Raw genomic sequence first — 115343 nt, 5'->3', positions numbered from 1 at the left:
TGGCAAAAACGCCTCAGCCTGATTGACTCAACTCAGGCGGCCCATCCAAAAGTGATGAGCGATGCCGAGATTGATGCGGCGCTGGGACTGGTCCTGGAAAGGGTGACCAGGGCTTTGGACGCCGAAGGCCATGCCGTGCGCACCGAGGATAACCCTCTGGCTTCAGTCGGAAAAGACCAACTGGCCGCAATGCGCCCGGCAGTGGTGCGGTTGATTGCCTCTTATCTGGTGGTGCTGGAGCGTTTGAAACTTCAGCAGCAAAAGCTTGTGGGCGCTTCGTCGCCTCTGTAATTGACTGGAAACGTGTCGATGTCTGTCAAGTATCTCTTTAAAGAACGTCTGGAGGCGCTGTGGAACTTCGGTTTGAAACCGCAGGCCCACAAGACCGCTGACGAGCCCGGCACGGAGCTGGTTCAGTTGCCCGAGGGCAACACGGTACAGCAGGTGATTCGTGGGGCTTTGCCCTTGCTCAAACGTGCCGCCTTGCTGTCGGTGTTTGTGAACTTGATTGCTTTGTTTCCCGCGGTGTTCTCGCTGCAGGTCTATGACCGAGTCATTTATCGCTCCGGGCTGAACACGCTGGTGGCTTTGCTGATCGGTATGGCCATTATTTTGGCGGCCGACCTCATTTTGCGTTCGTTCCGTGCCCGGGTACTGCGGGTGGCCGCCGTGAAAATTGATGGGCAAATTGCCAGCCTGTTGATGAACAAGATCCTGTCCATTCCATTGCGCCAACTGGAGGCCCGTTCCACGGCCGCTTGGTATGCACTGTTTAAGGATGTAGACACCGTTCGCGTGGTGTGGAGTGGGGCGGTGGCCATGACGCTGCTCGATTTGCCCTTCGCTATTCTGGCGTTGGCTTTGATCGCCACGGTGGCACTGCCTGTGTTGCCCGTGGTGTTGGCAGGTTTGGCCGCATTGGCTGCCTTGGCTTGGTACAGTTCGGGCGAATTCCGCAAGCGCCGTGTGGAAGAGTTTGCGCGTGCCCGCCGGCGCGACGAAGTGCTGGCTGAGGTGTGTCGCGGTCGGGAAGCCATCAAAAGCCTGGTTCAGGACGAATCCGCCAAACGCGCCTGGGTCGGCAGCTACAACGCCTGGGTGCAGGAATCGTTCCAGAAAAACGGTGAGATGGAAGACCAGCGTGAGCTGTCCACCTCCATCATGCTGTGCGTGAACGTGGCCATCACGGCCGTGGGCGCGGTTGCCGTCATCAACCAATGGATGACCGTGGGTGGCTTGATTGCCGCCAACATGATGGCCAGCAAATCCATCGGCCCCTTGGCCTCCCTCATCGGGCACTGGCGCTCCATCGCGCATTCCCGTGAAGCCACAGACCGCTTGAACCAAGTGTTCGACTCCGAAGGCGAAAAACAGCACACCGGCTTGGTGTTGCCCATGCCTTCCGGTGCCTTGCGCCTTGAAAATGTGAGCTACCAGCATTTGGGGGCTCAAAAAGAAGTGGTCAAGTCCGTGTCCGCCCAGATTGGCCCGCGAGGCATCTATGGATTGGCTGGTGACAACGGTGCGGGTAAGTCAACCTTGCTCAAGTTGTTGCGTGGTTTGTACGAGCCACAGTCAGGCCGAATCCTTCTGGACGAATACGACCTGTCGCAGTTTTCCCGCCAAGAATTGGCCCGCTGGATTGGTTTCTTGCCCCAAACTTCCCAGTTGTTCGAAGGCACGATTGTGGACAACCTGCGCCGTTCAAACCCGGATGCCACGGACGAGCAGATTCTGCTGGCTGCCAAACGCTCTGGCGCCCATGACTTCATTGCAAAAATGCCCAATGGGTATATGACTGAAGTGGGCGAAGGTGGTAACCGGCTGTCCGGTGGTCAACGCCGCCGAATCGCAATCACGCAGGCATTTCTTTCTGACGCGCCGGTGCTGCTGCTGGACGAACCCACCAATGACCTGGATTTTGCGGCTGAAACCCATCTGATGGCGGTGTTCAAAAGCCTGGCCACGGTTAAAACCATTGTGATGGTGACGCATTCGGTTCGCTTGATGTCCATCTGCGACAAGATCATTTACTTGGACAAAGCCTCCAAGTTGCACGTCGGTTCCACGCCTGAAATGCTCAAGCTGCTGTACGGCATCTCTGTGCCCAAACCCGTGCCAGCGGTGGCTGTCAAGCCGGCGGTGGCTGGTGTTGAACCCGCTCAGGTTGGTTCTTCGGAGCAGGGTGAGTCAGCCGACAATGACAAACTTGAACCGGGCGGTCAAGCCGCGCAAGCGTGATGAACGAGTTAAGCAACATGAGCAGCAACAAATCCAACAATGCACTGGCGGAAGTGCCCAAGACCGATCCGCGTGTGCTGGAAGTGCCCGCACTGTACAAACCCACAGGCGGAGGCTTTGACACAAAAAGCCGCTTTGCCCTGGGCTTGATTGCGCTGGCCTTGTTTGCTTCCTTGTTCATTCGCGTAGACCAGGTGGTGACCGCCCCTGGCAAGGTGATTCCCTCTTCCCGCGTCAAAAGTATTCAGCACTTGGAAGGCGGTATTGTCAAAGAGCTGGCGGTGAAAGAAGGTGATGTGGTCAAGGAAGGGGCGGTGCTGGTTCAACTGGACCTGGCCACCTCCGGCATCAACATTGAAGAATTGAAAAGCCGCCGTGCGGCCTTGGAAATGAGCAGGGCCCGCTTGCTGGGCGAAGCATCGGGTCGCCAGCCTGAGTATCCACCGCAAATTGTCAAAGACTTTCCTGAGTTGTATCGCACTGAGCAATCCACGTATGTGGCCCGCATGGCTGAACTCAGCGGTGTGCTGTCTGTGAATTCAAGCCAGATGGAAAGCAATCAAGGCAAGGTTGGAGAATTGCAGGCCAAATTGGAAGGTTTGCAAAACCGGGCCACCACATCGCTGCGAGAATTGGAAATCACCAAGGAATTGGTGCGCGAACGCCTGGTGTCGCAGTTGGAATACCTCGCCAAAAAACGCGACTACGATTCGTTGTTGGCCGAGGTGGCCTCAATCAAGCAAACCATCGCCTCGGCTCAAGCCTCTGTAGGCGAACGTCGTGCGCGCAAGCTGGAAGAAGAGGGCAAGTTCCGTCGCCGAGCTGCGGATGAGCTGACCACGCTGGAGCGCCAGTTGGCCAGCTTGAAGGAAGACATTGGGCGTGCTTCAGACCAGCGTGACCGTGCCGTGATTCGTTCCCCGATTGATGGCGTGGTGAAAAACCTCAAGCTTCAAGCGGTGGGGAACGTGGTTCGCCAAGGTGAGCCCATCATGGAAGTGGTGCCCGTGGATGAGGTACTGGTGGTGGAAACCCGCTTGTCACCTGCGGACCGTGGTTATGTCAGCATGGATCAGGAAGCGCAAGTGAAGGTGTCTGCCTATGACTTTCTGCGTTACGGTACCTTGCCCGGTAAAGTCAGCCAGATTGCTGCGGACACTGATGCTGGAACCGAGGACACTGGGCCCTTTTACCGCCTCATCGTCAGCACCGACAAGTCATTTTTTGGAACACCGCAGGCACCTCTGCGAATTTCACCGGGGATGACCGCTGAAGTGGACATCAAGGTCGGTTCGCAGCCGTTCATTTATTACTTGTTGAAACCCGTGTTGAAGCTCAAGAAAGAAGCCTTCCGCGAACCATGATCCGAATGAACGCCAAACCTCGACTGATTGCCCATTGCATCGCCTTCGCGCTTGGCGCAGCGGCCTGTTTTCCTGTCACGGCACAAAACCTGAGCAAGCAGGCAGGCGTGCCTGGCCCTGCCCGCCGGATTCAGCCCGCTGAGGCGGCGAATATGAGTATTCAGGACCAAGCCAAGCTGCGGTTTCTGAACATGCTGCGCACAAACCCCGAGATTGTGACTTCGCGCATCAATGTGAATGCATCGGAATACATTGAGGACGCGGCCAGGGCCGGGTACTACCCCAAAATTTCCGTGGGTGCCAATGCCAGTTCCAGCTCCACAGTCACTAACCGCCAGTCTACCGACATCACAGTGACTCAGCCGGTTTACTCCGCAGGTCGAATTGGCGCGCGTGTCGACGCGGCGTTGTCTGACAAAACCATCGCAGATGGGCAGTTCAACCGCACAGTGCAGGATGTGGTGCTTGACGGCTTTATTGCCAGCAACAATTTGTCCCGCAACGCTTTGTTGGTTGAGGCTTCCCGTGCTGCCGAGTCCGCTGTGGCTCAGTTGTTGGCGCTTGAACAAAAGCGGGTGGAGTTGGGCGGCAGCGGTGTGACTGATGCGCAATTCGCCAAAGCGCGATTGGCTGTGACCCAGGATCGCTTGGTCAACTACGAAGGCCAATTGGAAGAAGCCAAGGCCACGTACTTCCGTTATTTTGGTGCCTACCCAGAGGGCTACAACGTGCCCGAGCTGGAGGTCAAACGCACCCAGATGCCCGCCAATCTGGATGATGCGGTCAACAAGGCAGTGTTTGGCAACCCGGAAATTCGTGTGGCTGAGTATCAAATCACCAAGGCCCGCCACAATTACAAAGCCGAGGATGCCAGCTTGTACCCCACCTTGAACGTGGTGGGCATTCAGCAGTTTTTTGGTGAGAAGGACCCGTTCACCGGTAAAACCAGTGACAGTTCGGTCAACCTGCGTTTGGCGTACAGCGCTTTTTCGGGCGGCGAACAAGTGGCCAAGGTGAACCAGGCTGCGGCCACCATCGACACGCGTCGGGCTCAGTTGGCAGCCACCCGTCTGCGCATCGAAGAAACAGTTCGCTTCCAGTGGGGCAAATACATCGCCGCCACCGGACGCTCCAACACCTTGCGCGTGGCTTACAACGATTCTCTGCAAGTGTTCAAGAACCGCAAACGCTTGCGCGATTTTGGCCGTGAGACTGTGATCGTGATGCTGGATGCGCAGGTGGAATACTTCAACGTTTTGATTGCCTACATCAATGCGGTGTTTGACTCGCGCGAGGCCGGGTTTCGACTGATGCATGCCACCGGGCAATTCATGCCCACCAGTGGTGCTGAAGCAGAGTGGTTTGCCCAGTTTTTCGCTCAGCAAACCGAACGTAGTCGCCTCGAAAAAAGCCTGCAGGAAACTGCGGACATTGCGGCGGCCCCTGCAGATGAAGAAATCGCCCAGCGACTGGGTTTGACTGTGAATTCCCGTGATGTCAAACAGGCCAATGAATTTACTTTGACTCAGGCCCAGCGCCTGCAGATTCAGCGTGATGCCGAGAAGGCGAGGGTGTCGGTGTCTGAGACTGAAAAGGCCAACATTCCCACCTTGAAACCCGCGCCGATTCTGGATCCGCGTTTCTATCGGTAAAACCTTGATTGTTGTCGGTAAAGTGCGCACAATAGGCCAATAAAGCGCACTTTTACTGGGCAAATTGAATCATCAGTTGTCCTTGTGTCCTGCGACACTGAAAGTGCACATAACCGATGGTGCGGCGTCTTTGATGCCCACCCACTGCGGCAGGCACGACATGGCAGACACCACACGCACCCAGACCAACACCATTTCCTTCGGGTCAGAGACCAATTGGGGCAGCACCGAGTTGGCCTTGAGCAAACCCGATGCCTTGAACATGCAGATTCTGCAGTCTACTGTGGACCATGTCAGCGGTGAGCTTCAGCATCTCGGTGGGCAGCCCCTGCCCGGTACTGCTCCCGTCTCGCCGACCGCGCCATCCGCCTTGCCCTCCAGCGCCGCTTTGCCACCTGCATTTTCAGGCTTGGGTTTGAGTCAGGGAACGCTCGCTGGGCTATCCCATGTGGCCACAGGCATGGGTTTGACTGCGGCCATGGCCAGTGCAAGCGCTGCAACCTTTGGTAAACAAGGCACTGCGGAGTCGATTGTGCAAACATTGGCTGGCGGTGGCGGTCACTCTGCCGCCTCGGCATTTCCTGTTGAGCGCCTTGCCGATTCACTGCCCTTTCTCAAAGGTGGTACCGACACGTCTGGTTTGCCGGTGAGTGCGGAATTTCAGCAGTTGATGGCGAGCCTGACTGACCCGGCGCATGCCATGAACCAGATTCAAAACCTGTTGCCTCCAAATGTCACTTTGGACAACGGGGCCAATGCCCTGGATATTCAAACTGCGATTGATGCGCTGACCACGCAGTTGACCATGCTTAACCAGGTGTTTGACCCGTTAATGGACAACCTCAATGGAGAGGTTCAGTCAGCTGCGGGGCAGTTGATGCTCTCCTCCGGTGAGCAACTCAGCGAATTCATTCAGTCTTCAGCAGTGGACCTCACCAATGGTTTGAGCAATCTCTTGGGGCCAGACGCGCAACTGAATCCGCTAATCGGTAACCTCATGGACGTGGGGTCTACAGTTGATCAAGTGGTGTCCATCATTGGTGGTTTGCCCGATGTCATTCAGTTGCCCGGCCTTGAGCCCGTTGCCGGAGTGATTGACGGGATTTTGACCCCCGTAACCGACATTCTCAATCCGGTCCTGGACCCGGTGACTGGTGTACTCGACCCAGTCACCGACATCCTGAACCCGGTGACAGATATTCTCAACCCAGTCACTGATGTGTTGAATCCTGTACTTGAGCCAGTCACAGGTGTTCTCGATCCTGTCACTGATGTGCTCAACCCTGTGTTGGACCCTGTCCTAGATCCTATTGACGGTTTGCTTGGGGGGGTATTGGGTGGTGGATTGCCCGGCGGCGATTCTTCAAGCTCTGGAGACCTTGGTGGCGGCTTGGCTGACATCGGTGGCTCGCTGGCCAGCGGGATTTCATCGGGCGCAGGCGATTTGACCCAGGGCCTCACTGGCTTGCTGGATGGCCTTGGGCACCCCAAGTAAGCCCAAGCTTCCGGGTTGAATCGATTCGGACATCGGGTATTTGCTGAATCCAAAACCGGCCTTGTGTCGTATAATTGACATAGCCACGGTTTTTTTTCAGACCCATGTCCAACAACACCATACGCATCAACGTTACCGAAGGAGCCACCGAAGTTCATGGTGAGCTGCTTGACGTCTCGCGTGCAGCCAGTTTGCAGGTGTTCAGTTCGGACGCAATTGCCGACAAGGCGGGCTGGACGCTTCGGATCGACCCAGTACACGGTGCAGTTCGGCCGGGGATGTGGATTGAACAACCGGAGCACGCCGTCAGTGTGGGCGAGATCCGCTGTGTATCTGCCTCCTGCGTGAGTGACGTCTCTTTCATGGCTGATCACGCCGGTTCCGCGTTCCACGCTGACCTGCTGATTGGTGGGTATGAGGCACATCTGGCCCCCATTGGGATGGAGCAACACATCATGACATCGCTTCACGGTGATCTGAACCAGGCGCTGCCCCGCATCGAGGAAGCCCTCAGCGGGAAGCTGGGTTTGGCCGAGTTGACCCAACTGATCGCTGATCTTCAAGGGCAGGTACTGGAATTGACCTCAGTGTCCACCGATGTGTTTGGCAATGTGTCCTCTGAAGTGAATCAGATTGTGACCGCTTTGCAGGATGTGGATTCACTCAGCCTGCTCACCTCCTTGAGCGTTGACTCAGCCGCCCTGGCCGATTTGGACGCCTTCGGCATGCATGGCACTTTGGCCTCGGCCACCACGCTGGATGGCCTCTTCACCAGCCCCGAGTCTTTCCCGCTGACCCTGGATTTCTCTACGCCACACCACGTGTCAGAAGCCACTGAAGTGTTCGCTTCGGCCGCCTCGTCCATCAGCAGTGGTGCATCCATTCAGTCCGACGGTTTTGGAACCTCGGACTTCCCCGGCAATACCGACCTTTCCTGATTGTTTACCGACCGAAGGTGATCACGTGGTCGAGCGCCAGCTTGATCCCGATGGGTTCGCCGATTGCATGATTGTGGTGGCTGGGTACCAGCGCCAAGACATGGGCACCGCTGTCCAACGCCAAGGTGTAGAGGAAATCCGCGCCACGGAATGACTTGCGCACCACGCGCGCCTGTTGCGCGCTAGCGTCGTCGTGAATGATGTCGTCGGGGCGGATCAACACATCAAACTGACCTGACATTGGCAGTGCAGGGTCGTTCGTTTCAATCTCACCCAATTCAATCTTGATGCCTCGTGTCGTTCGCTCCCCGGGCAGGAACACGCCTTGCCCAATGAAGTCAGCCACCATGCGGGAAGTGGGTTGATGGTACAGGCTGTAAGAAGACCCCCACTGAAGCAATTGGCCTGCGTCCATTACACCAATGCGGTCAGCCATCGCAAAGGCCTCGTGTTGGTCGTGAGTCACCAGAATGGCACTCATGCGCTCGGCTTTCAGAATCTCGCGCACTTCGAAAGTGAGCCGCTCTTTCAACTCCACGTCGAGGTTTGAGAAAGGTTCGTCCAGCAGGATCAGGGTGGGTTTCGGGGCCAATGCCCGGGCCAGGGCCACGCGTTGTTGTTGCCCGCCTGAAAGCTCATGCGGAAAGCGGTCTGCCAGTGGTTGAAGGCCTATCAGCTCAAGTAACTGGTCGGCCCGTGCCCGTCGTTCAGCAGCGTCCCATTTGTGCAGGCCAAACTCGATGTTCTTGCGCACCGTCAAATGCGGAAACAAGGCGTAGTCCTGAAACACAACACCGACATTGCGTTTTTCAGGGCTGGTGACTTTGCGTGGCTGGCTGGCCATTTGCCCATTGATTTTGATTTCCCCTTCAGTGGGTGGAAGGAAACCTGCGATTGCCCGAAGCAGGGTGGTTTTGCCGCAACCGGATGGGCCCAGCAAACAGGCAATTTCGCCCTGTTCCAAATGAAACGACACCGACTGCACCGCCGCTTGGTCAGCGTTGTTGTAATGAATACTCAGTGCGTGAACCTGTAAGGCGAGGTTGGCTTCAGTCATGACGGCGGCTTCGATGGGCAGGGCACTTGTGCTTGCATGGTGCAGTTTTGTGGGCACCTTGTCGTTGTGTGGTCAAGCGTACAAGCGCAATAAAGTAAAATCGTTCTCACTTCTATTTTGCCACGCTCCGGCCTGCACCATTCATGAATCTGGGGATTCGAAGCCGCATTTCTGTGTCCGCCTTGGGCGTCCTGCTTCTGGCGCCGTTCGTGTATTTGTTGGCGATGGCAGCGGGAAGCCTGTGGACTGCACCGGACGTGTTGGCACACCTGATCGACACCATTCTGGCTGATTTGGTGGTGCAGACCACGCTGTTGTGCTGTGGGGTGGTGGTGCTGACCAGCACCATGGGCGTGCTGCCCGCTTGGTGGGTCAGTGCCCACGAGTTTTCCGGCCGCCGCTGGGTGGAATGGCTGCTGATTTTGCCCATGGCCATGCCTTCGTATGTCATCGCATACGCCTACACCGACGCGTTTCAGTATTCCGGTTTTGTCCCTTCAACGCTGAGGCAATTGCTCGGCCCCGGCTTTCGCCTGCCTGAGATTCGTTCACTGGGTGGAGCCGTGTTTGTGCTCAGCTTTGTGTTGTACCCGTATGTGTACTTGATGGCGCGTGCTGCGTTCATGGGGCGCAGCCCATCCATGTTGGATGCGGCGCGCTCCTTGGGCTACAGCGCAAGCCGTGCATTCTTCAAAGTGGGTTTGCCGGTTGCGCGCCCGGCTTGGGTGGCCGGGCTGGCCTTGGTGTTGATGGAAACCTTGTCCGATTACGGGGCCTTGTCCTATTTCGGCGTGCAAACATTCACCACAGCCATCTACAACACGTGGTTGAACATGGGTGACCGGGCCAGTGCGGCACTGCTCTCAGTGGCGCTGCTGGCGGTGATGTTGGGCCTGATTGTGGCCGAGGGGCGTGCCCGCGGCCGCGCGCAGTTTTACACCCAGTCTGGCAAAGGCCAAGCCCCGTTGCGCAGGCCCTTGAAGGCTTGGCAGGGTTGGGTTGTCTTGCTGTTGTGTGTCATGCCCGTGGTGTTGGGCTTTGTGACTCCGGTGGCAGTCATGTTGAAACTGCTGGTGCATGTGGACACCACCGTGGATTGGGGCAGGGCAGGCAAATGGGTGTGGCATTCCGCGTTGCTGGGGGTGATTGCGGCGTCGGTGTCGCTGGCCTTGGCGGTGTTTCTGGCGTATGTGAAACGACAGCGCCACCGGTGGTGGGTGGGTGCTGTGCACCGTTTGGTGGCTTTGGGTTATGGGGTACCAGGGGCCATTCTGGCCATCGCAATTTTGTTGCCACTGGCCACTCTGGACCGCTGGACATACGCTTTGGGGCTTGGCCTGCCCGCCATCACCGGCAGTGTTTTTGCACTGGTGTATGCGTACAACGTGCGCTTTACTTCGGCTGCATTGCAATCGGTGGATGCAGGTTTGTCGCAGGTGACCCGTCACATTGATGAATCTGCACGGGTGCTGGGGCGCAGTGCGCGGCAGGTGCTTTGGCAAGTGCATTTGCCGATGCTGCGCGGGTCGTTGGCCACCGGGGTGTTGTTGGTGCTGGTGGATGTGATCAAAGAGCTGCCCGCCACACTGGTGCTGCGCCCTTTCGATTTTGACACCTTGGCGGTGGTGGCCCACCAGTTTGCATCCGATGAACGCTTAACTGAAGCGGCGGTGCCGTCACTATTGATTGTGTTGGTGGCCTTGGTGCCCATCGTGTTGTTGATGCGGCAAGGGGCCCGGCAATCCAGGCCACGTGCCGACACCATGGGCCACTGACACTGGGCCAAAACCAATGGCCCAGCGTGCCTCAGTGCAGTTGCATGGTGTTGGGCAATTCCGAGTCTTCAGGAAGCTCCGCATGCATCAGTTCGCCTTCCGGGTTGGGGTACAGCGGTGAACCGCAGTCCTCGCAGTACTCCAGCGGGAAGCGTTCTTCCAGCACATGAATCTGCCGGATGCCCACTTCCTTGAGCAAGCCTTCAATTTTGGAGCGGATCACAGGGTTGTCCGGTTCGCTCTCAATGTCGCGTTCATACACCGGGTCGGGTTCGTTGCCGTACTCTTCCCCAATCAGGGGCCACACCACGCCGTGCACGATGTCGGGGTTGCCTTCCAGTGAAAAACCGATGCGGTATTCTTCGATTTCGCCACGGTCCACGAAAGCGCCCACACTGGCAATGATCTTCTGGGGTGGAACATCCAGCGCACTTTCCAGAAATGAGGCCGATGCGCGCACGGAATACGCACGGGCTTCCTTTTCAGCCTCGCGGCATGCGTTGTACAGGCCATTGGGCAGCATCAATTCCAGAATGCAGCCCGGCATTACTTTCTGAAGCGCTTGGCTGCCCACCAACCGCCAATTGGCCTGCACTTCTTCTTTACTCAGCAAAGTGCCGTTGCTGTGGCTTTCCGTCTGCCATTTGAATGCGGGTTGCCCGGCCGGCACAGCCACCGCACCAATCAGGTAACGCACATCCGACAGAAAACTCTGGGTTGCTGGCAGGTTTTCCGTGTCGATGCGCACCAAGGCTTGGTCGATGGCGGCTTGCCCAAGTTGACGGGCCAGTTCGGCCGCAGCCGTATAGCTTTCGGGCAGTTGATCAGGGCTGAACAGCATGTTGGTCAGCACCAGGTGGGCATGCTCGGACAGCACATTTTTCTGAATCAGTTCCGTGAACTGGGCCACTGTGGGAGCATCAATTTTGCCCGAGGGAATGTTGTAGGTGGACCAAGCCATGATGGGCGCGGCCAGCAGCAGGATATCCTGGCTGCCATCGCCCAAGGCAGGCGATTCCACCGTGTTTTCGATGGCAAAAGCCAATTCGTCGTAGGCCCTGTAATGGGTGTTGTACAGGTAATCCAGGGTTTGAGTCAGTGTGGTGTCACTACGGCCTTCCAGTATTGGCATCAGGGTGGCGAACAGCTTTTTCTTCCAGAACCGGCGCTCCAGTCGACTGCCCGAATCCGCCAGCAGAATTGCCAGGTTGGCCAGTGGTTTGGCGTATTTGGACAGTTTGGAACGGGAAGTGGTGTTGAGCGGTTTGCGGCGCATGGGCAGTCCTTGAAGATGTACAGCCCATTGTAGTACGAGATATTCACGCCCCGGCACAGTCAGGCCGGGGCATGCTCATTCTTGCCGGGTTACCAGCGTGTTTCACGCAGGTTGGATTGGTCATTCAGCCCGGGGCGTACCCACTCCGGCGGTGCCCACAGGTGTTTAACACGCTGAAGAAGGGGGCCGGGTTTCAGCACGTCCGAGAACATGTCACGCCATTCATGCGTGTTCAGCGTCCACAGGTTATTCGACTTGGGCTGGCGAACAATGCCGTACTCCACGGCCTCTTCTTCAGGCTCGAAGGTGCCGAACAGACGGTCCCAAATGATGAGGACGCCACCATAGTTTTTGTCGATGTATTGCTCATTGCGACCATGGTGCACACGGTGGTGGGCAGGTGTGTTGAACACAAACTCGAACCAGGCAGGCAGGCGTTTGACGGCTTGTGTGTGCACGAAGTATTGGTAACCCAAGTTGACACCGTAGGCCAGCAGCACAGCCCACACCGGGTAGCCCAGAATCAGCATGGGCGCCCAGAAAATCTGATGCAGATTGACGGCATAAAACAGGCTTTGGCGCATGGCGGTGGTGGTGGTCATGTTCTCGCCGCTGTGGTGAACCACGTGCGCACACCAAAACCAGCGAATGCGATGGCTGGCCCTGTGGAACCAGTAATAACAGAACTCAATGCCGAACAGCAAACCCAGAAAATTCAGCGGAGTGACTTCAATGGTGGCCACACGGAAGCTGTAAAGCCATTCCATGAACACGCTGACGAACAAGGCATACCACACCACCTCCATGGCTTGATAGGTGCCGCCCAACAGCATGTTGGTGATCACTTCCTTCTTGCGAAAGAAAAACGATTGACCCTTGCGTTTCAGGTAGAGGTACTCAACCGCGGTACCCAGCAGGAAGAAGGGGGTCAGCAGGCTGAGAAACACCTGTTTCCAGTCCGGGTCCGGACCAAAAAACAGGTGGATCATCGGCAATGCGTCCTGAATCAAATTGTCCATTGGGCGTCTCCATGCAGGTGTTTTGATGGATGCATTCTTTCACCCCAAGTGGTCCAGCGTCTTGTCAATTCAGGACTCAATTTTGTGAATTCGCGCCAAATTGTGGTGGGCCATCACAGGCCACGCCGCTGGCGCCATGCCACGTAATCAGCAGCCACTTCTGCAGGCTTTTCCATCATGGGAATGTGGCCCACCTTGTCCAGCAAAATCACATCGGAATCCGCCATGGCTGCGTGCAGCTCGGCTGCGCCGTCAGGGTGCAGTACGCGGTCATTCTTTCCCCACACAATCAGTGCTGGCCCCTTGTAGCCGGAACGCTGCATGGTCTGCGGAAGGCTGGTGGTCAACTTGCGGAAATCGCCATAGATTCGGTCGTTCAGGGGCTTGTCGGCAATGGCGCGGTCGGCCAGTGCGTTGACAATAAAACCAGGTGCAAAGGCTGGGCGCTCAAACATCACCAAGTCCATGACCCTCTGAAACTCTTCTCGGTTCGACGCGGCCAACACCACTTTGCCACTGCGCTCGAACTCCTGAATCACCTCTGATTTTCTGGACGCCACCGTGCCGCCCGGGGCCAGGAACCACACAGATTTAACGTCAGCAGGAAACTGCGCCGCGTAACTGCCTGCAATCCAGCCGCCCATGGAGTTTCCACCCAAGTTCACTTGCTTCAAGCCCAACTTGCTGGCCACGTCGTGCAGTCTGCGGGCCTGAACATCGATCAGATAACTGGCGTCCGGCTGGCGGGTACTGGCACCAAAACCCGGTACATCGATGGCGTACACCGTGTAGTGCTTCACCAGGTGTTTGGCCACGCGGTTGAAGTTGTCCTTGGAGCCGCCAAAGCCATGAATCAGAATCAGGGGCTCACCTTGTCCGCCCTTCAAGTAGGGCACTTTGAACCCTTCAATGTCCACCTCGCCGCGGCTTAAGCCACTGGCCCAGCGTTCTGCAGCAATGGCTGCACCTGCAAGCCCTTGAATTTCCCCATCCGGCTGTTTGGTCAAGTTGCAACCAGTCAGCAGCGAGGCGCCCAAGGCCAGCGTTGCAGCGGCCAGCCAGCGTTTGCAGGCGGGCAGGGCGGTTAAATGGGGTGAGGGCATGTTGTCTCCAGTGGGGTTTGAGGGTTTGTTTCGCGTTAGCATAGGGCAGAGTGTCAAATTCTGACAATAAGCCTTGTCAACTGATCAGTCACAATGTCGTCCACATGACAAAGCCATCCATCGATTCCAGCCCAGTGAGCGGCCATGTGTCCGCCAGTTATGTGGCCCTGCTGTTTGACTGGCTGGCCCAGGCGCATCCGGCCGTGTTGGCCGAGATGCCTTACACCCGCCCTGCCGCGGGCGAGCTGAACCGGGTGCCTGTGCACACCTGGCGCACCATGCTTGACTGGGTGGCGGCCCGGTTGGGGTGCAGCTCCTTCACTTTGGAAGTAGCCAGTCATGTGAAATTGGCCAACACCGGGCTGTTGGGTTATGTTGCCTCGTGTTGCGCCACAGTGGGTGAGGCGTTTGCCCGTCTGCAGCAGTTTGAGCATTTGGTGTACTCCATCAATGCGCTTCAAGTGCACAGCGAGGGGGGCGATATTCACCTGCGCTGGGGTATAGAACGGGGCAGGCCCGGCCATTGCGTGGACACGTTGGCGGTGGCAGTGCTCCTGGCCTTCACACGCACCTTGCTGGACAAACCATTCCCGCTGACCCGCGTGTGTTTCGTTAACCCAAGGCCTGAGCAGGTGTTGCCCTATGAGCAATACTTTGGATGCCCGGTGCTGTTTGATCAGCCTTGGACTGAACTGTGTTTGCCCGCTGATACGCTGACTTGGCCGCTTCGCGCGCCCGACGCCGTGATGCAGCGGATTCTGGACCAACAGGCCCATACACTGTTGGCCCAGGTGCGCATGAGCGACGAGGCCTTGCCCGGCCTTCGGCGGGCCATTCAAGACTGCCTGTCGGCTGGTCAACCCAACCTTGAGGCTGTGGCCAAGCGCCTGTGCTTGAGTGGACGTACGCTTCAACGGAAATTGCAGATGGCTGGTGCCTGTTTTCGGGGTGAACTGGATTCTGTGCGGCTTGAAATCGCCAAAAACTGCCTGCACAACGACAGCATGGGCCTGTCGGACTTGGCCAGTTACCTGGGCTATGCCGATCAAAGCGCCTTCACGCATGCCTTTGTCAAACAGACGGGTGTCAGCCCAGCCCGTTATCGAAAAGCTGGCCGCTCGGAGAACCTCTGACACGACACAAGGATTTGCATTGCAAAGCAGCAAAAGCATTCCTTTGGAAGGTAAAGTCCTATATCATATATAAGACTTGTTGATTGCCGTTTTAGCCTCTCTATTGCGTTGCAGCACTTGTGTGGCGGCCGGAACTGCATCAAAATTCAATTTTCCTTTGACCCTCACCCAATCTAGGGAGCACACCCATGCTTGAGTCCTATCGCCAACACGTGGCCGAGCGCGCCGCGTTGGGCATTCCTCCGCTGCCACTGTCCGCTGAGCAAACCAATGGTTTGATCGCCCTGTTGAAGAACCCACCCGCCGGCGAAGAAGCCTTTTTGTTGGACTTGCTGACCAACCGTGTGCCCGCTGGTGTTGACGATGCTGCCAAAGTGAAGGCCGCCTTTCTGGCCGCCATCGTGGCTGGTGCTGACAAGTGTGGCCTGGTGTCCCGACTGAAAGCAGTTGAGCTGCTGGGTACCATGCTGGGTGGTTTCAACATCAAACCCCTGATCGATGCTCTGGGCGACGCTGAAGTGGGCCAAGCCGCCGCTGCTGCGCTGTCCAAAACCCTGCTGATGTTCGACTACTTCCACGACGTCAAGAACCTGGCCGACAAAGGCAATGCCAACGCCAAGCAAGTGATGCAAAGCTGGGCAGACGCTGAGTGGTTTACCAGCCGTCCTGAAGTGCCAGCGTCCATCAAGCTGACCGTGTTCAAAGTGTCTGGCGAGACCAACACCGACGACCTGTCCCCAGCGCCTGACGCATGGAGCCGCCCCGACATTCCCCTGCACGCCTTGGCGATGCTGAAAAACCCACGCCCCGGCATCAACCCCGATGAGCCCGGCAAAGTCGGCCCCATCAAGCAACTGGCCGAACTGCAAAAGAAAGGCAACCCCATCGCCTACGTGGGCGACGTGGTGGGTACAGGTTCTTCCCGCAAGTCCGCCACCAACTCGGTGCTGTGGTTCACTGGCGATGACATTCCTTTCATCCCCAACAAACGGTTTGGTGGTTACTGCCTGGGCAACAAGATTGCTCCGATTTTCTTCAACACCATGGAAGATGCCGGCGCACTGCCCATCGAACTGGATGTTGGTCAAATGGAAATGGGCGACGAAATCGAACTGCGCCCCATGGAAGGCAAGTGCCTGAAAAATGGCGTGGTGATTGCCGAGTTCCAGGTGAAAACCGATGTGCTGTTTGACGAAGTGCGTGCCGGTGGCCGTATTCCCCTGATCATTGGCCGTGGCCTGACCGACCGTGCACGCGCTGCACTGGGTCTGGAGCCCAGCCCTGTGTTCCGTCGCCCCTCCGCCAAGAATGACAGCGGCAAAGGCTTCTCCCTGGCCCAGAAAATGGTGGGCAAGGCTTGTGGCCTGCCCAAAGGCCAAGGCGTGCGCCCCGGTGTGTACTGCGAACCCAAGATGACCACAGTGGGCTCTCAGGACACCACTGGCCCTATGACCCGTGACGAGCTGAAAGACCTGGCCTGTCTGGGCTTCTCCGCTGACTTGGTGATGCAGTCCTTCTGCCACACCGCAGCCTACCCCAAGCCCGTGGACGTGAAAATGCACCACGACCTGCCCGAGTTCATTGAGAACCGTGGCGGTGTGGCCCTGCGTCCCGGTGACGGCGTGATCCACTCCTGGCTGAACCGTCTGCTGATGCCCGACACCGTCGGCACCGGTGGCGATTCACACACCCGTTTCCCCATCGGCATTTCTTTCCCAGCCGGTTCTGGTCTGGTGGCGTTTGCCGCTGCAACAGGCGTGATGCCTCTGGACATGCCCGAATCCGTACTGGTGCGTTTCAAGGGCGACATGCAGCCCGGCGTTACCCTGCGCGATCTGGTCAATGCCATTCCGCTGTACGCCATCAAGGCGGGTCTGCTGACCGTTGAGAAGAAAGGCAAGAAGAACATTTTCTCGGGCCGTATTCTGGAAATCGAAGGTCTGCCCCAACTGAAAGTGGAACAGGCGTTTGAATTGTCTGACGCGTCTGCCGAGCGTTCCGCCGCCGGTTGTACCGTTCACTTGGACAAAGAGCCCATCATTGAGTACATGACTTCCAACATCACCTTGATGAAGTGGATGATTGCTCAGGGCTACCAAGATGCACGCACGCTGACACGCCGCATCAAAGCCATGGAAGACTGGATTGCCAACCCTGAACTGCTCAAGGGTGATGCAGACGCTGAATACGCAGCCGTGATCGAGATCGACCTGGCTGACATCAAGGAACCCATCCTGGCGTGCCCCAATGACCCAGACGACGTGAAGTACCTGTCCGAAGTGGCCGGCGACAAGATCGACGAAGTGTTCATCGGTTCCTGCATGACCAACATCGGTCACTTCCGCGCCGCTGGTAAGGTGCTGGAAGGCAAGAGCGACATTCCAACCCGTTTGTGGATTGCCCCGCCCACCAAGATGGATCAGTACGTGCTGACCGAAGAAGGCTACTACGGTATTCTGGGCCGCACCGGTGCGCGCATGGAAATGCCCGGCTGTTCGCTGTGTATGGGTAACCAGGCTCAAATCCGCAAGGGTTCCACGGCCGTATCAACCTCCACCCGTAACTTCCCGAACCGTTTGGGTATCGACACTCGTGTGTATCTGAGCTCGGCTGAACTGGCCGCGGTCTGTGCACTGCTGGGCAAGATCCCGACTGTGGAAGAGTACATGGAGCAAGTGAAAATGTTGGGCTCCGTGTCCAGCGATGTTTACCGCTACATGAACTTTGACCAAATCAAAGAGTTTGTGGACGTGGCCGCCACAGCCAAGCTGGCTGCCTGACCCTCAACCGGGTTCGGTGTTGAAAAGCCCTCCCTCGTGGAGGGCTTTTTTATGGGCTAACCGCAGTGGTTCAGGTCCATTGGGTTTGGGCAACCCGGTTCATTTTGCTGTTGGCCAAGCCAGCGGCCAGTGCGTGTTGACGCCCGGGCTTTTGCGGGCAGTGCAGCAGTGTGCGCATGGCTGATTTGGTCAGGCTGACCGGTGCCAATTTGCCCAACAGACAAACATCCCGATTGTTTTCCAGCACTGACCGAATGTCGGCATGCTCCTCTTCCATGAACAGCACATTGGCCTGCGGGAATGCGGCCAGCACTCTGCCAATCCATTCGGTTTCACCGTCGTGGCTCCAGTTCATGTCCACTACCAGTAATTTCGCATGTTCGTACACTTCAGGTTGTTCGGTGGGCAAGGTGTTCAACACCGCCACGTGGAATTCGCCCAGATTGGCCAGATACTTGATGTAACCCATCGCCTTGATGGGATAGTCAGACAGAATGACGCACAGGTCGCTGAGTGGGTTGCTCATGGTTGAAAAGATTGAATGCTAAGGTGGTGCCATTGTGCGTTGAGCCCCCCGAATTCTGTATTACCTGACTGGGGTAAGATTAACTCTGACATGGTGTAATATTTCACAATGTTTCACCTTGTTCCGGTGTTGACCAATTTAACGGAGAATAAGTGCTATGGCGGGTTTCAAGGAGTATGACCAGTACGATGCGACAGGCTTGGCGGGGCTGGTGAAAGGGGGGCAGGTTACCCCTTTGGAATTGCTCGATGAGGCCATCGCGCGGTGTGGAAAGGTTAATCCAGCCATCAACGCGGTGATCCGCCCCATGTTTGATTTGGCCCGTGTCAATGCCACCCATCCGGTGGATGGCCCATTCTCTGGCGTGCCCTTTTTGCTGAAGGATTTAATCGCCAGTTACGCCGGTGTTGAGATGAACAGCGGCAGTCGTTTTTTCAAAGGGTTTGTGCCCGATCAAGATTCGGAATTCGTTCGGCGCATCAAGGCGGCCGGGTTGAACATTTTCGGCAAAACCAACACCCCGGAGTTTGGTTTGACGCCATCCACCGAACCTGAGCTGTTCGGTGCTACCCGCAACCCCTGGGACCCCTTGCGCAGCCCCGGTGGTTCCAGCGGGGGTTCGGCTGCAGCGGTGGCCTCAGGTGTCGTACCCATGGCCAGCGCAGGCGATGGGGGTGGCTCTATTCGAATCCCCGCGTCCTGTTGTGGCTTGTTTGGCTTGAAGCCGACCCGTGGGCGAGTGCCTTCAGGCCCAGAGCATCCCGACGGTTGGTTTGGATTCATTGCCGAGGGTGTCGTCAGTCGCAGTGTTCGTGACAGCGCCAATTTTCTGGATGCAGTGCAGGGCAGTTATCCCGGCCAGGTGATGCAGGTTGGTGCGCCAGCGGGCCTTTATGCCGATGCAGCCCAGCGCGCGCCAGGCCGATTGCGTATCGCATTTTCAACGGACCCAGCCTTGGGCGAAACCTTGCACCCGGACTGTAAGGCCGCCGTGCTGGACGCTGTGGCCCTGTTGACTGAGTTAGGCCATGATTGTGTGGAAGTCCGTTTGCCGATTGATCGAGAGGCCTTCATTTACCACTACACCGTGCTGATTTGCGCCGAGCTGGCGGCCACCCGTCGCGAGGGAGAAATCACCATGGGCCGCAAGGCCAAACCTTCCGATTTTGAAGCCCGCACCTGGGCGCTGATTCGGCTCGGGGACTCATTCACTGCGGGGGATGTGGCCCGTTCAGTGTGGTGGATGACGCAATTCAGCCGCCAGTGGATGACGACTTTTGCCCCCTTTGATGCGCTGCTGACCAGTACCCTGGGCGAGCCGCCTTGCAAAGTGGGTCAGTTGCGCCCTACATCGTCGGAGTCCATCGAATTGTTGGCAATGGGCCATCTGCCCATTGGCTTCATCGCCAAGCGGCCAGAATTTGTTCTTAAAGCGGCCCGAAGGGTGTTCAACTACTGTTCTCAAACCATGCCCGCCAACGTGACCGGTCAACCGTCGATGAGCGTGCCCCTGTTCTGGAATTCCGGCAATTTGCCGATTGGTGCCATGTTCACCGGGCGTCATGGGCAAGAAGATGTGCTGCTGAGCTTGGCAGGCCAATTGGAACAGGCCCGTCCATGGTTCAACAAAAGGCCACCGACCTATTCGGCATAAAACGACTTGCCACAGCGCTGCGCTGTGGCAAGCATCACCTAAAAGCCACGCATTAACCGAAGCGGCCATTGGCATTGGCCACGACTTGCATCGACATGGCAATGCCGGCATCCAGGGCCGTTTTTTCTTCCTCGATTGCAGCGGGTACCTGACGCTGGTTCTCCAAGTAGAGCTTTCGGCTTGCCTCAGTGTGGCTGGACTGTTTCAGCAATTCAATTTGCGCCATGTGTGCGAAGATTTGCAAAGGTTTTGTTGGCACCCGGCGAGTCTCGGTATTTTGTTCTTTGACTAAATCAATTTGTTGGCACGTATTGTCGAATTCGGGTTTGATCAAGCCATGAAACAGCGGGGCCGTTTCTGGATTCAACGTCTCTGCGTAAAGCTGTGCAATACTCATGTCGGCCTTGTTCAAAGCCTCTTCCGCGCGGTCAATCAAGTTCCTAAACACTGGTATGTTTTTGTACATGTCGCGTAGCAACTGGATGTTTTCGTTAGGGTTGCCAGGGCCTTCTTGGATGTAGGCTCTCAGGCCCGCACCGATACCGTAGTAGGCAGGCGCGTTCGACCCTGATTGGTACCACGAGCCCACATACGGAATCGCCCGCAATTTGTCCAAGAATGCTTTGTCTTTAAGGTCTGCAATTCGCGAGGCAGGCCGGCTTCCTGCGTTGGTTTTCGACACATGGGCCAGCGGTGTGCTTTTCAACAGGAACTCGGGCAATTGAGGGTCGTTGTACAGCGCCCGGTAGGCGTCACCTGCTTTCTCGGAAATAAAGTCCAGCGCCGCTGTGTGTTTATCTTCCAAAACATACTCGTCGCGCGCATACGTGGCCAAGGTGCCATCCACCATCTGGCTGATGTGATTGTCCGACACAGCACGCATTCCGAACTTCTTGTACACCTCTTCGCCTTGTTCGGTTTGTGTGCAGCCACCAGTCAGCGAGGCACCGTTCACATGTTGAATCTCATCGAAGTAATTACCCCGTGAACCGCGAGCCTCAGTGCCCCCGCGGCCATGAAAGAAGTGCACACCAACACCGTGTTTTTTTGCAATGTCGAGGAGTTTTCCGGTGAGTTTGTGGCCTTCCCAAGCCGCTGAAAAAATGCCATCACACCGCATGCTGTCGCTATAGCCCAGCATGATGACCTGACGATTTCCGCGCTTTTCAAGATGCTCCCGGTATGTCTTGTTGCCCAGCATCTCCTCCAACAGCGCCTCTGCATTTTTCATGTCGGGCACGGTCTCGATCAAGGGCACGATGTTCATGCCAAGGTCAGCATCATCGTTGTTCAACTTTGCATGCTTGAGCAATACGCACACCTCCAACATGTCACTCAGCGTCTCCGTGTTGGCGGTGATGATGGTGGGTAGGGCGCCCGGGCCGAAGCGTTCGCGCAGATGGGCGTAGTTTTTAAGAAAATCAAGTTCGAGCTTGATGGTGGCATCGTCTGGGGCCGAGTCTGATATTTGTTGAGCGACTTGATCCAGGTCTGCAGTGCGTCCTCTTTCCAGAAATTCGTTCAGCGTATTAACTTTGTCGCCCTCGGATAGCGTGCTGTAGTTATCGCATGGGCTGCCGGGGTTTGCATGTTTCAGCAATTGGGCCACCACTTTGGCGTTGACTGCGCTGTTCTGTCGAATGTGTGTGCCCGCAGCGTGGAACCCAAAAGCCTTGGCCCACAGGGCCAGTTGATCAAGTTTGGTGGCCAGTAGCGCTTGGTCGGGCGATGGTGACTCATCCTCAGTCAGCGGGCTGCACAGGTTTTCTTTCAGCGTATTCACGTGTTCGACCAGCTCAGCGGGGCTTTTGAATCGGCACGCGGTTTCCGGCCCGTCAACGTTGTCGACCACATAACGCCTTGTAGCCTCCAAGCGCTGGCGCAAGTCGGTCAGGTCATCTGATCGGCCCAAACGCTTGAACAAGTCGCAAAGGCGTGTTGAGCGGTTTTCTTTAGGGGTGTCGGACACCTTGCCCAGGTATTCCTGAAACGCCAGGTCGCTGAACATTCCAAGTACCTGGGTCAGCAATGCAGGGGTAATGGTGGGGTTGCCGTCCCGGTCTCCGGCAATCCAGTTTTCTGAATTCAGCACTGGGGTGATCAGTTTGGACGTGTCTGTGTTGCCCAAATTCATCAGCTCTTTGGTTTTTTTGCGGATTGATTTCAGAATATTGCCCATGGCCAGCACAACACCTTGGGCTTCGTCTACAACGGTGGGCGGGCTTGTACGCCGCTTCGCCGAATCCCACAATTGATTCACAAACACTTCTTTGTCGGCTTCAGTGTGGAATCCCCTGCTGGGCCACAAAGCCAATACAGGTTGAAGTTCCGGGCGATTCAATTGGGTGGGGTGGCTGGTCACCACTGGGCCAATTTTCGCCCCACTGTTTTGCAATTCGCGCAACGCTTTCGCCAACTTGGGGTTGCCCGGCTTGGAAAGGTCTCCCATGCTTTTACTCATCTCGTTGCGGGCTTGTGTCCGTTTTTCATCCGCAACGTTGATGGCCAATTGGTGTTGTTCAAGAATGAAGCGACAGTTCATGTAATTGAACACCGCTTCCATCAGAGCTACATTGCGCATTCCCGCTTGAATAACTTCGCTGGCCAATTCATTGATGGCCGTTTGGTTTGCATTGTCCAAAGCGTGCAAGCGGTCCAAGAATTCACTGACCAATGCTTTGTCTTTTTCAAGCGGTACCGAGTCAATGGCTATCTTTTTCAGGGGCTCGGTCAAATGCTCGGTCAAATCAGCATTGGCCTGTTGTGGGGATGTTGAGCGGCTGGACTGTTGACTGACACTGAGGGCGCTGTCGTCGTGAATGCTTGCGGCGCTGGGAAAGCCCGAAACAGGGTTAGGCATGGTGGTTGCTCCTTCTTAATCGTTATTGAAATGGAGCTTGGAGAATAGATAGGCAGTCAGGGTGCCACTCTATGTGGTGATTCTATGGAGGGGTGTTCGGCGTATTTTGTGGCGAATGGCGTATGATCACGCCATCTTTTTTTGATTGCTTTACCCAGTTTGTCTGTTGAATCTAAAACTGGTCAAGCTTTGTAAATACACACAGCAAAGAGTTCCCTCTGTTTGCTGTGTGTTCACTGCGAGTGGTCAGAATGTGTCCGAGGGCACACGCACCCAGCCTTCCATCAACACCCGCGCACTACGGCTCATGATGGCTTTCTTCACCACCCACTGGCCGTTTTCCTGCACGGCCTGCGCGCCCACCCGAAGGGTGCCGCTGGGGTGGCCAAAACGTACCGCCTCGCGCTCGGTGCCGCCCGCAGCCAGGTTCACCAAGGTACCGGGCACTGCAGCTGCTGTGCCAATCGCCACCGCAGCTGTGCCCATCATGGCGTGGTGCAGTTTGCCCATGCTCATGGCGCGCACCAGCAGGTCCACGTCGCTGGCATTGACCACCTTACCGCTTGAGCTGGTGTAGGTCTGCGGCTTGGCCACAAACGCCACCTTGGGGGTGTGCTGGCGGGTTGCCGCCTCAGCCACATCTTTGATCAAACCCATTTTCACCGCACCATGGGCACGAATGGTTTCAAACTTTTTCAGTGCCGCAGGGTCGCTGTTGATGGCGTCTTGCAACTCAGTGCCAGTGTAACCAATCGCCTCTGCATTCACGAAAATGGTGGGAATGCCCGCATTAATCAAAGTGGCTTTCAGGGTACCCACACCGGGTACCTCAAGGTCGTCCACCAAATTGCCGGTGGGGAACATGCTGCCACCGGCGCCATCCTCACCTTCATCAGCCGGATCCAGAAATTCCAGTTGAACTTCGGCGGCAGGGAAGGTCACCCCATCCAGTTCGAAGTCACCGGTTTCCTGAACCTGTCCGTTGGTGATGGGTACATGCGCAATGATGGTTTTGCCGATGTTGGCTTGCCAAATGCGCACAGTGCAGGTGCCGTTCTGCGGCACTCGTGCCGAATCAACCAGCCCGCTGACAATGGCGAAACTGCCGACTGCGGCAGACAGGTTGCCGCAGTTGCCGCTCCAGTCCACAAAGGCCTTGTCGATTGACACTTGCCCGAACAGATAGTCCACGTCGTGGTCTGCTTTGCTGCTCTTGGCCAGAATCACCGTTTTGCTGGTGGAGGAGGTTGCCCCGCCCATGCCATCGATTTGTTTGCCATAGGGGTCGGGGCTGCCAATGACACGCATCAACAGCTTGTCACGGGCTGCGCCGGGTTGCTGGCAGGCTTCAGGCAAGTCCTGAAGGCGAAAGAACACGCCTTTGCTGGTACCACCGCGAATGTAGGTGGCGGGCACCTTGAGTTGTTGACTGCTTGAGGCACTCATGCGGCGGCTCCTTCCAGGAAGTCCTGCGCGAAACGTTGCAGCACGCCACCGGCTTCGTAAATCGACACTTCTTCTGCGGTGTCCAAACGGCAGGTGACCGGGAATTCCACCCGCTCGCCATTTTTGCGCGTCATGATGACAGTCAGCGTGCCACGGGGTGTGCGTTCGCCCACCACTTCAAACACTTCGCTGCCTTCAATGCCGTAGGTGTGGCGTGTGTCGCCCGCCTTGAACTCCAAGGGCAGGGTACCCATGCCGATCAGGTTGGTGCGGTGAATGCGCTCAAAACCTTCAGCAATAATCGCTTCAACACCGGCCAAACGAACGCCCTTGGCGGCCCAGTCGCGCGAGGAACCCTGGCCATAATCTGCGCCGGCAACGATGATCAGCGGTTGTGCACGGTCCATGTAGGTTTCAATGGCTTCCCACATGCGGGTCACTTTGCCCTCTGGTTCAATGCGGGCCAGCGAGCCCTTTTTCACTTTGCCGTCTGCATCGCGAACCATTTCGTTCAGCAATGTAGGGTTGGCGAATGTGGCGCGCTGTGCAGTCAGGTGGTCACCGCGGTGCGTGGCGTAGCTGTTGAAGTCTTCTTCAGGCAAGCCCATTTTGTGCAGGTATTCACCCGCTGCGCTGTTCATGAGAATGGCGTTCGATGGGCTGAGGTGGTCCGTGGTGATGTTGTCACCCAGCACGGCCAGCGGGCGCATGTTTTTCAGTGTACGTGGGCGTGCTGCCAGCGCACCCTGGCCTTCGGTGTCCCAATACGGTGGGCGGCGAATGTAGGTGGACTGCGGGCGCCAGTCGTACAGTGGGCTTGGGGCTTTTTCTACAGCGCCCAAGTCAAACATGGGGATGTAGATTTGACGGAATTGCTCGGGTTTGACGTGCTGGTTCACAATGGCGTCGATTTCTTCGTCGCTGGGCCACAGGTCTTTCAGGCGAATTTCCTTGCCGTTCACCACGCCAAACACGTCTTGTTCAATGTCAAAACGCACAGTACCCGCAATGGCGTAAGCCACCACCAAGGGTGGGCTGGCCAGGAAGGCTTGTTTGGCGTACGGGTGAATGCGGCCATCGAAGTTGCGGTTGCCACTCAACACCGCTGTGGCGTACAGGTCGCGGTCGATGATTTCCTGTTGAATCTTCGGATCCAGCGCGCCGCTCATGCCGTTGCAGGTGGTGCAGGCAAAAGCCACAATACCGAAGCCCAGTTTTTCCAGCTCACCCAACAAGCCAGCTTCTTTTAAGTACAGCTCAGCCACCTTGGAACCCGGCGCAAATGAGCTTTTCACCCACTCTTTGCGCACCAAGCCCAGTTCGTTGGCTTTCTTGGCCAACAGGCCAGCAGCCACCACGTTGCGGGGGTTGCTGGTGTTGGTGCAACTGGTAATGGCAGCAATAATCACCGCGCCATCGGGCATCAAGCCTTGTGCTTCTTCGGCCTTGGCTTTGTCCAGATTCACTGCAATGCCACGCTTGGCCAATTCGGTGGTCGGCATGTGGGCGTGTGGGTTGGAAGGGCCAGCCATGCTGCGTGTCACCTTGCTCAGGTCAAACTTCAACACGCGTTCATATTCGGCTTTGGCCATGCCATCGGCCCACAGGCCGGTCAGCTTGGCGTACTGCTCAACCAGCGCCACTTGTTCACTTTCACGGCCAGTCAGCTTCAGGTAGTCGATGGTTTGCTCATCAATGTAGAACATCGCCGCAGTGGCACCGTATTCGGGTGTCATGTTGGAAATGGTGGCGCGGTCGCCGATGGTCAGGCTGCGTGCGCCTTCACCGTAGAACTCCACATACGCTCCCACCACGCGTTCCTTGCGCAGGAAGGCGGTCAATTCCAACACGATGTCAGTGGCTGTGATGCCGGGCTGGCGTTTGCCCACCAGTTCAACACCGACGATGTCGGGCAGTCGCATCATGGACGCACGGCCCAGCATCACCGTTTCGGCTTCCAAGCCGCCCACGCCCACGGAAATCACGCCCAAGGCGTCCACATGCGGGGTGTGGCTGTCGGTGCCTACGCAGGTGTCGGGGAAGGCCACGCCATCACGCACTTGCACCACAGGCGACATTTTCTCCAGGTTGATCTGGTGCATGATGCCGTTGCCCGCAGGAATCACATCCACGTTTTCGAACGCGGTGCGGGTCCAGTTGATGAAGTGGAAACGGTCCTCATTCCGACGTTCTTCAATCTCACGGTTCTTGCGGAAGGCGTCGGGGTCAAAGCCACCACATTCCACAGCCAGAGAGTGGTCAACAATCAATTGTGTGGGTACCACAGGGTTGATCTTGGAGGGGTCGCCACCTTCTTTGGCGATGGCGTCGCGCAGGCCCGCCAAATCCACCAAGGCTGTTTGGCCCAGAATGTCATGGCACACCACGCGTGCAGGGTACCAAGGGAAATCCAGATCGCGCTTGCGTTCAATCAATTGCTTCAGGCTGTCGGTCAAAGTCGCTGGGTCGCATCGGCGAACCAGTTGTTCAGCCAGAATCTTGCTGGTGTAGGGCAAGCCGTCGTAGCTGCCGGGGGCAATGGCCTCCACGGCAGCGCGGGTGTCGAAGTAGTCCAGTGCTGTACCGGGCAATGGTTTGCGAAATTGGGTGTTCATGTGTGGGGCTCAGTCAAGGTGTCATCAGTCGGGCATCGGCAGGGGAGGGGTTTCCCCCTCCCGTTTCAGGCTCACTACATGAGCCTGAGGCGCAGGTTCATCACTTGCGTTCGCTGATGGGCACAAACTTCTGGTCCTCGGGGCCAGTGTAGTTGGCGCTGGGGCGAATGATCTTGCCGTCAATGCGTTGCTCAATGATGTGGGCCGACCAACCGGAGGTACGCGCAATCACAAACAGGGGGGTGAACATGTCGGTGGGCACGCCCATCATGTGGTAGCTCACCGCGCTGAACCAATCCAGGTTGGGGAACATCTTCTTGATTTCCCACATCACGCTTTCCAAGCGTTCAGCGATGTTGTACATCTTCATGTTGTTTTGTTCTTTGGACAGGTCTTCAGCAACCTTCTTGATGACCACGTTGCGGGGGTCGCTCACGGTGTAAACGGGGTGACCAAAACCAATCACCACTTCTTTCCGCTCAACGCGCGCGCGAATGTCAGCTTCGGCTTCATCGGGGTTGTCGTAACGCTTCTGAATTTCAAAGGCCACTTCGTTGGCGCCACCATGCTTGGGCCCACGCAGGGCACCAATACCACCGCAGATGGCGGAGTAAATGTCCGAGCCTGTGCCAGCCACCACACGGCTGGTGAAGGTCGACGCGTTGAACTCGTGTTCTGCGTACAGAATCAGCGAGGTGTGCATCGCACGTACCCAGCTGTCGCGGGGCTTTTCGCCGTGCAGCAGGTGCAGGAAGTGTCCACCGATGGAATCGTCGTCTGTTTCCACTTCAATGCGCTTGCCGTTGTAGGCGAAGTGATACCAGTACAGCAACATGGAACCCAGGCTGGCCATCAGCTTGTCGGCAATGTCACGGGCGCCAGGGTGGTTGTGGTCGTCTTTTTCAGGTTTCACACAGCCCAGCACGGATACACCAGTGCGCATCACATCCATGGGGTGGGAAGAGGGGGGCAGTTGCTCCAAGGCCACTTTCACCGCAGCAGGCAGGCCACGCAGAGACTTCAATTTCGATTTGTAGCCCGCAAGTTCTGCCACGGTGGGCAACTTGCCATGCACCAGCAGGTAAGCAATTTCTTCAAATTCGCTGGTGGTGGCCAAGTCCAGAATGTCGTAACCGCGATAGGCCAGGTCGTTACCGGTGCGTCCCACGGTACACAGTGCTGTGTTGCCTGCGGCGGTGCCGGACAATGCAACAGATTTCTTGGGTTTGAAACCGGGGGTTGTAGTCTGTTCAGTCATCTCGATCTCCAGTTTGTTATTCAGTCATTCAGTCTTATTTTTTACCTGCAGCGAACAGCGCATCCAGCTTCTGTTCGAAGTCGTGGTAACCAATGCTGTCGTACAGCTCCATGCGGGTCTGCATCAGGTCCAGAACATTCTTTTGCGTGCCATCGCGGCGTACAGCCTCGTACACAGCCTGTGCGGCCTTATTCATTGCACGGAATGCGGACAGTGGGTACAGCACCAAGCCTACGCCCACACCTTTCAGTTCTTCGGTGGTGAACAAAGGGGTTGAGCCAAACTCAGTGATGTTGGCCAGCACAGGCACCTTCACCGCTTCAACGAACTGCTTGTACATGTTCAGGTCGGTGATGGCCTCGGGGAAAATCATGTCGGCACCGGCTTCAACACAGGCGCAAGCGCGGTCAATGGCCGATTGCAAACCTTCCACAGCCAGGGCGTCCGTGCGGGCCATGATGACGAAATCGTCCGAGCCACGGGCATCCGCTGCCGCGCGCACGCGGTCCACCATTTCAGCCTGGGTCACAATCGCTTTGCCTGGGCGGTGGCCGCAGCGTTTGGCGCCAACCTGGTCTTCAATGTGCATGGCCGCAGCGCCTGCCTTGATCATCGCGCGGGTGGTGCGTGCAATATTGAATGCTGATGCGCCAAAGCCAGTGTCCACGTCTACCAACAGCGGCGTGTCGCACACATCGGTGATGCGTCGCACATCGGTCAGCACATCGTCCAAGCCAGAAATACCCAAATCGGGCAGTCCCAGCGAGCCGGCAGCCACACCGCCCCCTGACAGGTAAATGGCCTTGAAGCCAGCGCGTTTGGCCAGCAGGGCGTGGTTGGCATTGATGGCGCCAATCACTTGCAAGGGTTGTTCTTCACGGACAGCCTGGCGAAAACGGGCGCCAGCGGATTGTTGGGTCATCTCAGTCTCCTGGTGAAAGTTCAGCTTCCCAGTGCAAGTGGTGTGCCAACGCGGCCGAGTGAGTCTTCTTTGGTTTTATTCTGTCAAAAAACCCTGATTAATCATGGGCGTACGGCTTTGCATATCCGTGGGCATGTTGAGCTGTGGGGATCTATGTCGCCCCTTCCGTTGATGTGAAACGTCAGTGACACAAATTAGTGGATATTGTGTTTCAAATGAAACATAATCATGTTTCATAAAGGTCAAGGCCATGAAACCGAGAATCGTAGTCTTTAGCATCAGCGCTTTGGCAGGCACGCTGCGAGAAATTGCACGCGACTACGCGCCACATGCCAGCATCGAACTGGTGCCCAAAGCCTACGAAGAGGCATTGGCTTACGCCCGCAACCGTTACTTCACCGACACCGTGGATGTGTTCGTGGCCGCTGGGTCCAATGGGGCCTTTCTTCAGGGGCAACTGGAAGCGCCATTGGTGGTTATCCGCACCGATGGTTTTGATTTGATGAGGGCCTTGGCCTTGGCGCGCAAAAATGCGCCACAGGTCGGTTTGGTCACTTACGAGACAGCGTTTGAAGAGCTCGCCCAGTTTTCCCGGGCATTTGACGTCACCATCCCCACACGAACCTACCGCACGCCGGAAGATGCGCGCCAGGCAGTCCGAGAGTTGGCTCAATTGGGCGTGAAAGCCATCGTTGGGCCAGGCTTGGTGAATGAAATTGCACAGGAATTTCAGCTCGACAGTGTGCTGATCTATTCCCGCCAAGGGGTGATGAAAGCCTTTGACGAGGCTGTGCGGCTAGCGGGTGCCAAAGCCGGGGGCAATGCCAGGGCCAGCCGGCAAACCTACACGTACCACACCGAACAAGACCTGCTGGGCAGCAGTGCCGCAGCGGTTCAACTGCGAAACACCGTACGCATGTGTGCCACTGTTGAGTTTTCGGTGCTGATTCAAGGTGAAACTGGTGTCGGGAAAGAGTTGGTGGCCCAATCCATCCACACCGCCAGTGCCCGCGCAGGCAAGCCTTTTGTGGCCATCAATTGCGCGTCGCTCACCGAAAGTCTGCTGGAAAGCGAGCTGTTTGGTTACGAAGAAGGCGCATTCTCGGGCGCTGTCAAAGGTGGGCGCGCCGGTATGTTTGAAAGTGCGCAGGGCGGCACCGTGTTTCTGGATGAAATTGGCGACATGCCACTGGCCTTTCAGACCCGCTTGCTGCGAATCCTCGAAGAGGGCACTGTCCGTCGTATTGGCAGCACAGCGGCCCGTCGCGTTGATTTTCGGCTGCTTGCAGCCAGCCATGTGAATTTGCAACAGGCCGTTGAACAGGGGCGTTTCAGGGAAGACCTGTACTACAGGCTCAATGAGTTACTGGTGCGTATTCCCCCGCTGCGCGAGCGCGTGGATGACATTGAAAGCCTCGCTGGTCATTTCCTGCGAACAACCCCGGTGCGTGTCAGCAAGGCAGTGTTCGACGAATTTCTTGCCGAGTCCCTGCCTGTGTTTCAAACACTTCCGTGGCCTGGCAACATCCGTCAACTCAGGAATGTGTGCAAACGTGCGGCAGTCATGTTGAGTCAGGAGGGTGATCTAAGGCACTGGCGCGATTGGTTTCCAGACCTGTTGGATGTTGCGGTGGGAAGTCAGGCCCGGCAAGCCGCAGGCCCACCACTGACCGATCAAAATCCGTGGGCTGAACTGGTGTATCGTTATCGTCAAGTGCCGCCAGCAGAACGGCCTGACATTGTTCGCCAGATGCTCAATCTCACAGGCGGTGAGGTGGGTAAAGCCGCCAAGGCGCTGGGAGTGTCCCGTTCGACAGTTTGGCGCATGTCCCGCTCAATCGCAGGAGTTTGAGAATGTCCTTATTCCGCAATTTGATGAGCATCAGTGTGTTGGCTCTGCTGCTTATTCTGTCAGGGTGCGCCGGCTTTCGGGGTGGCTGGACCAGTCTGGCCTACGTTGGCGACACGCCTCCCCAATTTGATGAAGTGCCAACATCGGGCTGGGTCATGATGCGGTCCGAGCTTAAGTTGCCTGGCCTCAAGCTGGGTGTATCCATCAACAATCAATTACGCACCTATGACAATCAGGTGTATTTCTTTGTCCTGCCCTTGGTGATCGATCCGAGAAACGTCTATCAGCTTGAAGGGAAAGAAGGTGTGACTCGTGTGTCTCTGCGGATCGTACCTACTCATCCGGGCTACATTTTTGAGCCCCAAAGGGCCCGCCTCAGTGTGAATGGAAAGACTGTTCAATCCACTGCTGCTTACGAGTTTGGTCGATGGGATGCCAACGGTGAGCCCAAACTCGCTGGCACCGACTACAGCCACAAGCCAGTGACCCAAGTCTTGTCCTTGAGCGAACTTAATGACAAGGCCTACCAACTGACGTTGGAGTTTCCGATCGAGCGGGTCTCGCCCGAAGGGGCCGCAATCAGCCTCGATTTGTCCGATGCCCTTCGAAACAATGCACAGCCGGCCATACCGCTCATCCGCTTCCACCCGGTGCGCTGGAAAGAGGGCTATACCTGAATATGGGCGTGATTGAGAGGTATGTAAGGAGTGTTTGAATGATGAAGCGTGTGTTTACAGCGTTCTTGTGTGTGGCCCTAACCTTGGCGATCGGCGCGATTGGCGCAATTGGCTCTGCGCAGGCGCCCGCTTTTTACGCCGAGCTGGTCCGTCCGGACTGGGCGCCTCCGGCAAAAGTCTTTGGCCCGGTGTGGACCACCCTGTACGTGCTCATCGGTATAGCCTTGTATTTGGTTTGGAGTCGACGCACCACGTCTCCATCGGCCAATTCATGGCTCGGTCTGTTCGCAGTGCAGTTGGCCGTGAACGCGGTGTGGTCTTGGTTGTTTTTCGAGTGGCGTTTGGGCCTTTGGGCATTTGTCGATTGCGCCCTTCTGGCCGTGTTGGTTGGGGTCTTGGTCTGGCGCGCACGCCCAGTCAGTGGTGTGGCAGCCTTGCTGTTGTTGCCTTACCTGGCCTGGGTCAGTTTTGCCACGGTGTTGTCATGGACCATGTGGCAACTTAACCCGGCCCTGCTGGGTTGAGCCATCTGTTACAGCCTGGCCCGCAGAATCTCAAAGAAGTAGCGGTAGCTGGCCCGGTCATGCAGTTCACCTTTGAACTGTATCGGCCCCCAGTTGGCTTTCATGGCCTCGGTCAACACCTGTGTGGCCTCATCCAGTTCCGCCGCAGTGGGCAACAAGGCCTGCACAATCGGCACAATCTGGGCGGGGTGTATGCTCCACATGCGCTGGTAGCCAAAGTCCCGCTTGGCGCGGGCCGCGTCAGTGCCAGCAAACTCGGGTTGATTGATCTGGCGGCACACATTGTGGGACGGTGTTTTACCAAATCGGTGGCAAGCCGCAGAAATTTCAAGTTTGGCCCGTCGCACCAGTGGAAACTCAAATTGTCCCGGCGTGTTCAGGGCGCTTTTAGGAATCGCACCGCGATGGCTGGACACAAAGTCCATGATGCCGAACGACAGCGACTCCACCGCAGGCAAGGCAGCAATCTGGTGCACCTGTGCCAACGCACCGTGGGTTTCAATCAATACATGCAACGGCGGTGCTGCGTGCCCCTGGTTCTCGCAATGGGCTTGAATCCTGTCCGCCGCCTCTTGAACATCCTCCGCTTTCTCGGGCTTGGGCAACATCAGGTAAGCCGGGCTGGGTGTCTTTGCATCCAACAGAATCGACAGTTCCTGGTCAAATGCCACATCGGACACTGGGTGCACCCGCACCCCGGGGCGCCGTGCCTGTAAGCCGTTCAGTGCCGCGTAGCGTTTCAGGCTGTCCGCTGCCCATTGGGCGCGCTCAACGGTCTGCCCAATTTCAGCGCCATCTTCAAGGTCCAGCGTGATGTCAAAACAGGCGCCCAGTTCACCTTGCAAAGCAAGGGCTTTGTCAAAGAATTTCGGGTTGCCAGCGTAGTGGTCGCACACGGGGATGCGTGGCGGCATATCGCCTTCCGAAAAAAGCACGGTGCCAATCTGGTCCAGATCCAATGCTGATTTTTTTTGACCCATGGTGTCGACGTCGGTGAAAAATGGCAATCCAAGAAAAAAGCCAGCATCGCTGCTGGCTTTTCGGTCAAACCCTGACAGGCGACAATTACTTGCCCAGCAGGTGTTTCACGCCTTCGCGCTCTTCCATCAGCTCGTTCAGAGTGATGTTAATGCGTTCCTGGCTGAATGCGTCGATGTCCAAGCCCTTCACGATTTCGAACTTGCCGTTGGCACAAGTCACGGGGAAACCGAATTGGGTTTTTTCAGGGATGCCGTAAGAACCATCGGAAGGAATACCCATGGTCACCCACTTGCCGTTGGTGCCCAGAACCCAGTCGCGTACGTGGTCGATGGCTGCGTTGGCTGCAGACGCTGCGGAAGACAGGCCACGGGCTTCGATAATCGCTGCGCCGCGCTTGCCCACTGTGGGCAGGAAGGTGTTGGCGTTCCATTCCTGGTCGTTGATCATGTCCTTCACGGAAGCGCCGTCGATGGTCGCGAAGCGGTAGTCGGCGTACATAGTGGGCGAGTGGTTGCCCCACACACACAGCTTTTCAATGCTGGCCACAGGCTTGCCGGTCTTGGCAGCCACTTGGCTCAGTGCGCGGTTGTGGTCCAGGCGCAGCATGGAGGTGAAGCAGTTCGGGTCCAGGTCAGGAGCGGACTGCTGGGCAATGTAAGCGTTGGTGTTGGCGGGGTTACCGACCACCAGCACTTTCACGTTGCGGGACGCGTGGTCGTTCAGTGCCTTGCCCTGCACAGTGAAGATGGCGCCGTTGGCTTCCAGCAGGTCTTTGCGTTCCATGCCTTTGCTGCGGGGGCGTGCGCCAACCAGCAGGGCCACGTCGGCATCCTTGAATGCAGTGGCGGGGTCGTCGGTGATCACAACGCCAGCCAACAGAGGGAATGCACAGTCTTCCAGTTCCATGACCACGCCTTTGACTGCGGGCAGGGCAGGGGTGATGTCCAGCAATTGCAGGATCACGGGCTGGTCTTTGCCCAGCATGTCGCCATTGGCGATACGGAACAACAAGCTGTAGCCGATCTGGCCGGCAGCACCGGTAACTGCAACACGCATTGCGGGTTTGGTCATGACGAAGACTCCAGAAAAGAAAGAGAAAAATTTTCAGGCCATAGTGTAGCCCCAAACGCTGACGGCTGGTTGACGCGCCTCCCGCTTTAGAGCGGTTTGCCTTTGAAAAGTCCTCTATAAGATATAAGATACCTAAAGACGAGCCGCCCAAGCCTTATTGGGGCAGGCCGCGAAACCCTGCGAGACATCATTTTGGCCCCACCCAACCCTACATTCAGTCCGCTCTATCAGCAAATCAAGGGTTTGCTGATCCAGAGCCTGCAAAATGGCGAATGGAAGCCGGGCGAGCTCATTCCGTCCGAAACCGAGCTGGCTGGCCGTTACGGAGTCAGCCAGGGTACGGTGCGCAAAGCCATTGATGAACTGGCGGCTGAAAACCTCGTCGTACGCAAACAGGGGCGAGGTACTTTTGTGGCCACCCACAATGAAGACCGCGCCCAATACCGCTTTTTGCGCTTGGTCAGCGATGCAGGGCAGGCCTTGGTGCCCAAGTCCACCTACCTGTCTGTGGACCGTGTCCGGGCCAACACTGATGTGGCCACGTTGCTGGACATCAAGCCCAGCGACCCTGTCTTTGTCGTCAAGCGAACGCTTGGCTTTGAGGGTGTCCCCCGCATATTCGATGAAATCTGGTTGCCCGCAGCCCAATACAAAGGGTTGACGCTTGAGCGTTTGCAGGCCTGTGACAGCACTTTGTATGGTTTCCTGGAGTCGGCGTTCGGTGTTCGTATGTTGCGCGCTGTCGAAAACATCAAGGCTGTCAGCGCGCAGTCAGAACAGGCCGATAGGCTCCACGTGCCTGAAGGAACCCCGTTGCTGATGGTGGAGCGTCAATCAATGACCTATGCGGACCAATTGGTCGAACTGCGTCGTGGTTGGTATGTGACCGACCAGTTCTCCTACCGAAATGAATTGTATTGAATTGATACAATTGTATTGTGTCCAAAATCGTCAATATTGGTTGAATTTCCCTCAAATGCCCAAGGTTCGAACTTTTTTAGGCCTTGGAATTGGTTCAAAATAATGGGTAATCCGACATCGGTTTTGTGACGGATCACGGCACCCAATCCCTGAATTTTTTCACAATCAAGTACTGAGCATGTCAAACACTGTTGCGAAGAAACGTCCGGAATACCGGAACATTCATGTCACCCAGATCTTGAGCTACCGTTTGCCCCTGGCTGGCAAACTGTCCATTCTGCACCGCGTCAGCGGCGCAGCGCTCTTTCTGGCCCTGCCCATCATTTTGTTGCCTTTGTTCGACAAAAGCCTGACTTCCGAGTTGAGCTTTGAAGAAATGAAAGCCTGGGTGGCCAATCCGCTGTTCAAAGTGATTTTGTTGGGCCTCATCTGGTCCTACATGCATCACTTCTGTGCTGGCATCCGCTACCTCGTGCTCGACCTGCACGTGGGTACCGACAAGTACGCCGCTGCGAAAAGCGCCGCGTCAGTCTTCGCAGCCAGCCTCACCCTGACGGCCATCTTCGGTCTCAAACTGTTTGGAGTGTTCTGATCATGACCAAAAACGTGGGTTCAAAGCGTCTGGTTGTGGGCGCGCATTACGGCCTGAAAGAGTGGGTGGCCCAGCGCATCACCGCGGTCATCATGGCCTTCTACACCCTTGGCCTTTTCCTGGCCATCGTGTTCACGCCTGACCTCGACTATGCCAAGTGGGTTGGTTTCTTCAACTTCACCGTGCTGTCCTTCCCCTTGGGCAAAATTCTGGCTTTGCTGGCCTTGCTGTCCCTGTTCTATCACGCCTACATCGGCATTCGGGACATCTGGATGGACTACATCAAGCCCACCGGCATCCGTTTGACATTGCAAGTATTCACAGCGCTGTGGCTGCTCGGTTGTGCTGGCTACGCCGCTGACATTCTCTGGAGGGTCTGAAAGTGACTGCTGTAAAAACGTCCCTTCCTCGTCGTAAATTTGACGCGGTAATCGTAGGCGCCGGCGGTGCTGGCATGCGCTGTTCACTCCAACTGGCTGAGGCCGGTTTGAACGTCGCAGTTCTGTCCAAAGTGTTCCCAACGCGTTCGCACACAGTGGCTGCGCAAGGTGGTATTGGTGCGTCTCTGGGCAACATGTCCGACGACAGCTGGTACTGGCACATGTTCGACACCGTGAAAGGGTCGGACTATCTGGGTGACCAGGACGCCATCGAGTTCATGTGCCGTGAAGCCCCCAAAGTGGTTTACGAGCTTGAACACTTCGGCATGCCTTTTGACCGCAACCCCGACGGCACCATTTACCAGCGTCCGTTCGGCGGCCACACTGCCAATTTCGGTGAAAAGCCTGTGCAGCGCGCCTGCGCGGCGGCTGACCGCACTGGCCACGCCCTGTTGCACACCCTGTACCAGCGCAACGTGCGCGCACGCACTCAGTTCTTCGTGGAGTGGATGGCGCTGGACATCATCCGCAACGCCGAAGGCGACGTGGTTGGTGTGACTGCACTGGAAATGGAAACTGGCGAAATCATGATCCTTGAAGCCAAGGTGACTGTGTTTGCAACCGGTGGTGCAGGCCGTATTTGGGCCGCGTCCACCAACGCCTTCATCAACACCGGTGACGGTATGGGTATGGCCGCTCGCGCTGGCTTGCCCCTGGAAGATATGGAATTCTGGCAGTTCCACCCCACGGGTGTGGCTGGCGCCGGCGTGCTGATCACCGAGGGTGTTCGCGGCGAAGGCGGTATTCTGAAAAACAAGAATGGCGAGCCCTTCATGGCCCGTTACGCGCCAACCCTGAAAGACTTGGCCCCACGCGACTTCGTGTCCCGTTCAATGGACCAGGAAATCAAGGAAGGCCGAGGCTGTGGCCCCAACGGTGACTACGTTGAGCTGCACCTGCAGCACATCGGCGCAGACACCATCATGAAGCGTCTGCCATCCATTCGCGAAATCGCGATCAAGTTTGCCAACGTGGACCCCATCAAGGAACCGATTCCTGTGGTGCCCACCATCCACTACCAGATGGGCGGTATTCCCACCAACATCTACGGTCAAGTGGTTGCGCCCAAAGTGGCTGGCGGCCCTCAGGAAGTGGTCAACGGCATGTACGCCATCGGCGAATGCGCCTGCGTGTCTGTGCACGGTGCCAACCGTCTGGGCACGAACTCCCTGCTGGACTTGGTGGTGTTTGGCCGCGCTGCGGGCAATCACATCGTGGGTCAAAACTTCAAGGCGCAAAGCCACCGCGATCTGCCGGCCAACGCAGGCGATTACACCCTTGACCGCGTCAACAAACTGACCTCCCGCACCAGCGGCGAGCGCACTCAGGACGTGGCCAACGGCATTCGCGCCAAGATGCAGCACCACTGTGGCGTGTTCCGCACCACTGAACTGCTCGACGAAGGCGTTAACGTTATCAACGAGCTGGACAAACAAGCCGACGAGATCGCCATCAAGGACAAGTCCAAGGTGTTCAACACTGCGCTGGTTGAAGCGTTGGAGTTAGCCAACCTCAAAGAAACTGCCAAGGCCACCATCGTGTCTGCCGCAGCCCGCAAGGAAAGCCGTGGTGCCCACGCGCACCGTGACTTCCCCGAGCGTGATGACGCGAACTGGATGAAGCACACCCTGTGGTATTCCGAAGGCAACCGCCTGGAGTACAAGGCTGTGAACACCAAGCCTTTGACCGTTGAAACCTTCCAGCCCAAAAAGCGGACTTTCTAATCAGGATTCGAGGATCACAACAATGAGCGGAAAGCGTATTGTCAAGTTTGAAATCTATCGCTACGACCCAGATACCGGCGAAGCACCGAAAATGCAAAAGCTGGAAGTCGAACTGGAGCCCACCGACAAAATGTTGCTCGATGCGCTGATGCGCATCAAGAGCGATGTGGACGATTCCCTGTCCTACCGTCGTTCATGCCGCGAAGGCGTGTGTGGCTCTGACGCCATGAACATCAATGGCAAAAACGGTCTGGCCTGTATCACCAACCTGCGCGACCTGAAAGAGCCCATCGTTCTGAAGCCGCTGCCCGGCCTGCCCGTGGTGCGCGACTTGATCGTGGACATGACCCAGTTTTTCAAGCAGTACCACTCGGTCAAGCCCTTCCTGATCAACGAAACGCCTCCCCCGGAAAAAGAGCGTTTCCAGTCTCCGGAAGAGCGTGAAGAGCTGGACGGTCTGTACGAGTGCATTTTGTGCGCATGTTGCTCAACAAGCTGCCCGTCTTTCTGGTGGAACCCCGACAAGTTCGTGGGCCCCGCAGGTCTCTTGCAAGCCTACCGTTTCATCGCGGACAGCCGCGATCAAGCCACAGGCGAGCGACTGGACAACCTGGAAGACCCTTACCGTCTGTTCCGTTGCCACACCATCATGAACTGCGTGGATGTCTGCCCCAAGGGTTTGAACCCCACCAAGGCCATCGGCAAGATCAAGGAATTGATGGTGCGCCGCGCAGTATAAAGGCGAAAGCCTCTAGAAGTTTTTTGTCAATTCGGGGTTGTGCACTGCAAAACCCCGTTTTTTTTGATGTAGCTTTATGAGTAATCAGAACCATCAATCGGATCCAACCCAGCGTGCGCGTTTGCGTTGGAGAGCCCGCAGAGGTTTGTTGGAAAATGACCTGATTATTCAGCGTTTTTTCGACAAGCATGAAATGGAACTGACCGACGACGACGTGGCGGCACTGACCGTGTTGTTTGAGGAAGTGGACAACCATTTGCTTGATCTCCTTCTTGGACGCACTGCACCAGAAGGCGATTTGGACACCCCGGCCATCCGGCGGGTTATCCAGTTGATGCGAGATGTTTAAGTTAATACCCATTAGAAGGAAACCCGATGAGCACTGAACACAAGGCAACGCTGTCGTTCTCCGACGGCACACCCGCAGTCGACTTCCCAATCCACAAAGGCACGATTGGTCCCGACGTCATTGACATTCGCAAGTTGTACGGTGCAACCGGCAAGTTCACCTACGACCCAGGTTTCCTGTCTACTGCGTCCTGTAACTCCACCATCACCTACATCGATGGTGACAAGGGTGAATTGCTGTATCGCGGCTATCCCATTGAACAACTGGCGCAGAACTGCGACTTCATGGAAGTGTGCTACCTGTTGCTGAACGGTGAGCTGCCCAATGAATCCGAGCGTGCCGATTTCGTAAGCCGTGTGTCCAACCACACCATGGTGAACGAGCAGATGCACTTCTTCCTGCGTGGCTTCCGCCGCGACGCCCACCCCATGGCCGTGATGACTGGCTTGGTGGGTGGCATGTCCGCGTTCTACCCAGATTCCATGAATCTGATGGACAAAAACCAGCGTGACATCTCCGCCATCCGTTTGATCGCCAAGATGCCTACGCTGGTGGCCATGGCCTACAAATACGGCATTGGTGCCCCCCACATGTATCCGAAGAATGAGCTGTCCTACACAGCCAACTTCATGCGCATGATGTTTGGTAACCCCTGTGAAGACTACAAGGTCAATGACGTGCTGGTGCGCGCCATGGACCGCATCTTCATTCTGCACGCTGACCACGAACAGAACGCCTCCACCTCCACAGTTCGTCTGTGCGCCTCCTCCGGCACCAACCCGTTCGCAGCGATTGCAGCTGGTGTGGCCTGTCTGTGGGGTCCATCCCACGGTGGCGCTAACGAGGCCTGCCTGAACATGTTGACCGACATTCAGGCTGCTGGCGGTGTTGAGAAGATTGGCGATTTCATCAACAAGGTGAAGGACAAAGACTCGGGCGTTCGCCTGATGGGCTTTGGCCACCGTGTTTACAAAAACTATGACCCACGCGCCAAGTTGATGCGTGAAACCTGCCACGAAGTGTTGAATGAACTGGGCCTGCATGACGACCCCTTGTTCAAGATCGCCATGGCGCTGGAAAAGATTGCGCTGGAAGACGAGTACTTCGTCAAGCGCAAGCTGTACCCCAACGTGGATTTCTACTCAGGCATCGTGCAGAAAGCCATTGGTATTCCAGTGCCCCTGTTCACTGCGATCTTCGCATTGGCACGCACCGTGGGCTGGATTGCTCAACTGAACGAAATGATTGCGGACCCCGAGTACAAGATCGGCCGTCCACGTCAGTTGTTCATGGGTGCTACCCACCGCGACGTCAAGCCCATTGGCCAACGCTGATCATTGGGTTTGCAACTGAAAAAGCCACCTTCGGGTGGCTTTTTTTATTGCAGTCACCGCCTCTGGTGTCAAAGCATTTGCGTGGTCGTCAAGCCATTCACAGCTTTGAGCATGCGGTCTCTGTCGAGCACATGCAGAAATGACTCTTTGGTTTTCACCAAACCGCCCATGACACCTTGGGGGCCCAGCAACTCAGGGCACAAGTCAATCTGTGTCACGGGAATGTTGGGTATCTCACCAAGCTCGTCAACCAGCAAGGCCATGTGTTCGCCCGATTCGTCGGGTTTGAGCAGAATTGCCTGTCGGTTCGTCAACGCAGTGTTGGGTATGGCTTGCTCATGCAACAACCCCTCCAGATGAATCAGGGTGACAGTTTTGCCTTTGTGGATCAGGCACCCAAGCACCCATGGGGCGGCGTTCGGTGAGCGTGCAACATCCCTGAGTAAAAAGGCCTCAATCACATCGTCAGTCGGCAGCCCATACCAAGTGTCAGCAACCCGGAACGTGGCCACCTCCATACTGCCTTGGCTGTGGTCGCAATACCTGAACTCTGTGAAGTCCAGAGGCGTGCTGCGTTCGTTCACTGCGGGCTCCCCAACAGTCAACCCGTAAAGCGCGGTCAGGGTGTTTTGGTAGCGGCTTTGCGGGGCTTTGTATTCCCTGTAGCTGGATGACACCGCAAGCCCAAGGGCCAACAGCTTTTGCTGGTTTTCGGCAAGGCAAGCCTGAGTGTCACCGCGGGTCAGTTGGCTAAGTTGAATCGGCAGGTTCAGGCGCCCATCGTGTTGGTGGCGGTCGGTGGTGCTGGCAATCACGTGACCCGCTTGGTCCACGATGAACCCAAACCCTGTCCCATTCACCGGTACCAGCGAATCCTGCAAAATGGCTTCGAACTGGGGTTCGCTGTCGAACACCAAGGCGATGCAGCCGACGGCCTTTCGGGCGTGTTGGTCTGCACCAAAAACCGGCGCACAGTAAATGTAGGTGGGGCGGTCGCCGTACAAGGGGCTGGGTTCAAACGCAGACACCTCGTAATGAGCCGGGTCGGTTAGCGCCATGGTCCGTGCATGCCAGCCAGTGTTCAAATGGCTCAACCCAGCGGGAAGCTCTCGGCTGCTGCACAGCACGCGCCCGTCCGCGTCCAGCAACAACACTGAGGCGTAGACAGTGTAAAGGCCGTTGATGGTTTCCAGTGTGTTTTTGGCCAGTAAGGCCAGTGTCGCGTTGTCCGGTTCAGCTGCGGCCGCCTGAATCACCGGGTTCAGGGCCCACCAGCGGCAGTCATTGGCCCGTTCGTACAGGTTGCGGTCCATCAAGTCGATGGCCAGCATTGCGCTGGCCTGTTGGGTCTGCAGGGTGCTGTCCAGTGTGGTTTGGCTGAGGTTGTCCAGGGAGTCCTGAAACAGTTGCCGGGTTCGGTCGCCAGCACGGCTGATTTCCCAAAGCAGGGTCTTGGTGAAGCCTTGGCCCAATTTGTGGTCTTTGCTACCCTGCACGATATTACCGTTCCAAACGCTTTGATTCAGCCGGTTTTGGATGGACACGGCTTTGTTTTGCTGGGTGTTCAACTCCGGGTCAATCACGTCTTTGGCCTGTTTCAGGCCCGCGCCCTGGCTGCTCTGGGTTTTCTCGCTGTGGGTGGTTGAAAAGGCGTGCATCAAGGGCACAATACAAAAGCCCGACCAGCCTGGCCCCATGTAGCCTTGGTAGCCTCGTGTGTTTCGTTGGCAGGCCAGGTACACCGTCGGTCCGCATTGAATCAGGCCCCAGGGTTTGCCCAGTGGAAGGTTCAGTTTCTGTCCAATCCGAATGTGTTCCGGGTCACTGCTCATCAGAACCCGCTGTTCCTGATTCAACACACCGCAGACTTGGTGCCCGGAGGGGGTGCCGCTGGACTGGCCCAGAATCTTGTCAAACAGCGACACACCTTCGTTGGCAAGGTTGAACGCCAGAGCCACGTAACCGATGGTGATGCCTTGGTCCTGCACCGTCCAAGCGTAAATCAGGTCTGGCTCACCCGGTGCCTCAGGGTCCAGCCGGGCCAATTGTTCGACGTAAGCGGTTCTGGTGCGGGCCTTCTCGGGAATCCAGGCCAACTGCATGCCGGGTCGCAGTTCGCCCTGCGCATCCAGAATGACCTGAGCCTGCCTGTCCAGTAGCACCGCATTCCGATACACCGAGTAAAAGCCGATGTACTGTCGCAGACGTTGAACCAAGGATAGCCGCGCCGGTTCGTCCAATTCCGCAGAATTGGCGGCCTTGCAACCGTCAACCAGAGGGGTGTCGGTCACCAGAAAGCCAATGTCAGCTGTGCGCTCAAACAGGTTGCGCACCAGAATATCGATCGAACACTGCGCTTTGTTGGCCAAATCATCGGTGACCTTCTGGAGGGACAGTTTCAACATGCCCGCCGTCAACTGGGCCGACAGGTCTTTGAAGTCTTCACGGGTGTTGGAGATTTCGGCGCCAATGTGGGTCAACTCGCCCAGCAGGCTCAGGTTCGACCATGTGCTCTGCAAATCCTTCAGTTCATCGATCAGGTCGTTCACGTTGTCCAGGTGTTTGGCAATACCGGCGAATTCCCCGCTGACGGGTATGCCTCGATAACGAAATGCGGCCATGGACGGCGCTCCTGTATGGGTCATCGTGTCATGGTGCAGTGCGGTCGCCCATCCGTGATCCCCTTGCTTGGTTAACCAAATGGATGAGTCCGTGCATTCCAGCAACAAATCTGAGTAAGCCCATCAGAAAATTCGTTAGTGCTGCCCCTCTAATCTGTTATCCTTGCAAATACTCTGAAAGTGACTCGTGGATGCGAGTCGCTTTCTTGCTATCTGAACTGGGGCAGGAGCCCTAAGAACGGACGGGGAGTGCGGTTTTAACCCACGTGTGTAGGGATTCGGTCCGAACAGCGATAGCTGCGGTCGAGTCCGAACCCCACATCTTGAACGAGAAACTCGGATAAAGGTGAAGCGCAAATGATGCGACAATTCAAACAAAGTTCGTACCTGTTCGGCGGGAATGCTCCCTATGTCGAAGAAATGTACGAAGCCTACCTGGACAACCCAGGGTCAGTGCCCGAAAAATGGCGGGCCTACTTCGACCAGCTCCAACTGGTTCCTTCCTCGCACGGTGACGTCAACGAACGTGACGTGGCCCATGCGCCAGTGATCGAATCGTTTGCGCTGCGTGCCAAGAAAGGTTTCATCCAGCCCCAGATCCAGTCTGCCGACCTGGAAGTGGCCAAAAAGCAGGTTCATGTGCAGTCCATCGTGGCTGCTTATCGCTTTTTGGGTTCCCGCTTTGCTGAACTGGACCCATTGAAGCGTCAGGAGCGCCCCGAGATCCCCGAGTTGGATCCCGCGTTCTACGGCCTCACCGAGGCCGACATGGACATCACCTTCTCAACCACCAACACCTACTTCGGCCAGGATCAAATGACCCTGCGCGAGCTGGTGAAGGCGCTGCGTGATACGTACTGCCGCACCGTGGGTGTGGAATTCATGCACATAAGCGACCCAGCGCAGAAGCGTTGGTTGCAGGAGCGTCTGGAATCCAGCCGCAGCACCGCCCAGCTCAATGCTGAAGAAAAATTGCGCATTCTGGAGCGTCTGACCGCTGCAGAGGGCCTTGAGCGTTACTTGCACACCCGTTATGTGGGCCAGAAGCGTTTCTCGCTGGAAGGCGGCGAGTCCTTCATCGCGTCTCTGGATGAGGTCATCCAGCGCGCTGGTGCCCAAGGCGTTCAGGAAACCGTGATCGGCATGGCCCACCGTGGCCGCCTCAACGTGCTCGTGAATATTCTGGGCAAGGCGCCTGGCCAGTTGTTCGAAGAATTCGAAGGCAAGCACGCCGACGACCTGCCTGCCGGTGACGTGAAGTATCACCAAGGCTTCTCTTCCGATGTGGTCACCCCCGGCGGCCCCATGCACTTGTCCCTGGCGTTCAACCCCTCCCACCTGGAAATTGTGAACCCGGTGGTTGAAGGGTCGGTGAAAGCCCGTCAAGAGCGCCGAGGCGACAAAGATGGCAAACAAGTATTGCCCGTGCTGGTTCACGGCGATGCAGCGTTTGCGGGCCAGGGTGTTGTGATGGAAACCCTGAACCTGGTGCACACCCGTGGCTATGGCACAGGCGGCACCGTGCACATCGTGATCAACAACCAGATTGGTTTCACCACCTCTGATCCTCGTGACAGCCGCTCCACGCTGTACTGTTCCGACGTGGTCAAGATGATTGAAGCGCCTGTGTTCCACGTCAATGGCGACGACCCCGAAGCCGTGATTTTCGTGACCCAACTGGCCTTGGATTTCCGTCTTCAGTTCCAGCAAGACGTGGTCCTGGACATCGTGTGTTTCCGAAAACTCGGCCACAACGAGCAAGACACACCGGCTGTAACCCAGCCTCTGATGTACAAGAAAATCAGCCAACACCCCGGTACCCGTGCGCTGTACGCTGAACGCCTGGTGATGCAGAAATTGCTGTCCGGTGACGACGTCGAAAAAATGATTGCCGACTTCCGCGCGGCGATGGACGAAGGCAAGCACAGCCGTCAAGACCCAGTGCTCACCAACTATAAGAGCAAGTTTGCGGTGGATTGGTCCCCGTTCCTGGGCAAGAAGTGGACAGACGCGGCCGACACCTCGGTGCCCTTGTCTGAACTGCGCCGCCTGTCCGAGCGCATCACCACCATTCCCGAGAACCACAAACTGCACCCTCTGGTTCAGAAAGTGGTGACCGACCGCGCGTCTATGGGCCGTGGCGAACTGCCGCTGGACTGGGGCATGGGCGAACACCTGGCTTTTGCATCGCTGGTGGCTTCCGGTTACGCAGTGCGCATCACCGGTCAGGATTGCGGTCGCGGCACGTTCACTCACCGCCATGCGGTTTTGCACCACCAGGGTCGCGAAAAGTGGAACGAAGGCACTTATGTGCCTCTGGAAAACGTGTCTGAAGGCCAGGCACCGTTCACCGTCATCGACTCCGTGCTGTCCGAAGAAGCCGTGTTGGGCTTTGAGTATGGCTACTCCACTGCCGAACCCAACACCCTGGTGATTTGGGAAGCCCAGTTCGGCGACTTCGCCAACGGTGCGCAGGTGGTGATCGACCAGTTCATTTCCAGTGGTGAAGTGAAATGGGGCCGGGCTTCCGGCCTGACCATGATGTTGCCTCACGGTTACGAAGGGCAGGGCCCCGAGCACTCCTCGGCCCGCATCGAACGTTATCTGCAACTGTGTGCCGAGAACAATATTCAGGTTGTTCAGCCGACCACGCCTGCGCAGATTTTCCACCTGTTGCGTCGTCAGATGATCCGACTGTTCCGCAAGCCTTTGGTGATTCTCACACCGAAGTCACTGTTGCGTCACAAGGAAGCAGTGTCTACCCTCCAGGACCTGTCCAAAGGCCATTTCCACACCGTCATTGGTGATCAGGGTGACTTGGACGATTCCAAGGTCAAGCGCGCCGTGCTGTGTTCTGGCCGTGTGTACTACGACCTGGTGGCCAACCGTCGCGAGCGCAATATCAAGGATGCTGCAATCATCCGGATCGAGCAGCTCTATCCGTTCCCGCACAAGTCATTGAGTGCGGAACTTCGCAAGTACCCCAACCTGACCGATGTGGTCTGGTGTCAGGACGAGCCTCAAAACCAGGGGCCATGGTTCCAGATCCAGCACAACATCATGGAAAACCTGGAAGAGGGCCAGCGCCTCGGCTATGCCGGTCGCCCCGCTTCCGCGTCTCCTGCGGTGGGCTATTACGCCAAGCACGTTGAGCAGCAGAAGGCATTGATTGATGCCGCCTTCGGCAAGCTCAAGGGCTTTGTGATGACGAAGTAATCGACAACTCAATCGTGTAGCGAGGTGGCTGTGGCGCAAGAGCGCCCAGCCCGTGAACCAAGAATTTACAAGGAATCATTTCCATGGCAATCGTAGATGTGGTCGTCCCACAACTGTCCGAATCCGTTGCTGAAGCAACCCTGTTGAACTGGAATAAAAAAGCCGGTGACGCCGTCAAGCGTGACGAAAACCTGATCGACATCGAAACCGACAAAGTGGTGCTTGAAGTGCCTGCACCGTCGGCCGGTGTCATTGTTGAAGTGCTGTGTGCCGACGGCGCTACAGTGGTGGCTGGCCAACTGCTGGCCCGCATCGACACAGAAGCCGTGGCCGGGGCCTCTGCACCTGCCGCCGCGCCTGCTGCAGCCGCTGCTGCACCAGCCCCTGTGGCCGCAGCCCCCGCGCCTGCAGCACCCGTTGCCGGTGCAGTGGCCATGCCGTCAGCCGCGAAAATGCTGGCTGAGAACAACATGAGCACTGCCGATGTGGCAGGCACTGGCAAAGATGGCCGTGTGACCAAAGGTGATGTCATCGCCGCAGTGTCCGCACCCAAACCCGCTGCGCCAGCAACTGCGCCCGCATCGGCACCTGCTGTGGCCGCCAAGCCTTCCTTGCCTGAGGTGTCCGCACCTTTGGACCCCTCAACATTGATCGAGGGCCGTCCCGAGCAGCGCGTTCCCATGAGCCGCCTGCGTGCCCGTGTGGCCGAGCGTCTGGTTCAGTCGCAGCAGACCAACGCCATCCTGACCACGTTCAACGAAGTGAACATGAAGCCAGTGATGGACCTGCGCAACAAGTACAAGGACAAGTTCGAGAAAGAACATGGTGCCAAACTGGGCTTCATGGGCTTTTTCGTGAAAGCGGCTGTGGCTGCCCTGAAAAAATACCCAGTGCTGAATGCTTCTGTGGATGGCAACGACATTGTGTACCACGGCTATTTCGACATCGGTATCGCCGTGGGTTCGCCCCGTGGCTTGGTGGTGCCCATTCTGCGCAATGCTGACCAAATGAGCATCGCCGACATCGAAATGAAAATTGCCGAGTTTGGCCAAAAGGCCAAGGACGGCAAGTTGTCGCTGGATGAGTTGACTGGCGGTACCTTCTCCATCTCCAACGGTGGTGTATTCGGTTCCATGCTGTCCACACCCATCATCAACCCACCTCAGTCCGCGATTCTGGGTATTCACGCCACCAAAGACCGCGCTGTGGTCGAGAACGGTGAAATCGTGATTCGCCCCATGAACTATCTGGCCATGAGCTACGACCACCGGATCATCGATGGCCGTGAAGCGGTTCTCGGCTTGGTGGCCATGAAAGAAGCGCTGGAAGACCCAGCACGCCTCTTGCTGAACCTGTAAGGAGCACCGCACATGAGCACGCAATACGATGTATTGGTGATCGGTGCGGGTCCTGGCGGCTACATTGCCGCCATCCGCGCTGGTCAGTTGGGCATGAAAGTGGCCTGTATCGAAGGCAATGCCTACGACGACCCCAAGGGCGAGCCTCGCCTGGGCGGTACCTGCCTGAACGTGGGCTGTATCCCCTCCAAAGCGTTGCTGGCCTCTTCTGAGGAATTCGAGAAAATCAGCCATCACGCGGCTGACCATGGCATCACCGTCAGTGGCGCCAAAATCGATGTGGCCAAAATGGTTCAACGCAAGGACGAGATCGTCACCAAGATGACCGGTGGCATCCAGTACCTGTTCAAGAAGAACAAGGTTGCCTTGATCAAGGGTTGGGCCAGTTTCTCAGGCAAGGTCGATGGTGGCTTTGAAGTGTCCGTCAAAGGGGCCAATGGCGAAGAAAAAGTGACTGCCAAGCAGGTCATCATCGCCACCGGTTCCAAGGCTCGTCACCTGCCCGGTATTCCTGTCGACAACGAAACCGTCTGCGACAACGAAGGCGCTTTGAAGTTTGGCGCTGTACCCAAGAAGCTGGGCGTGATTGGCGCTGGCGTGATTGGTCTGGAACTGGGTTCCGTGTGGCGTCGTCTGGGCGCAGAGGTCACCATTCTGGAAGCCATGCCCGCTTTTCTGGCTGCGGCCGATGAAGGTGTGGCCAAAGAAATGCACAAAATCTTCGTCAAGCAAGGGTTGAACATCAACCTCGGTGTGAAGATTGGCGATGTCAAAGCCAGCAAGAAGGGCGTGACTGTCGCGTACACCGATGCCGACGGCAAGGATCAATCCTTGGCCTGCGACAAACTGATCGTGTCCGTGGGCCGTGTGCCCAACACTGATGGCCTGAACCTGGAAGCGATTGGCCTGAAAACCAATGAGCGTGGACAGATCGACGTGGATGCCCACTGCCAGACTTTGGTCAGCGGCGTCTACGCCATCGGCGACGTAATCCGGGGTGCCATGCTGGCGCACAAAGCCGAGGAAGAGGGCGTGATGGTTGCGGAAATCATGGCTGGGCAAGCCGGCCACTGCAACTACGACACAGTGCCTAGGGTGATCTACACCAGCCCCGAAGTGGCTTGGGTCGGCAAGACCGAGCAGCAGTTGAAGGCTGAAGGCCGTGCTTACAAAGCGGGCCAGTTCCCCTTCCAGGCCAATGGCCGGGCATTGGGGCAGGGCGATGCGCAGGGCTTTGTGAAGGTGCTGGCTGATGCTGCCACCGATGAAGTGCTGGGCGTGCACATCATCAACAGCCATGCGTCTGACCTGATAGCTGAAGCGGTGATGGCCATGGAATTCAAGGCGGCGTCGGAAGACATCGGCCGGATCTGCCATGCTCACCCCAGCCTGTCTGAAGTGGTGAAAGAAGCTGCTTTGGCCTGCGACAAGCGTCAGCTCAATATGTAAGCTGGAGTGCGGGCACTAGATTCTCTGAATCGAAGTGCCCGTGCCCTCGGTTACACTGCGCTTTTTGCCGCACCCTGTGACCAGGTAAGCCACCCGGCGTGGTTTGCCTCACCGACCCAATACCGTGAACGTTCAGGACTATTACATCAAAGCGTTGGCTGACCGGGGCTATGAGCCTGATCAAGCCCAACAGCGCGCTGTGGACCGCATGCAGCTGTTCTACGATGAATTCGTGGAATACAAAAAGGCCCGGAGCAGTGTAATCAAGAAATTCCTGAACCGGCCTGCTGTGCCCAAAGGTTTGTACCTGTGGGGTGGTGTGGGCCGCGGCAAAAGCTTCCTGATGGATTGCTTTTACAACAGCGTGACTGTGCAGCGCAAAGCCCGTCTGCATTTCCATGAATTCATGCGCGGTGTTCACCTTGAACTGGATGAGCTCAAGGGCGTGCAAGACCCCTTGATTGAAGTGGCCGCGCGAATTGCCAAGCGTTATCGACTGATTTGCTTTGACGAATTTCACGTGTCAGACATTGCCGATGCGATGATTCTGTATCGATTGCTGGACGCACTGTTCGCCAACGGCGTGACCTTTCTGATGACCTCGAACTACAAGCCGGACGACCTGTATCCCAACGGTTTGAACCGTGACCGATTGCTGCCCGCCATCGAATTGCTCAACAGCCACCTGGACGTCATCAACGTCGACGTGGGGGTGGATTACCGCCGCCGGACTTTGGAGCAGGTGGACATCTACCTCACACCATTGACCGAACAGACTGATCAGCAGCTTAAAACCGCGTTCGAGCGGTTGGCCGAAGTGGCCGATGAAAACCCGGTGCTGGAAATTGAGGCGCGAAAAATTCGAGCCCTTCGCCGTGCAGGCTCGGTGATCTGGTTTGACTTTGCCACCTTGTGTGGCGGGCCTCGCTCTCAGAATGACTATCTGGAAATTGCGAGCCAATTCCAGACGGTGATACTCAGTGGCGTGCCGAAGATGGGTGCCGGCATGGCTTCAGAGGCCCGTCGGTTCACCTGGCTGATCGATGTGTTTTATGACCACAAGGTCAAACTGATCATGTCCGCCGCAGTGCAGCCTGAAGAGCTGTACACCGAGGGGGCGATGGCGCACGAGTTCTTCCGAACGGTAAGCCGGATTGTGGAAATGCAATCCAAGGAATATCTGGAAGCGCCGAAGCGAAACGCGGTGAGCCTCTGACACTCGCCCTCAGACGATGTGCGACGTGGGTTGAACCCGGCTGCCCCATGAAAGGGCAGCCGGGTCGGTGTGCCGAACTTACATGTTCGGGTAGTTCGGCCCGCCGCCACCTTCTGGCGTCACCCACACAATGTTCTGTGTCGGGTCTTTGATGTCGCATGTCTTGCAGTGCACGCAGTTCTGCGCGTTGATCTGCAACTGGTCAGCGCCGTCTTCTTTCTTCACATACTCATACACGCCGGCAGGGCAGTAACGTTGCTCAGGCCCTGCGTATTTGGCCAGGTTGATCCCAACAGGAACGCTGGGGTCTTTCAGGGTCAAGTGGGCGGGTTGCTGTTCTTCGTGGTTGGTGTTCGAAATGAACACGGAGCTTAAGCGGTCGAAGGTCAGCTTGCCGTCGGGTTTGGGGTACTCGATCGGGTCGAATTCTGCGGCGGGGCGCAGGCATTCATGGTCGGCGTGCTTGTGGTGCAAGGTCCAGGGCACATTGCCGCCAAACAGCTTTTGCTCAATGCCCACCATCAGCGTACCGGTGTACAGGCCTTTGCTCATCCATTGTTTGAAGTTGCGGGCCTTGTACAGTTCGTCGAACAGCCAAGAGTCGTGGAAGGCCTTGGGGTAGGCTTCCAACTCATCTTGGGCGCGGTCAGAGGCCAGCGCATCGGCAATTGCTTCCGCACACATCATGCCGCTCTTAATGGCGGCATGGCTGCCTTTGATGCGGGATGCATTCAGGAAGCCAGCGTCGCAACCCACCAGTGCACCACCGGGGAACACCAGTTTGGGCAGGCTCATCAACCCACCTGCAGCAATGGCGCGTGCGCCGTAGGCCACACGTTTGCCGCCTTCGAGGTAATGACGAATGGCGGGATGTGTTTTGTAGCGCTGGAATTCTTCAAACGGGGACAGGTATGGGTTTTCGTAGGCCAGGCCCACTACAAAACCGATGGCAACCTGATTGTTTTCCAGGTGGTACAGGAACGAGCCGCCGTAGGTGCTGGAGTCAAGCGGCCAGCCGCCGCTGTGAATCACCAAGCCCTGTTTGTGTTTGGCGGGGTCAATTTCCCAGAGTTCTTTCAGGCCGATGCCGTACACCTGTGGGTCGCGGCCCTCATTAAGGTTGAATTTTTCAATGACCCGTTTGCCCAAGTGGCCACGAACGCCTTCCGCAAACACGGTGTACTTCGCGTGCAATTCCATGCCGGGCTGGTAGGCGTGTGTGGGTTGGCCGTCTTTGCCGATACCCATGTCGCCGGTTTGAACGCCTTTCACGGCGCCATTCTCGTCGTACAGAATTTCAGCGCCCGCGAAGCCGGGGAACACTTCAACACCCAAGGCCTCCGCTTGCTCACCCAGCCAACGCACCACGTTGGCCAAGCTGATGACGTAGTTGCCATGGTTTTGGAAGCAGGCTGGCAACAGCGCGTTGGGCACCTTGCGGGCCGACTTTTCGGTCAGGAACAGGAACTGGTCTTCGGTCACTTCCGTGTTCAGTGGTGCGCCGCGTTCTTTCCAGTCGGGGAAGAGTTCGGTGATTGCGCGGGGGTCCATCACGGCGCCAGACAGGATGTGGGCACCCACTTCGGAGCCTTTTTCCAGCACACACACATTGATTTCCTGACCCTTCTCGGCCGCAATCTGTTTCAGGCGGATCGCTGTGGACAGGCCAGCAGGGCCACCTCCCACCACTACCACGTCATATTCCATCATGTCACGTTCAACTGCTGACATCTTGAAGGTCTCCTAATTGTGTCGTTTTGTGGTGTGCAGCAAGGCCTGCGTCAGAAAGCCCTGAGACACCCTTCCAGATTCGATTTCAAGCCGTAAGGATAGTGGAATCTGCCCGGGCCGGGTTGGTTTCTTTCTCTACTTGCGGGAAGAAAATTTGATGCATTGCAGCATGAGTTTTGTATAATCAAATGCAGTTACACTTTTTCCGAATTTCAACACACCTTTCAAGGAAAAGGACATGGGGATGAACAAGTTGGTGGGTAGCGCCACCGAGGCCCTCGCGGGGCGCATCAAGGACGGCATGACACTGGCCGTGGGTGGATTTGGACTGTGTGGCATTCCCGAAGCGCTGATTGACGCGGTGCGTGAATCGGGCGCGCGCGACCTGACCGTGATTTCCAACAACGCGGGCGTGGACGGCTTCGGCTTGGGTAAATTGCTGGAAACCCGCCAAGTCCGGAAAATGATTTCCTCTTATGTGGGTGAGAACAAGGAGTTCGAGCGCCAATACCTCAATGGTGAACTTGAGCTGGAATTCACGCCTCAAGGCACGTTGGCTGAAAAGTTGCGTGCGGGTGGGGCTGGTATTCCTGCGTTTTTCACCAAAACCGGCTTTGGTACGGTCATTGCCGAGGGCAAGGAAACCCGGGTGATTGACGGGCAACACTATGTGCTAGAACGTAGCCTGACTGCGGACATTTCGCTGGTGAAAGCGTGGAAAGCGGACACATCCGGCAACCTGATTTACCGACTGACAGCCCGTAACTTCAACCCGGAATGCGCCACTGCGTCGAAATTCACCATCGCTGAGGTGGAAGAGGTGGTGGAAGTCGGTGCGCTGGACCCGAATTTCATCCACACCCCCGGCATCTATGTCCAAAAGCTGGTGCACAACCCAAGCCCTGAGAAGCGGATTGAGAAGCGCACAGTGTCTGGCACCACCGCATAAGGAGAACAACAATGGGATGGAATCACGATGAAATGGCGGCCCGCGCGGCTGCGGAATTGCAAGACGGCTTCTATGTCAACTTGGGTATAGGACTGCCCACCCTGGTCAGCAATCACATCCCCGAGGGCATGGATGTGATGTTGCAAAGTGAAAACGGCCTGTTGGGCATTGGCCCGTTCCCCACCGAAGAGCAGGTGGATGCGGACCTCATCAATGCCGGCAAGCAGACCGTGACCACCATGGCGGGTTCCGCGTTCTTTTCCAGTTCTGAGTCTTTCGCGATGATCCGCGGCGGGCACATTAACCTGGCGATTCTGGGGGCCATGCAAGTCAGTGAGCACGGTGATTTGGCCAACTGGATGATTCCCGGCAAGCTGGTCAAGGGCATGGGCGGCGCCATGGACCTGGTGGCAGGGGTGTCCCGCGTGGTGGTGCTCATGGAACATGTGGCCCGCAAGAAAGACGGAACCACCGACCTGAAGCTGCTGAAGTCCTGCACCTTGCCGCTGACGGGCAAAGCGGTGGTTAACCGGATCATCACCGATTTGGCGGTCATGGATGTGACTCCACAGGGCTTGAAGGTGCTGGAATTGGCCCCTGGTGTCACTCCAGAAAGCCTGCAAGAAAAAACCGGTTGTGAACTGAAGTTTTAATTCCGACCCGGTCAAGTTCAAGGCGTGCTCGGTTATAATCACGCTTTCCAACTGCGCTTGAGTTGGCCCACAGGGCCGCTGGGCGTCGCTTTGAACCATGACCAAATACGTATTCGTCACCGGCGGTGTCGTGTCTTCCCTCGGGAAGGGCATCGCGGCTGCATCCCTGGCGGCTATCCTCGAAAGCCGCGGCCTTAAAGTCACCATGCTCAAGCTGGACCCGTACATCAACGTGGACCCCGGCACCATGAGCCCCTTCCAGCACGGCGAGGTGTTCGTCACTGAAGACGGTGCAGAAACCGACCTTGACCTGGGTCACTATGAGCGGTTCATTTCCGCCAAAATGAAAAAGGCCAACAACTTCACCACGGGCCAAATTTACGAATCCGTACTGCGCAAAGAACGCCGTGGCGAGTACCTGGGTAAAACCGTGCAGGTCATCCCGCACATCACCAATGAAATCCAGGCTTTTGTCGAGCGTGGTGCCAAGGCAGCCTGGAACGGTGAAACCGATGTAGCCATTGTTGAGATTGGTGGCACTGTAGGTGACATCGAGTCCCTGCCTTTCCTTGAGGCCGCCCGTCAGATGAGCCTGCGCTTGGGCCGCAACAGCGCCTGTTTTGTGCATTTGACTTTGGTGCCATTCATCCCCTCGGCCGGCGAACTGAAAACCAAGCCCACCCAGCACAGTGTGCAAAAGTTGCGTGAAATCGGGATTTACCCAGACGCACTGTTGTGCCGCGCTGACCGTCCAATTCCAGACGATGAGCGGGCCAAAATTTCCATGTTCTCTAACGTGCCACTCGAGGCCGTGATTTCAGTGTGGGATGCCGACACCATTTACAAAATTCCCGCGATGCTGGAAGCCCAAAAGCTGGACGACATCGTGGTGGACAAGCTGGGCTTTTCCTCGGCCCCCAAAGCGGACCTGTCCAAGTGGGCGTCCATCGTGCACGCGCAGGAAAACCCCACCAGCAGCATCACCATTGGCATGGTGGGCAAGTATGTCGATTTGACTGAGTCGTACAAGTCCCTGATTGAAGCCCTGAACCACGCCGGCTTGCACAGCCGCACGCGTGTGAACATCAACTACATTGATTCCGAAGAGCTGGAATCCAAAGGCACGGGCAGCCTGAACAACCTGGACGCCATTCTGGTGCCCGGCGGTTTTGGCAAGCGGGGTACTGAAGGCAAAATTGCAGCCATCCGTTTTGCACGCGAAAACAAGGTGCCTTACCTGGGCATCTGTTTGGGCATGCAACTGGCGGTGATCGAGTTTGCGCGCAACAAAGCCGGTTTGCCCAAAGCCAATTCAACCGAGTTCGACAGTCAGGCGGACACCCCTGTGGTGGCGCTGATCACCGAATGGATGGACAAAACCGGGCAGGTTGAAACGCGCAGTGAACAGTCTGACCTTGGCGGCACAATGCGCTTGGGCTCCCAGCGCTGCCCAATTCAGCCGGGCACCTTGGCCTCGTCCATCTATGGGTCCGAAGTCAATGAACGTCACCGCCACCGGTATGAAGTCAACAACAACTATGTGCCGCAGCTCGAGGCCGCAGGTATTCGCATCTCCGCCCGCACGCCCACTGAAAACCTGCCGGAAATCATGGAGTTGCCTGATCATCCCTGGTTCATCGGTGTGCAGTTCCACCCGGAATTCACCTCGACACCTCGCGATGGCCACCCATTGTTCCTGGCGTATGTGAAAGCGGCCCTCAGCCACAAACAAGCCAAGGGCGTGTAAAGTCGGTACCAACCCAGAACAGGCGCCGAGTGGTGCTGCGGAGGATCGTATGAAACTGTGCAATTTTGAAGTGGGTCTGGACCAGCCATTTTTTCTGATCGCTGGGCCCTGCGTGATCGAAAGTGAGCAGATGGCCATGGACACCGCGGGTCAGCTCAAAGAAATCTGTGCTGAACTGGGTGTGCCATTCATCTACAAAAGCTCTTACGACAAAGCCAACCGCAGTTCTGGCAAAAGTTTCCGTGGATTGGGCATGGACAAGGGTTTGTCCATCCTGCAGACCGTCAAAAAGACTCTGAATGTGCCTGTGCTCACCGATGTGCATGCCATTGAGGAAATCAAACCCGTGGCCGAAGTGGTGGATGTTCTGCAGACCCCCGCGTTCTTGTGCCGTCAAACTGATTTCATCGAGGCAGTGGCATCCGTGAAGCGCCCTGTGAACATTAAAAAAGGCCAGTTTTTGGCCCCCGGCGACATGGTCAACGTGGTGGGCAAAGCCCGTGCAGCCAGCATCGCCAGCGGCGACGATGGCAACAACATCATGGTGTGCGAGCGGGGCGTCAGCTTCGGTTACAACAATCTGGTTTCGGACATGCGCAGCCTTGCCATCATGCGCAATACGGGCTGCCCAGTGGTGTTCGACGCCACGCACAGTGTGCAATTGCCCGGTGGGCAGGGCACCGCCAGTGGTGGTCAGCGTGAGTTTGTTCCCGTGCTGGCTCGTGCGGCTGTGGCTGTGGGTGTGGCTGGCTTGTTCATGGAAACCCATCCGGACCCGGCCAAGGCCATGTCCGATGGCCCCAACGCTTGGCCATTGCCCCGCATGAAAGCCTTGTTGCAGACTCTGCAAGCCTTGGACCGGTTGGTGAAGTCTCAACCCTTGGCAGAACTAGACCTGATCAAACAGTAATTCAGAAATTCAAAAACCCCGAGAGGAAATTATGAGTGCAATCGTTGATGTCATTGGTCGCGAGGTGATTGATTCCCGCGGCAACCCTACCGTGGAATGTGATGTGCTGCTGGAAAGCGGTGCCATGGGCCGTGCTGCTGTGCCTTCCGGTGCGTCCACCGGAACACGTGAAGCGGTGGAGTTGCGTGATGGTGATAAATCTCGCTATCTGGGCAAAGGTGTCCTGAAAGCGGTTGAAAACATCAATACCGAAATTTCAGAAGCCATTCTTGGGCTGGACGCTCAGGAACAGGTGTTTCTGGACCAGAACCTGATTGACCTCGACGGCACAGAGAACAAGTCCCGCCTGGGTGCCAATGCCACACTGGCTGTGTCCATGGCTGTTGCGCGTGCAGCTGCTGAGGAAACTGGTCTGCCCCTGTACCGTTATTTCGGTGGCATGGGTGGCATGAGCCTGCCGGTTCCCATGATGAACGTGATCAACGGTGGTGCCCACGCCAACAACAACCTTGACCTGCAAGAGTTCATGATTCTGCCCGTCGGTGCGCCTTCATTCCGTGAAGCCATTCGCTACGGCGCCGAGGTGTTCCATGCACTGAAAAAAATCATTCATGACAAAGGCATGTCCACCGCAGTGGGTGACGAAGGTGGTTTTGCACCGTCCGTGGACAACCATGAAGCAGCCATTCAACTGATTCTTCAAGCGATTGAGCAGGCGGGTTTCGAACCCGGAACTCAAATCGCCCTGGGCCTGGATTGCGCCGCCTCTGAGTTCTACAAGGACGGCAAGTACCACCTGCATGGCGAGGGCATGACCCTGAGCAGCCAGGAGTTCACGCACATGCTGGAAGGCTGGTGCAACAAGTACCCCATTATTTCCATCGAAGACGCCATGGCGGAAAACGATTGGGAAGGTTGGTCCTACCTGTCTAAAACCTTGGGCCGAAAAGTGCAATTGGTGGGTGACGACCTGTTCGTGACCAACACCAAGATTCTGGCCGAAGGCATCGACAAGAAGATTGCCAACTCCATCCTGATCAAGATCAACCAGATCGGTACCCTGACCGAAACCTTTGCAGCCATTGAAATGGCCAAGCGTGCCCGCTACACCGCTGTGATTTCGCATCGTTCCGGTGAAACAGAAGACAGCACCATTGCAGACATCGCTGTGGGCACCAATGCCATGCAGATCAAAACAGGTTCCATGAGCCGTTCTGACCGCATCGCCAAGTACAACCAGTTGCTGCGCATTGAAGAAGACCTGGGCGATATTGCTTACTACCCTGGTCGTGCTGCGTTTTACAACCTGGACTGATTGACCGGTGAGGGCCCCGCAAATGCGGGGCCTTGCGCTTATGACCCCACGTCACGTCTCTCTGGTTTTACTGACACTCCTGCTTTTGCTTCAATACCCGCTGTGGTTCGGCAAAGGGGGGGTGCTGCGCGTGCATGAATTGCAGGACCAAGTGGATGAACAGCGCAAAGTCAACGATTCTCTGCGTCTGCGCAATCGTCAACTTGAAGGCGATGTTCGCAGTTTGAAAGAGGGCGTGGAAGCCATTGAAGAGCGCGCCCGTTACGACTTCGGGATGATCCGCGAGGGCGAGGTGTTCATTCAACTCATCGACCCACAGCCCGGCGTTACAACCTCCCAGCCCAAGATTCCGGGTAAGAAGTCGGCCGCACAGGCTGCCAGCAAACCGGTCGCTGATTGAAATTCACAGACGCTTGACGCGTCATGTCCGCCCGGTCAATGCAGCGTTTGGCCGGTGTGGTTTTGGTCGTCGTCGGAGGCGAACAGCCCATCACAGGCCGCTTTGTCAAAGGCATAGGCTGAGCCGCAAAAGTCACATTGCACCTCGATCACCGGCTTTTCAGCCAGTGCCTGTTCAATCTCCTCTGGCCCCAAAGACACCAACATTCGACGCACCTTGTCTGCTGAGCAAGTGCAGTGGAAGTGGGGCAGGCGGTCTGCCAGCATCTCGGCCTCTTCTTCCCAAAACAGGCGCTTGGCCAGCTCGTCCAACGGGGTGTTCAAATGTTCGTCGGCCTGAAGTGTTTGTGACAGCGCCAGCAGCCTGTCCCAGCCGTCGGCATCGTGAATGGCTTCGGTGGATTTGCCGCCACCGGTGGGCATTTGTTGAAGCATCAGGCCCACTGCATGTTGTGCATTAGCCTGAAGCACAAGCCGTGTTTCCAGTTGTTCCGAGCTGTGCATGTACGATTCAAGCGCCTGGGCCACACTGTTGCCCACCAAAGGGACAAGGCCTTGGTAGGGCGCCTGCCCAGGTTGCCGGTTGTGGGGGTCGAGAATGATGGCGCAAATGCCGCGCCCATCCAGGTTGACCAACTCCTGAAAACTCGCGCCTTCGTTGAGTGGCAAGTCGTCCCGCAGTTTGAAGGTGGCGCGCAACCCAAGGGTGCTGTTGCATTCAGCCACCATCAGCCGCACTGGCCCATCGCCTTGAATTTGAAGAATCAAGGAACCGTCGAACTTCAGCGACGCAGACAGCATGGCGCTGGCCGCCATCAATTGTCCCAGTAACTCAAGCACGCAAGCTGGTGCAGGGTGATTGGCTGCCGCCTTTTGCCAGCTTGTTTCCAGGCTCACCAATTGAGCCCGGGCACTGGCTTTGTCGAAAATCAGGGTGCGAAGTTGATCAGTCATGGTGCTGCGGGGTTGAAACGGCCCGTCAGTCCTCAAGCCGTTTCAGCTTGGTTTTGAACAGTTGAGCCTTGTATTCATAAAATGGCGCGTTCAGCATTTTGGCAACGTCCTCATCCGTGAGGGTACGCACAATTTTGCCCGGCGAGCCCACCACCAAAGAACGGTCAGGGATCTCTTTGCCTTCGGTGATCAATGCGCCGGCGCCGATGATACAGTGTTTTCCGATTTTTGCGCCATTGAGTACCACCGACCGAATGCCAATCAAACTGCCATCGCCTACGGTGCAGCCGTGCAGGCAGGCTTGATGCCCAACGGTAACCCCTTTGCCGATCACCATGGGAATGCCGATGTCGGTGTGCAGCACTGCACCTTCCTGAATGTTGGTGCCTGCCTGAATATGGATGAGTTCATTGTCGCCACGGATGGCGGCAAAGTCCCAGACCGAGGTGTTCTCATCCAGTTGAACCTTGCCGATGACGCTGGACAGCTCGGCCACATAGGCTGTGGGGTGAATGGTGGGTGCATCGCCGTCGATCTCATACGTTGCCACGGTGTGGGTCTCCTTTCCTGTGTTGTTGCTTTTCATGGCCCGCCGGGGTGGGGATGCCTTAAAATAGCATGGACTCACTTACCCCACGCTGTCACTATGCACGCTGTACCCGCCGCCAAACCCGCTGAGTTGCGTTGCCAGGCGGCCATTGCCCTCGCCACAGAAGAACTGAGCACCAAGCTGGCCTTGGTGGCAGAACTTTCGACTGAGGCGCCAGTTGACCCAACTGCCCAATTGGATGCCTGCATGGGGCGCCCGGCCAAGCCAGCCCTGGTGCATCCCCGGCGCGTGCCTGCCCGACATGTGGGTGATTCGGTGGGACGCGGCATGTTGATCCATGCCCTGGCCCACATTGAATTCAATGCAATCAACCTTGCGCTTGATGCTGCTGTTCGTTTTGCTGACATGCCCGAGCAGTTTTATCGCGATTGGGTGTCGGTGGCGAAGGATGAAGCCCTGCATCATGGCCTATTGAGCCAGCACATGGCCACACTGGGGGTTGCCTACGGCGATTACCCAGCCCATGATGGCTTGTGGCAAATGGCCGAGAAAACCCGACATAGCCTGATTGCCCGCATGGCATTGGTGCCTCGGCTTCTGGAAGCCCGCGGGCTGGATGTGTCCCCGGGGATTCGCGACAAACTGCTGGCGGTGGGCGACCATGCCGGGGCGCAGGTGCTTCAGCGAATACTCGACGATGAAATTGGCCATGTCGCCATCGGGAACCGCTGGTTCGGCTGGTTGTGTCAGCAGCAAGGCTGTGACCCACTGAGCATGTTTGAACAAGCGTTGCGGGAATACCAAGCGCCATTCCCACGCTCACCCTTCAATTACCCTGCGCGGGCAGAGGCCGGGTTCACTGAGGATGAAATGGCTTGGTTGCGGCAAATTGAAGTGGAGCAGACCTCATGAACCCGGTTCTGGACTGGGGTGACCCTCACCGCATCAATGCGGACCTGCACTGCCATTCGGTTCAATCGGATGGTGTGCTCAACCCCGAGGAATTGGCCCAAAGGGCGGCGGAGCAGGGCGTGCAGATTTGGTCGCTGACCGACCATGACGAAGTCTCTGGTGTGGCCCGCGCACGCGCTGCAGCCAAAGCCCATGGGCTGGCCTTTGTTGCGGGGGTGGAAATTTCAGTGACGTGTATGGCCCAGACGGTGCATATCGTGGGTTTGAATGTGGATGAAACCCACCCAGCCCTGTTGAATGGCCTTGAGTCGGTGCGTGAAGGCCGAAATGCCCGTGCGCAGGACATGGGGCATCAACTGGCCAAAGCGGGCATACACGGGGCTTACGAAGGCGCATTGAAGTATGTTGGCAACCCCGCTTTGGTCAGTCGAACCCACTTTGCCCGTTATTTGGTGGACCAAGGGGTGTGCAGCGATGTGCGTGAGGTGTTTACCCGTTTTCTGACGCCGGGCAAGCCTGGCTATGTGCCACACGACTGGGCCAGTCTGCCCGAAGCGGTGGGCTGGATCAGGGCCGCAGGGGGGCAGGCTGTGATTGCCCACCCGGGCCGCTATAGCTTGAGCCCTTTACAGTTGGATGCACTCATCGACTGGTTTAAGGCCTTGGGCGGAGAGGGCATTGAGGTGGTGACGGGCAGCCACACCGTGGATGAATACAAGTCATTCGCGCGCAAAGCATTGCGTTGTGGATTAAAGGCCTCGCGCGGCTCCGATTTTCATGGCCCCAATGAATCGCACGTGAATCTGGGCCAATTGCCTGACTTGCCCGACGGTTGTGTGCCGATCTGGGATAATTGGTCCCATCGTTTCCAGTGATCTCAATGATCCACACAGGTTGTTGCTTTGACCCAACTCTTCACCGTTCACCCCCAAAATCCGCAGGCGCGTGTGTGCAAACAGGCTGCCGACCTCATCAATCAAGGCGCATTGGCTGCCATTCCAACCGACAGCTGCTACGCCTTGGTGTGTCATCTTGATGACAAGCAGGCGGTTGAAAAGCTTCGTCGCCTCAAGGGAATTTCAGAGAAGCAGCACTTGGCCTTGCTGTGTAAAGACCTCAGCGACCTCGGCAGTTACGCCAAGGTCAACAATGTGCAATACCGACTGCTCAAATCCGTGTTCCCTGGCCCCTACACCTTCATTCTGGAAGCCACCAAGGAAGTGCCCAAGCGGGTGTCCCATCCGTCCAAAAAGTCCATAGGCCTGCGCGTACCTGACCACCCCGTGGTTCAAGCCCTTCTGGAACATACGCAAGGCGCGCTGATTGCCACCACAGCACAACTGCCGGGCATGGACGAGCCTTGCCGAAGTGGGTGGGAAGTGCAGGAAGCCATGGGCCACGGGCTGGACCTGATTGTGGACGATGGCGAATACTGCGGCGCATTGCCCACCACCGTGATTGACTGGACCACCGAACAGCCCGTGGTGGTGCGGGTTGGGGCGGGTGCCCTGACAGGCCCGCTGGAACCCCTCGACATCGACGAACAAGAGGCCCTCTGATTTTGGACTCCTCCATCATTCAAACCATTGCCGTGTATGCCTTGCCGGTGCTGTTTGCAATCACCCTTCATGAGGCTGCGCACGGCTATGTGGCCCGCATGTGCGGTGACTCTACAGCCCACTGGGCAGGCCGTATCACGCTGAACCCCCTCAAACACATTGACCCTGTCGGCACGATTGTTGTGCCGCTGATGATCCTCTTCAGTTCCCATTTGGTGGGGGCGGGGGGCTTCCTGTTTGGTTGGGCCAAGCCTGTGCCCGTGAACTTCGGCAACTTGAATAACCCCAAGCGGGACATTCGTTATGTTGCATTCGCTGGCCCGGGGGCCAATCTCATCATGGCGCTGATGTGGGCGCTCATGTTCAAAGTACTGCTGCTGCAGGGGTGGACCGAGCCGTTCTGGGTTCAGATGGCCAAGGCGGGCATCATGACCAACCTGGTTCTCGCGGCCCTGAACCTTCTGCCCATCCTGCCCCTGGATGGCGGTCGTATTCTGTTCAGCTTTCTGCCTTCATCCATCGCCTACAAGTACAGTCAGACTGAGCGGTATGGCATGATCATCCTGATTGTGTTGTTGGTGATGAATGTGTTGCCGATGTTGACCAAGCCGCTGGTTGAAGTGGGTTTGAATGTCATCGTCACCCTGTTTAATTTCTAAAGTCCATCCATGTCCTCTGAACGCGTATTGTCGGGCATGCGCCCCACTGGGTTGCTGCACCTGGGCCACTATCACGGTGTGTTGAAAAACTGGGTCAAGCTCCAGCACGAGTCGCCCTGTTTCTTTTTTGTGGCCGATTGGCACGCATTGACCACCCATTATGAAACCCCTGAGGTGATTGAAAACAACGTCTGGGACATGGTGATTGACTGGTTGGCCGCCGGTGTTGACCCTGACAAAGCCACGCTTTTCATTCAAAGCCGGGTGCCTGAGCATGCGGAGCTTCACCTGCTGCTGTCCATGAATACCCCGCTGGGCTGGCTGGAGCGTGTGCCCACCTACAAAGACCAGCAGGACAAACTGGCTGACCGTGACTTGGCCACCTACGGCTTCCTGGGCTATCCATTGCTGCAATCGGCCGACATTCTGATTTACCGTGCAACCCAAGTGCCTGTGGGTGAAGACCAAGTGCCTCACATTGAGTTGACGCGTGAGGTGGCTCGCCGTTTTAACCACATGTATGGGCGCGAACGCGATTTCGAGGCCAAAGCCCTGGAGGCCGCCAAGAAGATGGGCAATAAAGTGATGAAGCAGTTGCTGGCCTTGCGCACCCAGTTTCAGGAAAAAGGGGATCGGGCTGCGCTGGATGAAGCGCTGGCCTTGGTGGCTTCTGCACAAAGCTTGGGCAAGGCAGACCGTGAGCGGCTCAGTGGCTATGTGGATGGTGGCGGCAAAACCATTTTGGTGGAGCCCCAGGCCAAGCTGACAGAAGCCTCGAAGATGCCGGGGCTGGATGGGCAGAAAATGTCCAAAAGTTATCAAAACACCCTGTCACTGCGGGAGACGCCTGACAACATTGCCCTGAAGGTGCGCAAAATGCCTACCGACCCCCAGCGGGTGCGGCGCAACGACCCGGGCGACCCTGACAAATGCCCGGTGTGGCAGTTGCATGAAGTGTATTCCGACGACAGCACCAAGCAGTGGGTGCAACAAGGTTGCCGCTCAGCAGGTATTGGTTGCCTGGAATGCAAAGAGCCGGTCATCCAATCCATCACCCGTGAACTAGAGCCCATGCGTGAGCGTGCTCAAGCCTATGCAGCCGACCCGGAACTGGTTCGAAAAGTGATGGCGCAGGGCTGCGAAAGAGCCCGAGCTGTGGCCCAGGAAACCATGACGGATGTGCGCCAAGCCATGGGGCTGAATTACCGATGAATGTGATTGCGGCCTCCCCGTGGGTGGTCGCCGCACTGGATGCAGTGTGGGGCCAAACGCCAGTCCCCCATGGGTTGCGGGCGCTGGATTTGGCGTGCGGGCAGGGGCGTCACAGCCAATTGTTGGCCCGTCGCGGTTTTGCGGTGTTGGCGGTGGACCGGTTGGTGCCTGAACTCGATCATTGGTCAGACCGGGTTGCCTTCAAAGCCCTTGACCTGGAAACCGATCACTGGCCTTTGGACGGGGAGCACTTCGATTGTGTCGTGGTCACCAACTACCTCTACCGGCCTCATTTTGAGGCTTTGAAAGCCACAGTGAAACCGGGTGGGTGCCTGATCATCGAAACCTTCATGGCGGGTAACGCCCAATTTGGCTCCCCCAAGAACCCGGACTTTTTATTGAACCCCGGTGAATTGCTGGAACGCTTGCAAGGCTGGCAGATTGTTCGTTTCGAACAGGGCTTGCGCCAACACAGCACTCCGGCCATGATTCAGCGGGTTGTCGCGATTGCAGGCCCTTGGACTGGGATACAATCAATTCCAAAGACCTCACTCTGAAAGGGAATCATGATTACAGGCAGCATTGTTGCGATCGTATCGCCGATGTTTGAAGACGGCTCGCTGGACTATGACAGCTACCGCAAGCTCATCGACTGGCATATTCAGGAAGGCACCGACAGCATTGTGGCTGTGGGCACCACGGGCGAGTCCCCCACAGTCGATGTGGAGGAACACGGTGAATTGATTCGTGTTGCTGTTGAGCAGGCTGCTGGCCGAGTGCCCATCATCGCCGGCACGGGTGGCAACTCCACCGCCGAGGCCATCGAGTTGACCGAGTATGCCCGCAAGGTCGGTGTGGATGCCTCCCTGCAAGTGGTTCCTTATTACAACAAGCCGACTCAGGAAGGCATGTACCAACACTTCCGCAAAGTGGCCGAATCGGTCGATTTGCCTGTGGTGCTGTACAACGTTCCCGGGCGTACTGTTGCCGACATGGCCCACGAAACGGTGGTTCGCCTCAGCCAAGTGGATGGGGTGGTGGGAATCAAAGAAGCCACAGGCAATCTGGAGCGCGCCGCTTGGTTGATTCGCGACTGCAGCCCCGAGTTCGCGGTCTACAGCGGGGATGACCCCACTGCCGTCAACCTGATGCTGATGGGCGGTAAAGGCAACATCTCAGTGACCGCCAACGTAGCGCCTCGCTTAATGCATAACCTGTGTGCCGCGGCCATGGCCGGTGATGTGAAAAAAGCCCATGCATTGAACCTCAGCCTGCTGGACTTGCACAAGGCCATGTTCTGCCAGGCCAACCCGATTCCGGTCAAGTACGCGCTCAGCCGCATGGGGCGTATGGCCCCCGGTGTGCGTCTGCCCCTGACCCGTTTGGAAACCTCTTACCAAGGCGCCGTGGATGCCGCACTGCGTGCGCACGGCCTGATTGACTGAAGGCATAGTCTGACCATGAAACACCTGTTGAATTCTTCGTTCAAACTGCTGCTGGTTGCTGCTGCCGTATCCACCGTGGTGGGTTGCGGCACCTATCAGGAATTGGTGGACGGTCAAAAGACCGCCTACAAAAGCGCCAAGAAACGCGAAAGTGGTTTGGACATTCCTCCAGACCTGACCTCCCAGTCGCCTGACGAGCAGTTTCTCATTCCCGGTGAAAACCCCGGGGCGGTCACTGCCAGCACCTACAACAACCGCGGTGCGGGCCAAGGTGTGCTCAGCGGCGTGCGCGTGAAGTCCGAGCCGGTCTTGGTTTCCACTCAGGACATCAAGATCAAGCAGACTGGCAAGATCCGCTCGCTTGAAGTGAAGATGCCACCCGACCAACTGTGGCCCAAGTTGCGTGAATTCTGGAAGGATGTGGGCTTTGAGCTCAGCACCGATGATCCCCGCATTGGTTTGATGGAAACCAATTGGTTGGAGAACCGCGCAAACATTCCAGTTGATGGTGTTCGAAAAGTCATTGGTTCAGTGTTTGACGGCATTTTCTCCAGCAACCAGCGTGACCGTTACCGCACCCGTGTGGAGCCTTTGGACAATGGCTCGGTTGAAGTCTTCATCACCCACCGTGGTATGGAAGAAAACTACATCGACCAAAAGCAAGACCAATCCGTACTTCAGTGGATGAACCGTCCCAACGACCCTGAGCTTGAGGCCGAAATGCTGAACAAGCTGATGGTCAAGCTGACTGGGGATGCTGATGCGGCGAAACAGGCCGGCCGTACCTTGGCCCAAGATTTGATCTCCGTGCGTAAAGACAAAGCCGGCACGGCACTGGTGGTGGCTGAAGAGTTTCCTGTGGCATGGCGCCGCGTTGGTCTGGGTTTGGACCGTGCTGGTTTTGTTGTTGAAGACCGTGACCGTGCCAACGGCGTGTACTACGTGAAGTACGCCCCTGATTCCGCCAGTAAGGAGAAATCCTCAGGCGGTGGTTTCCTCTCCCGTATTTTCGGGGGCGGTGCGGCCAACGATGACAAATCGTTGAAAGAAAACCAGCGCTTCCAGGTGATTGTGGCCAGTGAAGGTCGTCAGGCAACAACCGTTAAATTCACGTCTGAACGCGGGTCTGCTGTGGACTCCAAAGTGTCTGACGAGGCCGCCAACAAGCTGGCCGCCAAGCTGCGGCAGTGATGAATCCATGCTGAAGCTGGCCAGTTTGGGCAGCGGTAGTGAAGGCAATAGCTGGTTGTTTGTGGCTGAGTCTGCTTCCGGTCAACCTGACACCTGCGTGATGGTGGACTGCGGCTTTGCAGTCAAGGAGACAGTGCTGCGCCTGCACAGGCGCGGGCTGACTCCCGAGCAGGTGACTGGTATCGTGGTTACACATGAGCACGACGACCACATCGGTGGGGTGTTCAAGTTCAGCCGGAAGTTCGGAACACCCGTGTATCTGACCCATGGTACCTGGCGTGCCGCATTGCGCAGCAAGCTTTCGACAGCAGACTACATGGACACAGGGCTGGTGCGCCTCATTGATACGGGGGCGACGTTCCCGCTTGGCACCCTTCAGATCCATCCTTTTCCGGTGCCTCACGATGCGGCTGAACCTGTTCAGTTGCTGTTGCAGCATGGCGGCGTACAGGCTGCAATTTTGACGGATTGCGGCTCATCCACGCCGCATTTGGTGGGCATGCTGAATCAAGCGGATGTGTTGGTGCTGGAGTCCAATCATTGTCCACAACGCTTGCAGCGTTCAGCCTACCCGGAAAGTTTGAAGCGAAGGGTGGGGGGCGACTACGGGCACCTCAGCAATGAAGTGGCTTGCCAGATTCTGACAAAGCTGGATTCCGGGCGCTTAAAGCATGTGATTGCTGCGCACCTGAGCAAAAACACCAACTGTCCCGACTTGGTCCACAGCATGTGGGCACAGGCCTTGAATGGCCGCTCAGTGACGTTTCAGATTGCCTGTCAGGAAGAGGGGGTGAACTGGGTGGCCTGCCATCAGGCCGGTGGTGCTGCGCAGGGCTTGCAAGCCGCTTGATCCGATAAAGCCATAAAAAAACCCCAAGGCAAAACCTTGAGGTTTTTTGTGTTCTCGATTGAGAACGGAAGAATTACTTCTTCTCTTCTGCAGGAGCAGCAGCAGGTGCAGCAGGAGCAGCAGGTGCTTCTGGAGCAGCAGCAGGAGCGGCAGGAGCAGCAGCAGGAGCTTCAGCAGCGGGGGCAGCAGCAGGAGCAGCAGGAGCAGCTTCTTCTTTCTTGCCACAAGCGGCCAGAGCAACAGCGAACAGAGATGCGATCAGAATCGAGTTTTTCATGTTTAATCCTTTTGGGGTCACGAAATTGACGCTGGTTTAGGGCGCCGTTTATTGAGCAAAGAGACCCTTTGCAGGGCCAGGAATTACCCAGTTTCCAAATACACAGCGACTTTGCACTGCACAAGGAAAACTTTGCAAATTCTAACGAAGTGTCCGTCAAATTCAAGTCATTCTTGCGACCAAATTTTCGAGAACGCCTTCTATTGACTTTGCACAGTCGTTTCGAATTTTAAATGAATTCCTTCAAATTAGGGTTTCAACCCATCCGGCTTTGGCAAAACCGATTAAAAAATATTGAAATTCTTTGTTCTCAAGTGCCGTTTTAGCTTGATCTACGCTCATTTCCCGCTGATTGCACAGCTTTTGAAGCCAAGACAGACAGATTCGGTCTGTGGGCTTGATCGCCTCGCCATTGATGAACACCTGCTCGTTGCGGAACAGCATGCGTGTTTTCATCGAAAGGGCGATTCCACGCTCAGTCAAAGCCTCCAAAATATCTGAAGGAGTCATCTCCTCAGTGTTGTGCGCAAAATACACATGAGGCTTGGGTTCTGTCAGCAAAGTGCCTAGGCTGTGGGTGGTGTGGGCCTCGGTCAACGGCAGTTGTGTCAGCAGTTGCAGGGTATGGGCAATCATGTCGTCGGGCAGCAGGCCCGGTTGGTCGCTTACTCCCCGGCCTGGGTCCTTGAACAGGGCGGACTGATACTCCGGCGTGTTCTCAATTCTGTCGGCAAGGTCGCGCAGCACACCGCCCAGCAATTCCGCGTGTGTGGGCGCCCTAAATCCGATGCTCAAAGTGGCGCACACGCCCTCAGCCACGCCGTCATGCCCGTAATTTGGGGGCAGGTACAGCATGTCCCCGGGCTCAAGCACGTACTCTTGCGTGGGTTCGAAGTGCTTCAGTATTTTCAGCGGGCAATCGGGCACCAGGCTTGAGTCGGTCAACGGGCCAATGCGCCAGCGTCGCCGGCCAGACATTTGAAGCAGAAAGACATCGTATGAATCGTAGTGGGGGCCAACGCCACCCTCGTCACTGGCCAGGCTCAGCATCACATCGTCCAGGCGCGCGTCTGGAATGAAACGGAATTGCTGGAGCAGGTCGTAGGCTTCGGGCAGATGATGGTCCAGCCCTTGAAGCAGCACTGTCCATCGCTTGGTTTTCAGCGAGGGCAGGGTGTCGAAGGGCCCCTTGTCCAGTTGCCATCCCTTGGATGTGTTGCGGATCAAGCGCGATTCTATGTCCTCATCCGAGGCCATTTCTGCAATGGTGTCCAGATCGCAGAGGGCTTCAAAGTCGGGAAAAGCTTGCCGGAACAAGCGTGGCCTGATGTGCCAATCTTCCTTCATGAATTGCTCAATCGGCAAGCCGGACAGGTGGGTCAAAGGAGTGATCATGCTTGAGTGTGAGGCCTGCGCCCCCGGTGATTTCAGAGTCAATAGCGCGTATCATAGGCCACCTTGAGTCGGGCCCTGTCGGGGCCCTGCTGTTTTGGAGCGATGAATGATTGTTGAAGAAGGCACCGTGGTCACGGTGGATTTTGAAATGCGGGATGCGCAAGGTGAGGTGATTCAACCCCACGGCGGTGACCCGATTGTGTACCTGCAAGGCGGCGAGCTGGAGGTATTTCCAAAACTGCAAGAGGCCTTGGCCGGCAAGTCAGTGGGCGATGAAACCTTTGTTCAACTCGAACCCGAAGACGCCTTCGGTGACTATGACCCCGAATTGATGAGGATTGAAGACCTGGAGAATTTTCCAGAAGAATTGACGGTTGGAATGCAACTGGAAGAAGTGCCCGTTGATGACGAGGGCAGCCCAGACGAGCAGGCCGACGAGCACAACACGGGCTATGGCCGTTTGTGGACCGTGACCGACATTGCCGACGGCAAGGTGGTGTTGGATGGCAATCATCCCTTGGCAGGCATTGCCTTGCGCTATCACCTGAAAATCACCGACATTCGTCCAGCCAACCCTGATGAGTTGGCCAACGGCGCTGCGTCAGAATCGTTGTTCAGCGTGGCCCCCAACCCGGGTGCCCACAAGCTCAACTGAACATCGGCCCAGGGCCGCCCTTTCAATGCAGCGGAACGCTTTCCACGCGGAAGGGTTCCGTTTGCCCCGGGCTGACGGTGACTTTCACCCATGAGCCTGTGAAGGGGTGGCCCCAACATTCCACCCTGCGAATCATGGCCTGAGTTTCTGGTTTTGCCCCAAATCGTTTCAGGTCTGGGGTGTCCCATTTGAATCGGTGTGTGTCGCCGTGCGCAATGAGCAATGGCCGCCGGGTGTTGTCCACCAGCTTGATCAGGCGCTTGAGCAGGCTTTCATAGCCATCCCCAGTTTTCCACAGACGGTCTAAGCTCCAGGCGCGCCCGGAACCATCAATCGGGTTGCCTTGAAAAGCGACAATAACTTCCGTGGGCGGGCTGTCGGTCAGGAATTGCTTTTCGGCTTCACTGAGCCAGGCGTCAATCGCCGCTTCACGGGTCACAAACAGTTTTTGTACTTGTTCATCGTGCAGCCCCCGTGAGCCTGGGTTGTTCAAGTCGTTGTTGCTGCCCGGCACATTCAGCGTGATCATCAACGTGCTGCCTTGGCGCCACATCAGGTGTTCTGGAAAGCCCAGCTCAGTTTGTTGTTTCACCTTGATGGGGTTTTTTCCAAGGCTCTCGGGTTTCGAAAACACTTGCTTGCGCAGAAATGCCAGCCTTTCCTGCGAATTGAAGCTGCCGTTGCTTTCGCGGTGACAGTCGGTCCATTCGTTGTCCCCGGGAGTGAACACCAGTGGTTTTGCGGATTTTCTCAACTGGTTCAGGCGGCGATTCAGCAGGCCGTCGGTGCACAGTTCCCCGCCGCCCTTGATGTCACCAACGTGCATGATCCAGTCCACCTCGTTGTTCTCGGTGATTTGCTTCAGGGTGTTGTCCAGAACCGCTTCCTGGCTGTTGCTGTAGGGTTGGTCGCCGATCAGCGCAAAGGCGAATGGTTTGTGAAAAAAAGTGCGCTCGATGCGGTCCGTAATCCGTTCGATGAAGTTGGGAGTGTCCTCGTTCTGTGCCAGCGCGCTGTGGTGCCAAACCACACCCAGGCACCAAACTGCAAGGGCAATCCAAAATGTCTGTGGGCGTGTTCGCAAGGGTCTTGATCCGGTCGGCATGTTGTAACTTCGACTCCTGAGCTGCGCGATGGTTCTTGTTGCCTTCAGTGCAGTTTGCCCTGAAGTTGTTTCAGTTGAAACAGCGCATCCAGGGCTTGACGAGGGGTGCATTCATCCGGGTCAATCTCGGCCAGTTTTTCAAGAATGAGTTCAACAGCCTCGGGCAGTGGCGCTTGGGTGTTGGCCACTTGGGCAACCGGTGGGTCGAACAGGCTGGTTTGTGGTGAGTTGGCCCGCTGTTCTGCTTCCAGTTTGTCCAAACGCTTTTGCGCATTCTTGACGACCAAGCCTGGCAGGCCTGCCAGTTTGGCCACCTGCAAGCCATAGCTTTGACTGGCAGGGCCCGCTTCGATGCGATGCAAAAACACCAGCTTGCCTTGGTGTTCGGTGGCGGACAGGTGAATGTTGAAGGCGTTGTCCTGTTCGGCCGCCAGTTGGGTAATTTCGAAGTAGTGGGTGGCAAACAGGGTCAGGCATTTGTTGGTGCCAGCCAGGCGTTTGGCAATCTCCCACGCCAGGGAAAGGCCATCAAATGTGGAGGTGCCACGGCCAATCTCATCCATGATGACCAGGCTTTGTGCGCTTGCTTGCCTCACGATGGTGGCGGCCTCCGTCATTTCAACCATGAAGGTGGAGCGGCCACCGGCCAAGTCATCCGAAGCGCCGATTCGGGTGAAGATACGGTCGAGCAGCCCCACGCAGGCGCTTTTTGCCGGCACATACGCGCCCATGTGGGCCAGCAGGGCAATCAAGGCGTTCTGGCGCATGTACGTGCTTTTGCCGCCCATATTGGGGCCGGTGATCAAGGCCATGGTTTTGCCGTGGTGCAGGTGGCAGTCGTTGGGGGTGAACACCTCCACAAGCTCCTCCAGCACAGGGTGGCGGCCTTGCGCAATGTCCATCATGGGGTGCGAAACCAGTTGTGGGCGCGTCCACTGGGACTGGCTGGCTACCTTGGCCAATGCCGACAGGGCATCCAGTTCCGAGAGGGCACGTGCACAGCGCTGAAGCACCGGGGTGAACTGGATCAACCACTGTTGCAGTTGGTCGTACAGCACTTTCTCCAGGTTCAGGGCCTTGTCTTTGGCGGACAGTGCCTTCTCCTCAAACGCTTTCAGTTCGGGGGTGATGTACCGCTCGGCGTTTTTCATGGTTTGGCGCCGAACATAATGCACGGGCACCTTGTCAGCCTGGCTGCTGCTGACCTCGATGTAGAAGCCGTGCACGCGGTTGTATTCCACCTTCAGGTTGGCAATGCCCGTGGCCTGTCGTTCACGTTGCTCCAGTTCAATCAGGAAGGCACCGCTACCGGTTTGAATGTCACGCAGTTCGTCCAGTTCGGCGTTGTAGCCGGTTCGAATCACGCCGCCATCGCGCAGCAGGGCAGGTGGGTTGTCGTCCAGCGCCAGGTCTAACTCAGCCTTCAGATTGGGTGGGCAGGCCAAAGCGTCAATGGCCGCTCTGAACACCGAGCCTGAGCCGTCGAATGCGGTCAACGCATCCTGAAGGGTTGGCAGGTGGCCAAGGCTGTCGCGCAGGGCAAGCAAGTCACGTGGCTTGGTGTTCAGCAAGGCAATGCGGCTGGCAATCCGTTCGATGTCTGCAAAGTGCCGCAGTTGGGCCAATGTGGCTTCACACCGAGCATGCCCGGTGTTCATGTCCAGTGCAATCAACTCGGCAATCTGGTTTTGCCGGTCGTTGATGGCAGACAGGTCGCGCAGGGGTTCAAGAATCCACTGCCGAAGCCGGCGCGCACCCATGGCACTGCCGGTGTGGTTCAAGCGCGAAAACAGGGTGGGGGCAGCATCACCGCGCAGGGTGGTGGTCAACTCGAGGTTGCGTCGGGCGGTGTCGTCCAACACCAGAAAGTCGTCGCTCGATTCCACCTGAATGTCGGACACATGCCTGAAGGTGTCGGTACTCAAGTGCGTTTCACGGGCGTATTGCAGGGCTGCACCCATGGCGGGCACGGCGAGGGTGGCTTTGTGCAGCTCGAGGCTGTCCAGGCTGGCCGCTTCAAGAACAGTTTTAAGGTGGGCATTGGCCACGCTGGCGTCAAAATGCCACGCTGGCCGCTCCATGCAGGCTGGTGGGTTCACCTGAAGCAGCGCCTGCTTGTTGTTGGTGAGCACTTCTGCGGCATTGAAGCGGCTTAATTGTGCATTCAGTGATGCGGCGTCGCATTCCAGCAACCGGATGGAGCCTGCTGACAAAGCCAGACAGGCCAGCCCCCAGCGTTGACCGTCCTCGGTGTACAGGCTGACCAGGGTTTTGTTTTCCTGATCGGGCAGCAGCGCGCTTTCAGTCAGTGTGCCCGGTGTGACCACGCGGGCAACCTTGCGCTCCATGGGGCCTTTGGTTTGTCCGGGTGTGCCCACCTGTTCGCAAATGGCCACCGACTGCCCCATGGCAACCAACTTGGCCAGGTATTGTTCGGCAGCGTGGAACGGCACGCCAGCCATGGGGATGGGCTGCCCGGCGGACTGGCCACGGTGGGTCAGGGTGATTTGAAGCAGTTGGGCGGCGCGCTGTGCGTCTTCGAAGAACAACTCATAGAAGTCCCCCATGCGGTAGAAGACCAGCTTGTCGGGGTACTCGGCTTTCAGACGCAGGTACTGCTGCATCATCGGCGTGTGGTTTTCAAAGTCCAAGGCGAATCCTGCAGGTCAAGGTTGGCGGGAAAACGCCCGGTCTTGGACTTTGGTCCAAATCGCCGGGCCAAGCCGCTGGGTGGTTGACTTACTTGAAACTCAGAAGGTATTGCAACGCTTTGGGGTTACCCGCAACTGCATTGCCGGTGCTCATGAAATCGCTGTCGCCGTTGGGGTCGGTGATCAGGCCACCGGCTTCGGACACCAGCAGCACGCCCGTGGCCAAGTCCCAGGGTTTCAGGCCAAAACACAGGTAGCCATCCAGCCGGCCGCAGGCCACATAGGCCAAGTCCAGAACTGCAGAGCCTGATTTACGAATACCGGCGGTGCTCTCGGTCAAGGCCAGCATCTTGCGTTTCACGTGTTCAGAACCCTCGCTGACGCCGCTGGGAAATGCAAAGCCAATCAGGAATTCATTGGGCTTGCTGCGTTTGGAAACGCGAATGCGGCGGTTGTTCAAGAAGGCACCTTCACCTTTGGAAGCAGTGAACAGGTCGTTGGTGGCCGGGTTGTACACCACGGCTTGTTGAACCTGGCCTTGCACGCGCAGGGCGATGGAGATCGCGTAGTGGGGCAGCCCATGAATGAAGTTGGCGGTACCGTCGATGGGGTCGATGACCCACTCATGGTCGGATTGCCCGGAAGCGCCGCTTTCCTCGGCTAAAATGGCGTGGGATGGAAAGGCGGTGCTCAAGACCTCAATGATGGCTTGCTCAGCGGCCTGATCCGTTTCAGTGACAAAATCATTGGGGCCTTTGACACCCACTTTGACCTGGTCGAGGTCGAGTTCGGCGCGGTTGACGATTTTTCCAGCGGCGCGAGCGGCTTTGACCGCCACGTTCAGCATCGGGTGCATGGCCTTTCCTTCAAGTCTAAATTGCGTTTAACCTGACATTATAAATGAGCCCAGCTTCAGACCTGCATTCCATCTCCATTGTTCTGGTAAAAACCAGTCATCCGGGCAATGTGGGTTCGGTGGCTCGCGCCATGAAAACCATGGGCCTTCACGATCTGAGGCTGGTTCAACCCAAAACGGCCGACATTCAAAGGCATGAGGAGGCCATTGCCCTGGCCAGTGGCGCTTCAGACGTGCTGGCCAATGCGCGAGTGTTTGACAGCCTGCCCGAGGCGCTGGCCGATTGCCAAAGGGCGTATGCCCTGTCGGCCCGTTTGCGTGAGTTGGGGCCCGCACTGCAAAGCCCGGCGCAGGCCGCCCTTGAGGCGCTCAACGACTTGGGTGGCGGCGTTGAACGCAGCGCGTTTGTGTTTGGTGCTGAACGAACCGGCCTGACCAATGAGGAATTGGGGCAGTGTAATCGGCAGGTCTATATCCCATCGAACCCTGAATACAATTCACTGAACCTGTCGCAGGCCGTTCAGATTGTGTGCTACGCCCTGCGGGTGCAGTGGGAGGCAGGGCAGGGCCTGCCCTCAATGCCCCGTGTGCCCAACCCGGAAAAGGCGGTACCGGTCGCCCCCCGATTGGCCACTGTGAAGGCCGTTGCCGATTTGCAGGCCCATTGGCTGCAAGCCATGGAATCTGTGGATTTCCTGAACCCCAGCAAGCCTAAAAAGCTGGTTCCCCGTTTGGCCCGCTTGTTGGGGCGGCTTCAGTGGGAGCAGGAAGAAGTGGATATGCTCAGGGGGTTTTTGGCTGATGTGGTGCGTGTGGCCCAGGGCCGTTTGTACCCGCATGAAATAGAGCGCCGCAAACAGGACAAGGGCTGATGCTGATACACTGTTTGCCCGCGAGGGCCGCCAGCCTTGGCCCCGCAGTTCCGATGGAATGACCATGTGGCAACGCATACAGGAAGACATTGACAACATTCTGGCCAAAGACCCTGCCGCGCGCAGCCGTCTGGAGGTACTGCTTTGCTACCCCGGCCTTCATGTGCTGATTTGGCATCGAATGGCCCATGCCTGCTGGGCAAACGGCTTTTCCACCTTGGCCCGCTTTTTGTCCCATTTGGGCCGTTTCTTCACGGGCATTGAAATACACCCCGGTGCTACTGTTGGCCGGCGTGTGTTCATCGACCACGGCATGGGCGTGGTGATTGGTGAAACAGCCGAGATTCATGACGATTGCACCATTTACCAAGGCGTGACGCTGGGCGGCACTTCCCTGGACAAAGGCAAGCGCCACCCCACACTGGAAACCGGCGTGGTGATTGGTGCAGGTGCCAAGGTGTTGGGCCCATTCACGGTTGGGGCTGGTGCCAAGGTTGGGTCCAACGCGGTGGTGACCAAACCTGTGCCGGCTGGGGCCACTGCTGTGGGTAACCCCGCCCGCATGATTCTCAAGGAAGAGGGCGAGCCTGCCGAGCCCTTGTCAGCAGCGGCGCGCACCAAGGCCGAGTTTGCGGCTTATGGGGTGTCCAAAAATGGGGATGACCCGTTGATCAAGGCCATTCATGGTTTGATTGAGCAAGCCATTGCCCAGCAACAGCGCATTGAGCAACTCGAACGTGGTCAAAGTGGGGCTGGCGGCAGTACCGAAGCAATGCCTTCACCCTGCGAGGAGTTGAAGGCACTGAACAAGTTGGTGGACGACTGATCAGCTTGTTCAGTTGAACAGGGTCAGGGTGTAAGCGCCGTTGCCACGCAAGGTTAGATAACCCCCGCGGCGGCGGCCATCGCTTTCATCATCATGCTCGGTGTCCATGCACCAATCCGGCAATACCAAGCGCATGCCGTCCTGCAGTTGGCCTGTCATGGTCTGGCTGAGTTGGCTTTCGGTTTGGGCCGCCTGGTGAACGGCGCATCGGTGGGTGTGGCCGTGAACCAGCACATTGAAGCGGCCGACATAATCACCATCAGGCCAGTGCCCCTTGAACGCTTTCTGTACAGCCAGAGCATTCACATCCTGAATGGCCAGGCTGCTGCTGGCCTTGTGTTGCATGCTTTCGCTGCGTATGGATTTGGCCAGTTGTTGCCGTGCGGCCAAGGGCTGTGCCAGCAGGGCGTCCTGCCAGGCTGGGTTACGGCTTTGAAGGCGGAAACGTTGATAGGCCACATCATCGGTGCAAAGCTGGTCGCCGTGCGATAACGCGATAACCAAGGCACCGATACGGATGAATTCCGGGTCGGGCAGCAAGGTCATGCCACATTCATCAGCAAATCCGTCTCTAAGCAGGAAATCCCGGTTGCCGTGCATGAATTCAACACGGCATCCGCAGGCCACCGCGCTTTGAATCGCGGTTTTGACGCGGCGGGTGCAGTCGTCGTCTTGGTCGTCACCCGCCCACACCTCGAAAACATCACCCAGCAGCAAAACCCGGCTGCCTTCCTGCGCCACACTGGCCAGCCAGGTTTCGAAGGCGCGCAGGGTGTTGGGGGTCTCCGTGCTGAGGTGCAGGTCGGACGCGCAATGAAGCACGTCCTGAGGGGACAGTTCCAGCACCGAGAGTTACAGGACTTCGACGCTCTGGATGATCACGTCTTCAACGGGAACATCCTGATGAAAGCCTTTGGAGGAGGTGCGTACACCCACGATCTTGTCCACAACGTCGGTGCCTTCGGTCACTTTGCCGAATACGCAGTAACCCCAACCTTGAGGCGTGGGGCTTTTGAAGTTCAGGAACTCGTTGTTTTCGGTGTTGATGAAGAACTGCGCAGTGGCCGAGTGTGGGTCGTTGGTGCGGGCCATGGCAATGGTGTACTTCTCGTTTTTCAGGCCATTGTTGGCCTCGTTCTTGACGGGCGCACCGGTATTTTTCTGTTTCATGCCGGGCTCGAAACCGCCGCCTTGGATCATGAAGCCATTGATGACGCGGTGAAACACGGTGTTGGAGTAAAAGCCGCTTTTGGCGTACTCCAGAAAGTTGGCCACAGTGTTGGGGGCTTTTTCAGCGTCCAGGGCGATGGTGATGTCGCCAAAATTTGTTTTGAGTTTAACCATGGGTTTCTTCTTTGTTTGCGCGAACGCGGTGAGAACAGAGGAATGTCCAAAAGCAGCAGCCAAAGCGCCGAATAGGGACCACTTAAGCAATTGTCGTTTGCTGGATTGCACGAATTGTATCCTTCCTGATTAGAGTTTTTCAGTGTCTTCCTGAATGATTTGCCAGCGAGTGCCCGATTTCATCCAGTATTGTTGTTTGCGCACTTCCCCGTAAACATCGTCCACTTGCCGGAAGGACACCCACATCATGTCGTTGCGCTCGCTGGGGTAGCGCATCATGGTCAGCTCGTCAATTTTGATGTTGCCGAAGGCGCGTTGGTTCAGGTGTTTGTTGCGCTGCCAGCTTTGTAAATCTTGCCCGTCAATACGAACGTCGCTTGAATAGTGGTACAAGCCTTTGTTCAAGCCCCGTTCCAGGTCGTCTTTCCACGCCTTCAGTACCCGAATGGCCGCTTTGCGCTGGCTTTGCCACACGTCTTGGGCAACGAAGTCCAGCCGTTCTGCAATCACCACCTGGGTGTTGCCCACTTTCACGAATTGCTTGAGCGCCAGCAAGTCCTGATTGGCCAGCACCACGCAACCATCGCTGGCTTTGGGCGGGCGGCTCACGTATTGCTTGGGCATGCCGTGCAACCAGATGCCGTAACCGGTCTTGCCTTGGCGCTTGTCCCAGGTGTTGGGGTAGTTGATGGGCAATGCGATTGGGCCGTAGAAGTCGCTCAGCTTTTCTTTGGGCAACAGCTCGGTGATGGTGTACACGCCAATCGGGGTGCGTTTGTCACCCTCCCGGCTTTTCACAGCCCCCATCCGGCCTTGGGAGACATAAAAGTCGGTGACCAAGCGTGGGTAGGGGAACATGTTCTCGTACAGGAACAGGCGGGACCGTGAAGTGTCCACCAAAATCACATAACGCTGGTCGCTGTTGAGCTCAACGAGTTCAGCGGGTAACAGGTCTTTGCGTGGGCGGTCCCGGACTGCACGAAACCGCGCGACGGCTTCATCTTGAAGCTCTGCGAGGTCTTCGCGTTTCGATTTGGGCACATTGGGCACATCGCCAATGCGTTTGATCTGGCGACCAGCCTTCAGCGAAAGAATGTCGCCGCGAATCATGTGGCCCAAGTGAAAATTGGGAAATTCAGCCAGCAGCCGGTCTGTCAGGCGCAAGGCTTCGTTCAGCTTGTTGGCACTGAGGGCAAGGTAGATGTCTTCCACCGCAGTGTCGATGACCGGACGGTAAGCCTGAGCATCGAAGAGTTGGTTGGCCAGTGGGTTGCTGCCTGTGCGTGCGTCGCCCAAGGCGGCCATCGCAAAGGAGCTGTTGCCCGGTTTCACAAAACTGGGGGCTGCAGTGAGCCCCCAGATGGCGATGGGCAACACAAGCATCAGGCCCTTGCGCAGGGCCGAACTGGCCAACTTCGACATTTATCCTCCAACGCGCTCGCTGACGATTCTCCATGTGCCGCCTTCAAGGCGCATGGTCAGGGTCTTAGTGGATACGTTGTTCAAACGGTTCGAATAATAGCCTTGCTTGAATTTGACCACAGCTTCATCACCCGTAATGGTGATTAATGGATTGTCGACTTCCACGCGGATGGTTTCCTTGCCCACAATCCGCTGCTCGCGCATCTTCTCCCAGTTGGCTCGGCTCATGTTGCCCGGGGTTTCGAAGGACTCGCTGTAGGAATCGAGGTAGTTGGCCATGTCTTGGCTGGACCAAGCCTTCGCCCAGCGTTCAACTGCAGCCAGTACTTGTGTGTCGGAACCCAAAGTGGCTGATTTGCCCGAGCTTGCGGGCGCACTGGCCGAAGCGCCAGGTGTGGTTGCGGAGATGGCAGGCAGGCGAGTGCCGGCTGCTGCACCAGCAGCGGCCGCACCTGCGGCAGCCGCCACAGTGCCGGTTTTGCTCTCGATCGGTGCTGTTTTGGCTGGCGCTGCCGGGGCTGCTGGTGCCGGCTCAACTGCTTTGGGTGTTGGCGCTGGGGTTGGGGCTGGCGTTGGTGCCGCAGCCACCACGGTGTTGTTGCCTTTGCCTTTGCCTGTAGTGGCGGGTGCGGCTGACGCTACGGTGTCGGCGCCTTTGCCCGCGATCAAATTGCGTACCAGCGACAATTTGGTTTGCGCGGTCTGGTTCCGGCCATCCAGTTGCAAGGCTTTGTCGTAGCTTTGTGAGGCCAATTTGGCGTACACATCGCCCAGGTTTTCATGCGCAGTGGCGTAGCTGGGGTGAGTGCGAATGGCCATTTCAAGGGATTCGCGGGCCTTCTCGTACTCGCCACGGCCTGCATACAGCACGGCAAGGTTGTTATAGGGCTCGGGCAGTTCAGGGAAGTCTTCGGTCAGCTTCGTGAAAATCACAATCGCTTCGTTGACTTTGTTGCGCTCAGTCAGGATGAGGCCCTTGAGGAAGCGCATTTGGGCATCGTTGGGGCGGTTGGCCAAGTAGGCATCGGCCCTGGCAAGCGCTTGGTCAAACAGGCTTTGCTGAATCAGGCGCGAGACTTCATCGGCTTCATCGGCCCGGCTGGGGCCTGCGGCCAACGCCATGCCCAGCAATGCGCAGGCCAGAATAATTTTTCCCTTGTTCGTTGTTGGTTTGGTCGGGTTTGACTTCATTGTTCGCTAGTCCTGATTTGCGTGCATGATTGGGGTGAGCCGCCGAGAGGCCCGGAACGGAAATACCGCTGTCCGGCTAAATGATATACTCGACGGCTATTGTAGCAAGCCCTAAAGCGGGTTGAATGGTTCATCAAGTCCGGTCCAAAGCCGGTTTTTGGCGACAGCCCCGCTTCAACCGCCGTTCACCCACACCATGACTTCGTCGCTTCATATCTACAACTCGCTGGCTCGTCAGAAACAGGCCTTTAAGCCCATTGACCCTAACCATGTGCGCATGTATGTCTGCGGCATGACTGTGTATGACTTTTGCCACTTGGGGCATGCCCGGGTCATGGTGGTGTTCGACTTGCTCAAGCGTTGGTTACGCGCCCAAGGCTACAAGGTCACCTATGTTCGTAATATTACCGACATCGATGACAAAATTATCCGCCGGGCCCTTGAAAACGGTGAAAGCATTCGGGCATTGACTGACCGATTCATTGCGGCCATGCATGAAGACGCCGATGCGCTGGGTATTGAGCGGCCCGACCATGAACCCAGGGCTACAGAGTACGTGGCCCAGATGCAGGCCATGATCCAAACGCTGATGACCAAGCGCCTGGCTTATCAGGACGACAGCGGTGATGTGAATTTCTCAGTGCGTGCTTTTCCTCAGTATGGGCGTTTGTCCGGCAAAAGCCTGGATGAACTGCGCGCCGGTGAGCGGGTTGGAGTCTCTGACAGCAAACAAGACCCTCTGGATTTCGTGCTGTGGAAACGTGCCAAACCCGAAGAACCCGCCGATGCGAAATGGGACGCCCCGTTTGGCGAAGGGCGGCCAGGCTGGCACATTGAATGTTCAGCCATGAGTTGCGCTTTGTTGGGCAATGAGTTCGACATTCATGGCGGCGGTGCAGACCTTCAATTTCCCCACCATGAGAATGAGATTGCCCAAAGCGTTGGGGCCAACGGGGGTGAGTTTGCCCGTCACTGGATGCACAACGGTTTTGTTCGCGTGGAAACCAATGGGCAGGAAGAAAAGATGTCCAAGTCCTTGGGCAACTTTTTCACCATCCGCGACATTCTGAATGTCTACGACCCTGAAGTGGTTCGCTTTTTCATTCTGAGGGCGCAGTACCGCAGCCCGCTGACCTACTCGGAAGCGCATGTGCAGGACGCTCGCGCTTCGTTGGGCCGCTTGTACAAAGCCATCGGTGATGCGGTGGCTGCAGAACAGTTGGATTGGTCCAACGACTACGAAGCCCGTTTCGCGCAGGCCATGAATGACGACATGAATACCCCGATGGCCGTGTCGGTGCTGTTCGAGATGGCCAATGCCATCAACCGCACCCATGACTCGGCTTTGGCCGGCCGTCTGAAGGCGCTGGCCAATGTGCTGGGTTTGTTGGAGCGCACGGGCGAGGCTTTCCAGAAGGCCACTGTGGGTGAACAGGCTGGCCTGTCCGAAGCCGATATCGAGGACTACATCGCCCAGCGTGCACAGGCCAAGGCCGACCGGGATTTCGCCAAAGCCGACGCCATTCGTCAGTCGTTGCTGGAGCAAGGTGTCGTGCTGGAAGACGTGCGCGGCGGGCCCACCCAATGGCGAAGAACCTGACCCGCCACAGTTTTTCCAACGACGAACAGGCACCCAGTTATTGGAATGAGGCCTGTTCCGCCTTGTCCGCTTTGCACCCAACGTGGGCTTTGCTGATTCAGGCCCACAACGACCGGGCCTTGCGTTCTCGGGGCGCACCGTATGAAACGTTGCTGCGCTCGCTGATTGGCCAGCAAATCTCGGTGAAGGCGGCTGATGCGGTGTGGGGCAGGGTGGTGGAATGTTTGGGGGGTAGCCTCAACAGTTCCACTTTGCTGGCGTGCAGTGATGAAGCTTTGCGAGCCGCGGGTTTGTCCCGCGCCAAAGTGACTTATGCACGTGCCCTCAGCGAATTTGACCAAGCCGGCCAATTGAGTTTGGATGCTTTGCAGGCACTGGACGATGAGGCCTGCAGCCGACATTTGTGTCAAATCAAGGGAATAGGCCCATGGACAGCCCAAATGTTCATGATGTTTTGTCTGCGACGCCCTGACATTTGGCCGGTGGATGATTTGGGCGTACAGAAAGCCTTGTCGCGACAATTCCTACAAGGCCAGCCCGTTGGGCCTCAAGAAGCACTACAATTCGGGGAAACATGCCGACCTTGGCGCACCGTAGCCGCCTGGTACCTGTGGCGCAGTCTGGACCCGGTGGTCGTCGACTACTAATGAGATCCTCATGAAGCAAACATTTCTTGATTTCGAATCACCGATTGCCGAATTGAAAGGCAAGATTGATGAGCTGCGCCTGGTTCAGGACGGCTCGGCGGTGGACCTGTCTGAAGAAATTCGTCGCCTTGAAGGCAAAAGTGATCAGCTCACCAAAGAGCTGTACGCCAAGCTGACCCCTTGGCAGGTGTCGCAGGTGGCCCGTCATCCACAACGGCCTTACACGCTGGATTACATTGAACACGCCTTCACCGATTTCCATGAACTGCACGGCGACCGCCATTTCGCCGATGACGAATCGATTGTTGGCGGACCGGCGCGCCTGGATGGTGAGGCGGTGATGGTGATTGGTCACCAGAAGGGTCGCGATGTGAAAGAGCGTACACGCCGCAACTTCGGCATGTCACGGCCAGAAGGCTACCGCAAAGCCTTGCGTTTGATGAAAACAGCTGAAAAATTTGGCTTGCCGATTGTGACTCTGGTGGACACCCCGGGGGCTTTTCCCGGCATTGACGCAGAGGAGCGGGGCCAGTCTGAGGCGATTGGCCGTAACCTGATTGAAATGGCACAGATTCAAGTGCCCATTGTCAGTGCAATCATCGGTGAAGGTGGCTCGGGTGGTGCGTTGGCACTGGCCGTGGCCGACCATGTCATTATGCTGGAGTACTCCACATACTCCGTGATTTCCCCCGAAGGGTGTGCATCCATCCTGTGGCGCAGTGCCGAACGTGCGCCCGACGCCGCTGAGGCGCTGGCGGTGACCGCCAAGCGACTGCGTGACCTCGGCTTGATTCAGGAGATTGTCAAAGAAAGTTTTGGTGGCGCACACCGCGACCACCAGCAAACGGCGAACAATCTGAAGGCGTCCATCAAGGCGGCCTTGAATGTGCTGACCACCTACAAAACATCCACATTGCTCGATGCCCGCCACGACCGCTTGATGAGCTACGGGCATTTCAAGGTGGTGCAAGCCTGATCAGGCTCAGACCATGAGCCTGGACCCTCAGGCCGAGTCGCTTCAGTCGGCATTGCAAGCAGCGGTGCTGGCCGGGTGGCGCAGCGCAGCCAATTCTGATCCGAGTACGCCCAATCAAACCACAACAGGCCCTGTGGCAGTGGCGTATTCGGGCGGTATGGATTCAACAGCCCTCCTGCACACCATGACCAAATTGGGTCTGCCCGTTCAGGCGGTCCATGTCAACCACCAGCTTCAAGACGTTGCCGCTGATTGGCCTGCGCATTGTCGGCGGGTGTGCGCGATGCTGGGTGTGCCCCTCACGGTATTGACAGTCCACGTCGACCGAAGCGACGGCACCGGCCTTGAGGCCCAGGCCCGCGCGGCCCGGTATGCGGCGATCGGTCAATGGATGTTGGACTCCGGGATTACACAACTGTGGTTAGGCCACCACCGTGACGACCAGGTTGAAACGGTGCTGCTGCAATTGCTTCGTGGATCTGGTTTGAGGGGCATCGCCGGCATGCCGCCTTTGGGGCCATGGCCCTCGGCGCAGTACTCACATCAACTGATTCGCCCTCTGCTGCAATGGAGCAAAGAAGACCTGCGCACCTGCGTTGCTTTGGCGGGCCTGCCGTGTGTGGACGACCCCAGTAACAGCGATGTGTCATTGCGCCGCAATTGGCTGAGGGAGGTGATGTTGCCGCAGTTGCGCAGTGAGTTTCCCCAGACCGACCACGCGGTGTTGCGCCTGGCTGAGCATTTTCAGGAATTTTTCGCCCAACGGGATGCCACACAGGGGCCGCTTCTGGACCAACTGCTGGACCAGCAAGGCCGATTGAAACTTGCTGCATGGCAAATGCTCGAGGAGCCCTTGCAGCGTGACATACTGCACACATGGTTGGGTCAGCACGGTATTCGTTGTGGGCGTGATGCCCTCATTGAACTGCATCGCCAGTTGACGCACACCGACAAGGGCGGGGTGCGGCAAGTCAAAGCGGGCTGGGCGGTTCGGGTGCATCGTGGTTGGGCCAGCGTGGTTACACAGGAGTGACATGGAACAGGATCTGAACGGCTTTGAGCCCGAGTTGGTGGCCCAATGGCTGGAGTCGAGCGGCAACTTCAAGGTGCTTCGCCGCATTCAAACCAGAGCGTCTTTCGGTGCAAAAGTCGAGCACCCTGTGAAGGTGCTTGTGGTGGACACCGAGACTACTGGTCTTGAACTGAGCAATGCAGAGCTTATCGAAGTCGGTGCCCTGCTGGTGGAGGTGGATGGCGAAACAGGCCAGATTGGCCGGGTGCTGGGTCAGTACGGCGGTTTGGAAGCACCACGCAGCCCGATACCCGCTGAAAGCACGGCCATCCATGGCATCACCAACGAGATGGTGGAGGGTCAAACCTTCAACGACGATGAGTTGCTGGCACTGTTGGACGTCGCGCAAGTGGTCGTGGCCCACAACGCTGCGTTTGACAAACCGTTTTTGGTGCGCCGTTTTCCGCGGTTTGCCGAGGTGCCTTGGGCCTGTAGTTTTCAGGAAGTGCCCTGGAACCAGGAGGGCTACCAAGCCAGGCGGCTGGATGCCCTGTTGTCGGAATGCGGTTTTTATCACGGCGCCCACCGCGCGGTGGAAGATTGCAACGCCTTGGTGCATGTACTTGCTCGCCCATTGAAAGAATCGCAACGCATGCCGTTTCAAGTCATCTTCGAGGGCATGCACGAATCCATCTATGAAATCGCTGCACTGAAAGCACCGTTTGAAAAGAAGGAAGCCATGAAGCTTCGAGGCTTTCGATGGAATGGCGAGGAGCGTGTTTGGGAGTATCGGGCTGTTGGATTTGCACAGGGCAAGGAAGTGATTGAGTGGTTGCGCACCGAGGTGTATGAAACCAACCAAAAAATCCTGCTGGGTTTTCGAACCCGTGGTGGCTTGGACAGGTATTCCGCAGACCCGGTCAAACAGCAGTTCAAGGAGGTGTAAGCCTTGGCCCAAGTCTTTCCGAGTACTCGCCCCGATGCCTTGCCGCTGGATGCGCAGGCAGCGCGGCAAGAGTCAGTTCTGAAGGCCTTGGCTCAGGGGTTGCCGGCTGATTTCACGGTTTATCATGGTTTGCATTGGACTCGTCTGGACGAGCAGTGCACAGTGCTCGGCCGGCTTCAGTTTTTGGTGGTGACACCGGCTGGGCTGATGATCTGCATTCTGATGAAAACAGGCCTGTTGCAAGGGCAGCAAGGCCGACTGATCAAGCGCGCTGGCGATGGCCATGAGGACGTGTTCACCCAGTTGACCGCACAGCTTGATTTGCTTCGAAGCAAGTTCACCAAACAGTATGGCAGTGCCTTGAATGCGCTGGGCATGGTGTATTGCCCCGATTTTTTGGTACCCAATGTTCAGGGGTTGGACCTTGAGCCCGAGTTGGTGGTCGATTCCCGCGACAGGGATGCCTTGGCCTTCAGAGTCATTCAATTGGCCAATCGACCCGTGGTTTCAGTACCCGCCAAGCTGCCCTCTGAGCAAGCCAGCCTTCGCCAGATACAGGCATTCTTGAGCAATGAACTGACCTTGGTGCCCGAAGTGGGCGCTTTGGCCTTGAGTGCCGACACCCTGATAACTCGCTTGTCGCAAGGGTTGCCGCAATGGGTGTCGCGTTTGAGTGCCCAACCTTTTCGCCTTCGTGTGACGGGCACCGCCGGGTGTGGCAAAACCTTGCTCGCTTTGCAGGAATTGCAACAGGCCCACGCGCGGCGAGAGCGTGTGTTGGTGGTGTGTTACAACCGGCCTTTGGCGGTGCATTTGCAGACGCTGGTGGCTGAACATCAATGGTTGGGTGCCCAAGTGTGGAATTTCCATGCTTTGTGCGACAGGCTGTTGAAAGACGCTGGAATTGAGCCGGATTACAGCCAGCCTGACGTGTTCAACCGTTTGCCTGAGCAGGTATTGGGTTTGCGCCAAGACTTGCGCTGGGTGTTTGACACTGTGGTGGTGGACGAGGGGCAGGACTTCGAACAGGGCTGGGTGGCCGTGCTTGAGCGCCTTGCGCACCCGGCAAGCCGCTGGCTGTGGTTGGAAGACCCGGCCCAAAACCTTTACGGTAAGCAGCCAGTGGATTTGCCGGGCTGGATGGGGTTAACCGTGCCGGTGAACTATCGGAACCCTCGGCAAGTTCTGGCCGCTTTGGACCACATCAAACCCTTGTTCACGCTCAACAGCCCAGAGTTGTTCAACCCGGAATCCGCTTGCCCGGTGGATGGTTGGCCAGTTCAGTGGTTGGGCTATGAACATGCTGCCGATATTCCTGCCGTCACCGCGCGCGCTGTCACCCAATGCCTGAAGATGGGGTTTGATCGCAGCCATGTCGCTGTGTTGAGTTGGCGCGGGCATGAGAAGTCACAGGTGTTGCGTCTGGCCCAGCTTGGGCCACACAGCCTGGCCCATTACACGGGCCAGGTGGATGCCCAGGGGCGGCATGTGTTCTCGCAGGGGGCTGTGCTGGCTGAGTCCGTGTACAGGTTCAAAGGGCAATCTGCGCAGGCCGTGGTGCTGACCGAGTTGCAACTGGAAGAGATGAACGACACCGAGTTTCGCAAACTGTTTGTAGCGATGACCCGGGCCACCCTGTACTTGGTGGTAGTAGCCTCGGTGGGCACTTTGGCCAAGCTCAAGGTGTTGCAAGGTCAGGGTTGAATGCGCCAGACCCCAGGACTAATGACACACGCTTCGCCCCGGAATTTGTTTTTTTGCCCATTCACTGCCAGCACGCCCAAGTAGCTGCGGCAGGTGTCCGATTTAGGGCCGGGGTAAATGTACAGGCCGTTCCCACTGACAGGGTTCAGCCAGCGCACAGCTTGCCCGGAAGGCACCAATTCAAGGGTGTGCGCAAAACAGTGGGAGTCAATGCGACGGGCTGGTTCGGTAGTGCCTGAGGGCAGAAGGGCCTGCCAATTCACATCGTTGTCCACCAAAGCCATCTGATCAAAAGCCCCTGCCTTGAGCAACTGGGCAATTTGTGCAGCTTTGCATTCACCGAACAAGACCCCGTAATCATTCACCCAAGGCTTGCCCGTGTAGCCGACATAGCTGCGGGCCAAAGCGTCTGTGGCCACACCCAGCCCCGCCGTCAAGAGCAGCGTGCCCAGAATTTGACTCAGCTTGGGTGGAAGCACTCGCATGGCAGCAACGAACGCGGGGCGTACAAAAGACATGAATGAAAAACGACGGATGGATAAAACGCGTTGACTCGAGGAGTGTATCTTGTTCCGTAACAAAAAACACACTGTAAAACCTGTGGAGACGCTCAAAATGGGACAAGGACCCAAAACTGTGTCCGTGCTGGACATTGCCAAAGGCGCTTTGGCTTATTTGCCGGATGTTCCCCGCCTGGTTCCCAACATGGTCAATATGGCCTTGCTCAGGCCACAACGCCGTGTGTCGTTGGCCACGGTGTTTGAGTCTCAAGCCCAGGCCCATGCCGATCGGCCCTTTTTGAGGGACCAAACCAAGACTTTCACCTATCAAGAAGCTGATGCCATGGCCAACCAGATGGCCCGAGCCTTCATCAGCTTGGGCGTGAAGCGTGGTGGTGTGGTGGGTATTCTGTCCAAGAACCGCTGGGAAACGGTGATCGCGGTGATTGCAGCGGCCAAAATTGGGGCCGTGTCTGCATTGCTGAACCCCAATCAGCAGGGTGATGTGCAAGCGCACAGCCTGAGCCTCGTTAAACCGGCGTTGGTGTTGGCGTGCGCCCATGGTTTGGCCATTTTGAAGGCCTTGCAACAAAGCCACCCCGAGCGGCTGGCCGGCGTGGAGGTCGCTGGGTTTGAAGGGGCCTCTGACAGCTTGGCGTACAGCAACTTCAAGGAGTTGTGGACGGTACAGAGCCCGCGCGCATTGATTGAGGCCTCTGAAGTGACAGCCAAGTCACCTTGCTTCTATATTTTCACCTCGGGTACCACCGGGCTGCCCAAAGCCTCTGTGATGAGCCATTACCGATGGCTGCAGGCCATGTACGGCATGCAATCGGCCACGCGCCTGTCCAATCAGGAGGTGTTGTATTGCTGTTTGCCCCTGTACCACAACAATGCACTCACGGTGTCATTGGGTATGGTCATCGCTGCCGGTGCCTGCATGGCGCTGGATGAAAAGTTCAGCGCGAGCCGCTTCTGGGAGCGTATCCGCTTCTACAACGCCAACGCCTTCTGTTACATCGGCGAGTTGTTGCGCTACCTGTTGAACCAAGTGCCCAATGAGAATGACCAGAACCACGAAATCCGTTTCATCACCGGCAATGGCTTACGGCCAGAACTGTGGGCCGATTTCGAAGCCCGCTTTGGCATTGAGCAGATTTTCGAATTCTATGGGGCCAGCGAATCGAATCTGGGGTTCATGAATGCTTTTGGCTTGCGTGAAACCGTGGGTTTTTGCCCCATGCCGTATCGCATTGTGGCGTGTGACCCGGACACGGAACAGGTGATTCGCGACAGCCATGGGCGTTGTACCGACGTGAAACTGGGGGAGGTGGGGCTGTTGATCAGCGAAGTGACCCGGCTTCGCCCCTTTGATGGGTACACCGACCCCAAGGCCAATGAGGGCAAGTTGTTGCGCAATGTGTTCAGCCAAGGCGATTGTTGGTACAACTCGGGCGACTTGATGCGACGCCAGGGCTGGCGCCATGTCCAGTTCGTGGACAGGCTGGGTGACACCTTCCGCTGGAAAGGCGAGAACGTGGCCACCTCGGAAGTGGAAGGGGCCTTGGCCAAATTGCCCTGGATTGAGCACGCCGTGGTGTACGGGGTGCAGGTGCCCGGTTCGGATGGCCGTGCAGGCATGGCGGCGATCAGCACCAAAGAGGGCAAAGCGGTGGATTGGTCAGGGCTTGCAGAGTATGTCAGCGCCCATTTGCCCAGCTACGCCATTCCCCAATATGTGCGTTTGCTGGATCAGGCGCAGACCACTGGCACCTTCAAGTATCAGAAGTCGGACCTGAAACGCGATGGTATCGACCCAAATCGCGTTCACGGCCCCCTCTACGCTTGGGATTCACGCGGTAGGCAGTATCGTGCGCTGGTTCAGTGAGCAATAAAAAACCCCGCCGAAGCGGGGTTTTTTATTGGCTTGCCCGCGTACGGGCAATCAACGCATCACTTACACAGAAGCCTTGGGAGCTGCTGCAGCTTTCTTGGCGCGTGGAGCGGCCTTTTTGGCAGCAGGCTTCTTGGCGGGCTTGGCTGCTTCTTCAGCTTTCACGCCCAGCTTCTTGAACAGTTGCTCAGCGATTTGCTCGGCTTGAGCAATGGCTGGCTTCAGCGCTTCGTTTTTCTTGGCTTGTTCCAGAGCAGTCACGCTCAGGGTTACCACGTTTTCAGCGATGGATTCAGCTTGGGACAGGGCCAGCGCTGCGTAGGAGAAGCCTTTGTCGATCACCACGGGCAATTGGGTTTCGAACAGTTCTACACCTTTTTGAGTGTAAGCCTGGCTAACACCAACCACTTTTTCCAGGCCTTGCTTAACTTCAGTGCGTGTTTTGGCAACCAGGGGCTTGTCGGCCATTGGCAGCTTTTCAGCGGCGGCAAAGGCGTTGCCCAGGCCTTGAGACAGCAAACCGAATTGTGCTTCAACCAGGCTGTTCAGGGCCTTGGCAGCCACTTGGTGTTGGGCTTTGATTTCGGTGTTGGTTTTGCTCAGCAATTCAGCAGTTTTGGAAAATGTGGTCATGGTGTTCTCCTTGGGGTAGCGGTGGTCTTAAGTCGTGACAGGGGTCACTATAGGCAAATCAATTTCTCAATGAAAGTGTTTGAACCTGAGGCTCTATACTAAAAAGACTGAAAAATCACAGATCTGGCGCATCCCTTTGAGGCATTTGACTCACTCTGCACTGCACAAAGTCATTGATGAAAATAAAACGATTGTTCGATGAATTCCTGTGTAAAATCACGGCTTTTCCAATTGTTTGAATCGCTGTGTCCATTCCCTCCGAAGTCAAGCGCCGACGCACTTTCGCCATCATTTCCCACCCGGATGCGGGTAAAACCACACTGACCGAGAAGCTGTTGCTGTTCGCGGGTGCGATTCAGATCGCCGGTAGCGTGAAGGCCAGAAAGGCTTCCCGGCACGCCACTTCGGACTGGATGGAGATTGAAAAGCAGCGGGGTATTTCGGTGGCCTCATCCGTGATGCAGATGGAATACCGTGACCAGATCATCAATTTGCTGGACACCCCGGGCCACCAGGACTTCTCCGAGGACACCTACCGTGTATTAACCGCTGTGGACGCGGCCCTCATGGTGATTGACGCGGCCAACGGTGTGGAACCACAAACCCTGCGGCTGATTGAAGTGTGTCGCGCCCGCAACACTCCTATCATCACCTTTGTGAACAAACTGGACCGTGAAGTGCGCGAGCCCCTGGTGCTGATGGATGAAATTGAAAGCACCTTGGGCATTCCCTGTGTGCCATTCGCTTGGCCCGTGGGGCAGGGCAAGCTGTTCCATGGCATTTTCGACATTCGAAAAAACCGCATGCGCGTGTTTTCGCCCGGTGAAGACCGCCGCCGCGAGGATGATGAAGCCATTGATGGCGACGACCGCGAGCAACTGCGCCGCCGGTTTGGTGCTGAATTCGAAGTGGCTGAGCAGGAAATCGATTTGGTGAAGACCGCAGCGCCCGAATTCGACCCGCAAGCCTTTCTGGCTGGCCAGCAGACCCCGATGTTTTTTGGCTCTGCCGTGAATAACTTTGGTGTGCAGGAAGTGCTGGACGCGCTGGTTGATGTGGCGCCTCACCCAGGCCCCCGACAAGCCATAGAGCGGGTGGTTCAACCCGATGAGAACAAATTCACGGGCGTGGTCTTTAAAATTCAGGCCAATATGGACCCGTCCCACCGCGACCGCATCGCGTTTGTGCGCGTGCTGTCTGGCAAGTTTGAGCACGGCATGAAGTTCAAGGTGCTGCGCACCGGGAAGGATTTCCGCCCCACCAGTGTGGTGACGTTTTTGTCCCAGCGGCGCGACCGCGTGGACGAAGCCTATGCGGGTGACATCATCGGCCTGACCACCCACGGTGGCTTGCAGCTGGGCGACTCCCTCAGTGAGGGCGAACAGCTTCAGTTCACAGGCTTGCCATTCTTTGCGCCGGAGTTGTTTGCCGCGGTTGAATTGAAAGACCCCATGCGCAGCAAACAACTGCAGAAGGGCCTGATGGAATTGGGCGAAGAGGGTGCAATTCAGGTGTTCAAGCCCATGATGGGGTCTGAAATGCTGTTGGGCGCCATTGGCCAGTTGCAGTTTGAGGTGGTGGCCTCTCGCTTGAAGAATGAGTACGGCGTTGATGTGCGCCTGATGCCCAGCCGATACAGTTGCGCGCGTTGGGTAACCAGCAAAAACCCCACCGACCTTCGCCGCTTTTCGGACGCCAACGTGGGGCGCATGGTGACCGACGCCGCAGACACGCTGGCGTTTTTAGCCACCTCCCGTTTTGACCTCGACGTGGTGCAGAAGCGGTGGGAAGCCATTGAATTCCACCCGATGCGCGAGCATGCGGGCCTGTTGCTCGCCAAATAATGACGGACTTGCTCACACGCCCCGTGGCCAAGGTGTTACAGTGCGCTTAAGACCTTTGTTCTGGACAACTCCATTGACATGAACGAACTTGATGCTTTGCTGGAACAGGTTTCTGGCTATTTTGCGGTGCTTTCCGAGCCTACGCGGCTGAAGATCATCCGTGCGTTGTGCGATGGTGAAAAGTCGGTCAATGACATTGTGGAGCAGGTTGAGTCAACACAGTCCAACGTGTCCCGTCATCTGAACCTCATGTACCGTGCCGGGGTGCTGGGCCGGCGCAAGGAAGGCACGCTGGTGATGTACACCGTGAAAGAGCCCACCGTGGTTGAGTTGTGTAGAACGGTGTGTGTGCATGTGGCCTCTCGGGTTGATGCGGCACCCGCCGATCCAAAAGCCTTGGGCGATTACTTTCGCTCCTCCGGCGCATAAGCGGCTTTTGGTCAACCATCCATGAAAAAGGCCTCCGGTTGGAGGCCTTTTCTATTTGCGGCTGACTGCGAATTACTTCTTCAGCGATTCGATCAGGTCGATGTAGTTTTGCATCGCCTGGTCTTTGCTGGTGCCTTCCAGGCCTTTCCAGGCGTCATATTTGGCGCGGCCAACAATGTCGGTAAAGCCTGGGCGCTTGCCGGTGTTGTCGCCTTCTGAAGCCTGTTTGAACAAGGCGTAAATTTTCAGCAGGGTTTGGTTGTCGGGGCGTGCCGGCAATGTTTTGGAATCGGCCACCGCTTGGTCAAAACGGCTCTTGAGGTCGCTCATGGGTAAGTCTCCAGCGTATTTTAAGTATTGTCGTCAGAAATAAAGGATTGGGCCAGGTTCTCGAAGAGTTCCTTGGCGTTGCCTTGCAGGTAGGGGGCCAGCAGGCACATGACTTGATACACACCATTGGCCAGGGCGGCGCTCATGGTGGTTTCGTCATTGAAGTGGCGTGGGTCACGAACGTATTCGTAACTCAGCCAGTAAGTGGCAACGACCACCATATTGGTGGCCAAGGCGTTGATCTGGGTCTGCGAGGCCATCATGTCCCCCGACTCAACCAGGCCTTCACACAAGCGACGGGCCACGTCCACCTTGTGCTTCAAGATGCGCTTGAAATGAATTTCAAGGGTGCGGTTGCGTGAGAGCAGGTCGTTCAAGTCGCGGTACAGAAAGCGGTAGCGCCAAATCAGTTCGAACGACACCTGAAGGTACAGCCATGCATCTTCGATGTTCGCCTGTCTGTTGCCCGGAACATCCAGCAGGCCGTCAATTTCTTTCTCGAAACTGGCGAAAATGCTGTTGACGATGTCGTCCTTGTTGCGGAAGTGGTAGTACAGGTTGCCCGGGCTGATGTTCATTTCGTCCGCAATCACCGTGGTGGTGATGTTGGGTTCGCCGAACTCGTTGAATAGCCGCAGCGACAGATCAAGGATCCGTTCTCGGGTACGGCGTGGAGGCTTGCGTTCCATCGTGGGGTCGTCTCCTGTCAAACCCGGACAGCGCGCTGTTGCTGCGTATCCCCGGGAGGCAGTCATTTGTTATTTTTCAAGTTGTAAGCATACGTGGTTTTCGCCCGTCATACAAAAGGGCTCGGGGAAAACCACGGCTGTGTTTCACACCGTCTGACGTGTTTTTGCAATACGCAGGTAACGGTCCAACTCGTTCAGAGAATCTTCAAGCTGATCGAACTTGGAGACCATCGAACCCGTGCGGGCAGGGCGCTTGTTGGGCTTGGCGGTCAGGCGCATGGTCGGGTCTTTCAACACCTCCAGGTTCAGTTCCAGGCCGTGACGCGCAAAGCGCTCGGCCAGGTCGTGACGGCGGTTCCACAACTCCTCGCGCGTGCGCTGGTAGGCGTGTTCACACAGGCGCCTGCGGCTGGCGTAGCTGAACGGGTTGGTGAAGAAGAATTCACCATCGCCGTGCTGGGGTTCAAACAGCACAATGTCAGCCTTGGGGTACATGTGGGCATAGCGTTCCATGCCGATGTCCATCCGGGAATGGATGATCGACCGGAAGGTTTGCGACAGCACCAGAGGTAACCCACCTTCATACAGGCGTGCGCCTGGCTGGAATGCTTTGCCTTTAGCCCGGCGCCGTGAATTCCTTGGGTTCAGCCTGTCATCGTAAGGCACCAAAGGGTTCAAGCACAGCAACAGGTCCACACCTTCTTTCAGTGCGGTTGAGGCATGCAGGGTTTTTTTCAGTGCGCCGTCCACGTAGTAACGGTTGCCGATACGTACGGGCGGGAACAGACCGGGCAAAGACGCTGAGGCTTGGACCGCCTTGGAGATTGGAATGTCATCGTGCCCCGGCATACCAAAAGGGATGGAGTCACCCGAATCCAGATCAGTTGCGACAAGAATCAGGCGATTCTTCAGATTGCGGAAGTCGTTGGTACCTCCGCCCTTGGCGATGATGTCGGCCATCCATTCGTGGAGGTGGTCTCCATTGAACAGACCCGTCGGAATGGCTGCACCCAGTCGTTCCACACAGCTGACCCAAGTGGCATCGTCGCGAAGGAAATAATCGGACACCGCGGTGGCCAACAAGCCTGGAATTTTGCGCAGGCGCATCCAGTATTCTTTGACGGCGGGTTTCAGCAGAAGCGATGGGTCAAAAGCAAACTCTTCAGGCTCGCCCTCAATAAACAATTGGAAAATCTGGTGGGGTGTCAGGTTGTGGGCCAGGCCTGTGGCCACAATGCCGCCGGCCGAAACGCCGACATACACCTTCATGTTGTTCAGGTCCAGGCCGTCGATGGCCTCGGACAGGGCCACCAGGGCCCCAACTTCGTAAATCGCGCCCAGAGGGCCGCCACCAGCCAGTGCCAGGCCGATGTTTGCTTGTTGGGTGTGTTCAGTCATCTGCGAACTCAAGGGCCGTAATGGTTCACGCGCGTACGCGGGGGCACACACAAAAAACCGGCTAGTTTAAAGCCGGTTCGTTGCGTGTCGTGACAAAGGCCAAACTGGGGGTTTATTCGCCCTTCTTGCCGCGAGCCGGTTTTTTGGCCGGGGCAGCGTCGTCTTTTTTGGCGGTCAGTTGGGCGATGGCGGCAGACAGTTGGTCGATGCGTTCAGAGAGTTGTTGCACGTCTTTGTTGGTTGGGACACCCAGGCGGCCCAAGGCACGGGCGACGCGCTCTTCGAACACTTGTTCCAGCTTGTCCCAGTGTTGGGTGGCTTTGCTGGAGACCGAACCGGCCAACTTGCTGACCTTGTCGGTGACTTCACCGGTGACTTCAACCACTTTCTGATTTGCAAACTTCACTGTGCGCTCCTGAATTTCCTGTCCCTCTTTAACCAGGTTTTCAATGACCCGGTTGCTTTCTTCCTGGGCTTTGGTAATTGCACCCAGTCCCGCTGTCAGCAGTTGTTGGGCGCTGTCGACCGCGCCCTTGAGCGAGCTGTCGAGGCCCGCTGCTTTTTTTCTGCTACTCATGGTTTGTCTCTCCTGGTGGCCACCTGCTTCAACTTGGTGCAAGGTGTTATCTCTTCATTCTAATAGTTTATCGATGCACCGGTAGAGCACACACACTAAACCCCAATGGGGTTTTTACGAGTGAAACCGGTCTCATGGCCAGACCGATGGCCTGAGGATGCCCCCAATAGGTGAACCACGGTGGGTCGGCGTATAGTGAACTTTCGACGACAAGGGCGCAAACAACAGCCCGATCGTTTCCAACAATCAGAAGAGAGGTGAGGCATGAACTATTTTGTGACCGGGGCGACCGGGTTCATAGGCAAGCGACTGGTCAAGCGGCTGATTCAGAGCAAACGAAAGGGCACCATCTATTTTTTGATCCGGGAAGGCAGCCTGCCCAAAGTGCCCGAGCTGCAGCAGTATTGGGGGGCCAAGAAGGGCCAGTGCGTGCCGATTGTGGGTGATCTTGAGAAACCCAAGTTGGGCGTCAGTGCCGCAGACATCAAGCTGTTGCAGAAAAATGTGGCCCATTTTTTCCACTTGGCCGCCATTTATGATTTGTCCGCTGATGCGGAAAGCCAGGTGAAAACCAATGTGGAAGGGACCCGCCATGCGGTGGACCTGTCCAATGCCATAGGTGCCGGATGTTTCCAGATGGTGTCTTCAATCGCGGCCGCTGGCCTGTACGAGGGCATTTTCCGTGAGGACATGTTCGAAGAAGCCGAAAACCTGAGCCATCCGTACTTTCGCACCAAGCACGATTCCGAAGGTGTGGTTCGCAGCAAGTGTAAAACCCCCTGGCGTGTTTACCGCCCGGCCATGGTGGTGGGCGATTCCACCACGGGGGAAATGGACAAAATCGACGGACCGTACTACATGTTCAAGTTGATCCAGAAGATGCGGCGCATGTTGCCCTCCTGGGTGCCCACCATTGGCGTGGAAGGCGGGCGAATCAACATTGTGCCGGTTGACTATGTGGTCAACGCCTTGGACCACATTGCCCACAAGCCCGGGCTTGATCGGCGGGCATTCCACCTCGTTGACCCACAACCCCACCGCATTGGCGATGTGCTCAACATTTTCGCCAAAGCGGCCCATGCACCGAAAATGGAAATGCGGCTCAATGCCGCCATGTTTGGTTTCATTCCCGGTGCCTTGAAGAAAGGCCTGATGTCGTTGACGCCGGTGCGCCGGATCCGAAACGCGATTTTGAAGGACTTGGCGTTACCCGAGGAGGTGTTCTCTTACATTACCTGGCCCACCCGATACGACTGCCGGGATGCCTTGGCCGCGCTGGAAGGCAGCGGCATTGAATGCCCAAGGCTTGAGGATTACGCTTGGGTGATCTGGGATTACTGGGAGCGCCACCTGGACCCCGATTTGTCCGTGGACCGCAGTTTGAGCGGCACCGTCAAGGGCAAGGTTGTGCTGGTTACCGGGGGCTCATCGGGTATTGGTTTGGCCACTGCGCAGAAGTTTGCTGCCGCTGGTGCAATCACCATCATCTGCGGGCGTGATTCTGAAAAGCTGGATGAAGCCAAAGCCTTGATTGAAGGGGAGGGCAACTCTGTACACACGTATGTGGCTGACATCGCTGATCTCGCCGACTGTGACCGCTTCGTTGCCCAGTTGATCAAAGACTTCGGCCATGTGGATGTGTTGATCAACAACGCGGGCCGATCCATACGCCGGGCCATTGAAAACAGTTTCGACCGTTTCCACGACCTTGAACGCACCATGCAGTTGAACTACTTTGGCGCCTTGCGGGTAACGTATGGATTGTTGCCGATGATGAAAGAGCGGCGCAGGGGGCATGTCATCAACATCTCCTCCATCGGTGTGTTAACCAATGCGCCGCGCTTCTCGGCCTATGTGGCCTCCAAAGGGGCGCTGGACGCATGGACCCGCTGTGCGGCTTCCGAGTTTGCCGACTTGAACATTCATTTCACTACCATCAACATGCCCTTGGTGCGCACACCCATGATTGCGCCCACCAAGCTGTACAACAACGTGCCCACCTTAACCCCCGAGCAAGCTGCGGACATGATTGCCCAAGCCGTGATTCACAAGCCCGTGCGCATGGCCACCCGGTTGGGCGTGCTTGGTCAAGTGATGCATGCCTTGGTGCCCCGGCCAGCGCAGATTCTGATGAACACCTCGTTCAGGATGTTCCCGGACTCGGACGCCAGTTCAGGGCGCAAGGGTGGTGCGCCTACAGCAGACCAGGTGGCATTCTCCACCCTGTTGCAGGGTATTCACTTCTAAATGGGGTTCGGGTGTTCGGGGTTCAGCGCTCGATGTGCATCGGGGCGCTGTACTCCGCACGGTGTTCATTCAGCCAGTTGAGTATGAGCTGTTCCGTGAAAGGGTGTGTCACCAGGCTGACATGCCCGCACCCCGGCACTGCAATGTTTCGGGCAAATTCCAGCTTGCTGGACGCCGGCGGGCAGACGATGTTGTCTTGCGGGGTCCACAGGGAAATCACCTTCCGTTGAAAAGCGGCGTCTCGCGGGTTTGACCGCAATTGTCTGAGGAAAAAACTGCCCCAAGCCATTTGCCGCACGTTTTTACCGATGCCCAAGGACGACAGCGCTGTGCCGTAATGTGGGCTGCCCAGCGACAACATGCTCGCGATGCGTTCGTCGCCGTACTCCGTCACGTAATATCGCGCCGCCACACCCCCCATGCTGTGCGCCAATATGCAAACCTGCGGCGCACCGGTTGCAGCCAGCAAGTCGTCAATGGCGCGTTGAATCTGGCCCGGGTATTTGCGGATCGACCCAATCGCCGGTTCCAAAGTGATGGCGTGGTGGCTGATGTTGGCCTTGTCCAGCATGCTGCGGGTTGCTGTCCACACCCCTGCGTTACACAGGTAGCCATGAATCAGCAGCACCGGCAGTGGCTTGTTGCGTTTCCATTGTTTGTGCCCCACCGTTACGCCGGGCAACCGATGCCAAGGCTGGCCCAGCATCAGCAGGCGGTAGCTGGCCACGCTTTCAGCCCAAACCGCTTTAACCCACTGAAGCGCAGTCAATCGTTTCAGTTCGTCCGCGCCTGTGCTGTGAAAGGCAAGTAACTTGGCTTTGACGGGTGGCAACTGTCTGACACTGAAGGACAGGGCAAAGCCAGAGATGTTGAAGCCGACATGGGCCAGGAACACCAGACCAAACACCAGCGACATCGCCAGAAACAGCGCATCATCGACAGTCCAGCCCAACAATACCCGGCACAGCAGATAAACCAGGTAAGCCACGGCCAGGTAGGCCACCCAATACAAGCGGTTCAGGGTACGTATCACGAGGCAGCACGGATGAAGTCAAAGCGGACACAGGCTCATGGGGTGAGCCTGTGTGTCGGTCATGCCAGCGGGGTGGGGGTGACGCCCATCACATCTTTAAGCATGTTCTGGGTCAGTTTATTGACAATTCCGTAGATGGACAATTGAGGATTGGCTCCAATACTTGTTGGGAACAGCGAGCCATCGTGAATCGAGAGGTTTTCAATTTGCCAGTGGCGGCCTTCAGGGCTGGCGACGCCTTTGTTGTCGTTGCTGGCCATGCCGCATCCGCCCATCACATGCGCTGACATCACCTTCATCAATAGCGGTTTCATTTCCAGTTTGTCGATCTGGCTGAGCGCTTCGTCCAGCGATTTCGCAGGCGTGGCCAAATCGTGAACCGGTAAGGTGAACTCTGCATCTGCGGCATGCTGCAACTCGGCCATGGCCCGCAATGCGCGACGCGCGGCGTCCCAAATGGCAGGGGTCAGTTTGTAGTCAAGCACAGGCGACCCATCGGATTGCAGGTGAACCTGCCCGCCCACGCTGCCCGACTGAAAACCGTCCCTGATCAGGGCCAGTTGCATGTGCATGTGGTTGAACTGGGTCATGATGGCCCGGTGTGACGGGCCAAAGCCGGGCATGATGGACGAAAAAATGACCGGGTGCAGCGGCGGGGCTTCCAGCTTGAAGCCCAGTGGCCCGTTCACTGCTTGGGTGTGCAGGTAATGGTCGCTGTACACCGTCTGCGGCGCTCCGGCGTCAGCCCGCACGGGCTCTTTCATTTTGGCGGCTGACACCACCACCGGGTGCAGGAAAGTCCGCTTGCCCAGAACACCGTAGGGATCAGGTGCCCCGGACCGAAGCAGCAGGGCAGGGCTGTTGATGGACCCACCCGACAACACAAAGTGTTTGGCCGTCACCTGAACCGTCCGCCCGCTGGGCAGCACGCCATCCGGGTTCATCACTGCGCAGGTCAGGCCCTTGATACGCCGTCCCTCGAAACTGAAGGCTTGCGCGCGCAAACCTGCGATCAATTGTGCGCCCAGGCCCAGCGCGGTGGGGATAGTGCTGACCAACATGGATTGCTTGGCGTTGGTGGGGCAGCCCATGCCGCAGTAGCCCAAGTTCCAGCAGCCATTCACATTGCGCCGAATGTAACCCCAACTGATGTTGCGCTTTTCGGCGCCCCTTTTCAGGATGTCATTGTTCTCATTGGGGGGCACAGCCCAGTCGGACACATTCAAGCGGCGCTCAGCCTGTTCAAACCAGGGGGCCAGTGCGTCGGTGGTGTAGTCCGACAGCCCGAATTCACTCTGCCAGTGGTTCAGGGTGTCTGTGGGGGTTCTGAAGCTGGAAGTCCAGTTCACAGTGGTGGAGCCACCCACCGCTCGCCCCTGCAAAATGCCGATGGCTTTGTCAGCAGTTTTTCGGCCTGTGGCCTCTTGGTACAAGGACGCGTAGGCTTCGGACTCTCGCATTTTGAAATCGCGGGAACTTTTCAAGGGGCCTTCCTCGATCAGCAGCACGGACAAACCTGCTTTGGCGCACAGCTCGGCCGTGATGCCGCCACCCGCGCCGGTGCCTATGATGGCCACGTCCACGCTGATGTTGGCAGGTAGTTCACGGCTGTGGGCTTCAAAGGCTTTCCAGCCCGAAGCAATGCCATCGGCCATAGGGTCGTTGACCAGGCCCTGCGTGGCCTGAGTGTTGATTGGAATCATGGTTGGAGAACAGTCAGTGCGGTCAGGCGAGTTTGAAGGGAGGGCCCTCATAGCCCATGGCTTGCCAAGTGTCGGGCTCGGCGTACCACGCGCCAAACATCAGATCATGCAAGGCGTGGTAACCGGGTTGTAGCGCGGGAACAGGGTGACGCCTGAATTCCTGAAGAAAGTGCGCAGCCTGACCAGGGCTGGTGTTTGCCCAATCCTGATCGAGGCTGGCAATCAGCCTGCAGCCTACGGGGTTAGTCAAGATGTTGAGCAGTTGCCCCAATTCAGCTTGTGCCTCAGGGGCCAAGACGTGACTGGCGACAATGAACTGGTTGACCGCCCGATCCAGTTGGTCCGGCTGGGCAGCGCCGTCGAGTATGGCGCTGGCCAAGGCCTTCAACATGGGCCGGTGTGCGTCGGTGACCACGGATTGCCCCGCAATCACCTCCACCTTGGCAAATTGGCGACCAAGCCAACCCACCCCGCCGGCCATGAACAGACCGGCGAGTCCAAACTTCAGCAGTGTTCGTCTTTGCATGGTGTGGCTTGCTTTACACCTTCCGGGTCAGCACTTCAGTCAACTTCTTGAACAGCGCGCCGTAGGGGGGCGCGAGCAGTTCAGCACTGTTGAAGCGAGCCTGTTTGAACACGGGTTTCAGTTTGCTCATGGCGTCAAAACCGAACTTGCCATGGTAATGGCCAATGCCAGAATCGCCGACGCCGCCGAATGGCAGGTTTTCCTGGGCGATGTGGAACAAGGTTTCATTCAGGCAAACACCGCCTGCGATGGTTTGCTCAAGCACCATTTGCTGAGTCTTGGCGTTGTCGTCGAACAGGTACAGTGCCAGTGGGCGGGGGCGGGCATTGACATAGGCCAGTGCGTCTTCCAGCCGCTTGTAAGTGATGACGGGCAGCACTGGTCCGAAGATTTCCTCGTTCATCAAGCCGGATTCCGGGTTGGCATTGAACACGAACGTCAGCGGGAACTTGCGGCCCGGGTTGTCGCCGGTTTTCATCAGGTTCACCACGCGGGCGCCTTGTTCTGCGGCTTCATCCACCAGCCGCTGCAGGCGGCTCATGTGCCGGTCAGACACAATGCCGGTGAAGTCGGGCGACAGCACCCCTTGCGGGAAGCGCTTGGCGACAATCTCGCGCGCAGCGCTCAGCACTTGTTCCTCACTGCCTTCTGGCACCATGAGGTAGTCAGGTGCAATACAGGTCTGCCCGGCATTGATCGATTTGCCGGAAATGGTGCGTGCTACGGCGTTCTTCAGGCGGCCAGGGTTGGCAGCGGTAGTTTCGCTGATGATGGTGGGGCTCTTGCCGCCCAATTCCAGCGTCACTGGCACCAGGTTGTCAGCTGCTGCGCGCATGACCATCTTGCCCACTTGCGTTGAGCCGGTGAACAAAATATGGTCGAAGGGCAGGCGGGAGAACTCGGCCGCCACTTCGGGGCCCCCGTTGACGATCTGTACCAAATCACGCCCAAGGTACTTTGCGCAGGTTTGTTCCAGCAAGGCGCTGAACTTGGGGGTGTATTCGCTCATTTTTACGAAAGCCCGGTTTCCTGCGGTGAAGGCGGCAATCATCGGGCCAACGGCCAAGTAGAGGGGGTAGTTCCAAGGCACGATGACGCCGATGACGCCCAAAGGCTGGGGCATCAACAGGGTGCTGCCGGGCTTGAACCAAATACTGGCGCTTTCCTTGCGGACCTTCATCCATGATTTGCCATGGGCAATCGCGTGGCGAATGCCTTCAAGGCTGGGGAATGCCTCCGCCAGCAAAGTGTCGTTGACCGAGCGGTAGCCAAAATCTTCAGAGATCGCTTGCGCGTACGCCATTTTGTTGTCGTACACCATGTCCGCCAGCTTTTGCAGCCACTCTTTGCGCTGGTTCCACGACGGGTAGGGGTTGATGCGGTAGGCTTGACGCAGGTTTTCAAGGGTGGCCTTCAGCTCTGCGGCTGACAATTCTTGGCCCAAATGGGTGCTAGGTGCATTCATGGGGTCTGTCTCCAAAGATCCATTAACGGATGTAAACATACTTTCAGTCAATTCGCCACGGGTCGCGCATGTTGCGCTGCGGCATTTCCGTGTGGTTTTGACCCGATTTTCAGGACAATGACGTGAGCATTACCTCAGTGACCCCACCCGATGGTTTAAGCCCCAGCCAACTGCATGCTGCCTTGAGCAATCTGCGTCTGAGTACCCAGAGCGACGAACGACTAGCCCTTACATTGAAAGGTCTAAAACAATTTCAAAATAAACGTTTGGCCTGTACACATCAGGATTTACTTGAAGATGAATCCACCCGCAGCGCAAGCCTGTTCTTTTTGGAGGAGCTGTACGCGGACCGCGACTTCACACTGCGCGATCAGCAGGTGGGCCGCGTGTTACCCAAACTAGAAAAATACCTACCCAATGCCATGGCCCACGTGGTGGGTGAGGTGATTGCCATGGACTATCTGGCTGAGCAGATGGATGTATCAATGGCTTTATTGATCAAAGGAATAGGCGGCATAGATGATAATTTACTGGATGTGAAAACCTACCTTCAAGCCTACCGGGCCGTGGGGCACCATGAGTTACGGCGACGCCAGGTTCACATGGTGAAGGCGGTCGGTCGATCCTTGGTCAAGCTGATGCGCTTACCCATGCTGGGTGCACTGCTGAAGATGACCGAGGGCAAAGCCCGTCGAGCAGGCTTGGGCGAATTCCACCAATTTCTGGCCAAAGGTGTGGCCGCATTCCGTACCTTGGACGACCCGGAGTGGTATTTCACCACCCTGGTGGACCGCGAAACGGCTATTCATGAGGCGATTGTGAGTGGCGCTGAACATCCTTTTGGCCTCTGGATTGGCACGAAGTGAGCCAGTGAATTAAAATCCGTGCTCTTCGATCAGATTTACAGTTGGCAGGGCGTCCAATTCTTATAAAACCCGTGCCCCGGATAACAGCCGGTGGTGCGCACCCCCAAGGAGACTGAAGTGACTGACAATGCGTGGATCCAGAGCTATCCGCCCGGCGTGCCTGAGCAGGTTGATCTGGCTCAGTTCGGCTCAATTCGCGATATTTTCGAGCAATCTTGTACCAAGTTCCCTGAAAATACCGCATTCAGCAATCTTGGGACTGCGCTGACTTATGCGCAGCTTGAGGCGCAAACCCGTGAGTTTGGTGCTTACCTTCAGTCCTTGCCCGGCATGAAAAAAGGCGATCGCATCGCCCTCATGATGCCCAACATGCTGCAGTACCCAGTGGCCATGCTGGGTGCCATCCGCGCTGGTTTTGTGGTGGTCAACGTCAACCCGCTGTACACGCCCACCGAGTTGGAGCACCAACTGCGCGATTCAGGTGCCAAGGCCATCGTCGTTTATGAAGGTGTGGCCTCTACACTGGAAAAAGTGTTGAAAAACACGCCTGTAGAATATCTTGTTGTGACTACACTTGGAGAAATGCACGGGTTCTTCAAGCGGTTGCTGTTGAACTTCGTTGTGCGGCACATCAAAAAATTGGTGCCGAAATTTAACTTGTCCGGTTCGATCAATTTCCGGAAAGCCCTCACGCTGGGGCGTGGCAAAGAGCTTAAAACCGTCAATTTGTCCCACGATGACTTGGCGTTCTTGCAGTACACCGGGGGCACCACCGGCGTGTCTAAAGGGGCAATGTTGACGCATGGCAACATTGTGGCCAACCTTCAGCAAGCTTCAAGCTGGCTGAACCAGGACATCGAAGAGGGCCGAGAAATCGCCATTACGGCCTTGCCGATGTATCACATTTTCTGCCTGACCGCCAATGTGCTGGTGTTCATGAAGGTGGGTGGGCATTGCTTGATGATCACCGACCCCCGCAACCTGCCAGGGTTTGTGAAAACCCTCAAAGCGGTTCCCTTTACTGCCCTGACAGGCGTCAACACCTTGTTCAATGGCCTGTTGAACACCCCCGGCTTTGATCAGGTGGACTTCTCCCACGTCAAGCTTGTGCTGGGTGGTGGCGCCGCCATTGAGCCCTCGGTGGCTGAGCGCTGGAAAAAAACAACCGGTACCCGTTTGTCGGAGGCGTATGGGCTGACTGAGGCCTCCCCTGCGGTGTGTATCAACCCGCTGCACGAGGAATACAACGGTTCCATTGGCCTGCCGGTGCCGTCCACGTTGGTGTCTATTCGGGATGATGATTTCAACGAGTTGCCCGTGGGCAAAGAAGGCGAGCTGTGTGTGAAAGGCCCTCAGGTGATGCGCGGCTACTGGAACCGCCCGCGCGAAACCGCCGAGATTCTCACGCAGGATGGCTGGCTTAAGACCGGTGATATCGCCTACATGGACCAAAACGGTTACTTCTACATCACCGACCGCAAGAAGGACATGATTTTGGTGTCCGGCTTCAATGTGTACCCCAAGGAAATTGAAGCGGTGGCCACTTTGCACCCAGGGGTGTTCGAGGCTGCCGCCGTTGGCGTGCCTGATGGTAAAACAGGGGAGGCAGTCAAACTGTTTGTGGTCAAAAAAGACCCAGCGGTGACTGCGGAAGCGCTGATTGAGCATTGCCGCAAGCACATGACGGCCTACAAAATCCCGCGTCATGTTGAGTTCATGACTGAATTGCCCAAGAGCCCTGTGGGCAAAGTGTTGCGCCGGGAGCTGCGTGACATGGAGAAAAAACGCCTTGCTCAGCCTGCCGCCTAAGCCCGCAAGCCTTCATGGCTTGTCGGCAGGCTAAAAACCCGCTATACTTTTCGATTGCCTGCTGCTGTGCCACGGGGGTGCGGCGGCTTTTCCAATTCTGGAAAATCCATAGGAGCTATCAATGCGTCATTACGAAATCGCATTCATCGTGCATCCCGATCAAAGCGAGCAAGTGCCCGCCATGGTTGAGAAGTACCGTGGAATCATCGAATCCAACGGCGGTAAGGTTCACCGTCACGAAGACTGGGGCCGTCGCCAACTGGCATACCCCATTCAGAAACTGGCCAAGGCCCACTATGTTCTGTTGAACATCGAGTGCAGCCAAGCCGTTCTCGAAGAACTGGAAACCGCGTTCAAATTCAACGACGCTGTTCTGCGCCACCTGACCATTCAAATGAAGAAAGCCGAAACTGCGCCTTCTCCAATGATGAAGGAAGTGCAGCGCGAGCAGGAACGCAAGGCGGCTGCGGCCACCACTGCGTCCAGCGATGACAGCGCAGACGCCGACGACGCCGACGACAACGAATAAGTTGTTTCGGCACAGTCAGGTCTGAATGAATTTGGAGGATGAGACGCAACAAAACGCCCAGTCTGGGGTGAATCAGTTCACCGTAACCGCACGCTTGATCAGCAAATCAGTGTTGCGTTACACCCCGGCAGGCTTGCCCGTGTGCGAATTCGAGTTGGAACACGACAGTGTCCAGTTTGAAGCCACCAAACCCCGACAAGTGCGATGCGAGCTTCAGGCTTTGGCCATGGGGGCAGCCGCACATCAAGTTGATGGTCTGGACGTGGGCAGTGTTCTGGACTGGCAGGGTTTTATTGCGCTTCGTTCCCACAAATCGAAATCGCTTCGCTTTCATGTGTGCGCCATGCGCCCGGTCAGCGAAGCCTGAACCAAACTCTTGGAGAACATTATGGCTTTTGGTCGTAAGAATGATCGCAAAGGACGTCGTCCCCAGCAGAACCCCTTGTTCAAGCGCAAGAAGTTCTGCCGTTTTACAGTAGGCAAAGTTGAGCAGATCGACTACAAGGACATCGAGACCTTGAAGGATTTCATCAGCGAAAACGGCAAAATCATGCCTGCCCGCATCACTGGCACCAAGGCGCACTACCAGCGCCAACTGGACACAGCCATCAAGCGCGCTCGCTTCCTGGCTTTGCTGCCCTACACCGACAACCACTAATCGGAGCAGGAGAACATCATGCAAGTTATCCTTCTGGAAAAGATGCCCAAGCTGGGTCAACTGGGTGACGTGGTTCGCGTCAAAGACGGTTACGCCCGCAACTTCCTGATTCCTTTCGGCAAAGCCAAGCGCGCCACTGAAAAGGCAATCGCTGAGTTCAACGAGCGCCGTGCAGAACTGGAAAAAGTAGCCGCTGAAAAACTGGCTGCTGCCCAAGCTCTGGGTGCCAAGCTGGCCGACCACACTGTGCAGTTGAGCGAAAAAGCCGCTGTGGATGGTCGCCTGTTCGGTTCTGTAACCAACCACAACATTGCAACCGCACTGCAAGCCAGCGGCCTGGACGTGTCCAAAGCCCAGGTTCGCATGCCCAACGGCGCTCTGAAGATCGCCGGTGAGCACGTGGTGACTGTTGCCCTGCACCCTGACGTGGTTGTTGACGTCAAAGTGCTGGTGGTTGGCGAAGCCGCCTGATTGCACGGTTGTCTGGGTCGGTTATACTCAACCGACCCGTCAAAGAAAGGTCACCTCCGGGTGGCCTTTTTTATTTGTTTTCCCTGATCCCATCCCATGAACGCATTTGCATCTGAATCGAACCGGCCTGCCTCTGAACTGGCCAATCTGCGCGTGCCGCCACATTCTCTTGAGGCTGAGCAGTCCGTGGTGGGCGGCTTGTTGCTCGACAACCAGGCTTGGGACAGGATCGGTGACGTCATCCGTTCCGAAGACTTCTATCGGTACGATCATCGGGTTATTTTCGAACACATCGCCAAGCTCATCGATTCCAGCCGTCCCGCTGACGTCATCACTGTGTACGAGGCTTTGCAGTCTTCGGGCAAGGCCGAAGAGGTGGGTGGGCTTGCCTATCTGAACACGCTGGCCACCAATACGCCCTCTGCGGCCAACATCCGTCGATACGCGGAAATTGTGCGAGAACGCGCGGTGCTGCGCCGCTTGATCACCATTGCCGACGACATCACCACCACCTGCTTGAACCCGCAGGGCAAAGAAACCAAGGCCATTCTGGACGAAGCGGAAAGCCGAATTTTCAAGATTGCGGAAGATGGTGCCAGGGGGGCAGGGGGCTTTCAGGATTTGCAGCCAGTGTTGAGCAAGGTAGTCGAGCGCATTGACGAGTTGTACCACCGGGACCACAGCAGCGACATCACCGGCATTCCCTCCGGTTTTCTGGACTTGGATGGCAAAACCTCTGGGCTTCAGCCAGGCGACTTGATCATCGTTGCAGGCCGCCCGTCGATGGGTAAAACCGCGTTTAGTTTGAACATTGGCGAACATGTGGCCGTGGAAGAGGGGCTGCCTGTTGCGGTGTTTTCCATGGAAATGGGCGCCAACCAACTGGCCATGCGTTTGCTGGGCTCGGTCGGGCGGCTGGATCAGCACCGTTTGCGCACTGGCCGTCTGAACGATGAAGATTGGCCGCGCCTGACCTACGCCGTCAGCAAGATGCAAAGTGCGCAGCTGTTCATTGACGAAACGCCCGCCCTGTCGTCGATGGAAGTGCGCGCGCGTTGCCGCCGCCTGGCGCGTCAATGTGGCCAGTTGGGTTTGGTGATTATCGATTACCTGCAACTGATGGGTTCGTCTTCGCCCGGTGAGAACCGCGCCACTGAAATTTCCGAAATATCACGCTCACTCAAAGGCTTGGCCAAAGAGTTGAATTGCCCGGTGATTGCGCTGTCCCAGTTGAACCGAAGCCTTGAACAGCGGCCGAACAAACGTCCGGTGATGAGTGATTTGCGGGAATCAGGCGCGATTGAGCAGGATGCTGACGTGATTCTGTTCATTTACCGCGATGAGGTGTACAACCCGGATTCGCCAGACAAAGGCACCGCAGAAATCATCATCGGCAAGCAGCGTAACGGCCCCATCGGCACCGTGCGAGTCACTTTCCTGGGCCAATACACCAAGTTCGACAATTACGCCGGGCCGCAGCCCGAGGGCGAGTAGGCACTGCGCGTCAAGACGGCTTTCTAAAACGAAACGGGGGCAGGTGTTTGGCACCTGCCCCCGTTTTTTTTTGCGTCAATTCACTGGGTCTTACAGGTTGTCCGACGCGAAGTCGGCCAAGCGTGAACGCTCGCCACGTTGCAAGGTGATGTGCCCGGCGTGTGGCCAACCTTTGAAGCGGTCCACCACGTACGTCAAGCCTGACGAGCCTTCCGTCAGGTAAGGCGTATCAATCTGCGCCAAGTTCCCCAAGCAAATCACCTTCGTTCCGGGGCCAGCCCGGGTGATCAAGGTTTTCATTTGTTTGGGCGACAGGTTCTGCGCTTCATCAATAATCAGGAACTTGTTGATGAAAGTGCGGCCCCGCATGAAGTTCATGGACTTGACCTTGATTTTGGTGCGAATCAAGTCGGTGGTGGCTGAGCGCCCCCAGTCGCCAGCACTGGGGTCGGGCTTGTTGAGCACTTCAAGGTTGTCCTCGAAAGCGCCCATCCACGGGGCCATTTTCTCTTCTTCCGTGCCGGGCAGGAAACCGATGTCCTCACCCACAGGCACGGTGGCGCGGGTGACGATGATTTCAGAATACTGTTTGCTTTCAAGCACCTGGGAAAGGCCTGCAGCCAAGGCCAGCAGGGTTTTGCCGGTGCCAGCCTGGCCCAGCAGGGTCACGAAATCACATTCTGGGTTCATCAACAGGTTTAGGGCGAAATTCTGCTCGCGGTTGCGTGCGGTGATGCCCCAAATGCTGTTCTTGTTGTGGCTGAAGTCCCGCAGGGTTTTCAGCACGGCCGTGCGGCCACTGATCTCGATGACTTGTGCAATCAAGGGTAGCCCAGTGTCGCAATGCACGAACTGGTTCACCATCATGTCTTTGACTGCCGGGCCACTGATGCGGTAGTAGGTTGATCCACCTTGCTGCCAGCTCTCGATGCCTTTGCTGTTCTTCTCCCAGAAATCAGCAGGCAGTTCCAGGTGGCCCGAATACAGGAGGTCCCTGTCTTCAAGCACTTGGTCGTTGAAATAGTCCTCGGCCAACAAGCCCAAGGCACGTGCCTTGATGCGCATGTTGATGTCTTTGGACACCAAGGCCACTTCTTTGCCGGGGTGTTGTTTGGCCAGGGCATACACCACACCCAAGATTTGGTTGTCGGCCTTGCCCACGGGCAGGGTTTTGGGCAGTTCAGCCGACAGCTCGGTGGTTTGCACCAGAAGGCGGCCCAAGGCATCGGCATTGCCCAACCGGTTCAGCGGAACGCCTTTCTCGATGGCGTCCACATTTTCCATGAGGGCGTCCAGCGAGCGGCTGACTTGCCGTGCGTGGCGAGCCACTTCCGACATGCCCTTCTTGTGGTTGTCCAATTCTTCCAGTGTGATCAGCGGCAGGAACACATCGTGTTCTTCAAAGCGGAACAGGGAAGTTGGGTCGTGCATCAGCACGTTGGTGTCCAGCACGTAAATCTTGGGGCCACTTTGGCTGACTTGCCTGCGCGAACGGTTGACCTTATCAGCCGCCGACTGTTTGGCCGATGCTGCTTTGGTTCCGGCGTTTTTTCCCGTGGGCGTTGGCACTTGCGTGTCGCGGGCCACAACAGGATTGCTGGAAGCCAAGGTCAATGGAGGCTTGCTGGGGGCGCCCGCAGTGGGCTCGGTCAGTATGGCTGCAGTTTTTTTGCTGGCCCGCTTGGCTTTGGGGGCAGGAATCGCGGGGATGTTGGTCAGTGTCGAGGCGAGTTTGGTCGGTTCTTTGGGCAGCGGCATGTGAACGATCAATGGAAGGAAGTCCTAAGTATGCGCAGGGTCGTCACGCCTGCGCCCATGCGTTATTAGTCCTTCATTGAGCGCACAAAGTCAAGCACTGCCTGTGCGTGACCGGGCACCTTAACCCCGCGCCATTCCTGGGTAAGCTCACCTTTCCTGTTGATTACAAAGGTACTTCTTTCAATTCCGCGAACCTGTTTGCCGTACATGTTTTTCATTTTGATCACCCCGAACAGGGTACAGACGGCTTCATCGGCGTCGCTGATGAGTTCAAACGGGAATTCCATTTTGGTTTTGAAGTTCTCGTGGCTTTTCAATGAGTCACGCGAAACACCCAGGATGACGGTGTCCAAGGCTTCAAATTCGCCATGCAAATCACGGAAGTTTTCGCCCTCGGTCGTGCAGCCTGGGGTGTTGTCCTTGGGGTAAAAATAAATGACCACTCGTTTGCCCTTCAGGCCTGACAGGCTGATGCTTCCGCCTGTGGCTTGGGCGGTGAAATCGGGAATGGCGTGGTTCAGTTCAAGGCTCATGACTTCGTTCCTTTGTTGTTGTGGACACCAAAAACGGGAGGCCAGTATAGCCCCGCTTTGTGAACCGTGCTTTAAGAGCGCGCCAGAAGGGCAACGCCAAGGAGTATGACGCCGATGGCTACCCAACGCTGAAGGCTGACAGGCTCGTTCAGGAAAGCCTGTGCCGCGGCTGCATTGATGACATAACCAAAGGCCAGCATGGGGTAGGCCAAGGTGACATCCACACGCGACAGGGCCATCAGCCAGATCAGCAAGGAAAAGCCGTAGCAGAACAGGCCCAGGATCATGGGCCACTGGAGAAACAGGGCGGACATGGCTGACAGGCTGAGTGCGCTGGACGCTTCAATGACGCCGACCTTGTTGGTGGCCATTTTCAACAAGAATTGGGCCAGTGCATTGAGCACCACACCCGACATGATCAAGCCAAATGCGTACAGGGTCATGACGTTGCCTTGCAGGGGTTCACAGAATGAGGGCTGCAATCACTTGTCGCCCCTCTGCCATCAGAATGTTGTAGGTGCGTGCGGCCGCCTGGCTGTCCATGTACTCAACCGGGCAACGAAGGTCCAGAAAAAACCGGCGTATGTCCATGCCCGGAAAAACCTGTTTGGCCCCGGTGCCCACCAGCAGGACTTCCGTGCCTTCCGGGCATTGGCCATGAACCCAGCGGGCCGAGTCCAGCGTGAATGCCTTGTCAAGGCCGTCTGGCCACGCCTGAGGGGGCAGTTGGCTGCCAAAAATCAGGCTGTGTTCAAAGCGTTGTCCATTGACCACGAGGCCATTGGAGTCGTAGGCCTGAACGACCCACCCTTGACCGACGGTTTCCGGTTGAAATTTCATGCGAAAGTTGCTCCCAACTGCGGGCCCAGTGTTGTCGACATGGGCCTGAAAGGGTTAAATTATAAGACTTTGCGCGCTGATCGGCGCGCAAGACCAGTCAACCACCACTCCAGAACGAATTTATGAAACCCATCCTCAAATCAGCCAAGCTGGCCAACGTGTGCTATGACATTCGCGGACCGGTGATGCAGCGAGCGCGCCAACTGGAAGAGGACGGGCACCGCATTCTGAAACTGAACATCGGTAACCTGGCGCCATTCGGCTTCGAAGCGCCCGATGAAGTGCGTCAGGACGTGATCCTGAACCTCGGCGCAGCCAGTGGCTACAGTGACAGCAAGGGCCTGTTTGCAGCCCGCAAAGCCATCATGCACTACTGCCAGCAAAAGAACATCAAGGGTGTCACGCTGGACGACATTATTGTAGGCAACGGCGTGTCTGAACTGATTGTGATGAGCATGCAGGGCCTGTTGAACAATGGCGATGAAGTGTTGTTGCCTGCGCCTGATTACCCGCTGTGGACTGCGGCGGTCAGTTTGGCGGGCGGTACGCCGCGCCATTACCTGTGCGACGAGCAATCGGACTGGGCACCCGATTTGAACCATCTGCGGTCCCTGATTACCGAAAAAACCAAAGCCTTGGTGATCATCAACCCGAATAACCCCACCGGTGCGTTGTATCCGGATGCGGTGTTGCAGGAAATGGTGCAGATTGCGCGTGAGCACCAGCTCATCATCTTCGCAGATGAAATTTACGACAAGATGCTGTACGACGGTGCCCAGCACACCTCGATCGCCTCGCTGGCGGATGATGTGCTGTTCATCACCATGAATGGCCTGTCCAAGAATTACCGAGCCTGTGGATACCGCGCTGGCTGGATGGTGATTTCCGGTGACAAGCGCCACGCGATGGATTACATCGACGGCCTGAACATCATGGCCTCCATGCGCCTGTGTGCCAACGTGCCGGGGCAGTACGCCATTCAAACCTCGCTGGGCGGCTACCAGAGCGTGAATGACTTGGTGGGCCCCGGTGGCCGCCTGGCCCGCCAGCGCGACTTGGCGCACCAGTTGATCACGTCCATTCCCGGGGTGACCTGCGTCAAGCCCAGGGCGGCGCTTTACCTGTTTCCCCGCCTGGACCCCAAGGTGTACCCGATCCAGAATGACCAAAAATTCATTCTTGAGCTGCTGGAAGCGGAAAAGGTGCTGGTGGTGCAGGGAACGGGCTTCAATTGGATCAATCCGGATCATTTCCGGGTGGTTTTCCTGCCCAACACCGACGACCTGACCGATGCAGTCGGTAGAATTGCACGTTTCCTGGACAGTTACCGCAAAAAGAACGCGGGTTGAGCATCATGACTACACCTTTACGAGTTGCCTTGGTCGGCTTGGGCACTGTGGGCTCGGGCACATTCAATGTTTTGACCATGAACGCCCAAGAGATCACGCGCCGCGTCGGCTTTCCCATTGAAATCAAGGCAATCGCTGACTTGAATGTGGACAAAGCCCGTGAATTGGCAGGCCCCGGCGTCACGGTGTCGGGCGATGCATTCGAAGTCATCAAGCGCGACGACATCGATGTGGTTGTGGAGTTGATTGGTGGCTACACCATTGCCAAAAAAGTGGTGCTGGCGGCCATTGAGTCGGGCAAACACGTGGTGACCGCCAACAAGGCGCTGTTGGCTGTGCACGGCGATGAAATATTTGCCGCTGCTGCCAAAGCCAACGTGATGGTGGCCTTCGAAGCTGCTGTGGCGGGTGGCATTCCGGTCATCAAGGCCATCAAGGAAGGCTTGGCGGCCAACCAGGTGGAATACGTCGCGGGCATCATCAACGGCACCTGTAACTTCATTCTGTCGGAAATGCGGGACAAGGGCTTGCCCTTTGCAGACGTTTTGGCCCAGGCCCAGCAATTGGGTTACGCCGAAGCGGACCCCACTTTCGACATTGAAGGCATCGACGCAGCCCACAAGATCACTTTGCTCTCCAGCCTCGCTTTTGGTGTGCCGGTCAGCTTTGACAAAGCCTACGTGGAAGGTATCACCAAACTGACCAAAGCCGACATTGAGTTTGCGGAACAACTGGGCTACCGCGTGAAATTGCTCGGCATCAGCAAGCGCACTGCCAAGGGCATTGAACTGCGCGTGCACCCCACCATGATTCCCAACCGCAGGCTGATTGCGAACGTGGAAGGCGTGATGAACGCCGTGCTGGTCAAGAGCAATGCTGTGGGCCCAACCCTGTTCTATGGCCCCGGTGCTGGCAGTTTGCCCACAGCCTCGGCTGTGGTGGCTGACCTGATCGAAATTGCACGCCTGAAAGACGCGCCCATCGAAAGCCGCACACCTGTGCTGGCATTCCAGAAGGATGGAATGGCCGACCTGCCGCGCCTGAGTATGGACGAGGTAGAAACGGCGTTTTACCTGCGCTTGAAAGTTGACGACAAGCCCGGCGTGTTGGCCGAGCTGACGCGCATTCTGGCCCAAGGCCACATCTCGATTGAAGCCATGATTCAGCGTCAGGCCAACGACGAAAGCAACACGGCTGAAATTGTATTGCTGACCCACCGTTGCATCGAAGGCGATGTGAACAAAGCCATTGCGGCCATCGAAGCGCTGCCCACGGTGCACGGTTCAGTGGCCCGCATTCGCGTAGAGGACTTGAGCTGACATGAAATACCTCAGCAGCCGCGGGGGCATGCAGCCCCAAGCGTTCTCCGACATTTTGCTGGAAGGCTTGGCACCGGATGGTGGCTTGGCCGTGCCTGAGCACTACCCGCAAATCAGCCTGCCCACGCTGGAAAGCTGGAAGGGGTTGAGCTACGCGGAATTGGCTTTTGAAGTGCTGAAGCACTATGCCACGGACATTCCGCAGGCAGACTTGAAAGCCCTGACAACCAAGACTTACACCAAAGCGGTGTACGGCACAGAGGCGATTACGCCTGTGCGCGAGTTGTTCGACGGAATGACCGTGCTGGAATTGTCCAACGGGCCAACCTTGGCCTTCAAAGACATGGCCATGCAGTTGCTGGGCAACCTGTTTGAGTACCAATTGGCCCGAGTCGGTCAGGAGCTCAATATTTTGGGCGCCACCAGCGGTGACACCGGGTCGGCCGCCGAATACGCCATGCGTGGCAAAAAGGGTGTGCGCGTATTCATGCTCAGCCCCGCAGGCAAAATGAGCGCCTTCCAGCGCGCCCAGATGTACAGCCTGCAAGACCCCAATATTTTCAACATCGCTGTTGAGGGCTTGTTTGACGATTGTCAGGACATGGTCAAGGCGGTGTCTGAGGACTTGCCGTTCAAGAGCCGCCAAAAAATTGGCACGGTCAACTCCATCAACTGGGGCCGAATTTCCGCTCAGGTGGTGTACTACTTCAATGCCTACCTGCGTGTGGCGGCCAAAGTGGGCGACCCTGTGAGTTTTGCGGTGCCGTCTGGCAACTTCGGTAACGTGTTGGCCGGTCACATTGCCCGCATGATGGGTTTGCCCATCCGCAAGCTGGTGGTGGCCACCAATGAAAACAATGTGTTGGATGAGTTCTTCAAGACTGGGGTGTACCGGCCCCGCAAGTCTGCGGAAACCTTCATCACGTCCAGCCCGTCCATGGACATTTCCAAAGCCTCCAATTTCGAGCGTTTTGTGTATGACCTGCTGGGCCGCGACCCCGTTGCCCTCAAAGCCTTGTGGGACCAACTGGCCCGCGACGGGCAGTTCGATTTGTCTTCTGATGCGCGATTCAAAGCCGTTGAGGCCACCTATGGGTTTGTATCGGGCTCGTCCAGCCATGCCGACCGCCTGAACACCATCCGCGAGGTGTTTGAACGCACTGGCACACTGATTGACACTCACACCGCCGACGCGGTGAAAGTGGCCAAGCCGTTTGTGGAAGACGGTGTGCCCATGGTGGTGCTGGAAACCGCGCTGGCTGTGAAGTTTGCAGAAACCATTGAAGAGGCTGTTGGTCTGACTCCCCCTGTGCCCGCAGCCTTCGAAGGAATCGAAAAGCTGCCACAGCGGGTGGTGAACATGCCGATTTCCGTGCCTCAGATCAAGCAGTTCATTCAGGAGCACACCGGGCTGTAAACGCATCCCTGTGTAGTGCCTCGACAAACCCCAATATGCGCTGGTGTATTGGGGTTTGTTGCATTGGAGGGCCAAGCGCACTGCGGTATGCTTCTAGGGCAGTGGGCGCTGTGGCCAACTCACATTTTCAGACGTATTACCATGCTGACATTGGATCAATTGCTGGACGATTTGTGGCCGCGTGCCATGAACGCTGAACGACCCACCGAAACCTTCCCCTTGGCGCTGGCCCAAGGGCGAGTGCTGGCACAGGATGTTGTGTCTTCCATGAATGTGCCTGCCTTCGACAACAGCGCCATGGATGGCTACGCAGTGCGGGTTGCGGAGATACACGAGGGG

At 56.9% G+C, this 115343-nt stretch carries 102 protein-coding genes (2 of these 102 cut by a window edge); 63 read left to right on the top strand and 39 right to left on the bottom strand.

What is annotated here, in order from left to right; all coding sequences use genetic code 11:
* The 6 genes from ACK4FF_RS06405 to ACK4FF_RS06380 all read left to right on the top strand — a co-directional run.
* Window positions 1-291, top strand: the 3' portion of a protein-coding gene (locus ACK4FF_RS06405; protein WP_409706123.1) for a hypothetical protein. 126 nt of this gene lie to the left of the window's left edge; only the last 291 of its 417 coding nucleotides appear in the window; the start codon falls outside the window, past its left edge; its stop codon occupies window positions 289-291.
* Between the two features lie 18 nt (window positions 292-309).
* Window positions 310-2241, top strand: coding sequence for a peptidase domain-containing ABC transporter (locus ACK4FF_RS06400; protein WP_409706120.1), 1932 nt, complete (start codon window positions 310-312; stop codon window positions 2239-2241).
* A gap of 17 nt (window positions 2242-2258) precedes the next feature.
* A complete protein-coding gene (locus ACK4FF_RS06395; RefSeq protein ID WP_409706117.1) occupies window positions 2259-3605 on the top strand; it encodes an HlyD family type I secretion periplasmic adaptor subunit in 1347 nt (448 codons plus the stop codon).
* Between the two features lie 5 nt (window positions 3606-3610).
* Complete coding sequence (locus ACK4FF_RS06390; protein ID WP_409706114.1) at window positions 3611-5257, top strand: TolC family protein; 1647 nt, start codon at window positions 3611-3613, stop codon at window positions 5255-5257.
* A gap of 160 nt (window positions 5258-5417) precedes the next feature.
* Window positions 5418-6752: a hypothetical protein gene (locus ACK4FF_RS06385; RefSeq protein WP_409706111.1), complete on the top strand. Its 1335-nt coding sequence runs from the start codon at window positions 5418-5420 to the stop codon at window positions 6750-6752.
* 104 nt (window positions 6753-6856) lie between these two features.
* Window positions 6857-7690 carry a hypothetical protein gene (locus ACK4FF_RS06380; RefSeq protein ID WP_409706108.1) on the top strand — a complete coding sequence of 278 codons (834 nt, stop codon included), beginning with the start codon at window positions 6857-6859 and terminating at the stop codon, window positions 7688-7690.
* Window positions 7691-7694: 4 nt separating this feature from the next.
* Here ACK4FF_RS06380 and ACK4FF_RS06375 read toward each other — a convergent pair whose 3' ends face one another.
* On the bottom strand, window positions 7695-8747 hold the full coding sequence (locus tag ACK4FF_RS06375; protein WP_409706105.1) for an ABC transporter ATP-binding protein: 1053 nt from the start codon (window positions 8745-8747) through the stop codon (window positions 7695-7697).
* Between the two features lie 143 nt (window positions 8748-8890).
* Between ACK4FF_RS06375 and ACK4FF_RS06370 the strand changes: the two genes are divergently transcribed.
* Window positions 8891-10522, top strand: a complete 1632-nt coding sequence (locus tag ACK4FF_RS06370; protein WP_409706103.1) for an ABC transporter permease — start codon at window positions 8891-8893, stop codon at window positions 10520-10522.
* A gap of 31 nt (window positions 10523-10553) precedes the next feature.
* On the opposite strand, the gene ACK4FF_RS06365 is transcribed toward ACK4FF_RS06370, so the two are convergent.
* From ACK4FF_RS06365 to ACK4FF_RS06355, 3 genes are all read right to left on the bottom strand, one after another.
* On the bottom strand, window positions 10554-11798 hold the full coding sequence (locus tag ACK4FF_RS06365; RefSeq protein ID WP_409706100.1) for a DUF2863 family protein: 1245 nt from the start codon (window positions 11796-11798) through the stop codon (window positions 10554-10556).
* Between the two features lie 89 nt (window positions 11799-11887).
* Entirely contained in the window at window positions 11888-12817 is a 930-nt protein-coding gene (locus ACK4FF_RS06360; RefSeq protein WP_409706097.1) for a sterol desaturase family protein, read from the bottom strand.
* A gap of 113 nt (window positions 12818-12930) precedes the next feature.
* Window positions 12931-13920 carry an alpha/beta fold hydrolase gene (locus ACK4FF_RS06355; RefSeq protein ID WP_409706094.1) on the bottom strand — a complete coding sequence of 330 codons (990 nt, stop codon included), beginning with the start codon at window positions 13918-13920 and terminating at the stop codon, window positions 12931-12933.
* 104 nt (window positions 13921-14024) lie between these two features.
* On the opposite strand from ACK4FF_RS06355, the gene ACK4FF_RS06350 reads away from it, so the two are divergent.
* The gene (locus ACK4FF_RS06350) at window positions 14025-15053 is read left to right on the top strand and encodes an AraC family transcriptional regulator (protein WP_409706090.1); all 1029 of its coding nucleotides are present in this window, start codon (window positions 14025-14027) and stop codon (window positions 15051-15053) included.
* Window positions 15054-15241: 188 nt separating this feature from the next.
* The gene (gene acnB, locus ACK4FF_RS06345) at window positions 15242-17833 is read left to right on the top strand and encodes a bifunctional aconitate hydratase 2/2-methylisocitrate dehydratase (RefSeq protein WP_409706086.1); all 2592 of its coding nucleotides are present in this window, start codon (window positions 15242-15244) and stop codon (window positions 17831-17833) included.
* 70 nt (window positions 17834-17903) lie between these two features.
* On the opposite strand, the gene ACK4FF_RS06340 is transcribed toward acnB, so the two are convergent.
* Window positions 17904-18359 (bottom strand): hypothetical protein, encoded by a 456-nt coding sequence (locus tag ACK4FF_RS06340; protein WP_409706084.1) that lies wholly within the window; start codon window positions 18357-18359, stop codon window positions 17904-17906.
* A 157-nt stretch (window positions 18360-18516) separates the two neighbouring features.
* Here ACK4FF_RS06340 and ACK4FF_RS06335 point away from each other — a divergent pair, with 157 nt between their 5' ends.
* Window positions 18517-20013 carry an amidase gene (locus tag ACK4FF_RS06335; RefSeq protein WP_409706081.1) on the top strand — a complete coding sequence of 499 codons (1497 nt, stop codon included), beginning with the start codon at window positions 18517-18519 and terminating at the stop codon, window positions 20011-20013.
* A 52-nt stretch (window positions 20014-20065) separates the two neighbouring features.
* Here the strand turns inward: ACK4FF_RS06335 and ACK4FF_RS06330 are convergent, their stop codons facing one another.
* The 5 genes from ACK4FF_RS06330 to prpB all read right to left on the bottom strand — a co-directional run bounded on the left by ACK4FF_RS06330 (window position 20066) and on the right by prpB (window position 29114).
* Window positions 20066-22873 carry a phosphoenolpyruvate carboxylase gene (locus ACK4FF_RS06330; RefSeq protein WP_409706078.1) on the bottom strand — a complete coding sequence of 936 codons (2808 nt, stop codon included), beginning with the start codon at window positions 22871-22873 and terminating at the stop codon, window positions 20066-20068.
* A 246-nt stretch (window positions 22874-23119) separates the two neighbouring features.
* A complete protein-coding gene (gene prpF, locus ACK4FF_RS06325; RefSeq protein ID WP_409706075.1) occupies window positions 23120-24319 on the bottom strand; it encodes a 2-methylaconitate cis-trans isomerase PrpF in 1200 nt (399 codons plus the stop codon).
* Window positions 24316-26934, bottom strand: a complete 2619-nt coding sequence (gene acnD, locus ACK4FF_RS06320) for a Fe/S-dependent 2-methylisocitrate dehydratase AcnD (RefSeq protein ID WP_409706072.1) — start codon at window positions 26932-26934, stop codon at window positions 24316-24318. Before acnD ends, prpF begins: the two co-directional genes overlap by 4 nt.
* A gap of 100 nt (window positions 26935-27034) precedes the next feature.
* Window positions 27035-28192 carry a 2-methylcitrate synthase gene (gene prpC, locus ACK4FF_RS06315; RefSeq protein WP_409706069.1) on the bottom strand — a complete coding sequence of 386 codons (1158 nt, stop codon included), beginning with the start codon at window positions 28190-28192 and terminating at the stop codon, window positions 27035-27037.
* Between the two features lie 34 nt (window positions 28193-28226).
* Window positions 28227-29114, bottom strand: coding sequence for a methylisocitrate lyase (gene prpB / locus ACK4FF_RS06310; protein ID WP_409706066.1), 888 nt, complete (start codon window positions 29112-29114; stop codon window positions 28227-28229).
* Window positions 29115-29364: 250 nt separating this feature from the next.
* On the opposite strand from prpB, the gene prpR reads away from it, so the two are divergent.
* The 3 genes from prpR to ACK4FF_RS06295 are packed head-to-tail and all read left to right on the top strand — an operon-like array spanning window position 29365 to window position 32167.
* On the top strand, window positions 29365-30966 hold the full coding sequence (prpR, locus tag ACK4FF_RS06305) for a propionate catabolism operon regulatory protein PrpR (RefSeq protein WP_409706063.1): 1602 nt from the start codon (window positions 29365-29367) through the stop codon (window positions 30964-30966).
* 2 nt (window positions 30967-30968) lie between these two features.
* Window positions 30969-31643 carry a hypothetical protein gene (locus ACK4FF_RS06300; RefSeq protein ID WP_409706060.1) on the top strand — a complete coding sequence of 225 codons (675 nt, stop codon included), beginning with the start codon at window positions 30969-30971 and terminating at the stop codon, window positions 31641-31643.
* Between the two features lie 38 nt (window positions 31644-31681).
* Complete coding sequence (locus ACK4FF_RS06295) at window positions 31682-32167, top strand: TspO/MBR family protein (protein WP_409706057.1); 486 nt, start codon at window positions 31682-31684, stop codon at window positions 32165-32167.
* A gap of 8 nt (window positions 32168-32175) precedes the next feature.
* Here ACK4FF_RS06295 and ACK4FF_RS06290 read toward each other — a convergent pair whose 3' ends face one another.
* The gene (locus ACK4FF_RS06290; RefSeq protein ID WP_409706054.1) at window positions 32176-33147 is read right to left on the bottom strand and encodes an HpcH/HpaI aldolase/citrate lyase family protein; all 972 of its coding nucleotides are present in this window, start codon (window positions 33145-33147) and stop codon (window positions 32176-32178) included.
* Between the two features lie 85 nt (window positions 33148-33232).
* A complete protein-coding gene (locus tag ACK4FF_RS06285; protein WP_409706051.1) occupies window positions 33233-34219 on the bottom strand; it encodes a malate dehydrogenase in 987 nt (328 codons plus the stop codon).
* A gap of 186 nt (window positions 34220-34405) precedes the next feature.
* Here ACK4FF_RS06285 and ACK4FF_RS06280 point away from each other — a divergent pair, with 186 nt between their 5' ends.
* From ACK4FF_RS06280 to ACK4FF_RS06250, 7 genes are all read left to right on the top strand, one after another.
* Entirely contained in the window at window positions 34406-35140 is a 735-nt protein-coding gene (locus ACK4FF_RS06280) for a GntR family transcriptional regulator (RefSeq protein WP_409706612.1), read from the top strand.
* A gap of 178 nt (window positions 35141-35318) precedes the next feature.
* Entirely contained in the window at window positions 35319-35732 is a 414-nt protein-coding gene (gene sdhC / locus ACK4FF_RS06275; protein ID WP_409706048.1) for a succinate dehydrogenase, cytochrome b556 subunit, read from the top strand.
* Window positions 35732-36112 (top strand): succinate dehydrogenase, hydrophobic membrane anchor protein, encoded by a 381-nt coding sequence (sdhD, locus tag ACK4FF_RS06270; protein ID WP_409706609.1) that lies wholly within the window; start codon window positions 35732-35734, stop codon window positions 36110-36112. The genes sdhC and sdhD overlap by 1 nt, the downstream gene beginning before the upstream one ends.
* 2 nt (window positions 36113-36114) lie before the next feature.
* Window positions 36115-37896, top strand: coding sequence for a succinate dehydrogenase flavoprotein subunit (sdhA, locus tag ACK4FF_RS06265; protein ID WP_409706045.1), 1782 nt, complete (start codon window positions 36115-36117; stop codon window positions 37894-37896).
* Between the two features lie 22 nt (window positions 37897-37918).
* Window positions 37919-38635, top strand: a complete 717-nt coding sequence (locus ACK4FF_RS06260; protein ID WP_409706042.1) for a succinate dehydrogenase iron-sulfur subunit — start codon at window positions 37919-37921, stop codon at window positions 38633-38635.
* Between the two features lie 76 nt (window positions 38636-38711).
* Complete coding sequence (locus ACK4FF_RS06255) at window positions 38712-38984, top strand: succinate dehydrogenase assembly factor 2 (protein WP_409706039.1); 273 nt, start codon at window positions 38712-38714, stop codon at window positions 38982-38984.
* Window positions 38985-39010: 26 nt separating this feature from the next.
* Entirely contained in the window at window positions 39011-40318 is a 1308-nt protein-coding gene (locus tag ACK4FF_RS06250; protein WP_409706036.1) for a citrate synthase, read from the top strand.
* Between the two features lie 68 nt (window positions 40319-40386).
* Here the strand turns inward: ACK4FF_RS06250 and ACK4FF_RS06245 are convergent, their stop codons facing one another.
* Window positions 40387-42939: a chemotaxis protein CheW gene (locus ACK4FF_RS06245; RefSeq protein ID WP_409706033.1), complete on the bottom strand. Its 2553-nt coding sequence runs from the start codon at window positions 42937-42939 to the stop codon at window positions 40387-40389.
* A gap of 357 nt (window positions 42940-43296) precedes the next feature.
* Between ACK4FF_RS06245 and ACK4FF_RS06240 the strand changes: the two genes are divergently transcribed.
* The 4 genes from ACK4FF_RS06240 (at window position 43297) to zapE (ending at window position 50178) form a co-directional block, all read left to right on the top strand.
* The gene (locus ACK4FF_RS06240; RefSeq protein ID WP_409706030.1) at window positions 43297-46155 is read left to right on the top strand and encodes a 2-oxoglutarate dehydrogenase E1 component; all 2859 of its coding nucleotides are present in this window, start codon (window positions 43297-43299) and stop codon (window positions 46153-46155) included.
* Window positions 46156-46238: 83 nt separating this feature from the next.
* Window positions 46239-47513, top strand: coding sequence for a 2-oxoglutarate dehydrogenase complex dihydrolipoyllysine-residue succinyltransferase (gene odhB, locus ACK4FF_RS06235; RefSeq protein ID WP_409706027.1), 1275 nt, complete (start codon window positions 46239-46241; stop codon window positions 47511-47513).
* A 12-nt stretch (window positions 47514-47525) separates the two neighbouring features.
* Window positions 47526-48962 (top strand): dihydrolipoyl dehydrogenase, encoded by a 1437-nt coding sequence (gene lpdA / locus ACK4FF_RS06230; RefSeq protein WP_409706023.1) that lies wholly within the window; start codon window positions 47526-47528, stop codon window positions 48960-48962.
* A 124-nt stretch (window positions 48963-49086) separates the two neighbouring features.
* The gene (gene zapE, locus ACK4FF_RS06225; RefSeq protein WP_409706020.1) at window positions 49087-50178 is read left to right on the top strand and encodes a cell division protein ZapE; all 1092 of its coding nucleotides are present in this window, start codon (window positions 49087-49089) and stop codon (window positions 50176-50178) included.
* A gap of 78 nt (window positions 50179-50256) precedes the next feature.
* Here zapE and ACK4FF_RS06220 read toward each other — a convergent pair whose 3' ends face one another.
* Complete coding sequence (locus ACK4FF_RS06220) at window positions 50257-51909, bottom strand: electron transfer flavoprotein-ubiquinone oxidoreductase (RefSeq protein ID WP_409706018.1); 1653 nt, start codon at window positions 51907-51909, stop codon at window positions 50257-50259.
* Window positions 51910-52153: 244 nt separating this feature from the next.
* Here ACK4FF_RS06220 and ACK4FF_RS06215 point away from each other — a divergent pair, with 244 nt between their 5' ends.
* The 6 genes from ACK4FF_RS06215 to ftsB all read left to right on the top strand — a co-directional run bounded on the left by ACK4FF_RS06215 (window position 52154) and on the right by ftsB (window position 57883).
* The gene (locus tag ACK4FF_RS06215; RefSeq protein ID WP_409706606.1) at window positions 52154-52858 is read left to right on the top strand and encodes a CoA transferase subunit A; all 705 of its coding nucleotides are present in this window, start codon (window positions 52154-52156) and stop codon (window positions 52856-52858) included.
* A gap of 11 nt (window positions 52859-52869) precedes the next feature.
* Window positions 52870-53511 carry a 3-oxoacid CoA-transferase subunit B gene (locus tag ACK4FF_RS06210; RefSeq protein WP_409706015.1) on the top strand — a complete coding sequence of 214 codons (642 nt, stop codon included), beginning with the start codon at window positions 52870-52872 and terminating at the stop codon, window positions 53509-53511.
* 97 nt (window positions 53512-53608) lie between these two features.
* Window positions 53609-55258 carry a CTP synthase gene (locus ACK4FF_RS06205; protein ID WP_409706012.1) on the top strand — a complete coding sequence of 550 codons (1650 nt, stop codon included), beginning with the start codon at window positions 53609-53611 and terminating at the stop codon, window positions 55256-55258.
* Between the two features lie 49 nt (window positions 55259-55307).
* Window positions 55308-56168, top strand: coding sequence for a 3-deoxy-8-phosphooctulonate synthase (gene kdsA, locus ACK4FF_RS06200; protein WP_409706009.1), 861 nt, complete (start codon window positions 55308-55310; stop codon window positions 56166-56168).
* Between the two features lie 31 nt (window positions 56169-56199).
* Window positions 56200-57483, top strand: a complete 1284-nt coding sequence (eno, locus tag ACK4FF_RS06195; protein ID WP_409706006.1) for a phosphopyruvate hydratase — start codon at window positions 56200-56202, stop codon at window positions 57481-57483.
* 40 nt (window positions 57484-57523) lie between these two features.
* Window positions 57524-57883 (top strand): cell division protein FtsB, encoded by a 360-nt coding sequence (gene ftsB, locus ACK4FF_RS06190; protein ID WP_409706003.1) that lies wholly within the window; start codon window positions 57524-57526, stop codon window positions 57881-57883.
* Between the two features lie 35 nt (window positions 57884-57918).
* On the opposite strand, the gene ACK4FF_RS06185 is transcribed toward ftsB, so the two are convergent.
* On the bottom strand, window positions 57919-58836 hold the full coding sequence (locus tag ACK4FF_RS06185; RefSeq protein WP_409706000.1) for an Hsp33 family molecular chaperone HslO: 918 nt from the start codon (window positions 58834-58836) through the stop codon (window positions 57919-57921).
* Between the two features lie 25 nt (window positions 58837-58861).
* Entirely contained in the window at window positions 58862-59386 is a 525-nt protein-coding gene (locus tag ACK4FF_RS06180) for a gamma carbonic anhydrase family protein (RefSeq protein ID WP_409705997.1), read from the bottom strand.
* Window positions 59387-59482: 96 nt separating this feature from the next.
* On the opposite strand from ACK4FF_RS06180, the gene ACK4FF_RS06175 reads away from it, so the two are divergent.
* The 9 genes from ACK4FF_RS06175 to ACK4FF_RS06135 are packed head-to-tail and all read left to right on the top strand — an operon-like array spanning window position 59483 to window position 67214.
* Window positions 59483-60298, top strand: a complete 816-nt coding sequence (locus ACK4FF_RS06175; RefSeq protein WP_409705994.1) for a ferritin-like domain-containing protein — start codon at window positions 59483-59485, stop codon at window positions 60296-60298.
* Window positions 60295-61173 carry a 3',5'-nucleoside bisphosphate phosphatase gene (locus ACK4FF_RS06170; RefSeq protein ID WP_409705991.1) on the top strand — a complete coding sequence of 293 codons (879 nt, stop codon included), beginning with the start codon at window positions 60295-60297 and terminating at the stop codon, window positions 61171-61173. The genes ACK4FF_RS06175 and ACK4FF_RS06170 overlap by 4 nt, the downstream gene beginning before the upstream one ends.
* Window positions 61174-61200: 27 nt before the next feature.
* The gene (locus ACK4FF_RS06165) at window positions 61201-61857 is read left to right on the top strand and encodes an L-threonylcarbamoyladenylate synthase (RefSeq protein WP_409705988.1); all 657 of its coding nucleotides are present in this window, start codon (window positions 61201-61203) and stop codon (window positions 61855-61857) included.
* Window positions 61858-61859: 2 nt separating this feature from the next.
* Entirely contained in the window at window positions 61860-62516 is a 657-nt protein-coding gene (locus ACK4FF_RS06160) for a site-2 protease family protein (RefSeq protein ID WP_409705985.1), read from the top strand.
* Between the two features lie 9 nt (window positions 62517-62525).
* Entirely contained in the window at window positions 62526-63728 is a 1203-nt protein-coding gene (locus tag ACK4FF_RS06155) for a tryptophan--tRNA ligase (protein WP_409705982.1), read from the top strand.
* Window positions 63725-64285: a class I SAM-dependent methyltransferase gene (locus ACK4FF_RS06150; RefSeq protein ID WP_409705979.1), complete on the top strand. Its 561-nt coding sequence runs from the start codon at window positions 63725-63727 to the stop codon at window positions 64283-64285. The genes ACK4FF_RS06155 and ACK4FF_RS06150 overlap by 4 nt, the downstream gene beginning before the upstream one ends.
* A gap of 9 nt (window positions 64286-64294) precedes the next feature.
* On the top strand, window positions 64295-65173 hold the full coding sequence (dapA, locus tag ACK4FF_RS06145) for a 4-hydroxy-tetrahydrodipicolinate synthase (protein ID WP_409705976.1): 879 nt from the start codon (window positions 64295-64297) through the stop codon (window positions 65171-65173).
* Window positions 65174-65188: 15 nt separating this feature from the next.
* Window positions 65189-66364: an outer membrane protein assembly factor BamC gene (gene bamC, locus ACK4FF_RS06140; protein WP_409705973.1), complete on the top strand. Its 1176-nt coding sequence runs from the start codon at window positions 65189-65191 to the stop codon at window positions 66362-66364.
* Between the two features lie 7 nt (window positions 66365-66371).
* Window positions 66372-67214: an MBL fold metallo-hydrolase gene (locus tag ACK4FF_RS06135; protein ID WP_409705970.1), complete on the top strand. Its 843-nt coding sequence runs from the start codon at window positions 66372-66374 to the stop codon at window positions 67212-67214.
* A gap of 73 nt (window positions 67215-67287) precedes the next feature.
* Here ACK4FF_RS06135 and ACK4FF_RS06130 read toward each other — a convergent pair whose 3' ends face one another.
* Both ACK4FF_RS06130 and ACK4FF_RS06125 read right to left on the bottom strand, forming a co-directional pair.
* On the bottom strand, window positions 67288-67491 hold the full coding sequence (locus ACK4FF_RS06130; RefSeq protein ID WP_409705967.1) for a hypothetical protein: 204 nt from the start codon (window positions 67489-67491) through the stop codon (window positions 67288-67290).
* 243 nt (window positions 67492-67734) lie between these two features.
* Window positions 67735-68886, bottom strand: coding sequence for a cupin domain-containing protein (locus ACK4FF_RS06125; RefSeq protein ID WP_409705964.1), 1152 nt, complete (start codon window positions 68884-68886; stop codon window positions 67735-67737).
* 106 nt (window positions 68887-68992) lie between these two features.
* Between ACK4FF_RS06125 and ACK4FF_RS06120 the strand changes: the two genes are divergently transcribed.
* Window positions 68993-69541 (top strand): peptidylprolyl isomerase, encoded by a 549-nt coding sequence (locus ACK4FF_RS06120; RefSeq protein WP_409705961.1) that lies wholly within the window; start codon window positions 68993-68995, stop codon window positions 69539-69541.
* 22 nt (window positions 69542-69563) lie between these two features.
* Here the strand turns inward: ACK4FF_RS06120 and ACK4FF_RS06115 are convergent, their stop codons facing one another.
* The 3 genes from ACK4FF_RS06115 to ACK4FF_RS06105 form a co-directional block, all read right to left on the bottom strand.
* Window positions 69564-70571: a metallophosphoesterase gene (locus ACK4FF_RS06115; RefSeq protein ID WP_409705958.1), complete on the bottom strand. Its 1008-nt coding sequence runs from the start codon at window positions 70569-70571 to the stop codon at window positions 69564-69566.
* 119 nt (window positions 70572-70690) lie between these two features.
* Window positions 70691-73273, bottom strand: a complete 2583-nt coding sequence (gene mutS / locus ACK4FF_RS06110) for a DNA mismatch repair protein MutS (protein ID WP_409706603.1) — start codon at window positions 73271-73273, stop codon at window positions 70691-70693.
* Window positions 73274-73385: 112 nt separating this feature from the next.
* On the bottom strand, window positions 73386-74153 hold the full coding sequence (locus ACK4FF_RS06105) for an inositol monophosphatase family protein (protein ID WP_409705955.1): 768 nt from the start codon (window positions 74151-74153) through the stop codon (window positions 73386-73388).
* Window positions 74154-74197: 44 nt separating this feature from the next.
* Here ACK4FF_RS06105 and ACK4FF_RS06100 point away from each other — a divergent pair, with 44 nt between their 5' ends.
* Entirely contained in the window at window positions 74198-75025 is an 828-nt protein-coding gene (locus ACK4FF_RS06100) for an RNA methyltransferase (RefSeq protein ID WP_409705952.1), read from the top strand.
* A 64-nt stretch (window positions 75026-75089) separates the two neighbouring features.
* Window positions 75090-75851: a serine O-acetyltransferase gene (cysE, locus tag ACK4FF_RS06095; RefSeq protein ID WP_409705949.1), complete on the top strand. Its 762-nt coding sequence runs from the start codon at window positions 75090-75092 to the stop codon at window positions 75849-75851.
* Window positions 75852-75860: 9 nt separating this feature from the next.
* Here the strand turns inward: cysE and ACK4FF_RS06090 are convergent, their stop codons facing one another.
* From ACK4FF_RS06090 to ACK4FF_RS06075, 4 genes are all read right to left on the bottom strand, one after another.
* Window positions 75861-76697 (bottom strand): UDP-2,3-diacylglucosamine diphosphatase, encoded by an 837-nt coding sequence (locus ACK4FF_RS06090; protein WP_409705946.1) that lies wholly within the window; start codon window positions 76695-76697, stop codon window positions 75861-75863.
* Between the two features lie 6 nt (window positions 76698-76703).
* Window positions 76704-77195 (bottom strand): peptidylprolyl isomerase, encoded by a 492-nt coding sequence (locus tag ACK4FF_RS06085; RefSeq protein ID WP_409705943.1) that lies wholly within the window; start codon window positions 77193-77195, stop codon window positions 76704-76706.
* A 129-nt stretch (window positions 77196-77324) separates the two neighbouring features.
* Window positions 77325-78617, bottom strand: a complete 1293-nt coding sequence (locus ACK4FF_RS06080; protein WP_409705940.1) for a murein L,D-transpeptidase family protein — start codon at window positions 78615-78617, stop codon at window positions 77325-77327.
* On the bottom strand, window positions 78618-79808 hold the full coding sequence (locus ACK4FF_RS06075) for a tetratricopeptide repeat protein (RefSeq protein WP_409705937.1): 1191 nt from the start codon (window positions 79806-79808) through the stop codon (window positions 78618-78620).
* Between the two features lie 196 nt (window positions 79809-80004).
* Here ACK4FF_RS06075 and cysS point away from each other — a divergent pair, with 196 nt between their 5' ends.
* The 6 genes from cysS to ACK4FF_RS06045 are packed head-to-tail and all read left to right on the top strand — an operon-like array spanning window position 80005 to window position 86693.
* On the top strand, window positions 80005-81408 hold the full coding sequence (gene cysS / locus ACK4FF_RS06070; protein ID WP_409705934.1) for a cysteine--tRNA ligase: 1404 nt from the start codon (window positions 80005-80007) through the stop codon (window positions 81406-81408).
* Window positions 81393-82055: a DNA-3-methyladenine glycosylase family protein gene (locus tag ACK4FF_RS06065; RefSeq protein WP_409705931.1), complete on the top strand. Its 663-nt coding sequence runs from the start codon at window positions 81393-81395 to the stop codon at window positions 82053-82055. Before cysS ends, ACK4FF_RS06065 begins: the two co-directional genes overlap by 16 nt.
* A gap of 10 nt (window positions 82056-82065) precedes the next feature.
* Window positions 82066-83031 carry an acetyl-CoA carboxylase carboxyltransferase subunit alpha gene (locus ACK4FF_RS06060; protein WP_409705928.1) on the top strand — a complete coding sequence of 322 codons (966 nt, stop codon included), beginning with the start codon at window positions 82066-82068 and terminating at the stop codon, window positions 83029-83031.
* Between the two features lie 13 nt (window positions 83032-83044).
* On the top strand, window positions 83045-84064 hold the full coding sequence (tilS, locus tag ACK4FF_RS06055; RefSeq protein ID WP_409705925.1) for a tRNA lysidine(34) synthetase TilS: 1020 nt from the start codon (window positions 83045-83047) through the stop codon (window positions 84062-84064).
* Window position 84065: 1 nt separating this feature from the next.
* Window positions 84066-84989 carry a 3'-5' exonuclease gene (locus ACK4FF_RS06050; RefSeq protein ID WP_409705922.1) on the top strand — a complete coding sequence of 308 codons (924 nt, stop codon included), beginning with the start codon at window positions 84066-84068 and terminating at the stop codon, window positions 84987-84989.
* 3 nt (window positions 84990-84992) lie between these two features.
* Entirely contained in the window at window positions 84993-86693 is a 1701-nt protein-coding gene (locus ACK4FF_RS06045) for an ATP-binding domain-containing protein (RefSeq protein WP_409705919.1), read from the top strand.
* On the opposite strand, the gene ACK4FF_RS06040 is transcribed toward ACK4FF_RS06045, so the two are convergent.
* Window positions 86684-87211 carry a hypothetical protein gene (locus tag ACK4FF_RS06040; protein WP_409705916.1) on the bottom strand — a complete coding sequence of 176 codons (528 nt, stop codon included), beginning with the start codon at window positions 87209-87211 and terminating at the stop codon, window positions 86684-86686. The genes ACK4FF_RS06045 and ACK4FF_RS06040 overlap by 10 nt on opposite strands.
* A gap of 97 nt (window positions 87212-87308) precedes the next feature.
* On the opposite strand from ACK4FF_RS06040, the gene ACK4FF_RS06035 reads away from it, so the two are divergent.
* Window positions 87309-89081: a long-chain-acyl-CoA synthetase gene (locus tag ACK4FF_RS06035; RefSeq protein WP_409705913.1), complete on the top strand. Its 1773-nt coding sequence runs from the start codon at window positions 87309-87311 to the stop codon at window positions 89079-89081.
* Window positions 89082-89150: 69 nt separating this feature from the next.
* Here ACK4FF_RS06035 and ACK4FF_RS06030 read toward each other — a convergent pair whose 3' ends face one another.
* On the bottom strand, window positions 89151-89720 hold the full coding sequence (locus tag ACK4FF_RS06030; RefSeq protein ID WP_409705911.1) for a hypothetical protein: 570 nt from the start codon (window positions 89718-89720) through the stop codon (window positions 89151-89153).
* 245 nt (window positions 89721-89965) lie between these two features.
* On the opposite strand from ACK4FF_RS06030, the gene ACK4FF_RS06025 reads away from it, so the two are divergent.
* The gene (locus ACK4FF_RS06025; protein WP_409705908.1) at window positions 89966-91564 is read left to right on the top strand and encodes a peptide chain release factor 3; all 1599 of its coding nucleotides are present in this window, start codon (window positions 89966-89968) and stop codon (window positions 91562-91564) included.
* A 78-nt stretch (window positions 91565-91642) separates the two neighbouring features.
* Window positions 91643-91993, top strand: coding sequence for an ArsR/SmtB family transcription factor (locus ACK4FF_RS06020; protein ID WP_409705905.1), 351 nt, complete (start codon window positions 91643-91645; stop codon window positions 91991-91993).
* Between the two features lie 72 nt (window positions 91994-92065).
* On the opposite strand, the gene ACK4FF_RS06015 is transcribed toward ACK4FF_RS06020, so the two are convergent.
* From ACK4FF_RS06015 to ACK4FF_RS06000, 4 genes are all read right to left on the bottom strand, one after another.
* Window positions 92066-92323, bottom strand: a complete 258-nt coding sequence (locus ACK4FF_RS06015) for an acyl-CoA-binding protein (RefSeq protein ID WP_409705902.1) — start codon at window positions 92321-92323, stop codon at window positions 92066-92068.
* A gap of 20 nt (window positions 92324-92343) precedes the next feature.
* Window positions 92344-93012 (bottom strand): TetR/AcrR family transcriptional regulator, encoded by a 669-nt coding sequence (locus ACK4FF_RS06010; RefSeq protein WP_409705899.1) that lies wholly within the window; start codon window positions 93010-93012, stop codon window positions 92344-92346.
* Window positions 93013-93156: 144 nt separating this feature from the next.
* Window positions 93157-94410, bottom strand: coding sequence for a patatin-like phospholipase family protein (locus ACK4FF_RS06005; protein ID WP_409705896.1), 1254 nt, complete (start codon window positions 94408-94410; stop codon window positions 93157-93159).
* Window positions 94411-94522: 112 nt separating this feature from the next.
* A complete protein-coding gene (locus ACK4FF_RS06000) occupies window positions 94523-94987 on the bottom strand; it encodes a phasin family protein (RefSeq protein ID WP_409705893.1) in 465 nt (154 codons plus the stop codon).
* Between the two features lie 264 nt (window positions 94988-95251).
* On the opposite strand from ACK4FF_RS06000, the gene ACK4FF_RS05995 reads away from it, so the two are divergent.
* Window positions 95252-97234, top strand: coding sequence for an SDR family oxidoreductase (locus tag ACK4FF_RS05995; protein ID WP_409705890.1), 1983 nt, complete (start codon window positions 95252-95254; stop codon window positions 97232-97234).
* A gap of 22 nt (window positions 97235-97256) precedes the next feature.
* On the opposite strand, the gene ACK4FF_RS05990 is transcribed toward ACK4FF_RS05995, so the two are convergent.
* From ACK4FF_RS05990 to ACK4FF_RS05975, 4 genes are read right to left on the bottom strand one after another with little or no spacing between them, the layout of a single operon-like run.
* Complete coding sequence (locus ACK4FF_RS05990; RefSeq protein WP_409705887.1) at window positions 97257-98267, bottom strand: esterase/lipase family protein; 1011 nt, start codon at window positions 98265-98267, stop codon at window positions 97257-97259.
* 59 nt (window positions 98268-98326) lie between these two features.
* Window positions 98327-99970, bottom strand: a complete 1644-nt coding sequence (locus ACK4FF_RS05985; RefSeq protein ID WP_409705884.1) for a GMC family oxidoreductase N-terminal domain-containing protein — start codon at window positions 99968-99970, stop codon at window positions 98327-98329.
* Between the two features lie 22 nt (window positions 99971-99992).
* Entirely contained in the window at window positions 99993-100496 is a 504-nt protein-coding gene (locus ACK4FF_RS05980; protein ID WP_409705881.1) for a hypothetical protein, read from the bottom strand.
* Between the two features lie 13 nt (window positions 100497-100509).
* Window positions 100510-101961 carry a coniferyl aldehyde dehydrogenase gene (locus ACK4FF_RS05975; protein ID WP_409705878.1) on the bottom strand — a complete coding sequence of 484 codons (1452 nt, stop codon included), beginning with the start codon at window positions 101959-101961 and terminating at the stop codon, window positions 100510-100512.
* A 122-nt stretch (window positions 101962-102083) separates the two neighbouring features.
* On the opposite strand from ACK4FF_RS05975, the gene ACK4FF_RS05970 reads away from it, so the two are divergent.
* The 7 genes from ACK4FF_RS05970 to ACK4FF_RS05940 all read left to right on the top strand — a co-directional run bounded on the left by ACK4FF_RS05970 (window position 102084) and on the right by ACK4FF_RS05940 (window position 107788).
* Complete coding sequence (locus tag ACK4FF_RS05970; RefSeq protein ID WP_409705875.1) at window positions 102084-102827, top strand: FFLEELY motif protein; 744 nt, start codon at window positions 102084-102086, stop codon at window positions 102825-102827.
* Between the two features lie 117 nt (window positions 102828-102944).
* Complete coding sequence (locus tag ACK4FF_RS05965) at window positions 102945-104636, top strand: AMP-binding protein (RefSeq protein ID WP_409705872.1); 1692 nt, start codon at window positions 102945-102947, stop codon at window positions 104634-104636.
* Window positions 104637-104757: 121 nt separating this feature from the next.
* Window positions 104758-105165: a 30S ribosomal protein S6 gene (gene rpsF, locus ACK4FF_RS05960; protein ID WP_409705869.1), complete on the top strand. Its 408-nt coding sequence runs from the start codon at window positions 104758-104760 to the stop codon at window positions 105163-105165.
* A 25-nt stretch (window positions 105166-105190) separates the two neighbouring features.
* Window positions 105191-105532 (top strand): primosomal replication protein N, encoded by a 342-nt coding sequence (gene priB, locus ACK4FF_RS05955; RefSeq protein WP_409705866.1) that lies wholly within the window; start codon window positions 105191-105193, stop codon window positions 105530-105532.
* A 21-nt stretch (window positions 105533-105553) separates the two neighbouring features.
* Window positions 105554-105823: a 30S ribosomal protein S18 gene (gene rpsR, locus ACK4FF_RS05950; protein WP_256764962.1), complete on the top strand. Its 270-nt coding sequence runs from the start codon at window positions 105554-105556 to the stop codon at window positions 105821-105823.
* Window positions 105824-105841: 18 nt separating this feature from the next.
* Window positions 105842-106294, top strand: a complete 453-nt coding sequence (rplI, locus tag ACK4FF_RS05945) for a 50S ribosomal protein L9 (RefSeq protein WP_409705863.1) — start codon at window positions 105842-105844, stop codon at window positions 106292-106294.
* A 96-nt stretch (window positions 106295-106390) separates the two neighbouring features.
* Window positions 106391-107788, top strand: a complete 1398-nt coding sequence (locus ACK4FF_RS05940; RefSeq protein ID WP_409705860.1) for a replicative DNA helicase — start codon at window positions 106391-106393, stop codon at window positions 107786-107788.
* Between the two features lie 90 nt (window positions 107789-107878).
* Here ACK4FF_RS05940 and ACK4FF_RS05935 read toward each other — a convergent pair whose 3' ends face one another.
* The 4 genes from ACK4FF_RS05935 to ACK4FF_RS05920 all read right to left on the bottom strand — a co-directional run bounded on the left by ACK4FF_RS05935 (window position 107879) and on the right by ACK4FF_RS05920 (window position 110919).
* Complete coding sequence (locus ACK4FF_RS05935; protein ID WP_409705857.1) at window positions 107879-109546, bottom strand: PhoH family protein; 1668 nt, start codon at window positions 109544-109546, stop codon at window positions 107879-107881.
* Between the two features lie 65 nt (window positions 109547-109611).
* Window positions 109612-110079, bottom strand: coding sequence for a peroxiredoxin (locus ACK4FF_RS05930; protein ID WP_409705854.1), 468 nt, complete (start codon window positions 110077-110079; stop codon window positions 109612-109614).
* Between the two features lie 71 nt (window positions 110080-110150).
* Window positions 110151-110522, bottom strand: a complete 372-nt coding sequence (locus ACK4FF_RS05925; protein WP_409705851.1) for an SMR family transporter — start codon at window positions 110520-110522, stop codon at window positions 110151-110153.
* A gap of 19 nt (window positions 110523-110541) precedes the next feature.
* Window positions 110542-110919: an Mth938-like domain-containing protein gene (locus ACK4FF_RS05920; RefSeq protein WP_409705848.1), complete on the bottom strand. Its 378-nt coding sequence runs from the start codon at window positions 110917-110919 to the stop codon at window positions 110542-110544.
* A 122-nt stretch (window positions 110920-111041) separates the two neighbouring features.
* On the opposite strand from ACK4FF_RS05920, the gene ACK4FF_RS05915 reads away from it, so the two are divergent.
* From ACK4FF_RS05915 to glp, 4 genes are all read left to right on the top strand, one after another.
* Window positions 111042-112268, top strand: coding sequence for a pyridoxal phosphate-dependent aminotransferase (locus ACK4FF_RS05915; protein WP_409705846.1), 1227 nt, complete (start codon window positions 111042-111044; stop codon window positions 112266-112268).
* Between the two features lie 5 nt (window positions 112269-112273).
* Complete coding sequence (locus ACK4FF_RS05910; RefSeq protein WP_409705843.1) at window positions 112274-113587, top strand: homoserine dehydrogenase; 1314 nt, start codon at window positions 112274-112276, stop codon at window positions 113585-113587.
* A gap of 1 nt (window position 113588) precedes the next feature.
* The gene (gene thrC / locus ACK4FF_RS05905; protein WP_409705840.1) at window positions 113589-115004 is read left to right on the top strand and encodes a threonine synthase; all 1416 of its coding nucleotides are present in this window, start codon (window positions 113589-113591) and stop codon (window positions 115002-115004) included.
* Between the two features lie 141 nt (window positions 115005-115145).
* Window positions 115146-115343, top strand: the beginning of a protein-coding gene (gene glp, locus ACK4FF_RS05900) for a gephyrin-like molybdotransferase Glp (protein ID WP_409705837.1). Its footprint extends 1032 nt past the window's final position; 198 of the gene's 1230 nt are visible here — the first part of the coding sequence; the start codon lies at window positions 115146-115148; its stop codon lies beyond the right edge, outside the window.

Origin of the sequence: Limnobacter sp. (assembly GCF_046297615.1) — a bacterium.
Taxonomy (GTDB): domain Bacteria; phylum Pseudomonadota; class Gammaproteobacteria; order Burkholderiales; family Burkholderiaceae_B; genus Limnobacter.
The sequence above is the reverse complement of the archived record's forward strand: the minus strand, read 5'-3'. Positions and strand labels throughout refer to the sequence as shown.

Bases quoted from the DNA above. Each gene is read 5' to 3' on its own strand.
- ACK4FF_RS06400 (WP_409706120.1), top strand. From the start codon at position 310: ATGTCTGTCAAGTATCTCTTTAAAGAACGTCTGGAGGCGCTGTGGAAC.
- ACK4FF_RS06395 (WP_409706117.1), top strand. From the start codon at position 2,259: ATGAGCAGCAACAAATCCAACAATGCACTGGCGGAAGTGCCCAAGACC.
- ACK4FF_RS06390 (WP_409706114.1), top strand. From the start codon at position 3,611: ATGAACGCCAAACCTCGACTGATTGCCCATTGCATCGCCTTCGCGCTT.
- ACK4FF_RS06385 (WP_409706111.1), top strand. From the start codon at position 5,418: ATGGCAGACACCACACGCACCCAGACCAACACCATTTCCTTCGGGTCA.
- ACK4FF_RS06380 (WP_409706108.1), top strand. From the start codon at position 6,857: ATGTCCAACAACACCATACGCATCAACGTTACCGAAGGAGCCACCGAA.
- ACK4FF_RS06375 (WP_409706105.1), bottom strand. From the start codon at position 8,747: ATGACTGAAGCCAACCTCGCCTTACAGGTTCACGCACTGAGTATTCAT.
- ACK4FF_RS06370 (WP_409706103.1), top strand. From the start codon at position 8,891: ATGAATCTGGGGATTCGAAGCCGCATTTCTGTGTCCGCCTTGGGCGTC.
- ACK4FF_RS06365 (WP_409706100.1), bottom strand. From the start codon at position 11,798: ATGCGCCGCAAACCGCTCAACACCACTTCCCGTTCCAAACTGTCCAAA.
- ACK4FF_RS06360 (WP_409706097.1), bottom strand. From the start codon at position 12,817: ATGGACAATTTGATTCAGGACGCATTGCCGATGATCCACCTGTTTTTT.
- ACK4FF_RS06355 (WP_409706094.1), bottom strand. From the start codon at position 13,920: ATGCCCTCACCCCATTTAACCGCCCTGCCCGCCTGCAAACGCTGGCTG.
- ACK4FF_RS06350 (WP_409706090.1), top strand. From the start codon at position 14,025: ATGACAAAGCCATCCATCGATTCCAGCCCAGTGAGCGGCCATGTGTCC.
- acnB (WP_409706086.1), top strand. From the start codon at position 15,242: ATGCTTGAGTCCTATCGCCAACACGTGGCCGAGCGCGCCGCGTTGGGC.
- ACK4FF_RS06340 (WP_409706084.1), bottom strand. From the start codon at position 18,359: ATGAGCAACCCACTCAGCGACCTGTGCGTCATTCTGTCTGACTATCCC.
- ACK4FF_RS06335 (WP_409706081.1), top strand. From the start codon at position 18,517: ATGGCGGGTTTCAAGGAGTATGACCAGTACGATGCGACAGGCTTGGCG.
- ACK4FF_RS06330 (WP_409706078.1), bottom strand. From the start codon at position 22,873: ATGCCTAACCCTGTTTCGGGCTTTCCCAGCGCCGCAAGCATTCACGAC.
- prpF (WP_409706075.1), bottom strand. From the start codon at position 24,319: ATGAGTGCCTCAAGCAGTCAACAACTCAAGGTGCCCGCCACCTACATT.
- acnD (WP_409706072.1), bottom strand. From the start codon at position 26,934: ATGAACACCCAATTTCGCAAACCATTGCCCGGTACAGCACTGGACTAC.
- prpC (WP_409706069.1), bottom strand. From the start codon at position 28,192: ATGACTGAACAGACTACAACCCCCGGTTTCAAACCCAAGAAATCTGTT.
- prpB (WP_409706066.1), bottom strand. From the start codon at position 29,114: ATGACCCAACAATCCGCTGGCGCCCGTTTTCGCCAGGCTGTCCGTGAA.
- prpR (WP_409706063.1), top strand. From the start codon at position 29,365: ATGAAACCGAGAATCGTAGTCTTTAGCATCAGCGCTTTGGCAGGCACG.
- ACK4FF_RS06300 (WP_409706060.1), top strand. From the start codon at position 30,969: ATGTCCTTATTCCGCAATTTGATGAGCATCAGTGTGTTGGCTCTGCTG.
- ACK4FF_RS06295 (WP_409706057.1), top strand. From the start codon at position 31,682: ATGATGAAGCGTGTGTTTACAGCGTTCTTGTGTGTGGCCCTAACCTTG.
- ACK4FF_RS06290 (WP_409706054.1), bottom strand. From the start codon at position 33,147: ATGGGTCAAAAAAAATCAGCATTGGATCTGGACCAGATTGGCACCGTG.
- ACK4FF_RS06285 (WP_409706051.1), bottom strand. From the start codon at position 34,219: ATGACCAAACCCGCAATGCGTGTTGCAGTTACCGGTGCTGCCGGCCAG.
- sdhC (WP_409706048.1), top strand. From the start codon at position 35,319: ATGTCAAACACTGTTGCGAAGAAACGTCCGGAATACCGGAACATTCAT.
- ACK4FF_RS06260 (WP_409706042.1), top strand. From the start codon at position 37,919: ATGAGCGGAAAGCGTATTGTCAAGTTTGAAATCTATCGCTACGACCCA.
- ACK4FF_RS06255 (WP_409706039.1), top strand. From the start codon at position 38,712: ATGAGTAATCAGAACCATCAATCGGATCCAACCCAGCGTGCGCGTTTG.
- ACK4FF_RS06250 (WP_409706036.1), top strand. From the start codon at position 39,011: ATGAGCACTGAACACAAGGCAACGCTGTCGTTCTCCGACGGCACACCC.
- ACK4FF_RS06245 (WP_409706033.1), bottom strand. From the start codon at position 42,939: ATGGCCGCATTTCGTTATCGAGGCATACCCGTCAGCGGGGAATTCGCC.
- ACK4FF_RS06240 (WP_409706030.1), top strand. From the start codon at position 43,297: ATGATGCGACAATTCAAACAAAGTTCGTACCTGTTCGGCGGGAATGCT.
- odhB (WP_409706027.1), top strand. From the start codon at position 46,239: ATGGCAATCGTAGATGTGGTCGTCCCACAACTGTCCGAATCCGTTGCT.
- lpdA (WP_409706023.1), top strand. From the start codon at position 47,526: ATGAGCACGCAATACGATGTATTGGTGATCGGTGCGGGTCCTGGCGGC.
- ACK4FF_RS06220 (WP_409706018.1), bottom strand. From the start codon at position 51,909: ATGTCAGCAGTTGAACGTGACATGATGGAATATGACGTGGTAGTGGTG.
- ACK4FF_RS06215 (WP_409706606.1), top strand. From the start codon at position 52,154: ATGAACAAGTTGGTGGGTAGCGCCACCGAGGCCCTCGCGGGGCGCATC.
- ACK4FF_RS06210 (WP_409706015.1), top strand. From the start codon at position 52,870: ATGGGATGGAATCACGATGAAATGGCGGCCCGCGCGGCTGCGGAATTG.
- ACK4FF_RS06205 (WP_409706012.1), top strand. From the start codon at position 53,609: ATGACCAAATACGTATTCGTCACCGGCGGTGTCGTGTCTTCCCTCGGG.
- kdsA (WP_409706009.1), top strand. From the start codon at position 55,308: ATGAAACTGTGCAATTTTGAAGTGGGTCTGGACCAGCCATTTTTTCTG.
- eno (WP_409706006.1), top strand. From the start codon at position 56,200: ATGAGTGCAATCGTTGATGTCATTGGTCGCGAGGTGATTGATTCCCGC.
- ftsB (WP_409706003.1), top strand. From the start codon at position 57,524: ATGACCCCACGTCACGTCTCTCTGGTTTTACTGACACTCCTGCTTTTG.
- ACK4FF_RS06185 (WP_409706000.1), bottom strand. From the start codon at position 58,836: ATGACTGATCAACTTCGCACCCTGATTTTCGACAAAGCCAGTGCCCGG.
- ACK4FF_RS06175 (WP_409705994.1), top strand. From the start codon at position 59,483: ATGCACGCTGTACCCGCCGCCAAACCCGCTGAGTTGCGTTGCCAGGCG.
- ACK4FF_RS06170 (WP_409705991.1), top strand. From the start codon at position 60,295: ATGAACCCGGTTCTGGACTGGGGTGACCCTCACCGCATCAATGCGGAC.
- ACK4FF_RS06155 (WP_409705982.1), top strand. From the start codon at position 62,526: ATGTCCTCTGAACGCGTATTGTCGGGCATGCGCCCCACTGGGTTGCTG.
- ACK4FF_RS06150 (WP_409705979.1), top strand. From the start codon at position 63,725: ATGAATGTGATTGCGGCCTCCCCGTGGGTGGTCGCCGCACTGGATGCA.
- dapA (WP_409705976.1), top strand. From the start codon at position 64,295: ATGATTACAGGCAGCATTGTTGCGATCGTATCGCCGATGTTTGAAGAC.
- bamC (WP_409705973.1), top strand. From the start codon at position 65,189: ATGAAACACCTGTTGAATTCTTCGTTCAAACTGCTGCTGGTTGCTGCT.
- ACK4FF_RS06135 (WP_409705970.1), top strand. From the start codon at position 66,372: ATGCTGAAGCTGGCCAGTTTGGGCAGCGGTAGTGAAGGCAATAGCTGG.
- ACK4FF_RS06130 (WP_409705967.1), bottom strand. From the start codon at position 67,491: ATGAAAAACTCGATTCTGATCGCATCTCTGTTCGCTGTTGCTCTGGCC.
- ACK4FF_RS06125 (WP_409705964.1), bottom strand. From the start codon at position 68,886: ATGATCACTCCTTTGACCCACCTGTCCGGCTTGCCGATTGAGCAATTC.
- ACK4FF_RS06120 (WP_409705961.1), top strand. From the start codon at position 68,993: ATGATTGTTGAAGAAGGCACCGTGGTCACGGTGGATTTTGAAATGCGG.
- mutS (WP_409706603.1), bottom strand. From the start codon at position 73,273: ATGATGCAGCAGTACCTGCGTCTGAAAGCCGAGTACCCCGACAAGCTG.
- ACK4FF_RS06105 (WP_409705955.1), bottom strand. From the start codon at position 74,153: ATGCACCCGATGCTGAACGTGGCGGTCAAAGCCGCTCGCGCCGCTGGA.
- ACK4FF_RS06100 (WP_409705952.1), top strand. From the start codon at position 74,198: ATGAGCCCAGCTTCAGACCTGCATTCCATCTCCATTGTTCTGGTAAAA.
- cysE (WP_409705949.1), top strand. From the start codon at position 75,090: ATGTGGCAACGCATACAGGAAGACATTGACAACATTCTGGCCAAAGAC.
- ACK4FF_RS06085 (WP_409705943.1), bottom strand. From the start codon at position 77,195: ATGGTTAAACTCAAAACAAATTTTGGCGACATCACCATCGCCCTGGAC.
- ACK4FF_RS06080 (WP_409705940.1), bottom strand. From the start codon at position 78,617: ATGTCGAAGTTGGCCAGTTCGGCCCTGCGCAAGGGCCTGATGCTTGTG.
- ACK4FF_RS06075 (WP_409705937.1), bottom strand. From the start codon at position 79,808: ATGAAGTCAAACCCGACCAAACCAACAACGAACAAGGGAAAAATTATT.
- cysS (WP_409705934.1), top strand. From the start codon at position 80,005: ATGACTTCGTCGCTTCATATCTACAACTCGCTGGCTCGTCAGAAACAG.
- ACK4FF_RS06065 (WP_409705931.1), top strand. From the start codon at position 81,393: ATGGCGAAGAACCTGACCCGCCACAGTTTTTCCAACGACGAACAGGCA.
- ACK4FF_RS06060 (WP_409705928.1), top strand. From the start codon at position 82,066: ATGAAGCAAACATTTCTTGATTTCGAATCACCGATTGCCGAATTGAAA.
- tilS (WP_409705925.1), top strand. From the start codon at position 83,045: ATGAGCCTGGACCCTCAGGCCGAGTCGCTTCAGTCGGCATTGCAAGCA.
- ACK4FF_RS06050 (WP_409705922.1), top strand. From the start codon at position 84,066: ATGGAACAGGATCTGAACGGCTTTGAGCCCGAGTTGGTGGCCCAATGG.
- ACK4FF_RS06040 (WP_409705916.1), bottom strand. From the start codon at position 87,211: ATGTCTTTTGTACGCCCCGCGTTCGTTGCTGCCATGCGAGTGCTTCCA.
- ACK4FF_RS06035 (WP_409705913.1), top strand. From the start codon at position 87,309: ATGGGACAAGGACCCAAAACTGTGTCCGTGCTGGACATTGCCAAAGGC.
- ACK4FF_RS06030 (WP_409705911.1), bottom strand. From the start codon at position 89,720: ATGACCACATTTTCCAAAACTGCTGAATTGCTGAGCAAAACCAACACC.
- ACK4FF_RS06020 (WP_409705905.1), top strand. From the start codon at position 91,643: ATGAACGAACTTGATGCTTTGCTGGAACAGGTTTCTGGCTATTTTGCG.
- ACK4FF_RS06015 (WP_409705902.1), bottom strand. From the start codon at position 92,323: ATGAGCGACCTCAAGAGCCGTTTTGACCAAGCGGTGGCCGATTCCAAA.
- ACK4FF_RS06010 (WP_409705899.1), bottom strand. From the start codon at position 93,012: ATGGAACGCAAGCCTCCACGCCGTACCCGAGAACGGATCCTTGATCTG.
- ACK4FF_RS06005 (WP_409705896.1), bottom strand. From the start codon at position 94,410: ATGACTGAACACACCCAACAAGCAAACATCGGCCTGGCACTGGCTGGT.
- ACK4FF_RS06000 (WP_409705893.1), bottom strand. From the start codon at position 94,987: ATGAGTAGCAGAAAAAAAGCAGCGGGCCTCGACAGCTCGCTCAAGGGC.
- ACK4FF_RS05995 (WP_409705890.1), top strand. From the start codon at position 95,252: ATGAACTATTTTGTGACCGGGGCGACCGGGTTCATAGGCAAGCGACTG.
- ACK4FF_RS05985 (WP_409705884.1), bottom strand. From the start codon at position 99,970: ATGATTCCAATCAACACTCAGGCCACGCAGGGCCTGGTCAACGACCCT.
- ACK4FF_RS05980 (WP_409705881.1), bottom strand. From the start codon at position 100,496: ATGCAAAGACGAACACTGCTGAAGTTTGGACTCGCCGGTCTGTTCATG.
- ACK4FF_RS05975 (WP_409705878.1), bottom strand. From the start codon at position 101,961: ATGAATGCACCTAGCACCCATTTGGGCCAAGAATTGTCAGCCGCAGAG.
- rpsF (WP_409705869.1), top strand. From the start codon at position 104,758: ATGCGTCATTACGAAATCGCATTCATCGTGCATCCCGATCAAAGCGAG.
- priB (WP_409705866.1), top strand. From the start codon at position 105,191: ATGAATTTGGAGGATGAGACGCAACAAAACGCCCAGTCTGGGGTGAAT.
- rpsR (WP_256764962.1), top strand. From the start codon at position 105,554: ATGGCTTTTGGTCGTAAGAATGATCGCAAAGGACGTCGTCCCCAGCAG.
- rplI (WP_409705863.1), top strand. From the start codon at position 105,842: ATGCAAGTTATCCTTCTGGAAAAGATGCCCAAGCTGGGTCAACTGGGT.
- ACK4FF_RS05940 (WP_409705860.1), top strand. From the start codon at position 106,391: ATGAACGCATTTGCATCTGAATCGAACCGGCCTGCCTCTGAACTGGCC.
- ACK4FF_RS05935 (WP_409705857.1), bottom strand. From the start codon at position 109,546: ATGCCGCTGCCCAAAGAACCGACCAAACTCGCCTCGACACTGACCAAC.
- ACK4FF_RS05930 (WP_409705854.1), bottom strand. From the start codon at position 110,079: ATGAGCCTTGAACTGAACCACGCCATTCCCGATTTCACCGCCCAAGCC.
- ACK4FF_RS05925 (WP_409705851.1), bottom strand. From the start codon at position 110,522: ATGACCCTGTACGCATTTGGCTTGATCATGTCGGGTGTGGTGCTCAAT.
- ACK4FF_RS05920 (WP_409705848.1), bottom strand. From the start codon at position 110,919: ATGAAATTTCAACCGGAAACCGTCGGTCAAGGGTGGGTCGTTCAGGCC.
- ACK4FF_RS05915 (WP_409705846.1), top strand. From the start codon at position 111,042: ATGAAACCCATCCTCAAATCAGCCAAGCTGGCCAACGTGTGCTATGAC.
- ACK4FF_RS05910 (WP_409705843.1), top strand. From the start codon at position 112,274: ATGACTACACCTTTACGAGTTGCCTTGGTCGGCTTGGGCACTGTGGGC.
- thrC (WP_409705840.1), top strand. From the start codon at position 113,589: ATGAAATACCTCAGCAGCCGCGGGGGCATGCAGCCCCAAGCGTTCTCC.